This is a genomic window from Reticulibacter mediterranei (genome assembly GCF_016587455.1).
On sequence record NZ_BNJK01000001.1, the window covers coordinates 3,686,990 to 3,802,332 of the forward strand.

The window sequence follows — 115,343 nt, forward strand, 5'->3', positions numbered from 1 at the left end:
CCGGGGCCACATCATTGCGTTCGTACTATGTTGGAGGCCCGTTGCACACAACAGGATAATACCGCACTCATCTATTGTGATTTTACGGCGGATGCCTTTCTCACGGGGATGGTTCGTAGAATGGTTGGCACGTTGCTGCTGGTTGGGCAACAACGCTTGAGTGTCGCAGAGTTTGCCAACATTGTGCAACGTGCGGAGAAAACGCACCCCGGTTCAGCGGCCCCCTCGCATGGGCTGTGTCTGGTACGGGTTGACTATCCTGAAAAATTTGCGCTTCCTTCCAGCCAGATGAGTGCAGACTAGTTCACACGCTTCTGGCTGGATGAAATAGGAGTTACTGGAAATGATGAAGACATACAGTGCAAAGGCCGCTGATCTGCAACCCAAATGGTATGTCATCGATGCCGAGGGGCAGGTACTGGGTCGCCTGGCATCGCAGATCGCACAGATCTTGCGCGGCAAGCATAAACCAACCTTCACGCCACATCTCCCCTGTGGAGATTTCGTGATCGTCATCAATGCGGATAAGATTGCGGTAACAGGCAATCGCCTGGATCAGAAAGTCTACTATCGCCACTCTCAATATCCTGGTGGCTTGAAGAAGACGACGCTCCGTCAGACGCTCGGAGGCAAGTTCCCGGAGCGCGCTCTGAAGCATGCGGTTCGTGGTATGGTCATGCACAACCGCCTGGGTGCCGATTTGATGGGCCACCTGAAGATTTATGCTGGCCCCAATCATCCTCATGAGGCCCAGAAACCTGTCGTCTGGACGGGTCCAGAGGCGTTGTTGAAGCAGCCCGACGAGGCGAAGTAATGTCTCTTATTCCGATCTGCAACGATGCTCCGCATCTACGCTTCGCGTCAGCAGATCGGAGAGGAGTAAAAAAGAGGAGAATCTACTTTGGCCGATACGATCAAAGGTGAGTACTACTACGGCATGGGGCGGCGCAAAACGGCTGTGGCTCGTGTACGCCTCTTCCCCAATGGAGATGGCAGCATTACGGTGAATGGCAAACCAGCTCAGAACTATTTTGGGCTGCGCGACACTCACCTGGCAACAATCGCAGCTCCTCTCCGCGCTCTCGATCTGAATAACACCTATACGATGACCGTTCGCGTGGTCGGTGGTGGCACCACCGGTCAGGCTGGCGCGATCCGCCATGCCCTCGCTCGCGCCCTGGTCCGCCAGAATGCCGAGTTCAAAGCCGCTCTGCGTAAAGCTGGCTACCTGACCCGCGACCCGCGCATGAAAGAACGTAAGAAACCAGGTTTGAAACGCGCCCGCAAGGCTCCACAGTACACGAAACGTTAATTACAAAACGTTCAGTCAATACTGCTGGCTCTTTCTTAGTGCGTCTCTTCAGAAAAGAGAAAACGCCTCGCCGAGTAATTCGGCGAGGCGTTTTCTCTTTTCTGAAGAGACGCAATTTCCAGGCGTCAATACAGCAGCTTTATTGGTATGAAGCCAGTATCTTGCGCAACTCCTGGCGTGCTCGATAGACACGCACCTTGAGTGCGGATTCTTCAATACCAAGTGACTCCGCAGCAGCTCTGGTGCTCAATCCTTCTATATGGCGCAAGACAAACGCATCACGGAGCGTGGCCGGCAATAGAACCAGCGCTCTATTGATGGTCGCACGCAATTCCGTCTGAAGCACATAATTATCCGGCGTGCTATCCTCATCAATCAGGTCTATTGCCCTACTTACTTGCTCCTCATCCACTTCCTCTACGAGCGGTAACGTGGTTAGCGCTTTGCGGCGACGCTGCATCAGTGTGGCATTCGAGACAATTCGATAGAGCCAGGTACTCAGAGCACTTTTCCCTTCAAAACGTGAGATATGACCGCATGCCTGAATAAAGCTCTCCTGCACTATCTCATCTGCCTCATCGTCATTGCCGACCATCCGACGAGCGAGCAGAAAGAAACGTCGTGCGAAGCGTTTTAACAGACATGTACAAGCCCATTGCTCGTTACGGCGTAAACCTGTCAGTAATTCCTCTTCGTTTTTGTAGACTTCAAAATCTATGTCCCAGGGCATTTCCATCGTGCAACCAACCTTATCCTTCGCATATATTCTCTTTCTATATCTGATAACAAATGCCAGCTCTGTTTCCTTCCATGCCACCATATCGTCACATAACTATGAATTAAAGCCCCTCTCACAAACAATTCATAGCTTCATGGCAAGAAAACCCCAACAACCGGGCACGAGCAATCAATGAGAAATATGTCTGCTCTGCGATGTAACCAATTCATGACCCGCCGCATCAAAGTAAGTAAAGCAATATACAGTCCATCATCGAGATATCGATCTCATGAAAAACACCATGCAAGCAATAGAAAGGTTTATTAAAAAGTTATGACGTTGAATGGTCATTCACTCGGTCGTTTCGTTGATAGTCAAGAAATGGAGGCGCTCTTACAGCAAAAAAACGCAATCAAAATCCTCGATGTACGCACTCCTGCTGAATATGAGACGGTGCATATTCCTGGAAGCTATAATATTCCATTAGATCAACTTCCCAAACATCGTACCGAATTAGGCAATAAACTACAAACGCCCATTATTCTCGTCTGCCGAAGCGGAGCACGAGCAGAACAAGCTGCCAGGCAGTTTGAAGAGACGAACCTCACACAATTTCATATACTGCGAGGTGGCATCAACGCCTGGGAACAGGCAGGCAAGCCAGTCAAGCGAGGGAAACTACGTTGGAGTATGGAACGCCAGGTACGCGGAGCGGCTGGTATCCTTGTATTGCTAGGAACAGTGGGGGGTCTCTTTGTCTGGAAGCCACTTTCGTATCTCGCCACTGGTATTGGCGCTGGCCTGACCTATTCCGCTCTGACAGACACATGCGGCATGGCTCTACTGCTCAGTAAACTACCCTACAATCGTACAGCGCAATGTGATGTCCGTGATGTCGTAAGGCAATTTACAGCCTTAGAGACTGGCACCGATTAATAGAAAAAGGGAAGGAAATACTGATGATTCTACGCACGCTCTATGATGAATCGCTCGCTCAGGCAAGCTATCTTATTGGGTGTTCGGCCACAGGTGAGGCGTTAGTGATCGATCCAAATCGCCACATCGATCAATATATACAACTTGCGCAGAGTAAAGATTTGCGCATCACTGCCGTAACGGAGACCCACATTCATGCCGATTTTGTCTCTGGTGCCCGTGAGTTGGCCCAGAACACAGGCGCGCAATTATACCTTTCAGATATGGGTCCAGTAGAGTGGAAGTACACCTATGCAGAAGAAGCCGGGGCTATTCTGCTACACGACGGAGATATCTTCAAGGTTGGCAATATCCTGCTTCAGGCTCTTCATACACCTGGACACACGCCTGAACATGTCTCATTCTTGCTGACTGATACTGCTACTGCTGATGAGCCAATGGGCCTTTTCACTGGCGACTTTCTCTTTGTTGGCGATGTTGGCCGTCCTGATCTGCTCGAGAGGGCTGCCGGTCTTACCGGTACTATGGAAGTTGGGGCACGGATGCTCTTCCATTCACTACAAAAAATCCGCCATCTCCCAGACTATCTCCAGATCTGGCCGGGTCATGGGGCAGGAAGTGCCTGCGGGCGTACACTTGGCGCGGTTTCACAGTCTACATTAGGCTATGAACGGCGATGGAACTGGGCCTTCTCCATCAAAAATGAGGACGAGTTCGTCAAAGAAGTGCTGGCAGGACAGCCAGAACCACCCTTCTACTTTGCTGAGATGAAACGCATCAACAAAGTTGGTCCAGCACTCATTGGCACGTTGACACTGCCTCTCCAGGAAACGTTGGATCAAGTGAAGGTGCGTCTTATGGAAGGCGTTCGTATTGTAGATACGCGTCATGCAGACGAGTACGCAGTTGGGCATATTCCCGGCACAATCAACATTCCACTGAATGGTTCATTTATTACCTGGGCCGGGTGGCTTCTTCCTTATGACCGTCCCTTCTTGTTGATCGCTGATGCAGCCGAGGTCGCTCAAGCTCAACGCTCGCTCAGTTTGATCGGATTGGAACACATTGCGGGATACCTGCCTATTGATGCCATCAACAAATGGGAAGCAAGCGGTAACAGCCTTGAGCGCATTCAAACAATGGATGTTGCTACATTGCGCCAGCGTCTCCAGCAAGAGCATATCCAACTGCTCGATGTACGCGGAGCAAGCGAATATGCGGCCGGACACATTGAGGGGTCCAAAAATATTCCCCTGGGCTACCTGGAACGCCACTTGCAGGAAATCCTCACAGATCGGACCATTGCGGTCCATTGTCAGGCAGGCACTCGTTCGGCCATCGCGGTTAGTATTCTGGCGGCTCATGGTTTTAAGCAGAGTATTGATATCCTGAAAGGTTTCGCCGCCTGGCAAAAAGCCGGCAATCCTGTGGAAAAGAACACTCTATAACATCAGCATATTAGTAGCTCAGTAATACGATAGGACAGGCGGCAGAGCAGATGAGAAAATGAATTTCTTTAAGGTGCCGTCTCGTCCCAAGCATTCTCAGGGGAAGAATATAAAATGGACCTACAATCATTGCTGATTATTCTGGTACTTGGGGCACTTATCGGTCTGGCTCTTGGGGCATTAGGAGGTGGCGGCTCAATTCTCACCGTTCCCATCCTGGTCTATCTTCTCCATCTGGAGACACATGTCGCTGTCACTGCCTCATTAGTGATTGTCGGGATCAACGCCCTGGTAGGAATCTTGCTCCATTACCGAGCCGGACATGTGAACCTCAAAGCGTCGCTCCTTTTTGGGATCTATGGGATTCTTGCATCCTACGGTGGGGCGCGTATCTCTTCGCTGATACCCAGTGCCATCTTGCTTGTACTCTTCGGACTCTTGATGCTCGTTATCGCACTAATGATGATACGTTCCAAAGCACAAGCCCGGTTCGCATATCGGTCCTGGTGGATGACAGTGCTTGGCGGTCTTGGTGTCGGCCTGCTGACGGGCTTCCTCGGCGTCGGCGGTGGTTTTCTAATTGTCCCAGCCCTGGTGCTGTTTCTAGGTATGAGTATGCCAGATGCCGTTGGTTCGTCTCTTGTGGTGATCGCTCTCAACAGCGTTGCAGGCGTTTTGGGGCACCTCAATAGTGGAGCGCTACCCTGGACATTGATGGGCCTATTTGCACTGGCCGGTCTCATTGGCCTGCTAATTGGCACGCGCTTCACAAACCTGCTGCCCCCAGAGAGGCTCCGTCAGATCTTTGCAAGTTTTGTCCTCATGCTAGGAATCGTTGTCCTCACGCTCAACATACCAGAGGTATTCCACTATCTGAAATTGATGTATTGATCTGAGAAGCTGTATGTGCCTTGTTGACGCTCAGAGAGAACAGCCAGGACGCGGCTTGTCCTGGCATTGTTTCTCATTTCGACGGGCTTCAAGCGCCAATAAAAAGCTATACCAGCGTGTGTAGCCAGCTTGCGAGAGCTGCACCAATCTCAGCGGGAGAGTCCTCCTGAAGAAAGTGGAGTCCTCGCACGGTAATCTCGCTTTGGGCAGGCCAGGTATGACAGAAGGCGCGTTCGCTCGCGGGCATCGAGCCAGGTTCGCCCTGAATGTAGAGCTTGGGAACGAGGCTGTGGGAAAGCCACTCTCCATAGGCAGTGATGGTCTCCACCAGATCGGCAGGCTCGCCATCAAGTGGTATCTGGCGCGGCCATGATAGCATAGGACGACGCGCTTCTCCCGCCTCGACAAAGGGGCGGCGATACCGAGCCATCTCCTCCTCGCTCAAACGGCGCATCATGCCACCGGGCAGAATACGCTCGATAAAGATGTTCTGTTCCAGCACCATCTGCTCCCCCGCAGGAGATCGCACCGCCTGAAGGAAATCGCTGAAGGGAGAAGGAATCTCCCTCCAGGAACGAGGTTTGGTGATCGCTTCCATATAGGCGATACCACGCACCGCGTCCTGGTGACGATATGCCCAATCAAAGCCCAGAGCCGATCCCCAATCATGCACAACCAGGGTAACACGCTCCCTGGCGCCAAGCTGCTCCAGAAGCGCATCCAGGTAGCGGCTATGCTCAACAAAGGTGTAGGAGCCAGGGCTGCTATCCGGCAGTTTCTCCGAATCGCCCATGCCAATCAAATCGGGTGCGATACAGCGTCCAGCGCCCTCGACATAAGAAAGAATGTTACGCCAGAGGTACGAAGACGTGGGATTGCCATGCAGAAAGACCACAGGATCGCCGCTTCCTACCTCTACATAGGCCATCTCTCGTCCCAGCACCCGCTGACGCTTTTTTTGATAAGGAAAGTCTGCATTTACCATATTAATTCTCTCTATTACTCATTATGTCACTGTCTCAAGAAGGGCGATGCGCTGACGGCAACGAAGCGCCCTCTACGCTGGCGTTTTGCTCTAACTGTTGCTCATAGCGATTTTTCCCGAACCACATAAACATTCCTGGAAAGCGCTGCTGCGACATCGTAGCCGTAATCACAAAGCGTACAAAAGCCTCACGAACGAATGCCCCTGCCCTGCCAGCAAAGTAGGGCGATACAGGTTTATCCTCAGCGGAAAGCGGCAGGAATAGCGCGCTGCCTCGCCCCAGAGCAACAGCCTGAGCCTGATATGCGAAGCTGAGCGGTTTAGGCGTCGCACCTTTGAGCACATCGCTCAAACTATCAGCACAGTGCGCAGCCATGATTGAGGCAGTATATGCGCTCATACGTACGTGTGGTACACCAGGATTCCTGATGGGCATAGCCGCATCGCCAATCGCATAGATCTGGGGATGAGAGACGGAGCGCAGAAAGGGATCGACGAGAATCTGGCCACGCTCATTGACCGCTAGCCCCGATTCTCGTGCCAGGGGCGGAGCCACAAAGCCTGTCGTCCAGATGCACAATGAGCATGGAAGTTCGCGCCCCCGGTCAAGGACCACACTTTGTGGGCGCACCTCCATCACCTCGCTCTGATCGACGATCTCGACGCCCAGCTTCACCAGTCTCTGCCGGAAAATGTTGGCAACAGGCTCCTCCCACGCGTGCGCGAACGCTCCCCGAGTGACCAGGCTCACTTTGATCTCAGGATAGATGCTCGCCACCTGCGCCGCCGTCTCAATGCCGGTAGCTCCCGCGCCGCAGACGACTACTCGACCGCCATTTGACCCCAGATCGGGAAGCTTTTCGCGCAACGCTGAAGCCGATAACGGTCCCCTTGCTTCTAGGCTATAGGCATATTGCGCCACTCCTGGCACGTTCTGGCGCTCCGGCGTGCTTCCTAACGCATAGACCAGGCAGTCGTACGACAATTCCTGTTGCTGCTGCTGCTGATCCCGAACTGTGACACGGCGCTGATCGGAATCAATAGCGGTCACGCGTCCCTGAAGAAACTGAACCGGTGCTTTCCGCAAAATCTGAGGCAGCATGCGATCAAAGGCGCGCTGATGAGTGGCATATTCATGGAGCCAGGGACGAATAGTAAAAATGTCCGACTCGTTGACCAGCGTGATCTGGACAGATTCGTGTGCTACTTTACCAGACAATCGCAGTGTGAAGAGCAAGCCTGCAATTCCACCGCCAAGAACAAGTATACGTGTGGACGGCTGTGTCATAACCGCCCTCCTTTCTATGACCATTAGCTATTTTCTTTTCAACTCAAACATTGGATGTCCAACCACCGCGCTCTCAAACTCCTCAAGGGAAGAGTCGGTCGTGACGCCAAACTGGTGAGCGAAGGGATAACCCCGCCTGACTTCTTCTCGCAAAACGAGCGCCGCCTCCTGTGGAGGCAGTTCTCTTGCCGTCACCGCTTCAGAGAAACGTTCTCGTGTCAGCACGGCCTCTCCCGCAGCACGCAGATTGAGTACCCAATCGCCAGCTCCAGCACAGGCCACATAGCGCTTCCCATTGCGCCCAAGCAACGCAAGCGGAACTGAGCGCGGTTGCCCACTTTTGCGCCCCCGTACCGTGAGCAGGTAGATCTCATAGTTCTTGAAACCTACAACCTTGATGCCCACACGTAACAGGGTCGTCATCATCACATTCGCTAACCGCACATACAGAGGAGCATGATATGTCTTTGCCATAGCTTCCTTCTCATTCTTTGAAAAGTGGCCTATCTTGATGATCATCATTCGTAAATAAAGAGGGTTGAGCGATCCAATTTGGGACAATCTTCCTCCCATACCATCACCAGAGTATTTTATAGTTCCATAAAAATTGCGTCCTATCTCTTATTGGCAAAGCTATTGGAGAAAGCAGAAGATAAGTTCTATCAATAAATCAGGAGGATACTGTGGCATCTACGCTATCTCGTGAACAACTGGCACTGCGCAAGCTCTGGTGGATTGGACCTGTCACAATCGTTCTCGCCGCCATTATCAATCTTGTTATACGTGGCATCGCCGTTGCATTTCTGGGCGTTCCTGAAACGTTCTCGTACTTCCAGCCTGCCTCTATCATCGGCAGCACCATTATCTTCTTGCTGCTGGCCCTGCTCACCTTTGTGATCGTCATCAGAACGGCTCGCAATCCTATTCGCTTCTATCGCATTCTGGCACTCATTTGCCTGCTCATCTCATTGCTGACACCCATCCTGGCGCTGACCGGCCTCATGCCCACTCCCGGCATGAACCTGTCCATTTTCTGGACTATGATTGCCATGCATATCGTTTCCGCCGCCATCACGATTGGCCTGTTTACAACGCTGGTGCGAGCGTAATGATAAACAGAGAACACATCCTGCTCAAGATCGCATGGGTCTTGCTTGCAATCACCGGAATCGCCATCCTCGCCTTCGGACTGATCACAACTGTATGGCCCGCTTCGAGTGAATGAATTTCAACAACTCACGACAGAACTCCGATTGTTGTTTGACGCAATGGGAAAGGACTTGCCCAAGCCTGTGACGCGATCCAGGTTAGCGAAAATCATTAAATCATGGAGCAAGGGTGCGAAAATCGCCGATCAAGATCTGAGAGAAGAATAGCCATCTCATCACGGAACAAAAAGCCATGTTATAGAGATATGGATGCCGACGGATCAATGCAGGTGCGAACATAACGCAAAAAATTCACGTAGCGACAAACCCTTGCGGTTGTCGCGGGTATTGACCATTTTGTTGGCATTGCCCACGACAACCGCAAGGGTTTGTCGCTACGTGAGGATATTACAAATTACGGTAGCGTCAGCAGCTCAGGCGCGCCATCAGTAATGGCAAGCGTGTGCTCAAACTGGGCCGAGCGTGAGCCATCGGCGGTGCTGATCGTCCAGAGATCGGGAAGCAAGCGCGTCTCTGCGCTGCCCACGTTGATCATTGGCTCGATGGTAAAGACCATACCGGGGCGAATCCTCAGACCAGTGTTAGGCTTGCCATAGTGCAATACCTGCGGATCTTCATGCAATGAATGCCCAACGCCATGTCCGACCAGCTCACGCACGACCGAGAAACCGTTCGATTCGGCATAGTTCTGAATGACAGCACCGATATCACCGAGCCGACGATTGGGGCGAGCCTCCTCGATACCCAGCTCCATACAGCGCTTTGTCACATCCATCAACCGCTGTGTCTCCTCGTCCAGTTTGCCAACTGCGAAGGTCACGCATGAATCGCCGACCCAACCCTTATATAGTACGCCAATATCAATGCCCACAATATCCCCTTCGCGCAAAACCCGTTTCTTGTTGGGGATGCCATGACAGATCACCTCATTAACGGAGATACATGTGCTGGCAGGAAATGGCGGGATTGCCGGGCGACCGTTTCGGGCCGGACGAGCCCCATATCCCTTGTAAACGGGCGTCGCTCCCTTACTGAGAATATAATCCTCCGCAATTTTATCAAGCTCGGCGGTCGATACATTGGGCACAACGTAGGGACGTAGCACCTCATATGTCTCCGCCACAATCCTCCCGGCTTCACGCAAGCGGCCTATCTCCTGCCGCGATTTCAATATTACTGCCATATATAGCTCTTTCCTCTCCCTCGTAATTACACCTATCAGCGTGGCAATCTTGCTCACCCCACAAACACAGGCTGCTTGCCGTCGTCCGCCTGTTCCCAGACAAGCAGATCATTCGTGGAGACAGTAATATAAGCGCTGAAGTAAGTAAGGAGATGGTCAATGGTGGCGTAATCGATCCGTTGGCTTCGCCCAGTATTCAGCGCCGTCAACACGCTGAGAGAGACGCCGCTCTCCTTCGCCAGATTGCGCAGGCTCAAAGGCGACTTCCCCTGCTTCGCCCGCTCAACATTGACTCTGGCGAGCAACAACCGTAACTTACACGAGATCGTCACAGCCTTACCTCATTCTTTGCAAAAACTTCTCTGATGATGTCACGATGAACACTTATCCCTTATTGTAGCAGTGGTGTAATGGGATGTCAATACATTGTCGCGGCTTAAACCAACGAGGGGTTGCTATAGCTTGCGGCCATACATCGAAACATAGTGCCAGACGGCGCAAAAGTCGTCGGCGTGCAGTTCGATCAGCATCTGTTGATATTGTTCTGCCGCCTCTTCTGCCGTAGCAATTCCGGCCTTAACAAAAAGGGGTTGGGCCGTAGTGAAGATAACTTCGAGGTCGCGATACAGCGCCTTCCACGCATCGGTATCGCCCGAAAAGTCCAGACAATGGCCTGTCTGTTGTATGTTCTGGCATCCCACCTCGCGCAACAGGCGCGGCAGCTTATGTGTCAAACCAACTGAGGTGGCGTCGGCAGAGAAACAATAGCCGTTCTGCTTGAGCAGACGAAAAAACCAGGAACTAAGACGCTCCAGAGCCGGGCTGCTGCTCAATCCCAGATCAATTGGCTCTGTCAGGCGCAAGATGCCTCCTGGCCGCAAAATACGCATACATTCTTTGAGAAACGTTGTCCACTCCTCCCCGCGCAGCACGGCGAAGAGATACCGCGCATTGACCATATCAAATGTTTCATCAGGAAAGTCCAGCGGCTCCCTGATATCCATCACTTCAAACGAAGCGTTTACAAGCTGCTGCGTCCGCGCTCGTGCATTGGCGTAATCTACCATAATTCTACTGATATCAACGCCAGCCACCTCGACAGTTGGATACTCAAAGGCAACATCAAGCACCCAATCGCCTGGTCCACAGCCGAGATCAATCACCTGTCGCCATTGCTCAACATCGGCCTCATCTATCCCTGCAAACACACCACCCATAGTCCTCGTCAGGAGTTGTCCCTGGTGCATCAAACGCGCCATTTCGCCAGCGCTTTCCGAATCAAAAATATAGGAAGCTTCAGATGCAGGTTGCTGCTGATTATTTGAATCGTAAGACATCATGCCCTCTTTTCTGCCCATACTCGTCCATAAATTGGAGTCCTCTCACACTTATCGCCATTATAATCTCATTCTGTATCATTTGTCACCATCCAACTTGTACAGAACGAAAAACAACTCTAAACGGAGCACGAGTGAAAAGAAGGCTTGACAGACTCAAGATCTTTCATTCAGGCTTGTTGTTGTTAGCATGAAGTTGTTATGACAGGCTTTTCACCAGGAAGACAGGGTGATTTGAGGCCTCACGCTCAAATTCGGCAAGCGAGGAGTCTGGTGTGACATCGAAGTAAGCCAGCACAAAAGATCGCGCTCCGATCAGGCTTCTTTTGAGGATGGGAGCTGCTTCCTGAGCAGTCACCTCGCATGCAGAGATGCGTTCGGTATGCCGACCACGTGTCAGGGTGGCCTCGCCAGCCACACGCAGATTGCGCACCCAGTTCACAGCGCCGTAGGGTGCGGTCAACCAGCGCTGACCATTGTATTCAACCAGTGCTACAGGGATGGTATGAGGCTGTCCGCTTTTGCGCCCTCGTACCGTGAGCAAGGTCATATTGCCCTTCTCTACCCCGGCCCGCAGCAGCAATGTGTTGATGATATGCCCTACACGGAAGAAAAGTGTGGGGCGAAATGATTTTGCCATGAGACACAGCTTTCTTTCTTATTGGATGCTCACGCCTTTCTCACCTCTATGCAGGGAGTTTTTGAGCAGACATGAGAGGTCTTCCAGTGTTGTTTTTGAGCATGATCTCCTCTTAGATCAGCGGGGGAGCTTGGTTCGCTTGACCAGACTTCAGATCACGCTCCCGCAAGAGGAACCCGTGCTGACACAGATTCTGACCAGACAATCACCACACCCAAAAGTATCCAGAAAAAACCCCAGAGATCGACGAGTGGAGCGAAAATCAGATGCCCCTTGCTCAGAAAGAAAGGAATCTGGATAAAGGCCAGTTGGACGATGAAGTACAAACCGACCAGCAGAGGCGTCCATGCCTGCCAACCAGACAATTTCTTTCTCAACAACGCCGCACTTCCCAGGACAACCATACCCAGAGCGATCAGAATGCCCCCTGATGGCGTCAATATCTGTCCTGCACTAGAATTGGGGAAAACCAGATAGCTGATCATCCCGCTCGCCTGACTGAGCATGCCAGCTATGGAAACGCCTGCACCTGCTATTGTCAGCCAGCCAGGAGAGACAAACCGATAGGCGATGATGCCTATCGGTCCGCCAATAAGCGCGAAATTAGCGATAGCCCAGATCAAGCGAGCAGCTGCGTGGACCGGACTTGTGGGAGCTGACCACCACAGGTCGAGGGGCGTATCAGATAACTGAAGGATTCCTCCGAGCAGACAGAGCAGCCCAAGCAGGCGAAGACGCGGTGAAACAGACATGAGATGATCCTTTCTCTTTACTCATCTGTTGTGTTGATCCAGCTAGGAATGCGAGGGCCGCACCTTCTCAATGCTTCCCGTGTTCATGCCAGCGTCTCTCTCATCCAGCACAATTTCATACACTGCTGTTTTCTCGCCAGGATATTTGCGATCAAAGACGATTCCGAAGAAACGACCGACGATGCCCACACGCAACAGCGCTCGTGCGCGCTTTGCCTCCTCAGCGTACAGGCGACGCGCGATGCCTTCAATCGTCGGGCCGAGCGCCTCTCCTTTGCGGTTGCCGGGCGCGAGGGTGACGCGCGGATTGTGGGCAAGGCGTTTGGCTTTCCAGGTATCCGCAGGCGTCATAAAGTAGAGTTTGCCTTGCGAAGCAACCGTACCTACCGGAGTGCCGACACCTACGCCGTTGCGACGAAAACTGGTTAGCAGGGTCATATGCCCTTTTCCAGGAGTAGTCAGGTATTCTCGCGTAGTCTGAGTTGTTTTTTCGCTCATGATCTGTCTCTCTTTCTTATGATTGTCTGCCTGGAGTGCTCTGCTCGTTTCCAGAGCACTCCGAACAGGTGCCTATGCCAGGGTTTGCAGCCAGGTCGCAATCGCGATGCCGATTTCATCGGGCGAATCTTCTTGCAGGTAATGACTCCCTTTGACAGTCACTTCTGCCTGTGCCCGGAACGAGCGCAAGAACTCCCTTGCCGCCCGCGTCGCTGTTCCTGGATCATTGTTGATGTATAACTTCGGAACGTCGCTCTGAGCCAGCCACTGCCCATATGCCATGACCAGTTCGCTCATGTCCGCCCGCTCATCATCAATGGGTGCCTGACGGGGCCAGCTCAACATAGGACGACGCCCCTCGCCCACTTCAGCAAACGGACGGCGATATTCAGCCCATTCTTCCTCACTCAGCTCACGTAACACGACGCGTGGAAGTAGCCGTTCGATAAATACATTATCTTCGAGCACCAGACGCTCGCCCGCGTTGGAACGCAAGGCTTTCCAGAGGTCACGGGTGAATTCTGGCCAGGTCGCCCAACTGTACGGTCTGGCAATCGGTTCCATATACACCAGACCCTTGACGGCCTGACGATGGCGATTGGCCCAGTCAAAGCCGAGGGCCGATCCCCAATCATGCAGAACAAATGTCACACGTTCGCGCACCTCAAGTGCCTCAAGTAGTCTATCCAGGTAGCTGCGGTGCTCGAAGAACCCGTAGGAACCAGGGCCGCTGTTGTGCAGTTTGTCCGAATCGCCCATGCCGATCAGATCGGGGGCAAGGCAGCGTCCCAGTCCTTGCAGATGTGGAATGATATTGCGCCAGACATAGGAAGAGGCGGGATTGCCATGCAGAAAGACAATGGGATCACCCTCTCCAGCTTCGATATAGGCCATCTGGTATCCCAGCACTGTTTGATAGTGCTTTTCATACGGAAAGGCGGCACTGATCACCATGTGTTGTCCTTTCCAGGAGCGTATGCTCCGTCCAAATCAAGCAGAGAGGATAGTTCACTATCACTTTCCCCGGGCAAAAATGTTTCTGCAAAGATCAACATCAATATATCTCCCTGTTTCTATGCTCTTGGCAAATACACATTGTCGTCCACCCGTGCGGTCGACATGTCAAAGTGTTTACCTGCATATTGTAGAAAATCTTGTGCCTTTCAATTCCCAGTCAGGAAGGCTGAAGACCAGCAAGTAGTCCCTGAACGACCTCCTCAGCAAACTGCTGCTCCGTTTGCTGGAGCGGATCAAAGCCCATGAATTGGCGGTTGAAGGCTCGCTGAAAACATGGACCCAGCAACAACGTCGCCATAGTCAAAGCCGAAAGATGCTCACCAAGGCGTCTGAGATGCTGCTCCTCCTCAAGATAGGCAGCAAGGCGTTCAAAGACGTTCTGTGGCCCCATCCCTAGCGGCTGGGTGGTGGCACGAAATTGGTTCAGCAGTTCCTTGTCTGCCAGGAAGGAGACGCCCATCGGGATCAATTGCTCATAATAATGAACCACCGCCTGCACAAGCGCGACCAGATTCTCGCTGACCGTTGCAGTGCCGGCCTGATGCGTCTGAAACGCCTCGTGGAAGGCTGGCTGATGCTCGGTCATCAAGGCAAAGAAGATGTCCTCTTTATGGTCGAAATGCCGGTAGAGCGCGCTTTCGGAGAGACCGACCTCGCGGGCTATCTCTTTGGTCGTCATATGTGCCGAACCTTTCAAGAGCAGCAGTTTTTCAGCCGCTTCCAGAATTTTGTGTCGTGTTGTTCCCATGCGCTTCTTCTCCCTATGTGTGTGAATGTTCACTAACATAGTGTAGTCAGAAGTGAAGAACTTGTCAAGAGGTATCAGGAATCCCCCAGGGCTTTCCAATTCTCCCATCTAGCGGGAGTGCAGAGGGCGGCAGCCCTTTGCCGGGGTGCGGGGTGTCCCCGCAAAAAACTTTTTTCTTCTCTTTTGCGCGCCGCCTGCGGCGGCGCGCGAAGGAGGGAAGGAAACTGGGGACGCCCCAGGCCCCGGCAGGGAGACCCCTGCACCCCTTTGAGCGGAGAACTGGAAAGCCCTGAGGAATCCCCGGTCGTAGTCGAGCGATTTATCGCGGGGTGGCTTGTCCATCGATTCCCACCGCGATAAATCGCTCGACTACGACCGGGGATTACCGGGTTTGACATGCCGATCTCACGCGGGAACATGACCTTCCCTGTTGTCGCTCAGTTGCCAGTACTCTATGTCGTTTTGATTACAGTACCATTCTCCCCATGCATGAACCTGATGGATGATTGGTTCTAAGCTTCGCCCCCACTCAGTGAGTGAATATTCCACCTTTGGGGGCACTTGAGCATAGACCTGCCGATGAATGATTCCGGCCTGCTCTAACTCCCGCAATTGCAAAGTGAGCATTTGTTGGGTCGCCCCTGGAATCAGCCGCCGTAATTGACCAAAACGTTTGGTTCCGTTGAGCAAACAATAGACAATCTGCAATTTCCATTTCCCCCCAACGATTGAAAGGGTCACTTCGACCGGACACATTACCGCTTTCTGCTGCTGTTTCATGATTTGCACCTTTTCATAGTATGATTTTCTAGACTATCTCAAATTACTTTGCGTACTTGTTTCTTTCATCTTTATCTTGTATTTTCAGTGTATCAGGTGGTGGGAAGCACGGCAAGCGAAGATCACTTTTGCTTATCTTGTGCAAGAAGATCACGCTCCCCCTCATGCTGATCTCTATCAAAGGCGAGCTATCATCAGCTCGTCTTGTCATCTAGTTAAGTTTTATAGATGATCCTGGGATATCAGGAATCGTCTGGTCATGGGTGTCTGCTCCCAGGCGTCCGAAAGTCACATTTCAGGTAAAGATGGAGAGACCAATGGCCTCTTCTCACAAAAAGGATGAGTATGAAAAACACACTATCAGCAAGCGTTACGCACATGGCTCGTGTCTTAGCGGGAGTGAGCATCCTCCCCGCGCTGTTTCTTCCCTTCTATGAAGCCTTTCTTCATGGGGGACGACGCGCAGTGGAGATCAACCCGCGTGCTGCTGCTTATATGACAGCTCATATGATTGGAGCCTACTGTACCATTCTGGCCGGGTTTGGGCTGATTGCAATCTACCTGCACTACCATGAGCGCATCGGTAGGATCGCGCCACTGAGCCTGATTCTGGCTCTTCTTGGACAACTTTCGTATGCAGGACTCCTCTTTATTGATGGGTTCTTCAATCCTCTGTTTGCCCATTTTGATCCCGCGTTGCAAACCCAGTTTCATTCCCCTGACTTCTTTCAAGCCGTAACCCAGAGTACATTGCTCCAGAGCTTCGGGATCGCGCTCTACACCCCCTTCCTGATGTCTCTCCTCTGTATCGTTGGCTATGTGCTCCTGGGGGCCATTATCCTGCTGAAACGCTTCTTACCCTGGCCTATTGGAGTGCTGTTTCTTGCCGGTGGCATTATTCTGGGCATCGACTTGATGGTGCCAATGTGGGTCGAGATCACTGGGTATGCAGCTGAAGGGGTGGCGGTTGCCTGGAGCGCCTTGCTGATTTTGCGAAGCAAGACACCCACAACTTTCATTCGGTCTGCTGCATAAAGGAGAACATACAGTTATGCATCATTCTACCGCCGCCTCCCACTCTACCAACCAGGCTTCTTCAGGAGTGAAGCCACAGAGAAAGCATATCCCTGGACCGCTCTGGCCTACCGCCGCCCGGAATACCATCAGATTTGCGCATCAGGCACTGAGCTTCGTGCAGGAACTGCGCGAGCGCTACGGAGATCTGGTGACGCTGCCAACAATGCTCGGCCCCTGGACCCTGGTCTTTCATCCTGATGGCGTGCGCCATGTCGTTCAGGAGAATCACAAAAACTATCGCAAGGGGGGCATTTCAAATCATGTGCTTCGCCTGACGCTGGGCAATGGCCTGCTGACCAACAACGGAGATTCCTGGCTCCAACAGCGTCGCCTGATCCAACCCATCTTCCATCGCAAGCAGATCGCTGCCTTCGGCCAACTGATGACCGAAAGCACACTGGCCTGGATAGAGGAAGGGAATCTCGACACGAGCCAGCCTCTCGATCTGTTTCAACAAATGAGTGGCCTGACCTTGAGCATTGTCTGCAAAGCGCTCTTTGGCGCGGACATGGTCGGGTACAAAAAGCGCGTGTTTGTCGCATCGAGTATGATCAATTACCTGGAGGCGCAAGCCTTTTATGTGCCAGGGCTGCTCTCGCTGCCAACCCCTCAGCGCCACCGCTTGTACAAGGCTCGCAATACCCTCTATACCGTCGTTGACGAGTTGATCGCTGAGCGCCGGAAAAGTGCTGCGCAGAGCGAGAACGATCTGCTGACCATGCTCCTACAAGCGCGGGATGAAGAGACGGGTCTTGGCATGAGTGACCAGCAGGTGCGTGACGAGGTTCTAACGCTCATGGTGGCTGGTCATGAGACCACTGCCAATGCACTCTGCTGGACCCTGATGCTTCTAGCGCAGCACCCGGACATCGAAGCCAGGCTCCGAGAAGAGTACATCAGCGTGCTGAGTGGGCGCGCACCGCAGATGGAAGATTTGCCTCAACTCAAGCTCACACGCATAGTGCTTGAGGAATCCATGCGTCTCTATCCACCAGCATGGGCATTTGCTCGCCAGGCTATCGATGAGGATGAGATTGGCGGTTATCGCATTGCTAAAGGAGCATATATTCTGATGTTTCCTGTTGCTACTCATCGGCATCCTGACTTCTGGGAGCAACCTGATGTCTTCGATCCTGAGCGTTTCTCCCCCGAGCGCGCAGCCGGACGTCATCGCTTTGCCTACTTCCCCTTTGGAGGAGGCCCACGCGTATGTATCGGCAATCAGTTTGCCCTCACCGAAGCGCAGCTCGTCCTGGCGACGATCCTGTCCCGGTATCAACTGCGCCTCCTGCCCGGGGCTAATATAGTCCCGGAGCCGCTGATCACCCTGCGTCCGCGAGGTGGCCTGTTAATGACTGTGCATCCGTATAAAGAGCTATAAGTGCGCATCTTTGAAGAAAAAGGGGCAACTTGTCGCATCTTGAGAAAGAACAAGGTGCTTGTGATAGACACAAAACGCCTGGCAACGCTTTGTTTGATTATTCTTGCCGAAAAGAAAGAGTGTTTATATGAAATGGATACGCCTCATCTCGTTGGTTGCGCGAGTGGCCTTGATGGTCTCTCTCGTCTTCGGCTTCGCCTTCTGGATTGCTCAACTGTTGAGATGGATCGGCCTGCTGGCTTTCCTGGCCTGGATCGGTTTTCCTGGCACTCACGAAGCACTGGGAACGCTCGGCACCCTCGGCCTGCTCATCCTCGGGGGCGCGGCTGTTTCCACAAAAGGAAGCAAACGGTTGGGGGCAGGTAGCATCCTATACGCGCTGGTTGTGCCTGCCTTTGGACTGACCCAAACGCTGATCCTGGGAGGTTCCTTGCACTGGCTGATCCAGGCTGCTCACTTCCTCCTGGGGATAGGAGCCATGCTACTGGTCCGCAGGATCGAGCAACGCTACCAGCAGCTCAAGCGAACAGAGCAGGCTGAGACTCGTGCTCGGACCCTGGGCAAGCCATATCCGCCCAACATCGCCAAATTCGCTCGTCTGGCCGTCGCTGCTCATGTCGCTCTCTATCGCTTGAGTGGTGGTATCATTGCGGGACGAGCGCAGCACATGCCCATCCTGCTGCTAACCACCCTCGGACGCAAGAGTGGAAAGCTGCATACTACCGCTCTGGTATACATGCCCGATGGGGACAATTTTGTCGTCGTTGCTTCCAATGGAGGCCAGGCCAGGCTTCCCAACTGGTGGTTAAATATGCGAAAGAACAAACAGGCCAGTATAGAAGTAGGGAGAAAACGATTGAAAGTGAGTATCCAGGAGGCTACTCTTGAGGAACGACAACGGCTCTGGCCGCGCGTAATTGCCTACCACGCGGGGCATGAAGCCTATCAGGAGCGGACACCCTATCCGCTTCCTCTGGTCATCTTACATCCAGAGGGTGCGTTGTGAGAGGCAGCACAAAAAATCCGGGCAAGCACAGATGGCTTGCCCGGATATATTCTCTGCTCTTTAATCGAGCGAGGCGGCGTTTACCGAACTATGCACGGGAGTACACCACTGATCGCGGTACTCGGGCCGCTTACCGCGCACAACGTCGAAGTAGAGATCCTGGAGCTTCTGCCCCACCGGTCCCGTCTTGCCATCGCCAATCAGACGATGATCGACCTCGATTACCGGCGCGATCTGCGCGCCCGTGCCGCAGAGGAAAATCTCATCGGCCACGTATAATTCAGTGCGGTCAATCTGGCGCTCGCGCGTAATCATGCCAAACTCGCGCTGTGCCAGTTGGATCACGGTATCGCGGGTAATGCCCAGCAGAATATTTTCGCTGGGAGCAGGTGTGATCAATTCGCCATTGACGACCAGGAAGATATTTTCCGCGCTCCCCTCGGAGACATGGCCCTCATTGGTGAGCATAATGGCCTCGTCAAAGCCGTTTTGCATCGCCTCACTTTTGGCAAAGGCTGAGTTGACATAGGCACCACAGATTTTCGCACGGGCAGGAATGGCGTTGTCATCGATACGCCGCCAGGAGGAAACGCCACAGCGCAGGCCGCCAATCTCCACATAATTACCCATTGGCTCTGCCGTCAGCAAGAACGCGTCGCTCACCTCATGCAACCGTACACCGATAATTTGCGCATCTTTATATGCGACCGGACGCAGATAGACATCTTCTTTCTGCCCATTGCGCCTGACCAGCTCAGTGCTGATCTCTACCAGTTGATCGGCGGTGTAGGGGATCGAGATTTGCAGCGTTTTGCAGGAGCGCAACAGCCGCTCATAGTGTTCGCGTGCGCGGAAGAGATAGACCTGCTGATCCTCCTCGTTCCAGTAGCCGCGAATGCCTTCAAAGCAGCCGGTGCCATAAGCAAAGGCGTGGGTCCGCACGGAGATAACGCCCTGATCGGCGGGGATGAATTCCCCGTTCATAAAAAGTTCTTTTACTTGCATATTTGCTTGTGACGATAAGTTGCTCCCTTGCTCCTTATCATTCCCTCCTTTTCTAGCTCGTGGTATAGAAAATGACAACAGAAAAAACGCTCAAAATATAGGGATGGACAGCTTTGTCGGGGTCACAAAATCTTTTTGCCAAGCGCGGAAAGAATCAATTCGACGGCGAGTCGTGCCGTTGCATTCTCCTGATCGAGAATGGAATTGACTTCAACCACATCCATCGAAACCAGACGTTGAGAGTCGGCAAGCATCTCCATCGCCAGATGAGCCTCACGATAACTCAACCCGCCACGCACCGGAGTTCCCACGCCCGGTGCCTCGCGTGGGTCCATCGAGTCCATATCCATGCTGAGGTGAATGCCCTGCCCCTGCCGTCCCGCCAGTTCTATCGCCTGCCGCAGCACCTCAGGCATTCCATACTGATCGATGCTCGACATGGTGAAGACGTGGACGTGATGTGCACGGAGCAACGCCTGCTCTCCCGGATCAAGATCGCGAGCGCCAATGACAACAATATTATCGGGATTTAGTTTGGGCGTCCAACCCCCAACATGCGTCAGGCGCTCGTTCCCTAGTCCGGCCAGGGCAGCGAGAATCATCCCGTGAATATTGCCCGATGGCGTTGTCTCCTCCGTGTTAAAATCAGCATGCGCATCAATCCAGATAACACCAAGAGGCCGATGCACGCTGGCAACCCCGCTAATCGAGCCGAGCGCAATGCTATGATCCCCTCCCAGAATGAGCGGGAACTCGTTGGAGCGCAACGCATCAGCTACCTGCTGAGCCAGATCTTCAGCTACCTGCACAATAGGATCGAGGTATTTTAAGTGAGGATTCCCTATAGGTTGGCTTTCAGGCTGGGGAACAACGATATTGCCAATATCATGTACTGAGTGTCCAAGCCGACGCAACTGATCGCTCAAACCCGCATAGCGGATAGCACTTGCCCCGAAATCGACGCCCCGCCGATCCGCCCCCAGGTCCATAGGTACACCAATGATACGAATATTCATTACGAGACCTCTTGCTCGCCGTTGAACAAAGTTGTTATATATCTTCCATTATAGCCTCTGCTCCTCAGGTTTGTCTACACGAAAAGCACATAGTTCCAAAAAGTATAGCGATCACTAGCGTTTTCTAGTACGAGCTAGGATTTCCCTTTTTGGGTTCGTGAGGAGACAACGACGAACCTCACGGGATGGACTACCAGGGATGCGAGCACCCCCTTACCATCCTCTACCGCCCTTGCCTCCGAGAAGGCGTCAGGGGCTACTTTGCGTATCATGTTGCCAGCACCATTAATGTCGGCATTGATCAAACGTCCATCAGATGCGCGGTACAGTCCACGCTTGATGCGCTTCCCGGAAAAGTGGTGCTTTTCATTAGGCTTGCTTGGATCATGCACTGGCAACGGGTCCAGGTCCAAGAGTGACGCCTTTGACGTGTAGGACTCTTCAGTGAGCTTGACAGCAATACCAACTAGTTCCGCTTTGTAGGTCAGCATAGCGATGAAACGAGCATGCGGGATTTGCACGAAATGTTGATTGGTACGCTTGCCCATAGTGCTGTTTTGCTTCCACCCATCATTTTTCCCGATGCCCAACACGCCGATGCCCTCTTTCACTAATAAATCAACAATTCGGCGACTCACCGTGTGCATATACTGATCTATGCGCCTGTTTCGTTTGTTCGTCAGGCGTTCCATCCGCCTAGTTGTGCCTTTCCGTCGAAGCTGGCCCTGTAGCTCTGCCTTCCGCTTGTTATAGAATTGGTTGACACTTTTGGCTGGACGCCCGTTAACGACTACCGACTGAAAGCCGGGTTTGTTTGAGGTTAGCGCCACCAGGTTATTCATCCCAATATCTATGCCAGCGTAGTAAGTAGGGGTCACTTCCGCTTGCTGCTCTTCTTCTGTGTACAGTAGGGTAGGCACCCCGGCGAGGTACTGTATCAGCCCTTTTCCGTGTGCCCCCCTCCGAACCGTGCTGACAATTTTCACTGTACACGGCTCTCCAGTAGTTCTTTCCAAGATGTGCCTCGTTCCGTCAGTCGTTGATCGATTGTTCCCTGATGGATCGCGAGATGACAGGTCCGGCAGGCCACAATGGTTTTTCTCCGGCGTGCTATCATGTAGCGTTTCCAGTTCTCCATTGTTTTTCGCCCTCTCTGGTTCAGATCTGCTAGTTTGTGGACATGGTGGACTTCAACCTTCTCCCGGCTCCCGCAAAGTTCACAGGTGTCTGCTAGTAGCCGTTCGAGTAGTTCGGTCCTCTGGTTCCAGGTTTTAGGCGGCTGGTCATTAAGAATTGCCAGGGGTTTTCGTATCAGTGACAGACCCCCAAAGCGCGCAATAAGTGGAGGTTTTCCATTGCGGGCGACCTTGACTTCCAAACATCTGAGAGTTTTCCCCTCTGGTGTGGTTGTTTTGGTAACATATCGCTGGTGGATTTTCTTGCTGCTGATTTTGTGCTTGTTCGCAAGCGTTCTCAGCAACGATCCCCACATCACCCACTGGAGCCGATACAAGGTCGAGACATTGTATGCCAGTTGATAATATTGCACGATGCCCCGATATTCCGCTTGGTAAAGGGCTACAATCGTGTAATCACTTTGAACGAGATGTTCTCGGCGGTCTACGATTTTTCCTTTGCGCATGTATCGGGCGATCTTCTTCTTGAGAACGTCTGTTGGTACTCGTAAACCAATGCGTCCGTTAATTCGGCGGCGTCCAGCGGTATGCTGGTTGTTTTCTTGTTGGTTTACGATGTCGTAGCCGAGAAATCGCGCAGTCCCGCTTACCGCATGCGTGATGAGCGTCTTTTCTTCGGAGAGGGTTAGTTTGAGGTGTTCATGTAACCATGCTCCGATGGCTTGCTTGATTTGTTCTGCTTCGGCTTTTGTACCTGCAAATCCTAGTAAGAAGTCATCTGCGTACCTCACATATCGGAGTCGTCTGTAATTTGGATCATTCGGATCTTTCGCCGGGATTTGGTTTCGTTGCTGCTTGAGCCGCTTCACTTCCTCTCGGTTCTCTTCCTTTTTCATACGCCCGATTTGCTTGGTCAGCTTTTTCCATTGGAGGTGTTCCTTGCGGGTTTTCCCCCGTGTGCATGCCGGAATGAGTGTTTGGACAATATATTGGTCCAGTTCGTTCAGGTAGATATTCGATAAGAGCGGGCTGACCACCCCTCCTTGTGGTGAACCGCTCAATGTAGGATGGTACGTCCATTCTTCTAAATATCCTGCCTGTAGAAGCCCCTGGATCAGCCACAAGAACCGCTCATCTTTGATGGTTTTGCCTAGTATGTCGATTAGAATACCATGATCTATGGTGTCGAAATACTGTGCGATATCCCCTTCGATGAACCACCGTGTTCCCGTCCATTGATGTTGTATCGTTTGGAGTGCGCTATGACATCCTCGTTCGGGCCGAAAGCCGTGGGAACAGTCGGAAAACTGTACATCGTAATACGCTTCGAGAATGCTGCGTATGACCTCCTGTAAGAGTTTATCCGACCAGGATGGAATGCCGAGCGGGCGCATTTTCCCATTCTTTTTGGGTATTTGTACCCGGCGTACAGGAGTCCATCGAAAGGTTTTCGCCTGGAGTGAGACGATGAGTTGTTCGATTTTCTTCTGTGACATCTCATCCACAGTTTCATCGGTGCTTCCTTTGGTCATTGCGCCATTATTGGCGTAAAGGCGTGCATAGGCACGCAGGTAGAGATCCTTGTTGTACAAGAGTCTATATACTCGTTCCAGTGGCAACCCTTGTTTTCCGCGTTCTTGGATGATTGTTAGGATCGTTTCGGCAGTACGCATCTCGCGTTTCCTCTTTCCTTTCAATCTGAACTACCTAACCCCTTCACCCTGTCATCGGTTTTCCCGATGTCCGTGGCGGAGCGTGACTTCCGCGATTACTATGGGGTTTCCGTGACCTTGGGGGTCGCCCCCTTTAGGCCATCCCGCGTTCCGTTGGATAAAGACGTTTCGAGTCGTCCGTAGGTCGTCCGTTTGTCCTTCAAGTACCCCGTTGGTAGCTCCATCACCGTTAGGGATTACCCCGGCAAGTCGTCAACCCGATGGTAAACGGTGAAACTGGTTTCAGGCATTTTTCCAGCAACGTCGTTCTGCGTATGGACAGGACTAGACTTTAAGCAGTTTAGCTTTAACCTTAGACAACGGCTTTTGCGGCCCTTCGATACGCAATGCCTTTGTATCTTATCCGCTTTCACATCATGCTGCTTTCCGCCATTGGTTTCCCTCTGACGTTAGATGCGGAAGCCAACAACGTTTCCCTAGTTGTTGCCCTCTGCGAGGGCGATCTTTATCCGCGTGACGCGGCGCACCGACTTCCACGACGTAAAAGCCCTTGCGGGGGACAAGACGCACCTGATCGACATGCTTTTGTTTTGTCTCCACCACGATGGGTACACCAGAGGGCTGAATACGTCCTCGTATCCCTTTCTTGCTCTGCCCTCCCTTGAGCGCCTGAAGGGTATAGACGAGCAAGTTGCGGCCTTCCGTTTTGTGCTTATACTCCGGGAGCCTAGGACGCCCAGTGAACTTGGAAGGATCTTCACGGTAAGCATCACGGGCTTTGAAGAAGCTGTCCCAATCGTGAGCCAATTGCATAAGTACCTGTTGACTCACCTTCGCCGGAAGCGCCTTATATGCCTCATGTAACTTCATGAGCTTGTGTGTGGCATTGTAGGTAAGGTACTTCCCCTCGAAGATATAGGATTGGCGAATGAGATAGAGAGCAGCGTTATACAAGTTTTTCGACGTGAAGGCCGCCTCGTCGATCACTGCAAAGCGCGGGTCGGCTCGATCAATGATGTGCTGTTCTGTCAACTGCATCGTGCTGCTCTCTTTCTTACATTGATGGGTCTATTTACATAATACTGATGCCTGCAATTTCTGCATGGCGAGGACGTATCTGGTACTAGTAGTACTTCTGCCACGAGTCCGAACAGCTTCCGAATCTCCTGAAAAGAGAGAGCTTGCCCGTCGAACCCAAGATGGAGACAGATAACGGTACGCAACTTAGGAGAAAGGGTGTCAAGCAGCGCGCTTCTAGCTGGATGTGGCGCTCGGCATCCTCTTGTGGAGGAGGAAGTACGACTTTCAAACACTAGTTTCTAATACTCAAATCCCGAAAAGTGTTGTATATAGTGTTAGAGAAAAACAATGTGTTACCCGCCCTGATTGTAATGGAGTTGAACAGTAACGACGACATCATGAGAGAGGCATGGTTCACAACCATAGATGTTTATTTTCGAGAAAGCGAGGCTTTGCATGCGACCTTATTCGCCCCTTAAAGCTGCATGGCGTCTTCCCCCTTTTGTCTTATTTCTTAGCATAACATTCTTGCTGGCGGCATGCGGCGGAGGAAACGCCAACACCGCGCCTACACCCTCCGGCACGCCGGCACCAGCGGCAAGCCAGATTTTAAAGCTCCCCAACGTGGGCACATCCGATCTGCGCACATTAGATCCCGCGCAGGGACCGGACGCAAACTCGGCGGTGGCTGTGAGCATGATCTATAGCGGGCTGGTGCGTACCGACAAGAACCTGAACATCGTTCCCGATCAAGCTACCTGGCAAATATCGCCTGATGGCAAAACCTACACCTTCAAGCTCAAGCCTGGCCTGACCTTCTCCGATGACACGCCCGTTACAGCTCAGACCTACGTTTATACCTGGACAAGAGCTTTGCTGCCAGCGGTTGGATCGCCGGTTGCCTCCTTCTTTGCCGCCCCTATTGTCGGCTCAGACGAGGTAGCCAGCGGCAAAAGCAAGACGCTGGCAGGCGTCAAGGCGCTCGACGACCAGACGTTACAGGTGAAGTTGAAGCAGCAAACGCCCTACTTTCTGGCGGCCCTGACCACCTCAGTTTTTTATCCCCTTAATCAGAAAGTGATCGAACAGTTTGGACAGGCCAACTGGACACAGCATGTGGCTGATGCAGGCGTTGGCACCGGCCCGTTTATGGTGAAGGAGTGGCAACATGACGTTCGCATGGTCTTCGTGCCTAACCCTCACTACTACGGCGGCAAGGCGCGTCTGAGCGAAGTCGATATGTATTTTGTCAACGATCCCTCCACGTCGTTCAAGGCCTACCGTGCGGGACAGTATGATTTTATCTGGAACATCACTCCAGCCGATCAACAAATGGCGAAGGGGCAACCGGGCTTCTCGCGCACGGCGCTCTTGCAAACGGACCTGCTTTTCTTCGATAACACAAAGCCACCGTTCGATAACGTTGCGGTACGTCAGGCGTTCGCATATGCCACCGATAAAAATGCGCTGGCAAGCTCCGTCTTGAAAGACGCGGTGACGCCAGCGCAAACCATCATTCCTCCCGGCATGCCCGGTTATCAGCAAGACTATCCCGGCCTGAGCTACGATAGCAACAAGGCGAAATCACTGCTGCAATCGGTCTATCCTGACGTAACCAAAGTGCCATCAATCACCTTCTCGTATCCCAGTTCTCAGGTCAGTTCCGCAGAGGCATCGGCCCTCCAGGGCATGTGGCAGACCGTGCTGGGTGTCCAGGTCAAACTGCGGGCGGTGGAGTTAAACGCCTACAACGACGAGACCGCTAAACATCTTGTGCAGTTCGGCTTTACGCAGTGGAGCGCGGACTTCCCCGATCCCTACGACTGGCTGACGCTTAACCTGCTCTCGACGGCCGACAACAACAACGGCCAGTGGCACAATGCCGGGTTCGATCAAACGGTACAGCAGGCCGAAAAGACGATGGGCGAGGATCGCATCACGCTCTACAACAAAGCCGAGCAGATCGCCATTTCGGACGTTGGCTGGCTCCCCCTGGATCATCAGTCGATGGCCGCAATCATCCCTTCAAAAGTGCATGGCGTGACCGTCAATGGCAATGGTCTCTTTTTCGGCGATTGGTCAGATGTCTACTTATTGCAACGTTAACTCTTTTGGTCGTAGTACTCTGTCAAACTTCAATCACACATTGGAAAGACAACCGGATATGGTAGGGGCGACGGCTTGTCCTCGCCCAATGTGGCCCCTCATCGCGCCTATGGAGGCGGGCGAGGACAAGCCGTCGCCCCTACCATATCCGGTCCCAACCCACAGGATGTTCTGGATGCACCAACGAATGAAGATTGACAGAGTAGTAGTGGAGCGGTTTATCGCGGGGGGAGCTTGTGGAGTGTTCCCGCGATAAATCGCTCCACTACGAAATCATCAAACTCATAAGTACCCGAAAAGGTTATTCCAGGCAACATTGTCTTGAAAGCTGCTCAAAAGAAGTGATATACTGAAGCAAGAGCAACAATTTCATAAAGCCCGTCCCATGTTCTCACAACTTGGGCGGGTTTTCGCATTGCAGGGCTATTTGTTACTCAGGTTCTAATAGTAAGCTCTGCTTGCGTTTTACTCATATACTGAATGGCTGTTGTGCTGGATAGTTGGGAGAAGCGACGACGCTTCACATGCAAAGTAGCATAATGGTCTAAGATAGGCCACTATCAAGGAGGTTTCTTTTTTATGGCTATTGATATCATGAATCCTTATGAAATGGCAGTTGCGCAGTTTGAGGACGCCGGGCGGCGTCTTGGTCTCTCTCAAGCGATGCGCGCAATACTGAGCAAACCTAAACGAGAATTAACGGTCAATTTTCCTGTACGCATGGATAATGGGGATGTACGTATGTTTACGGGGTACAGGGTACAGCATAATATCAATCGTGGTCCGGCAAAAGGTGGTATTCGGTATAGTCCCCAGGTCTCTCTCGACGAAGTTCGCGCGCTGGCAATGTGGATGACGTGGAAATGTGCAGTAGTTGGCATTCCCTTTGGTGGGGCCAAAGGTGGTGTCATTTGCGATCCCCATCAAATGTCCCATGCAGAACTGGAGCGCCTCACCCGCCGCTATGCCACCGAGATCTCTATCCTGATTGGACCCGATAGCGATATCCCAGCGCCCGATATGAACACCAATCCCCAGGTAATGGCCTGGATCATGGATACCTACTCCATGCACAAAGGGTATTCGGTGCCAGCTGCCATCACTGGTAAGCCACTGGCGATCGGTGGCAGCGAGGGACGCCTGGAGGCCACTGCTCGCGGCGTGCAATTTGTGACGCGAGAAGCTATGCGGGATCGCGGCATGAAGCCGGAGGAGACAACCGTTGTCATTCAAGGCTTTGGCAACGTTGGCAGCATCACCGCGCGCCTGATCAGTGAGATGGGCTGCAAAGTGGTGGGTGTCAGCGATATCTCAGGCGGCGTTTACAATCCTGCGGGCCTGGATGTCTATAAGACGTTACGCTATTCACGCGAACATGGCGGTCTGAAAGGTCTGCCGGGGGCTGAGGCGGTGACAAATCAAGAGCTGCTCGAATTGCCCTGCACCGTGCTTATCCCGGCGGCACTGGAAAACCAGTTGACGAGAAGTAACGCTCCCCGCATTCAGGCGCGCATGATTATCGAGGCGGCCAATGGTCCCACGACGCCCGAGGCCGACATGATCCTGAATGAGCGCGGCATCCCGGTGATCCCCGATATCCTGGCGAACGCCGGCGGTGTCACGGTCAGCTACTTCGAGTGGGTACAGGATCTTCAACGCTTCTTCTGGGCTGAGAACGAGATCAACAACCGCCTCGAATCGATCATGACCCGCGCCTATCGCGCCATGTGTGATAAAGCAGAGGAGCAACAGGTCAATCTCCGCCTGGGTGCGTATCTGCTTGCCGTGGCACGTGTGGCCGAAGCGACTGAGATTCGCGGCGTCTACCCCTAAGAATCAGTCATTTGCAGACATGGGCGCTCTTTCTGGCAGGAAGAGCGCCTCTACCCCCTTTCATTACGAACCATTTTGCTCAGTTTTGGCTATAAAAACCCATCATGGGTGTAGATTTACCAATTCCACAGTGAAAAGCCGGGCCAATAGTCACAATTTGTTGTCACCCTCCGTTCTCTATGCTAGGATGCATATCACACAGCCAGTTTTTCTACACAGTCAGTTGATCTCTCATTGTTGAATATTCTTTTAAGCGAGATGGCGCAATGAAACGTCCCCATTTGCTACGAGAAATTGTTGAAATCGTCGCTATAACCGTTCTGTTCTTTTTCCTCATCCGTCTGCTGACCCAGAGCTATCATGTAAACGATGCTAGCATGCAGCCGGGATTGAGTGCCGATAGCTATGTGATGATTAACAAACAGGCCTATCTTTTCCGTCCCCCCCAGCGCGGCGACGTGATTGTCTTTCACCTTCCCACCAATACCAACATCGATTATATTCGCCGCATCATCGGTCTGCCCGGCGATACCGTGCAAATCGATGGTACACAGATCAAGGTCAACAATACAGTGTTGCGGGAACCCTATGTCAGTGCGAGCGCCACGCCTATCGTCAATACCTGGAAAGTTCCTCCCGATCAATATTTTGTGCTCGGAGATAATCGCCCCTCTAGCGAGGATTCGCGCTACTGGGGACCAATTCCGAAAACGTATATTGTGGGTAAAGCGATCTTTGTCTACTGGCCTACCGACAAATTAAAGATCATAGATACGCCAAACCTCGCTCCTTGATGTGGAGAGAGATTGTCAGGGTCCGGCCCTTGTCACCTCGACTGTTCTCCTTGTACACTATCTTCTGTACACACATGAGAACGTCGTTTGCTTTAGTTAGAGAAGGTACATATGCCAACCCTGACCAACCTTCTGCTCTTTGCACTGGCGGCATTGGGTCTGCTGCTTATCCCTGGCCCCTCCGTTGTTTATATTGTAACCTGTAGTGCCGCTCAGGGGAAACGAGCTGGCTTTGCCTCTGTCCTGGGTATCGAGATGGCTGGATTACTCCACGCTGCTGCTGCGGCGCTGGGACTCTCCGCGCTGCTGCTGGCTTCCGCCCTCGCCTTCAACGTGGTGAAATATCTCGGTGCAGCCTATCTGATCTATCTGGGTATCCGCACACTGGTTACACGTGAGAAACAGTCACAGATCGTCGCAACGCCATCTAAAAGCTTTACACAGATCTTTTTGCAAGGTTTCCTGGTAGATCTGCTCAATCCCAAAACAGCCCTCTTCTTTTACGCTTTCCTGCCCCAATTTGTCGATCCCAGCAGGGGTTCGCCGGTCGCGCAAATGCTTATACTTGGCGTGCTGTTCGAGCTGGTCGGCGTCTGTACTGATAGCCTCTATTCGCTACTTGGTTCGGCAGCCGGTCGCTGGCTCACTCAGAACAGTTATATCCAGCGCTGGCAACGCTATATTACTGGCAGCATCTACATCCTGCTTGGCGTCACGACCGCTGTGACCGGCTCCGAGAAGCGCTAGTGTTCAAGCTCAACGTTTCACGTGACACATCGCATGAATTCTCTCGGCCCCCTCAATCGTGAAAGAGAGAGAAAGGGAGGAAGAAAGGACAACAGTATGCAAATACATCTTATTCTGGTTCCTTACGATCTTGGCCGCGAAAACTACGGCATGGGCAAGGCTCCCCTGCTCTATCGACAGGCTGGCGCGGAACAACTGCTCGCCGATAATGGACATACGGTATTGGTGAAGCGTCTGCACGTGGAAGAATTGCCAGCGGAACAGCTACACGCCTCCGTTGCCATCAACAAACTGGTCGCACATGCGGTTGAAGAGACCCTGGCTGCCAATGCCTTCCCGCTGATCCTGGGTGGCTCGTGCGATCTGAGCCTGGGCATCCTGGGAGGTTTCGATCATGCAAAGACTGGCATTATCTGGCTCGACGCCCACGCCGACTTCAACACGCCCGAAACGACCGTGAGCGGCTACTTTGGCGGTATGCCTCTCGCTATCGCAACTGGACGCTGTTATCAAGATTTGTGGTCGCAGATCGGGAATAGCGCTCCAGTGACAGATTCACATGTGGTGATGGTCGGAGTGCGCGACGTGGACGAACAGGAACAGATACAGCTCACAGAGTCGGCCATCACGGTCCTGCCAGTTGAGACCTTGCAACAGGAGCAGCCACAGTCACGACTACAAGAACTGGCTACCGATGTACGCGACATCTATCTGCACTTCGATCTGGACGTACACGATGGGCAAAACATGCCCGGCTTCGACTTTCCCGTCCCGGGCGGTCCCACACCACAAGAGGTGGAGCAAGCCATCCATACCATCGCGCATTATCTGCCCATCAAAGCAGCCGCACTGACCGCCTACAATCCTGATCGTGATCCCGAGCAAAAAACGCTCCAGACGGCCCTGAACATGATCGCCACCATCGCAGAAGCGGCACAAACGCGATAAACGAATTATACCGTCGTAGTCGAGCGATTGATCGCGGGGCGCGCTTGTCGTTCGTTTTCCCCGCGATCAATCGCTCGACTACGACATCCTGGTTAAAGCTCACGCGTCGCGAATGGCCTCTTCTACATGTTTCAGGCCGTGATAGCGCAACAGCCAGGCACCATAGTGCATGCCGCCACCAGCCGCAGGGAGAGCCATCCATTCTCCCTCGTGCAGATTGCCCTTGCGCAACGATTCAACCAGCGCCATACCGATGCTCGCATTGGAGAGGTTGCCATAATAGCGGAAATGATCGGCTATTTTTGTGCTGGTGGACTCGGGCCATTGATATTCGGAGATCAAGACCTCGCCCACGCGCTGTAAAATACGCGAATTGGCCTGGTGCGCAATGATATGGGTGAGATCGTCCGGGTCAAGCTGAGCATGCCTGCACAGCACATCGACGCACTCCGCCATCGCTCGTGGCGCTTCACGATAGACCCGCTTCCCGTTCATGCTCATGTAGCCTACCATGTATTGCGCAAGCAGGCGATTGACCTCTTCCATCTTTCCCTTCTGATACATATGCAATATCTCATGATCGATGGCCGCCATCGCTGCTGCCTCGGTGCGCAGAGGAGTTTGATAGCACAAAATAGCAGCGTGCCGCGCATCGTATCCGTTGATGATGTAGGTCTCATCCTCTTCGCTATCGCTACGCTCCAACAAAAACGCGGAGGCTCCCTCACCAAACAAGGAACTGGTTTTCCAATCCAGAAGATGGGTAGCATTGGCAAGCAGAGATTCAGCAGCGATGATCAGCACCAGACGAGCGGTACTTGCCGCCAGCACTTCGGCAGCCATCTGAAAGATCTCAGTATCGCAGGCACAGGCGCCCTTGAGCGTCGAGGCGCGCACGGGCCTGCATCCCAGCCGAAGCTGTACCAATCCTGCTATCGTCGGGAATGCTTCGTTATCAGAGGAGGAGGCGGCAAGGATCGTGTCGATCTCCGAGGCATCGCGCCCTGCACTTGCCAGGGCGCGTTGCGCGGCAATCACCGCCATATCGACAAGCGATTCTTCAGCAGGTGCCTCGGGATCATCAATCAGGCCCGGAGCATCAGCGCCCGCAATCTGGCGGCAGAGATTGAGCGTGCTGGCTCGTACCCGTCGTGTCTCCAGGCCGGTTGCTCGCTCAAGGTCTTTGGCAGAACGCGAGCTGCCGAGGCTGGTGGAGATAGCGGCAAAAAAATCGTTGGTGATCAGTCCTCGCGGAGCGTACATCCCCAGCCCTACCAGGCGCATTTTTGCCTTTGTATAGATGTCCGGGACGATATACGTGTATTGTGGCCAGAGACCGGTTGTGGTGAGAGCCATACGTTATGTACTATCCTACCCATCTTTCATTTTCAATGCAATACGATATCTGGTCTCAGTATAATGGAAAGTATTTATCCGCGCAATATTGATGTGACTCTCTAAAAAGAGTCTATGGCAAAGTCGGCCAAATCGGACTATGATAAGAAGGGAGAAAACACCTGCTACGAATGGTGGAGACGAAAAATGTAGTAGTGGAACACACTTCGTTCGTTCTATCATTGAAATCCATAAATATCCTATTTTTAAGGAGTTGTTACCCATATGCAAACTATCACTAATAGCACAAGCAAAAAATGGTCTGATTTACGTGGACTGGTGGTCTATGTTCCTAAACAGGGAAAGTCATTAGGTACTGTCGAAGATTTCTTTTTCAAAGAAGGAACCAACTCTGTTGGTTCGCTGCTGGTGCGCACTCGCGTTCACGGTAGTTATTCCCTGCCCGTACGAGCACTGAAAACCCTCGGCGGGGGCCGCGTGACCATCGCTAACGAAAATATGCTGATCAAAGCCCTACCCCCTCTGCCCACCAGCAAAGACTTGATCGGGCGCAACGTCATCGGAGAGAACGGAGACAAGGTGGGAACAATTGGCGAGATCTGGCTGAACATTGAGCCACTCACCGCAATGAGGATCGCGGGCCTTGAGCTGGCTGGATCAGATGGACGTTCACAACGCCACGCCAAACTCTTCACCGCCGATTCCATTGCAACATACGATGACGATACCATGATCATCCACGATCAGATCGCCCGAAGATTGCGCTAACACAAAGATTATCCGTTCCCACGTAGCGACAATCCCTTGCGGTTGTCGCTACGTTTACATTTCTCCGCGCAAGCGGGCAACCTGCGTTTCAGCCTCGCGAGCCTCTTTACGGCGACGCAACTTCTTGAGCGCTTCGGCCTTGCGCTGCCAGTTATCGGGATCTTTCGGAGACAGATTGATCGCCGCTTCCGCCGCCTTCAGCGACTCCTCAAAACGGCCCAGTTGTTTGAGAACCAGCGCCTTATTGTGCAGCGCAGAGACCATCCTGGGGTTGATCTGTAGCGCACGTTCATAGGCTTCTAAAGAGCGCTCATACTGTCCAAGCTGGTAGAAGGCGTTACCCTTGCCATTCCAGGAAAGATGAGCGTTCGGATTGATCCGCAGCGCGCGATCATAGGCATCCAGCGCCCAGTCGTAGCGCTCCATATGGCAGAGAACGCTGGCCTTGCCGTTCCAGGCAGAAGCATAACGCGCATCGATTCGCAGCGCCTGCTCATAGGATTCAAGCGCCTCGCTATAACGCCCCAGATCGCCAAGCACATTGCCGCGACGATCCCAGGCCTTCACAAAATTACGGTCGATTTTGAGCGCACGATCATAGACATCCAGAGCGCTACGGAGCTTGCGCTGAGCATAGAAGACGTTGCCCAGGCCAAAGAGCGCGGGAGCATAGTTTGGATTGCGTTTGAGCGCCTCCTGATACGCCTGATATGCATCGTTGAGGCGACCCATCTCATATAAGACCAGCCCCTTACCATTCCAATACACAGCAGAGTTAGGATCGAGGCTCAAGGCCTGCTCAAAAGCCCGTAACGCTTCGGGATTGCGCTTCAGCTGGCGCAACACCAATCCCTTATTGCTCCATGCCTGGGCCATCTGCGAATCGAAATGGAGCGCGAATTTAAAAGCTTCCAGCGCCTGCTCCGGCTGACCAAGCGCACTTAATACTGCACCTTTCCCGCTCCATGCAACGGCGTTGGTTGAGTCAAGCTTAATCGCTTGCTCAAAAACGTCCAGCGCCTCTTTATTGCGATGCATCATATTGAGCGCGGCCCCTTTTCCGTTCAAAGAGGTCACAAGCGACGAATCAAGTTGTAAAGCACGCTCGAAAGACGAAAAGGCCGCGCTATGCTGTCCATTGAGCGCCTGCGTCAGTCCACGTCCCTGCCACGCCTCTGCATTTAAACTGTCGGTCTGGATCACCTGATCGTAGACGGTCAGCGCCTCTCTGACGCGCCGCTGCGTATACAATTGATAAGCATCCTGTAGCAGACGACGAGAGCCGGAAGTGAGGGGAGCCGCTGGCGTCGTGGCGTACGATGAGGTGGTCGCATATGAAGATGGCGTGCGGACCGGATTGAGAGGCAGCGTGCCGCTGATGCGCTGCTCATCGACGCGGCGCAATACCGTTAGCACCTCCTGCGCGCTGGCGGGGCGCTTCTCCGCGTCCATATTCAACATCTTTTGCAGCAGATCGTTCAACTCGATAGGAACCGAGGAATTGATCTCAACGGCTGGTCGGAAGAAAAATGGTTGTTCGCTGGGATCAACACTGGTCAAGAGGCAGTGGAGCAGTGCGCCAAGGCTGTAAATATCGGAGCGCGGCGTACTCTGTGCCTTTCCGTACTGCTCAGGGGCAGCGAAGCCTGGAGAGCCAAGCGCAACCGTATCGTGCGACTGGCCCGGCTTAAAGACACGGGCAATACCAAAATCAATCAGGAAAACATGCTTGCCGCTACTAATCATGACATTCGATGGTTTGAGGTCACGAAAAATGATCGGCGGCTGCTGATTGTGCAGATAGTCCAGCACATCACAAAGCTGCTGTGCCCAGGACAGAACATATTCGAGAGAGACGGAGCTGCCATTCTCCTTCTCCAGATACTCCTCTAACGTCTGCCCTTCGATAAAGTCCATGACCAGATAGGAGCGCTCATTACCGGTGAAATGGTCATAAATACGAGGCAGATTGGGATGTGTCAACTTTGAAAGCAAGCTTGATTCGCGCTCAAAGGCGTCTTCTGCCTCCTGTGCATGAGTAGAAGATAGCCCGGCGCGGCTCATCTCTTTAATTGCGATAGGGCGATTATCAAAACGAGTATCGACTGCTTTATAGACTGCCCCCATTCCGCCCTGGCCGATACGAGCAATCAGTTCATAGCGACCGTTCAATAACGTCTGTTCAGGCAAAGAGCCTGTGGTATGACGGAATGGGAGCGGCGCGGCACAATACTGGCAGAAGCGAGCCGTCAATACATTCGCTGCCCCACAGTTCTCACAGAACTGCTCCTGCGTTGCCATAAATTCTATTTACCCGCTCTTTTGAATATTCTCAACGTATATATCTATTAAACGTGATACAACAACCAGGGTTGCGGATCACTGAAAATTTCCCACGAAATATCATTACCCCATATTATGATAGCACAAAATGAGTACGCTCTTAGCGGCTGGTCTGCTTTGTCTGCTCTATCACCCGCCACAAATGCAGCCATTCGTCAACGCTCAACGTCTCGGCGCGCCGGCTGGCATCGATATTGGCAAGCTTCAACCATTCCCGCACAATCTCATTCTTCTGGTGCAGTCCGTGCGTCAAAGAGTTATGCAACTGCTTCCGTCGCTCGCTGAAACCAGCCTGCACAACGCGAAAGAACTGGTCGCGTTCGGCATGAGAAAGAGGAGCCTGGGGATCAACTTCCACCCGCAGAATAGCCGAATCGACTTTAGGCGCGGGATAAAAAGAGCGAGCCGGAACCCGTGCAATCAAGCTGGGACGCCCGTAAAACTGCACACTTACCGCCAGCAGGCTTAAATCGCCCGGCTCGGCGATGATGCGCTGCGCCACCTCCAGCTGAACCATGACCACCAGCAGGCGTGGCGGATTCTCGCTTTCCAGATAATGGCGAAACGTTGGCGCGGTAATATAATAGGGCAGGTTCGCCACCAGCTTATAGGGTTCATGCCCGAAGAGTTCGACGGGATCAACGAAGCGCAGGTCACGCTCAAGCACCTCAATATTCGTAAAAGCGCGCGTCGTCTTTGCCAGCAGCGTCAGCATATCCCGCTCCAGCTCGACCGCCACAACGCGCCGTGCATGCCGGGCCAGCTCTCGTGTCAACACACCGGTTCCCGCGCCTGCCTCTAAAATCGCATCATCAGGCGCGATCTCTGCCGCCGCCACGATCTGTTCCAGAGCTGCACGATCAATCAGAAAATTTTGCCCAAAGGATTTATTCGGACGCGTACCATGTGCCAGCAACACAGATCGCAGCACATGCACATCGGTAAGATCAATATCTTTTTCTATGTCTCTAGTATAGTCTGACAATCTCTCTTCTCTTATCCGTCGTAATTGTTTTTACTCTAACAGAGCCAGTTAGCGCTGTCAATGCAAAACACAGCATCTAATCAAAGCGGCGGGCATGAAAGCGATTCCAGCGGATAGGAATACCTAACATCCTCAAAACAATCAGCGCTAGAATAGCCAGAGCTGCCAGTATACCACCAATGATAAAAATGGGCAGGAGGAGAGCCACCGCCAGCACGCCCAGTATCACCAGCAACATAGAGACCAGGAAGGGTAGGATATGCAGCACCACAAGAATACCTAGAATGATGGCCGACCAGCGTATCAAGGGATTCTGCCAGGGCGATGAATACGCCGTTCGCTGATGCAGGCGTGATCGCTGCTGATACCAGGGGCCGTAGCGCTGTTCAGGAGGAGGACCAGCTGCGAAGCGTTCATGTGAGCGAGCCTGTGATGATGAGCGGCGGTCATCCTGTGCGCGATAAGCATACTGCGGCGCAGCATCCTCAACAACGTCATCAAACGTTGATGGGTGCTCTTCTTTCGGCACCTCGCCGCTCTTGCGAGAATACGCCTCTCTCCCTCGCTGCTGTCTACTACGTCTTTCCGGTTCTTGATAAAATTCTTGCTGATTCATGCTGCATTCCTTCGACTCTGTGGAACCCCTCTACTTACCATTCATCTTCTCCCAACGTTTCGTAGTCGAGCGATGTATCGCGGGGGAGATCGCACGACCAGCTTCCCCGCGATACATCGCTTTACGAAAGGGGGATTACTGATAACTCTCTACTAATATAGTACGAATGCATTAGAGGATAGTTGCACCGTCCATCGGTCATATTTGCGAAACAAAGTTGGGCACTAAATCGTTATAATGATGTGTTGTATCTTATACCCACCGTAGCCGGTCAAGCTTCTTGCGAAGTGTTGGCTTTCTATCGGTGTATCTTTCGAATTGAACCATTACAAAATTTATTGTTATGATCGAAAAATTATTTGAAGGGACGCTAAGGATAGTGCAAGCACGTCAAGGCCACGAGGAAGGTTAGTATGTCTATAGAAGATAAAAAGAATAATGAAAGCCTTGAAGAAGATACTGCTAAACATCAAGCCGTTTCCGGCGGCGCTCGTAAGGATAAAAAGCAAAGGCAGCCCTCATCATCCAACAACAATGAGCGTACCCCTGAGCCAAAGACAAACGAAACGTCTCGTGAGCAGCACCCACCAGAACAAACAAACAAGCCTTCTGTAACCACTCCAGAGGCATCAAAAGAAACGCCTGCCACACCAGATGAGGCTCCAGTGCGCAAAAATATTGAAAAGGCCGATCAGCCAGAGGTTTTCACTGAAACAAAATCTGCTGATGCTAAAACGCCAGAGGCTAAAGCCCCACCAATACCTCAACCATCCGTGCCAAAGACTCCTCCGCCTGCCATCCCTAAGCGGCCACAGGCGAAAAAGAACCAGGGAGCTGCCATTGTTCCCCGGCGACCACAGGCGAGAAAGGCAGCTACGCCTCCAATAACTCCTCCCCCGCCACAACAGGAGGAACAACCCGCGTTTCTTCCTGCCGACAAAAAGGCAGAGCAACCAGATGAGGCAAAAAAACATGTTGCCGACATGCCCACCACAGCTATTCCCGCCAGCAAACAGGGAGAGCACCAGAGCAAAGCAGAAAGCGCTCAGCCTGATCTTGCTCAAAAGGAGCCGGAGGAAAAAAAAGATGGGCCAGTTCCGTCTAAACAGAAAACACAGGCAAAAGACATCACAGAGCAGCCGACTACTGCTATGTTTGAGCAAAAGGCAATAGAAGAGCCAGCCGCGCCCGTTAAACAGGAAAAGCATATCGCCGATATGTCTACCGCCGCTATCTCTAAGAAAGAGGTGCAGGAACAGCTCGCAGCGGCGAAGGCAAAGAAAGAACTGGAGGCCAAAGCCGGACGCGTCACACCCAAACCTGCGGCCACGAAAAAGGATATCGCGGAACAATCGACGGTAGCGATGCCTGAACAAAAGGTGGGAAAGCAGAACGACACAAAACCGCCTGCGACGCCTCCGGTTGAACCGGCGAAGCAAAATGGCGAAAAGCTGTCCGAGCCAGCCAAGCCAGAAAAACACGTTGCCGACATGTCCACCGCCGCTATCTCTAAGAAAGAGGTACAGGAACAGCTCGCAGCGGCACGAGCACAGAAGGAAGCTGCCAAGCTACCACCTCCTGAACCGGAGTCCACGAATGGCACGCACAAAAAAGCGGTAGCCGTTCTTACTCGACCTCCAGCCCCACCAGCAGGCGTCGCGGTAACTACAACACGACCTGATGCTATTAGCCAGCATCGCATGCGCGTTAATCGTATGTTGATACGCAAAAAGCGACACGAGCGCACAAAGGATGTAGCTCCGCGCCTCGTCACGGTTGCAGCGGTGATCCTGATCGTCTTCACCACCCTGTTTTCGGCAAGTGCCGGTGCCGCCTATGGCTACTATCAAGCCCAGCTCCCGCTGCTCGACGGTATCGCAGGACATTCGCTCTTTCAAACCACTCATATCTATGACCGCAACGGTAAACTGATTTATGAGCTATACGATCAACAATTGGATCGTGGTCGGCGTACCTATGTAAACTACAAAGACATTTCGCCGCTGCTTGTCGATGCCACGGTAGCAATCGAGGACCGCACCTTCTGGACGAACGATGGCGTTGATCCAGTTGGCATCGCGCGCGCATCATTTGCCATCGCCCAGAGCGGCGATGTGCAGGGCGGCGGCAGTACCGTCACGCAGCAGTTGATCAAAAAGCAACTCTTCGACAATCAGCCGCGCACATTCCAGTTGAAAATGGAAGAGGCACTGCTTGCAGCCGGACTTACCCAGCAATATCCTAAATGGAAAATCATGGAGATGTACTTGAACACCGTCTACTACGGTAACATCAACTATGGTGCTGAGGCGGCTGCTCAGGACTACTTCGGTCTGATGCCCAAATGCGATAAAAACCGCTGTGTACCAGCTGTAGCCCAGCTTGATCTCGCTCAGGCTGCAATGTTGGCTGGTCTGCCACAAAGCCCGACCTACTACGCTCCAACCACCAACAAACCGGTTGCACTGGTACGTCAGAAGGCCGTTCTGCAAGCAATGGTCGATACGGGCAAGATCACCCAGGCACAGGCCAACAAAGCAGCCGACGAAATGGCAAAGTACAAGTTCATCTCACATTTTGCGGAGCGGCGGGCCAGCAGACAGGCACCGCATTTCGTCAACTACGTCATCGACCAATTAACCAACCTGTTAGGAGCGCAAACGCTGGTTTCCGGCGGCTTTAACGTCTACACAACGCTGGATCTGGATTTGGAAAAAAAGGTCGAGCAGATTGTTTACAGTAAGCTCTATCAGCAGCAGAACGATAACTACCTCGGCTTTTATGGCATCTTGAGCCGCGATAAAAACGTGAACAACGGAGCTGTGATGGTGATGAATCCGGCAACTGGCGAAATTCTGGCGATGGATGGTAGCGCCAACTACAACGCCAATAATCCCAAGATGAATGGACAGGTTAATGCAGCTCTTTCCGTGCGCCAGCCTGGATCATCGATGAAACCCATCGTCTACGCCACCGCGTTTGAGATGGGCTGGTCGCCTGGTATGATCATTCCCGACCATCAAACGACCTATCCCTATCCCGATCCGGCACCGCCAAAATACTATACGCCGCACAACTACGATAACAAGTTTCATACTGACTATCCCATGACGGCTCGTACAGCGATCTCGAACTCGTTTAATATTCCAGCACTCGATACGGCGATGTTTACGGGCATCCCCAACATCTTAAACATGGCGGGCCGCCTTGGAGTGCCAGAAATCGGCAATCTGCCACCGAATCAGGTCGGCGTATCGATAGCTCTTGGTGCGAAAGAGGCTTCGTTGCTGCATATGACCAACGCCTACAGCACCTTCGCTAATCAGGGCATGCGCGTGTCGCCAACCTCTATTCTGGAAATTACCGATAACCAGGGTCGCCCACTCTACAAATATGACACGAGCCATCCAAAGGGGACACAGGCTATTGGCTCAGATGTCGCCTTCATGGTTAGCAGCATGCTCTCCGACAAAGCCGCTCGCTATCACGAATTTGGCCCGGGCAATCCGCTTGAGCTTGATCGTCCTGCCGCCGCCAAAACCGGGACGACCGATAACTTCGCTGATAACTGGACGATTGGTTACACGCCTCATCTGGCGGTGGGCGTCTGGGTCGGCAACAGCAACAACGAGCAAATGTATGATGTCACTGGTATTACTGGTGCTGGTCCCATCTGGCATGATGTGATGGATTACGCCAACCAGCGCTACAAGCTTCCGCCGGACGATTTCGTCAAACCGAAAAACGTACATGCCGGAACGGTCTCAGCAACAACCGGGCTGGTGCCACGACCGGGCGAAACAACCGTCACCGACTGGTACATCGACGGCACGCTGCCAACTATTCAGGGAAGCAATTACTCCATACCCGTGAGCTGCAAAGGCAAGAAGTGCAATAACAAGAATAACGATAACGGAGGGAATAACAATAACAACGACAACAATAACTAAATAGGGGAGGCGGACTCTTCCGCTCCATGACAATAAATAGTTGTTTGCTTTCTTTATCACCCCACGCGTACAATGAGTATGCGTGGGGTGATTTGGCAAAGAATGAACAGGGAGGAGATTATGGCATCAGAACAGAACAACAATAGCGAAGCCCCTGAAACCAGCTTTCGCCCGTTGACGCGGACGGAACGACGCAACCTCTGGCTGCAAACCTACGGCAAGCAAGACATGGCGCTACAACTCTGGGTCAGGTTGGCGGAACAACAAAATCAAGAGTTTGAAGTGATGTTTCAAATGCACGGCCTGCTGGTCTTTGGTCAGTTGGTCAGCACGCAGACATACGCACAGTTTCACATCGATATTTACGAAAACATGTATCGGCAAGAGGCACCTGAAACGGCAGATTTTTTGCGCGAGTACTATAGCGCCCTGGTGCCCCCACCCGAACAGCCGGAGATCGGCCCCGAAGGGCTACCCATCCTCTATCAATATGTCCATTTGCGCGATACCACGATTCTCAACGCAGGCCATCGCACGAAGCTCCCCTACTGGCGCGGCAAGATCAGCGAGATCGACGCCTTTGTACTGGGAGCAACTCCCGGAGAATAAGCGTTCGACGCGCTCATTGGCGCGTCGAACGATCCTTCCTGCTACGTGATCCATAGGTGTTGACCAGTTGCAGCACCCAGGCGTAGACCTGCAATGTTATTTGCCGACTCCAGACATAGACCTGTAATGCTCGCTGCCGGCTCCACTGATACATTCGCTGTAAGTAGGGCTGGATTTGCTGTATCCACGCTTGTAGTCGCCTCTCCCAGCGCTGTAGTCCCGTTTGTTGCAACTGCGTGCCGGGCAGCGGTGTCCGCACAGAAGCCAGCATAGGAGCTTGTCTGGCGGGAGACGCGATCCGTGGCTCTGTTTCCATCACCTTTTTCACAACCGCCTCAAACTTGGCGCTATTGTCTCGCGCAACAAGCGGCTCGTGTAGCGGTGCATAAGGAGAGATATGCTGTTGGGCGGCGATTGCCCCCTTCACCACACCGGAAAATGACTCGCCTTTCCTGACGCCGCCAAAATTGGGCAGCTCCGGCTCAGAGGCTATTGTTGGCGTCACACTTGGCATTTCCCCAGTTACCTGCTTCTCTATGACGTTGCGAACAATGGAATCGAAAGAGAGCGGCTTTTGTAGCACATTGTTTGCGCTTTGACCAGTCTCCTGATACACAGGCGAATCGGGCTGTAGTATGGGTGGGACCGGCGAGACCGGCTGCTCAGTTGGCTGATCGGTTTGTGCGCTCTGGAACGCCTGTGGCAACCAGGAGGGAAGCTCCGGGAATCCTGCAACTGGTTCACTAACTGATGCGGCCTGGACCGATTGCGCAGATTGGACTGGCTGCGCAATGGTCGCTTTGTTGAAGGGCTGTGGTATCCAGGTCGGCATTTCTGGAAAGCTCATCTGATGATCGCTGCCAATAGATGCCGGGGCTGCCTGTGCCGTTTGAGCCGGTTTCGAAAGGGTCGATTGTCGGAAAGGTTCGGGCAACCAGGAAGGGAACTCTGGAAACTCGCCTGGCTCATCGTCGGGCATGACAGGCGCTGGCGGCTGTGGAAACGGCGTTAAATTATCTTTGTGCCGCGTCTGAGTGGTTGTATGCGCAAGCAATGACTGCTGGGCAAACCCGGCTGGCGGTTGCGGAAACGGCGTCAGATTATCCTTACGCCCGGCACGCGCTACCGGCTGCTGTGCCTCGCTCTGAAGCGGGGATAAGTCGATCTGCGGCTGAACATTTTGAGCCGGCAATGGTCCGCTCTCCGCGCCTTCATCGGCCTCTTCCTCCTCCGTCCAGCGCTTACTCCAGGGGGCAAGCCAGGTGATATCCGGGCCTTCATCGCTTTTGCCACTCGCTTTCCAGCCAAACTCCAGGGCGTCGAGAAATTCTGCGCAGGTGGCGGGGCGACTTTCTGGTCGTTTTGCCAGACCACGCATCAGTACCTGTACAACCTCTAGCGGAATGTAGGTATTGAACTGGCGCGGCTCTGGCGGCTGCTCTTTGACCTGACGAGCAAGCGTCTCATATGAAGTTTTGCCCTGGAAGGGGAAGCGTCCCGTGAACATTTGATAGGCAATGACAGCCAGGCTGTAGCGATCGCTGGCGGCCTCTTCCGCTCCCTCGATCAATTCTGGAGCCATATATTCTGGGGTTCTGTACTCAGGACGAGCACTCCCGAGATGGCTGGCAACGCTGATCATTTTCACAGCGCCAAAATCAGAGAGTTGCAGCCAGCCCTTGCGCAAGAACATGTTTTCGGGCCGCACATCGCGATGCAACACGTGTTTGTGATGGGCGTAATCCAGGGCACGCGCAGCCTGCCTGAGATAGCGTAAGCTTTCGTAGACGGGAAGCATCCCTTTCAGCGTTTGCATCCGTTCGGCAAGAGTTCCACCTGGAACGTAGGGCGTCACCAGATAGGGCATCACCTCTCCGTTATCGGTCTCCTGCTCGCCAAAGTCCTGAATAGCAAGAATGTGTGGATGCTCCAGAGCAGCAACGGCACGGGCCTGTGCAGCAACATCGTTCAGATAAGCCCGATTGCTTGCCGGAACAGTAGGCAGCATTTTAATAGCAACCTTCTGCTGATTTTGTTCATCAATCGCCTGGCAGACAACACAACCATTGCTCTGCCCAAGCAACTGTGTTACCTGATAGCGCCCGATTTTCTTACCTTGCCAATTGCCCATAGTGCTCTCCATGAAATATATCGTTCCTCCATACAGCTATCTGCTATTCTGCGTTAGACATGCTTTTTATACAAGTTTTATGAATTTATGGTGATGATCTCCCCTGTTTCATAGTCGCGCAGGTGCGGAATTGCGCGATAAATCGCGCGGCTACGATAGGAAGAAGATTAGCGCATTATCTTTTTTTCAGATCATATGAATACAGTATTCCAGGGGTATAGACAAGCATACGGTGAACGGGGTCTGGCTATGCCAGATCCCCGTATCCATTATAGCTTGCAGTGTGTCAAAAGAGAACGTTTTATGGATTAATCTGTACCAATGTACCAATCGAAGCCCAACTATAGAGCCATGCTGCGGCTTTAAGCGGGATTGTCACGCAGCCATGAGTACCTGTGAGCCAACCACTCGCGGGATCGTAATGATTGACGTTTGTGCCAGGACCATAGACGCTACGCCACCAGGAGTCATGGATAAAGAAGCCACCAGTCCTCCATTCGAGCGCATAATTGATATGAGTGGGCGGATAATAGTAAGGAGATCCCTGCGGCCAGGGAGACGTGAAGGTGGTCGGACTAAGCTTAGCAAAGACAGAATACGTGCCGGTGGGAGTACTCAGGTCGGGTTGTCCGGTAGTAGCTGGCGTATTATAGACGAGCGAGCCATTATTGTACGCATACAACCATTGTTTAGAAATGCTGACCACAATTGTTTTGCCACTAGCAAGCGAGGCTGCATGTGAAGGGAGAGCAGTTTGCGGGCTAAGCAGCAAGAACAGAGCCATCAGCAAAGAGAGGGAGGCGATGAATAGCAGTTTGCGAATGGAAGAGCACATGGATACTCCTTTCTAGTAGCGACAATCCCTTGCGGTTGTCGCGGGGAATGACCACCTCAATTCTGAGTATACATGCAAGATATTTGCAAACACAAGTGTTGCACGCATAAAAAAAGAGATACACCATTATGAGAGACAATGGTGCATCCCTTCTATATATTAGAAAAGAGATAACTGTTGCGGTGGCTCCTCACGGGACTTGGGAGGCCGGGGCAATTTGCGCGGAGATTCGCTGGCTATACGTTCGGCTTCCGCAATGATGATCGGGATCTTTTTGAAGTCATCGCGGATCACGTTTTTGAGATCGGGTTTATGCAAACCAGCAGCGGGATGATACATCGCAATGCAAATATATCCATCTTTCTTGCGGGCGCGGCCATGAATCGCGCTGATCTTCTCGTTGCCAAAGAACTTTGTCATCGAATAGCGACCAAGCGTCACAATAACATGTGGTTGGATTGCGGCAATCTGACGATTGAGATATTCATCGCAGGCAACAATCTCTTCAGGGAGGGGATCACGATTATTCGGGGGACGACATTTTACAACGTTCGTAATAAACACATCGGAGCGTTTCAGATTAATGCTGTCCAGCAGTTCATCAAGAAATTGTCCGGCAGGCCCAACGAATGGGCGACCCTGTCGATCTTCTTGCTGACCCGGTCCTTCTCCAATAAAAAGCACCTTCGCCTGGGGATTGCCTTCGCCTGGAACAGCTCTCGTACGACCTTTACAGAGATTACATTTTGAACAGGTAGAAACCTCAATGGCTACCTCTTTCAGCATCTCCTCCGACGACATACAACATTTCCCCTTTTCCTAGAAAATAAATGGGCATCAGCAATCAGGGTGCGATTGGACGGCAACACTGGCGTCCAATCGCGAACAACAAGCAATATTTGCACCATGCAAGAAAAGGTTGATTACCAGCGACGCTCGGGTGGACGACCGTAGTTGTCACGGCGAGGACCACTGGGGCCACGTCCCGTGTTACCGGAACCGCCGCCCATTGGTCGGCGCTGCCCGAAGCCACCACCGCTGCTGCGATCACCATAGCGGTCGCGGTTATCGCGCTCATTATAGCCGCCGCGCTCACGGTTGCCGCCATAGCCACCACGATCATTATAGCCACCAGGACCACGACCACCACCAACGGAACCCTCGCGCTCGCGTCCCATGCCATAGCCGCCACCAGAGCGTCCACCGGGACCGCCACGACGCGCGGGGCCGCGCTCTTCAGGCTCAATCGTTGGCATCTCGCCGCTCAAAGCTGCGCGACGGGAAAGATTGATACGTCCCTGACCATCGACCTCGATCACCATCACGGTAATCTCATCACCGACAGAGACGACATCTTCGGGGCGATTGACCTGGTAATCGGCCAGTTGAGAGGTGCGTACCAGACCCTCTTTGCCCGGCAGGATCTCGACAAACGCGCCGAAATCAACGAGGCGGCGAACTGTGCCGGTATAGATGCGGCCAACTTCGACCTCTTCGGTCAGAGCGCGTACGGCATCCAACGCCTGCTGCATCGCCTCGCTAGAAGTTGCGGAGACATTGACGGAGCCATCGTCCTCAATATCGATCTTCGCGCCGCTCTCCTCCTGAATCTTGCGGATCATTTTGCCGCCCGGCCCGATAACTGCACCGATCTTATCAGGATTGATCTTGATGGTCTGGATACGTGGCGCATACTCAGACAGCTCCTCGCGTGGAGCATCGATTGCGTCAAGCATCTTCTCCATGATAAACATGCGGCCTTCACGCGCCTGCTCCAGCGCCTTCGACATGATATCGTAGGTAATGCCCTTGACCTTGATATCCATCTGAAGGGCGGTGACGCCATCAGCGGTACCGGCGACCTTAAAGTCCATATCGCCGAGCGCATCCTCGATCCCTTGAATATCGCTGAGAACCGCCCATTTGCCAGCGCGCTCGCCTTCGCCAGTGATCAGGCCCATCGCAACGCCCGCGACAGGGGCATGAATGGGAACACCGGCATCCATCAGCGAGAGGGTGGTGCCACAGACCGAACCCATCGAGGTTGAACCATTCGATGAGAGCACATCGGAGACGGCACGAATGGTGTAGGGGAACTCCTCATGCGAGGGGATGACCGCTGCAACGGCACGCTCAGCCAGAGCGCCGTGTCCGATCTCGCGACGACCAGGACCACGCAAAGGCTTGCTTTCGCCTGTTGAGAAGGGTGGGAAATTATAGTGGTGCATGAAGCGCTTGCTCTCACTGGCACCAAGTCCATCAAGGATCTGCTCTTCGCCCGGTGAACCAAGCGTCACCACGCTCAAAACCTGCGTCTGTCCGCGTGTGAAGAGGGCGGAACCATGTGTGCGTGGCAGGAGGCCAACCTCGCAGGTGATGGGGCGAATGGTTTTGAGGTCGCGACCATCGGGGCGGGTAGCAGTATCCAGAATCGTGTTACGAACGTACGCTTTTAGCTCTTTCTCGTAGAAGTTAATGATATCTTTCAAACGATCGGGATACAGGGTGCCCAGTTCTGTCACCAGCTCGTCCTGCACCTGGCTGAGCGCCTGAGAGCGAGCGGTTTTATCGGGGTTATTGACAGCCTGCTCGAAGCGAGGACGCACAAACTCGGCCACGCGCCCGTGCAATTCTTCATCAACCGGAGCGGGGTTGAAAGGACGCTTGGGCTTGCCAGACACCTGCATCAACTTTTCTTGCATCTTAATGATATCTTGCAGCGCCTCGTGGCCAAAGCGTACAGCCTCCAGCATCAGATCTTCGGGCAGCTCTTTGGCTCCGGCCTCCACCATCATCACCGCATCGGCTGTTCCAGCAATTGCCAGATCGAGTTTGCTGCGGGACATCTGCGACTCCAGGGGATTGATCACCAGCTGATCATCGATATAGCCGACGCGTACGGCTCCAACAGGGCCAGCGAAGGGAATATCAGAGAGGCTTAGAGCGGCAGAAGCGCCGACAATACCCATGATATCAGAATCATTTTCCTGGTCTACAGAAAGCACAGTAATGACGATCTGCACATCATTGCGATATCCTTTGGGGAAGAGAGGGCGAAGAGGGCGATCAGCGAGACGGCAGGCGAGAATGGCGTGTTCAGTAGCGCGACCTTCGCGTTTGATAAAACCACCGGGGATTTTACCGGCAGCATACATACGTTCTTCAACATCAACAGTTAATGGAAAAAAATCAATACCTTCACGAGGCTCATCGCTGCCAACCGCAGTGGCCAGGATAACGGTATCTCCGTAGCGCACCAGCACAGCGCCGCTACTCTGCTCTGCCACACGACCGGTCTCGATACTCATGACGCGGCCCCCAATGACAGCTTCTTGACGGTGAATCATATTTCCTCCGACTTATTGGCACCCTATACCTAACATAGCTTCAACATGCATTTCACTTAGAGTCTTTCACATCCCAACGCTTACAATAAACTGGGTGCAATTACTCTTTTGTATGTACGATCCTGTTGTTGTGATCGCGCCTGTAGTCATCTTTCGTCTCTTCTTGCTCGCGCGCGAATCGCATACAAATCTATCTGTCCTGTGTGTGTGTGGATTTCCCCTCTGCCTCTTGACTTCACTCGTACTGATAGCTCTAGCTCGCTTCTTTCACGACAATGCTTTCTGGTCTTCTGTGGTGGAGAAAATGGAGCAGCGGTCGGGCGTTCCATATGGTAGCGCCATGACACAACACCGACCGCATCCACAACAAATCCGTGCCTAGTGGCGCAGGCCCAGCCTGGTTATTAGCGCCCGGTAGCGCTCTGGACTTTTCTTGCTGATATATGCCAGCAAACGTCGGCGTTGCCCAACCAACATCATCAGGCCGCGACGTGAATGGAGGTCATGCTTATGGATTTTCAGATGCTCGGTAAGCTGATTAATACGACGCGTCAGGATCGAGACCTGCACTTCGGGCGAACCGGTATCAGTTTCATGGACACGGGAATCAGCAATAACCTCTGCCTTTTCTTGAACAGTCAATGCCACGCTTCTCACTCACCTCCTAGTGATACAATTCATGTCTTCATCGGGAGCGCAGGCCTTGTCCCCGCCCACGATTGATAATAATAGGTGGAAAAATGACGACTCTACGTTCGCATTATAGCATGGATAACGTAGGGGTGCAATGAAAAGCGCCCCTACGTTAGAAGATTGTAATGGAAAATAGAGTGTCGTAGGGGCGCTGTTTAGAGGCAGCAGCCCCCTTAACACGAATAGCAGCAAAACTACTTAACGGTGACTTTCGCGCCAACCTCGGCCAGTTTCGCAGCGATTTTCTCGGCCTCGTCTTTAGAGACTGCCTCTTTAACAGCTTTAGGAGCCTCGTCAACGACAGCTTTGGCCTCTTTCAGACCCAGGCCGGTCAGTTCGCGCACAACTTTAATGACGTTGATCTTGTTGGGGCCAACCTCGGTGAGGACGGCATCGAACTCGGTCTGCTCTTCGATAGGTGCGGCAGCAGCCTGCTCAGCAGGTGCAGCTGCGGCAGCAGCGCCAGCAACGGCGACAGGTGCGGCGCTCACGCCCCACTCTTCCTGCAATTTCTTGCTCAGTTCGACGAGTTCCAGGACATTCAACTTGCCAATTTCTTCAATAATGCTTGCTACGGACATGATATATTCCTCCTGATTATTTTATTCGCTAACGGGTCCACCGTTGAGTTGCTCTGCATGAGCCTGCAATACATAACAAAGATCGCGCAATGGGGCGGTTAACAAACTGTACATTGTGCTGAGCGGCCCCTGAATGGTGCCTACAACCTGCGCTTTGGTCTGATTCTTGCCACCAGAAATTTTTGCAACACCCTCAACCTGCTCAGGGTTGAGTGCGCGGCCACCAAGAATAGCGGATTTGAGAACGGCTACCCTGGAACCCTGCACATAATCGTTGACGGCTTTTGCCGCAGCTACTTCATCATCATAGCCAAATGCAACTGTGGTCTGGCCGTTGAAGATGCTTTTATCCAACTCTGTCATGTTGTTTCGCTCACTGGCGATACGTAACAGAGTGTTTTTCGTAACCTGAAGCTCCAGCTTCGCGGCACGCATCTTGGCGCGCAGATCGTTCATGTCTTTCACAGACATACCCTGCGTCTGCACCAGTACTACGATAGATGCGCGGCTCAACTTCTCCGTTAATACATCAATCTTCTCTGCCTTTTCCTTTGTTGGCATCGATTGCTCCCTCCTTTCTGATGCGGGATCTAGCTAGATAGGGAAAAAACGCGAAAAAACGCCTTCGGTAATATGTACCGAAGGCGAGAGATACTCATTTTCTGCTCTACAACGACGCACGTACTATTACTGCACGCAGCATCAGTTGTCTGCTTTATTGAAATTCCCTCGGCAAGCCGCCGATTGCTCGACGTTTATGTGCCATGATAGGCATACTTGCTGTCTTCGGTTGATTGATTATTTTGTTGTATGGTCTCTATTCACCCGCGACAACCACAAGGGATTGTCGCTACATGGTCATACAATTACAGCGAGCAGGTGGATTAAACCTGTGGCTTGAGGGCCAGCGCAGACGCGACCTCAAGGCGTACGCTTGGAGACATGGTGGATGTCAACACCACGCTCTTCACATAGGTTCCTTTTGCGCCGGATGGACGTGCGCGCACCACCGAATCAACGACGGATGCGACGTTGGAAAGGATTGCCTCTTCGCTGAACGAGAGCTTACCCGCAGGGATATGCAACAGCGAGGTGCGATCAACTTTGAACTCTACACGACCAGCTTTGACTTCACGAATGGTTCTGGCGAGATCAAAGGTAATTGTACCAGCTTTCGGGCTGGGCATCAAGCCACGAGGACCGAGTTTGCGACCAAGACGACCGACTTTACCCATGACATCGGGAGTTGCGATGGCGACATCAAAACCGAGCCAATCGCCCTCGATCTGTTTGATCAGATCGTCCAGGCCAACAAAGTCTGCGCCAGCCGCCTCCGCCTCGGCGACCTTCTCGCCCTGTGCAAAGACCAGCACCTTGACCTCTTTACCAGTGCCAGCGGGCAGCATAGCCACGCCGCGCACCATTTGATCCGCATGTCGGGGATCAACACCGAGCTTCATATGAACTTCGACAGTGGAGTCGAACTTCACGTAATTCATTTTCTTGAGGAGTGAAATGGCCTCCTGGGGCTGATAGAGCTTCTCGGCATCGACGAGTTTAGCCGCCTCCAGGTATTTCTTACCGTGTTGTGTCATCTTCTTTTATGCCCTCCTTGAGGCAAAAACCGCAGTGACTCTCGGGCCATGCTTGCTTAACGAATCTAGCTAATGGTAATACCCATGCTGCGGGCGGCACCTTCAACCGTGCGCTCTGCGGCCTCAATACTGTTCACATTGAGGTCTTTCATCTTCAATTCTGCAATCTCGCGCAGTTTCTCACGGGAGATCTCGCCAACCTTTGTTTTATTAGGAGCCGCTGACCCCTTCTCAACGCCGGCCGCTGTCTTGAGCAGATACGACACTGGCGGAGTGCGCGTCACAAAGGTAAAAGAACGATCCTCATAAATGGTAATATCAACAGGAATGATCTGGCCTGCCTGTTCCGCAGTACGCGCATTGTATTCCTTACAGAACATCATAATATTGACGCCGTGAGGACCAAGCGCGGTACCAACAGGGGGAGCAGGGTTGGCCTTCCCAGCCGGGATCTGTAGACGGACTACAGCTTTAATACGCTTTGCCATGACAACTTAAACTCCTCAAGAACCAAATGGTATTCTTAGATTTTCTCAACCTGGAGGAAATCCAGGACAACAGGGGTTTCACGACCGAAAAACGATACCAATACAGTAACTTTATTGCGATCCATATTAATATCGCTTACCGTACCAATGAAATCGGCGAACGGGCCATCAATCACACGTACACTCTGGCCTTTAGAGAAACTAATCTTGGCCTTTGGCTTTTCAGTTTCCTTCGTAACCTGCTTCAGGATGGACTTAATCTCGTGTTCCTGGAGAGGAACAGGTTTTGTCCCCGAGCCAACGAAACTTGTAACACCAGGCGTGTTACGTACGACATACCAGGCTTCATCACTCATAACCATCTCGACTAATACATAGCCAGGGAAGGTTTTACGCTGTACAGTACGTCGCTGACCCTGTTTAATCTCCACCTCTTCTTCCATCGGGACAATGACCCGAAAGATTTTATTGCGCATATTCATTGACGAAATGCGAGCTTCGAGGTGGCTCTTTACTTTGTTCTCATACCCGGAATATGTATGAATCGCGAACCATGCACGCTCTTCTTCTTGCTTTGCTCCGCTATCACTGGTATGTTCAGTAACCACAGCGTTTCCCTTCATGCTTTCCAGATGACGAAGCTACTTGCCGCCGCCAATAATAAGAAGGAAGAGATGATACAATCCAAAGTCGGCAGCTGCCAGGAGCGCTCCTACCAGAACAGAGATGACGATGACCGCAATGGTCATGTTCCTGGCTTGCTCGAAGGTGGGCCATGTCACCTTATGACGGAGTTCATAATATGCTTCCAGGAAAAAGCGACCAATGCGATTGCTGCGAATACGAGCAACAATAGGGGAGCCTTTTTCGCGGCGCGGGGCCGCTTTGCTCTCTGTCTTCTGCTCTTTCCGCACTTCGCGTGTCGCTACTCTGGCGCTTTTTGCTGGCTGCTCCTTTTCCTTGCCGCGTGTTTTGAGTTCAGCCGTTTGACTCCGACCTGTGCTTTTCTTCTTTTCGGCCATTTTGTTTGCCACGTTCAACCTTTCTCGATCAGTAGCGACCGTTATACTAGCACCATCAGTACTCTGCTGTCAGCCATTGTCAGCGTACTATTGGCCTACTATTGTACCATCCTACTATCTACTTGGTTTCACGGTGGGACGCATGTACCCGGCAAGTGGTACAGAATTTGCGCAGTTCGAGACGCTCAGGGTTGTTTTTCTTATTCTTCGAGGTGGTATAATTGCGGCTTTTGCAGGTCGTGCAAGCCAGCGTCACCACAATGCGATTTTCTTTGCCTTTAGCCATAATTTTCTCCGTTCAGGCTTGGCTTGCCAGTGTATTAAGATAGACGTCGATCGTATCTCAGGATAAGCAGTGGTGGGCGGGCGTATATATAATATATGCGCGCCCGCCCACGCTTCTGTGCTATCTGAGTTATTCAATGATACCGGTGCAGTTGCCAGCGCCAACGGTGCGACCACCTTCACGGATGGCGAAGCGCACGCCCGCTTCCATGGCCACCGGCTGGATCAGCTCAACCGTCATCTCGATGTTATCGCCCGGCATCACCATCTCCACCCCCTCTGGCAACTGGATCGCTCCAGTCACGTCGGTCGTGCGGACATAGAACTGAGGACGATAGCCGTTGAAGAAGGGGGTATGGCGACCACCCTCCTCTTTGGAGAGGACATAGACCTGGGCCTTAAACTTCTTGTGCGGCTTGATGGAACCGGGTTTGGCTAGCACCTGTCCGCGCTCGATGTCGGCACGCTCCACGCCTCGGAGCAAACAGCCCACGTTGTCGCCTGCGATGCCGGAGTCCAGCGTTTTCTGGAACATCTCGACGCCGGTGACCACGACGGTGCGGGTCTCCTCTTTCATGCCCACGATCTCGATGTTCTCCCCCACCTTCACCTGTCCGCGCTCGATACGCCCGGTCGCTACGGTGCCACGTCCTTTAATGCCGAAGACATCTTCCACCGGCATCAGGAAGGGCAGATCCACCGCGCGCTCGGGGGTAGGAATGTAGCTGTCCACCTGATCCATCAGCTCCCAGATGCATTTGGCATCAGGATCATTGCGCGAGAGATCGCCTTTGCTTTCCAGGGCTTTGAGGGCCGAGCCACGCACGACGGGCACATCATCGCCGGGGAAGTCGTTCTTGGAGAGCAGTTCACGCACTTCCAGTTCGACCAGTTCCAGCAACTCCTCGTCGTCCATCATGTCGGCTTTGTTGAGGAAGACCACGATGGCTGGCACGTTGACCTGGTGGGCCAGCAGCACGTGTTCGCGGGTCTGAGGCATCGGGCCATCAGGAGCGCTCACCACCAGGATCGCACCATCCATCTGGGCGGCTCCGGTGATCATGTTTTTGATGTAGTCGGCGTGACCGGGGCAGTCCACGTGGGCGTAGTGGCGTTTCTCCGTCTCGTACTCCAGGTGAGCGATCGCGATCGTGATCCCGCGCTCGCGCTCTTCGGGAGCTTTGTCGATCTGGTCAAAGGCCGTATATTTGGCAAGCTGAGCAGCGGCCAGCACTTTGGTGATGGCGGCTGTCAGGGTCGTCTTACCATGGTCAATGTGTCCAATGGTTCCCACGTTCACATGCGGCTTTGTTCGCTCGAACTTTTTCTTAGCCATTTTGTATTGTGGCTCCTTTTGCAATCCTACTTGCGATCAGATAGCAATGGGTATAGACATGCAGCAGCCGTCCCCTGATAACCTGATCGTTAAAAAGATAACTTCCCAACTCAAATCCAGCTCAAATCTATAATCTGACCGATTCATTTTGCTGATCTATATCTGAGTCAGAAGGAAGCGACGATCAACCAGAAGACGGCGGCAAAACTTATAAACCTACGCGGAATTTCGTGAAGATGGAACCGGAGCGAGAAGAATAATCCAGCCCAGACATCCTTCAGAAACCACGAAGCCCGTGATGGGAATCGAACCCATGACCCCAGTCTTACCAAGACTGTGCGCTACCGCTGCGCCACACGGGCAAATCACTTTGGAGGAATTTGGTGGGCAGTGGAGGATTCGAACCTCCGAAGCTTGCGCAACTGATTTACAGTCAGTCCCATTTGGCCACTTTGGTAACTGCCCTTAATTTAACCTTGTGCATTGAGTTTGTTGTGCGTCCGCCAGTTCGTTCTGACTGATCGACGGGCATATTATAGCCGACGCTTTGTTTGCTGTCAAGTACTTTGTTGGGCCATTTTATAAAGAAGCTAAAGAGGGACAAATCCATAAAAATTGGTCGATTTCTCTTCTTCTTTATGTGGCCTATGATAGGGGTAGCAGAGAATATAGTTGCGGTTTCTGGCACAGTTGTGCTCACACGCAGTGACAATCATGGGGTATACTGATGCTGGTACACACTCTGTGTATCTCCTCTACCTGTTCTCTCCCCTAGATTTTGGAGGTATATCATGGCAATTGCGAAACAGCCCTTTGGTCGCAGCGGACATATGAGTACACGCACGTTATTTGGTGCCGCCGCGCTTGGTTCCGTCACGCAGGCGGAGGCCGATCAAACCCTGGAGGTGTTGCTCCAATATGGTGTGAACCATATCGATGTGGCCGCAAGTTATGGTGATGCCGAGCTGCGTATTGCTCCCTGGCTGGCTCGCTATCGCTCTCAATTCTATCTGGCAACGAAGACCGGAGCGCGTAAGGCTCAGGAGGCGAAGGAAGAGTTGCATCGATCGCTTGATCGCATGAAAACCGACTATATCGATCTCTGGCAGCTCCACAACCTTGCTGATCCTATCGAGTGGGATATTGCGCTCAGTCCCGGTGGCGTGCTGGAAACGGCTATCGAGGCCAAAGCGCAGGGATTAATCAAAGCAATTGGAGTTACTGGGCATGGCACGCAGATTGCCGCCACGCATCGTCGCAGCCTCCAGCGCTACGACTTCGACTCGGTGCTGCTGCCTTATAACTACGTAACGATGCAAAACCCATATTATGCCGAGAACTTCAATGCGCTGGTCGAGACGGCACAGCAGCGCAACGTGGCGGTGCAAACCATCAAATCCATCGCCTATCGCCATTGGATGGGGCGTGAGCATACCCATTCCGTCTGGTATCAGCCCTTGCAGGAACAGCACGATATCGATCTGGCCGTCCACTGGGCGTTGAGCCGACCCGGTATCTTCCTCAACACGGTGGGAGATATTCATCTGCTGCCAAAAGTACTGGATGCCGCCAGCCGCTTCCAGCCAGAGCAGGCACCAACCGACGAGCAAATGAAAGAAATGGTAGCGCGCTTGCAAATGGAACCGCTGTTTGTATAAATGCTACTAACGAGAAAGAGGTCTCTAGCAATGCACTTTGAGACCTCTTTCTTTACTATTAGAAATCAAATCTAGGCATCAATCTTACGATCCAATTCCAAAAGATCACTCAAAAAACGATATAAGAGTACAACATCTTTCTGATATATCGTCTTTTCGCTTATCCAATCGTCCTGCGCAATGCTCGATGTGTTTGCAGCACCGGGTTGAAGAATGCTAGTAATGCATGCTACTAGTGCCTTATCTTTTTTAGTAAAAATTAGATCTTTGGTGTGAATTTCATCCAGATCATTAATAAACTGCAAAGCTCCCTTTTTATGATCAAGGTAGACAATTGAGGCGCACTCGTTCAGCATAGAGTCTAAAGAGCCTTGCCTTTTGTTATCAGGCAACACATAAATACCAGTTCTGGGAGGTCCATTTGTGATACTTCCTGGCATTTCTGAAAGAGAGGGAAAGATGGTTCGTAACTCCTTAGCTTTCTTTTTAGCTACCGCATCTGGTTGCCTATTATCAGCATCGACAATCAATCCGAATGAGTAAATCTCACGAGCATAACGCATATGATTCGTTGTAATTGCAATGAGGTTTTTAATCAGTTCGCTACCTTCACCCCAATAGACAGCTATAGAATGCGTTGCTGAAGTAAGAATAGACGGCATATCTAGTCGAACATATAACTTTCCCTTTTTAGGATATGTAGGAACAAATCCTCCCCAAAAAGGATCTAAATTAGCTCCATTCCCATCAAACTTTGTTAAACCAGACAATTGAAGCAATTTAGCAATTGCCGCTTGATCGTGTGGACCTTCGGTTGCCAGGAGACAATACTTCAGGCTCACTATCTTATCTCCATTCCCAACTCTTCACGCAATCGCACAACCGTCTCTTTATCAAACCTCACAACATTCGTTCGCTCTTCATCCTGTTGCAAACGGTAGGCTACAAAATCAGTCTGATCTCGTGCCGCATCAAGAATCGCATCCACGGCTTCAAGGCTATGCGTTGTTGCAAATAACTGGACGTTGTTGCTAACACAGACGTTGACAAGCCAGCTAAAAGTTTTCTCGAGTGCAGTTGTGTGGATCGCTGTCTCTAATTCGTCAATCAACAACAAACCATTTTTTACTCTTGGAATAGATGTCGCCAGAGTGAAAACGCGCCGTAACCCATCGCCAAACGTAGACAATGGAGCGCGGCCCAATTTTTTGTGCTTTATCGATAGTATTTGACTACGCTCTGAAGGCAGAATAATATCAACATCCTCAATAGCTGGATCAAAGAAACGTAAGAGGTTAATTGTCTCTTGCTTTAAATCTGCTTCCACCACCTCACTCCATAACTGCGATGTTAATCCACCCGTGCGGTGCGAAAATGGAGTTACTATCTGGCTAGGAACAGGAGGCACACGATTTTTTTGTCGATTAGGCGGAAAAGGGCTACGATCAGAAAATGTTATCTCCTCTTGAAATGAGGCATCCTGTCCTTCAAACATGGCTAGTTGTATAAATTTCGTAAAGGCTAAAACATTAATTTTAATGCTATCAACCTCTATTTCTCTTTCATCTACTACATTCTCATCCAATTTCACACCACTTCTTGATACACCTACTATTTCGGAGAATTTTTCATAAGAGGCAGAAACTTTTTCAATGGGCGAATCGCCTGAAGCAGAAAGCAAAATTCGATTCTTTTCTGTTGGTAAATCAATACTATCACCAATAGTTGAGGGAAAAAGCCAGAGTAACCGATCAACTCTTGAAGAACCTACTAATGGGGGTAACTCTCGTTGTGAACTAATATTATACCATTTACGCCAATTGAGTGGATCGCAAAAAAGCGAAAGAGCTTCTAAGACGCTGGTTTTACCAGAGTTATTGTTGCCAACCAGGAGGTTCACCTGACCGGGCTTCTCAAGTTTCAGGTCTCGCAGACCACGAAACCTCTGTATAAAGAATTCATCGAGATGTGCCATATTCTGCCCTTTGCTCCTCTTTATTCAAATGAGAGGGGCTTGACCAACGAACCCCTGATAAGCCTGTTCTACTAGCATTATTATACCTTTTACATCTACAAGCAACCATAAGCAAGTTCTATAAGATAAATTACCCTCGCTGATAGAGCATTTGTCAGCAATAGCGAAAAAGAGACTTTTGATTTCACAAAATGCGATGCAATCCTCCTAACCTTGACAAATACTTTACTTATGTGGTATAAATGATAGAGAGCCACAGGTGGTTCTTTCTTCGCTGGATTATCAATAGTGATAGTTATCCTCTGGTTTTGCGTTGTAGCGAGACGCATATAATACTGGGACGCTCCTCAAAGTAACGATACATATCCATAAAGATACACACCGACCCTGATTTTTTGCTTGCATTGCAGCAAGAATGACATTAGTTAGCTTCCCCGCGTTTTGAAGCGATAACTACATATCATGGTACGCTTTTTCATGTCAGGCATCACCCTCATAATACACGGTTTTTCTTTGTGCGAAAAAGCATATATAGCTGCAAGAAAAGAGAGAATTTATGCAACAGACGAAACGAATCGCCATCATTGCGCATAATAACAAAAAAAATGATGTCCTGGAATGGGCGAAATTCAACAGATTTTTCCTGGCTCAGCATGAGCTGTATGCCACTGGAACAACAGGCAAGTTACTAGAACAGGAGATTGGCATCCCGGTTCACAAGCTACAAAGCGGACCGCTTGGTGGTGATCAGCAAATAGGTGCCAAGATATCGATGCAAGAGATCGATATCCTGATCTTCTTCTGGGATCCTCTTGAGCCACAACCCCATGACCCAGACGTGAAAGCTCTTTTACGAATTGCCGTTGTGTGGAATATCCCGATTGCATGTAATCGAGCCTCGGCGGACTTTCTGATTACGTCGCCGCTAATGAGAGTCGAGTATCAGCCCTACCTGCCTGATTATCAGGAATACCTGAATCACAATTATGACCAGCAGACAACAAAAGTAAGGCAGGAACAACCTGTCTCGCTGGATACTGCATGATACGTCTTCGAGCGCCAGGGAACACAAGTTTCCTGGCGTATCATTCACCGCATAAAAAAAACATCTCAAGCGGCTGCGCGTGCGGCTTGAGATGTCGTCGTAAAAATACGGGGTGCCAGGGAACGGAGAACCTATGATCCTGACGGCTTAGAGAGAAAACCAACAAGACCTGCGACAGCGGCAAAAATGAGAAGGACGAATGAGATGTTTTTTCCGTCGCTGAGAGTACTGTTGAGACCAATGCCAATAAGGGCTAAGAGTATTGCGAAAAGAAGTAATTGTGTACTTTTAGTCTGCATATATCTCCTTCTTCATAGCTGTGGTAGGGGAATGTGTCCGGATGCATAGAACGATTTTGTATGTATTGTACCAAATTATATGGACAAAAAAACATCTCAAGCGGCTGCGCGTGCGGCTTGAGATGTCGTCGTAAAAATACGGGGTGCCAAGGGACGGAATCGAACCGACGACACCAGCATTTTCAGTGCTGTGCTCTACCAACTGAGCTACCTTGGCGTGGCACTACTATAACATTTCCCTCCCACGTCGTCAAGACCTTTTTTGGCCCGTCTCGAAATCCGTCAATCAAACTCCTCTCAAACAGCTTGCATTGAGCCTCCCCACCTCCTTGTGATAGGATGGCAGAGAAAACATTGACCCGTTTTGTACTCTCTGGAAGAAAGGGCTTCTTCATGACACATTCTAATCCTGCCACACAGCGGCCGCGCCTCTCAGTCTCTACCTGGAGCCTGCATCGTACGCTGGGCGATCCTCAGATCTATGGTCCTGAAAGCGGACAGCAGATCCCGGTCGATACACACGGCAGAGGAGCTATCTCGCTGCTGGATTTGCCTGCTCGCCTTGCTCAATTCGGCATCACCACCCTGGAAATCTGCCACTTCCATCTACCCAACCTAGACAGTGGATATTTAACAGAACTGCGCGCTGCCCTCGCCGACGCGAACGTTGAACTGTTCTCGTTGCTGATCGATAGTGGCGATATCACCAATCCTCAGCATGGCGAACGCGATCTGGCCTGGATTAGCTCGTGGCTTGATATCGCTTCCAAACTGGGTGCCCAACGAGCGCGCGTCATCGCTGGCAAGGCCGATCCAACGGCGGATGCGCTCGCAACCAGCATTCAACGTATGCAATATTTAGCGGAGCAGGCAGAAGCGAAAGGGCTGCGACTGATGACAGAGAACTGGTTTGGCCTGCTCTCTCGTCCACGCACAATTCATGCACTCTTCGATCAGCTTGACGGAAAAATTGGCCTCTGCTTCGACTTCGGCAACTGGCGCGGCCCCAACAAATATGTCGATCTACAAGATATCGCTCCCTACGCCGAGTCCTGCCACACCAAAGCGCATTTTGATCCTCCCTATCAGATCGATAAAGAGGATTACACACGCTGCCTCGATATCACAAAGGCCGCAAACTTTGCCGGACCCTACACCCTGATCTACGATGGACCCGGCGACGATGAATGGGCCGGTTTAGCTCTGGAGCGTGAGATCGTCCAACCCTACCTGTAGTTCATCATTCGGCAAACGGCTGGCGAAGAATCGTGCGCAAGCGTTCGGGAGCTGTACGAAACGGATCATTCAAGTAGATCTCGTGGTGCCTCCCGTTCGCTCGCCAGCCGCGCTGCTCAAGAAAGGCGTGCAGGCGCTCAATTGTTGGTCGCTCCTCGCTATAAGGGCCGGCGTGCAGAATTTGCGCTGCCCGGCCCTCAGTGAACGCCTCGAAGCGCATACTGGCCAGATCGAGTCGCTTCTTGCTCCCAACATCGCTTCTGGCTTGCTCAAACATTGCCTCTGTGATCTCCTCTGGCTGCATGATCATCGCCGTCCAGAGCCAGTTGGCGCGATCCGTGTCGTACCAGAGCGTTCCCTCTCTTGTCCGCCATAGCCCCTCTAGAGGCATCACCGTATAATCGAGCGCTGCATCTCGTTTCTTGAGCATAAACTTTAATGCATAGGCAACGGCATAGAGCGCTCCAACGGCATCAGCATAGACCGTACCGTTCGGATCACCTGAACCATCGAGCATCAAGAAGTTCATCGTTGGTACTTCTACCACTGCAATCTCACCAGCAGAGGGTTGATAGAGGTGCTTGAGCTGTTTCTTCAAATCAATTGTTGCCATTTTCTCTCCAATTCCTCAATATATTCTTTATTGTCACTTATAACAAACCACATATATTGATTTGTTTTCTACAGCAAGTATAGAAGATAAATCTTGACATCCAGTGTCAAGATTTCGCTGCTTCTGGAGGCTTTTCAGCCCAGTTTAAACCTTGAGCATTATTCCCCAACATTTGCTAATATCACCCTGACTATCACCCCTGCGGGTGATAGTGACATTGCAATACGTTCGTAAATATCTCATAAAAGTTGATACAGATCACTCTGTTCATGCTTCTTCTCAACAAAAACTAGAAGGATATTCTTCATGGCAAAAAAGCTTACAATTACGCAGAGACGCTGGTTGATTTCTGCCCATATTCTTTTTAGCATTATCTGGATTGGCACCTCGCTTTGTCTTCTCATTCTCGCACTCACGGCACTAGGCACAAGTGATCCCAGCATGCTTCATATCATTTATCTCCTGGCTGAAGTGTTGGATAAGACACTGATCTGGGGATCGTCTATTGGCGCGCTGGCGACGGGCTTCCTGCTATCGATCCTGACTCATTGGGGTTTGCTCAGGTTCTACTGGATTATTGTCAAGGAGGTGCTCAGCATCTTCTCTTTTGCCCTCGGATATGCGGGATTGCATACGTGGTTAACACATCTTGGCACAATGACCGCTGTACAAAGCAGTGATACAATCCAGGCGGCCTATCCTCTCACTCTACACATATATATTGCAGGTTGCACTCTGGAGCTTGCAGCTCTCGTCATCATGGTGATCATATCTGTGTTCAGACCCTGGGGCCAGTTCAAGTCGCCAAAGAAACCCATGAGGATGGCGATTCCTGTTTCGTAGAGGTGCGCGGCTTGCGAGGGCTGCAAACGCCGCACAAAATAGAGCTTGATGAGAAAGAGAATACGAATATCGCGCGGTTTCTCCACTGGTAAGGTGAGCCAGTGGAGAAAGACGCTCTCCCCCTCTGGTTTGAGATGAAAGATCTTGCGTGGTGATCTCGTTCCCTGCGGCTCCAGTAAGGACAGAGTAGCAAATCATACCCTGGCTCCCCTCCTTCTCATCATGCCAGGCAGCAAAATACTCCCTGACATCTATACGAGCCGCTTTCTACTTTTACCTGTACCATGCAACTTTCCGAATTACAATCATCAAGCAGTTTCCCTCAGCTTCTCAAGCCATTTTATATGGCCTCACTTCTTTCAGTGAGCGACGGCGCACCACCACCGTTTGTGCGACGCGATCCCCCAGGCGTTGTCGTGCTGGTGAGGTCCAAATCAGGATAGCGCCCAGGAGATAAGGGATACCATAGGGGATATGATCAATAATGCGTAACAGATTGCGAGTGATGGATTGTCCCCAACTCATAGGCGAACCATCTAGCCTGACCACACGAACGCCAAGCAGCATTTTCCCAATAGTCGCCCCTAACGCCGCCTCCATAATAACAAAGTAAACAAAAGGAATAATTGTACCGATAGCTATTTGGAGGACAGCATATGTATCTAGATGCCTCAACCAGTATGCCAACATATGGGCAGCATCGCCTTCGGTCGTTGTTATATTTCCAGTTGAATGCAAGCCCATGATACTCATCCCGCGAAAGAGCACGTTCTGGAAGATCACGAGAATGATCCCATCGATGATGAGTGCGACGAAACGCCTGCCAACACCCACATATTCTAGAATGGGTGCGGCTGCTTGAGAATAATAGCTGTATTGTGGCTGCATAAGCGCATCTTTCCTTCTTTTCTATCTGTTTCTTGATATTTCTTAAAGAAAGGTATGATATGATATACGCCAAGTAGTTACAAAGAATAAGTTACTGATACACTCATTCATAACAATAAACCGAAGGAAACAAAAACGCTTCTGTGAAATTACCTGGTTTCATAGGAAAACGCCCAGAAGTTGTGCAAGGATTTTGCGAGGGCGAAAAGCGGCGGCGGGGATGGTGATAGAGAGCGTGGGCTAGATCTCTATCCGCTTGCCCTGCAATTCATATAACCAGGAGAGCAAGGCTTGCGTCTGATAGATGCGGCTGCGCAACACAACATGATCGAAGAAAGTATCATCCTCTGAAGTGCCGGTTTCCGCTGCTTGCATCGCTTCTAGATGGTGCAGAAAGCGCTGGCAGGCGTTGATCTGTTGTTCGATGAGGTGCGCGGCTTGCGAGGGCTGCAAACGCCGCACAAAATAGAGCTTGATGAGAAAGAGGATACGAATATCGCGCGGCTTCTCCACTGGTAAGGTGAGCCAGTGGAGAAAAACACTCTCCCCCTCTGGTTTGAGATGAAAGATCTTGCGTGGTGGTCTCGTTCCCTGCGGCTCCAGTTCGGCCTCAATATAGCCCAAACGCTCCAACTTTTTCAGGAACGCGTACATCTGACTCATTTCCAGGTGAACGATCTGTCCCAGCGTCCCATGCTCAAATTGTTGAAACATCTCATAACCGTGCATGGGACGCTCTTTCAACAATCCCAACATAGCATATTCGGCTGGTTCGCTAATCTGCATGCATGTACCTCGCGGTAGGGTAATCAAAGTATTGCCATTATAATGTACCAGCGATTACAGGGCAAGTTCTTACCAATTTTCAAAAAAGTCGCCCAGGTTCTTGACCTTGAGTACTTCATGTATTGCATAATGCATCTATCCAGAAGAAGATAGGGATAGGAAAAGCAACATGAACAAAGAACGCTCTCAACAGGCCAATGATCTGCCATATCACAAGATCACCGGCCTGCGCTATGCCGATACGCTACCGGGCAACGCTGGTCGGGTCACACTCTATCTGCCGAAGTGCGGCACCGGGCCGTTCCCCGTCCTCTGGACGACGCAGGGGTGTGCCTGGTTATCTGACGCCGGACATGATACCATTCAACTCGGCTCTATAGCAATCAACGATGCGGAAGGATACGCAAAAGCTCTTGCGCCAGCCGGGTTCGCGGTGATGGCGGTCTCCGTGCGTTCCAGCGCACAGGCGATCTATCCCGCTCAACTGCATGACTCTAAGGCTTCGGTACGCTGGTTACGCGCTCACGCTCAGGAATATCAGCTCGATACATCGCGCATCGTCTCCATCGGTGGCTCTTCTGGTGGACACGCAGCTGTCATGCTTGGCCTGACCAACGAACGCCCCGATCTGGAAGGGACGATCGGTGTGACAGGATATTCCAGCCGGATCAATGTGATCGTCGCCTTCTTCCCTGTAACCTCGCTACTCGAAATGGACCCGTATAATTATCCAGGCGGGTTTGAGCTGATCAACAGCCTCGGTGGGGGCACACTCGGCCATAGCGATCCCTTATCGCCAGAATCTCGTCTGATCGGCGGCCCCATCACAGAGGTTCCAGACAAGGCAAAGACGGCGAGTCCCATCTATTACGTCGATCATCACGCTCCACCGCTGCTGCTTGTACATGGCACCGCCGATTTGAATGTTCCCTGGCAACAGAGCCAGTTGCTCTTTCAGAAATATGTGGAGAACAAGCGGCCAGCCACCTTCTACCTCATGACCAATCAGCCACACAGCACTCCCTATCTGGATGAGACGGAGAACTTCACCAGCAGAATTGTGCAGGAAAGCACCGAATCAGGGATCAGATATCCCGCGCCCCACCCACCCATGATCTGGGAGATGCTCGCTGGATGGCTCCAGCAAGTTCTTCAAAAATGATTCAGGGGCGAACCGCAGTGCCATCAGGGGTTCGTGCCAGCGTCCAGGTTGGCGGCCCCTCTGAGCAGGGATACTTCGCCGCCAGCTTCTCATCGATATCAATACCCAGGCCCGGCTTGTCATTTGGATACATATATCCATCACGCACTTCAGGACAGCCTGGAAAGATCTCCTGCAACTTTTCGCTAAAGCCGCTCCATTCCTGAATGCCAAAATTCGGGCTATTCACATCGAGGTGCAGGTTGGCGGCATGTCCCACAGGCGACGTATCGCCCGGTCCATGCCATGCGGTACGCACACCAAAGGTTTCGCAGAGCGTTGCCAACTTCTTCGCCGACGTGATGCCTCCGATCTGGCTAATATGGACGCGGATAAAGTCGATCAGACGATTCGTGATCAGTGGCACCCACTCCTGGGGATTGTTGAATAGCTCACCCATCGCAATTGGCGTCGCGCACTGCTGGCGCAACATTGTAAACCAGCCATTCTGCTCTGGCGGCAGGGGATCTTCCAGAAAGAAGAGGCGATACGGCTCAAGCTGCTTCGCCAGACGTATCGCCTCTATAGGAACCAGGCGCTCATGGATATCATGCAGCAATTCAATCTCATAGCCCACCTGCGAGCGAATATGCTCAAACAGGCGCGGGATGCTGCGTGCATAGGCGTCGGGATCGAAATAGACACCGGGCTGAGCGTTCTCCGGCAACGAGCGCGGGGCAGCACTCGCGCCATATTTGCCGCCATATCCGCCCATCTGACAACGAATATAATGATAGCCCTCTTCCATATAGCGCTGTACGCTCTCCAACACCTGCTCTTCTCCCTGTCCATCAGCGTGTCGATAGACCGCAGCAGCCTCGCGACATTTTCCTCCCAGCAGATCGTAAACGGGCATCTCTGCTTGCTTGCCCTTGATATCCCACAGCGCCATATCCACCCCTGAAATAGCATTATTGAGGACCGGGCCGTTCCGCCAGTATGAATTGACCATCATGGTCTGCCAGAGATCCTCAATGCGAGCAACATCCTTGCCAATCAGAAACGGCTTGAGATAATCCTCGACCGCCGACCGCACGGCGAGGGGACGCTGCGTGAAGGTTGCACATCCCAACCCGTACAGACCCGCCTCCGAGGTCTCCACCTTGACCACCACCAGCCGATCATTGCCCGGCATCGTCAAGATGGTACGTACGTTTCTAACCGTGATTGGAGCCATGCCCCTGTTCTCCTTATCCTTCAACAAGACAATGATTACAACATCCTACCAGTGTACACCACAATTCCCCCTGTTGAGTAGCTTCATTGGCAACCGAATGCGCCCGTCTTTTTAGACCAAAAGGACAGATCATTGCACCTCTCACTATGCTATACTTAGTATAGTGAGACGAATTTGAGGTTTTTTCCATGACATTTCCACATATCATACTCCTCTTTGTTGCTGCGATACTTGGCGGTACGCTGAACGCGGTCGCAGGAGGAGGCAGCTTTTTTGCATTTCCGGCGTTGCTCTTTACGGGCGTGCCTCCCGTTCAGGCCAACGCAACTAATACGGTTGCCCTGTGGCCCGGATCGGTTGCCAGCATGGGAGCCTATCGCCGCGAACTGGCAGCACAGAAGCCCGGCTTTCTCATTCTGCTCATTGGCACCAGTTTGATCGGGAGCATCCTGGGCGCTCAATTGTTGCTTGGCACGTCGCAGGCTACGTTTGTGCAGTTGCTTCCCTATCTCATGTTGATGGCCACGTTGCTCTTCACGTTCAGCCCATATATTACGCAAAAACTACGGGCCATGCGCGCCAGCAAAAAAGCAGCCGTTGAAGAAGCAGTCGCAGCCGAGGGAGAAGAGATCACCGAAAAAGCGGTCAGCGAAAAAACAGCGCCAGGCCGAACCCAATGGATCGGGATGGCCATAGCACAGTTGATCATCTCAATCTATGGTGGCTATTTTGGTGGTGGCATTGGTATCCTGATGCTGGCCACGCTTGCGATGATGGGAATGGAAAATATTCACGAGATGAACGGCGTCAAAACGCTGCTCACCGCTTTCATCAATGGTGCCGCAATGATTACGTTTATCATACGTGGGGCTGTGTTCTGGCCCGAAGCAATTCTAATGGTCATCGGCGCTATCATCGGCGGCTATGGCGGTGCCTATTATGCTCGCAAGATCGAGCAGAAATGGATACGCCTCTTCGTCATGTTTGTTGGCTTTGCGCTCACGATTTATTTCTTCGTAAAGCCTTTTCTCTCATAAATCGCCCGAACACAAACGAGCAACTGACTCAATGTCATACAATGACCCTTCTCAAGCGTGAACTCGAAAGTATCGCTAAGTGATCATCCGACGCGTCCAGCGTTTCTTAAAGAAAGCGGGAGTGCATGGAAAGGCAACAGACTAGAACCGAAACCCAGGACACGGAGCAGCAAGCCACCACTGCCACCAGTCAACCCATAAACGAAGAGAGTGTCAGCAAATGGGCAGTACTGGCCATCGTCGCAGTTGGCGTCTTTATGGCCACGCTGGACTCTTCAATTGTCAATATCAGCCTGCCCACCATTGCTCGCTATTTTAACGTTCCGCTCAATGGCGCAATCGAATGGGTGATCATCGCCTATCTAGTGGCTACCGCCGCCATTCTCTTAACTGCTGGACGGTTGGCAGACATGATCGGGCGTAAGGCCGTCTGGCTGGCTGGCCTCTTGCTATTTACCAGCGGATCAGCCCTGTGTGGCGCGGCCCCTTCGCTCGGCTTCTTAATCGCCGCACGCGCCTTTCAAGGTCTTGGAGGCGCGCTGTTGATGGCCGTAAGCCCCGCTCTGCTGATCAATGCCTTTCCACCACAAGAACGCGGTCGCGCGCTGGGACTCAACGCTGTAACGGTCGCGCTGGGCGTCAGCGTTGGCCCTACGCTGGGCGGTCTGATTACGGCCTCTCTCTCATGGCGCTGGATCTTCTATGTCAATGTCCCCATCGGCATTATCGGCATTATCGCCACCCTGCGCGTTCTCAAGGAGCGCTCTCGCCGCAATCCTGGTCGCTTTGATCCATTCGGCGCGCTGTTGCTGGCGGTCGGTCTGGCAGCATTGACGGCAGGACTTTCCTTTGGCCAGGAGATTGGCTGGAGTTCCCCACTGCTCATCGGCCTCCTAGCGCTTGGCGTCGTCGCCCTGGCCTTGCTGCCGATTGTCGAGAAGCGCGTCTCCAATCCCATCATCGACTTCGCCATGTTCCGTAATCGCGTCTTCTTCTCCGCCAATATCAGCTTGATCCTTAGCTTCCTGGCAATGTTCGCCGTTAGCTTTATGCTACCCTTCTATCTGGAAGAATTGCGCGGCTTCTCTACTGAAACCGCTGGTCTTCTGCTCACGCCATTTCCCATCGTACTCGCCGTGATTGCGCCGATCAGCGGATCGCTCGCGGATCGCTTCGGCTCGCGCTGGCTGGCGGCTGGTGGGCTGGCAATTGCCTGTCTCGGCCTGTTCTTTATCAGCCAGCTCAACGAACATAGTTCGATCTTCGATATCGTCTGGCGACTGGTCTTTACCGGCGCAGGGCAGGCCATCTTCCAATCGCCCAACAATAGCGCCCTGCTAGGAGCAGCTCCAAAATCGCAACAGGGGAGCGCCTCTGGCTTTCTGGCTACCGGGCGCACGATGGGGCAGAGCTTGAGTGTGGCACTGGCGGGAGCAATCTTTGCCGGTCTGGGTGGTGCGAGCGCGGGCCTGACGCTGGCAGCAAATCGCACTCATCTCGATCCGGCTCAACTTGCCACGCTACAACATACCTTCACCAACAGCTTCCAAATGACCTTTATCGTCTGCACCTGTATTGCCGTCATTGGCGTTTTCACCTCGCTCGTGCGCGGCAAAGAGGAGAAAGTAGCGGTCCGCCGAGCATAGTTGCAGAGGTTTTTCTCCCGGACGTTGGCTGGTGCATCAGCGAAATCGGAGGGGGGACCGAAGATGGCAGGGGCGATGGCTGGTCCTCGCCCCTGCCATCTTCGGAGAGGAGCGCAATTCTCAGCGCCCCGTCTCGCTTCCTCCCATCACAACGCATGTATCTGCATTTCTCCCTCCTACGTTACAAGACTAAAGCGGTCTTTTCAAGAATGGCACAGCACGATATAATACAGTCACTTATCTCTATCACTTTTTCTAGACAAACATACAGGCTGGTGGCAGGAGTAACATTTTATGGCGAAACGGCAGCATTTTTTAGTGCGCTTTTGGGGTGTGCGGGGTAGTTATCCTACACCTGGCCCGCAAACACTTCGTTATGGTGGCAATACCTCTTGCGTAGAAGTACAGGCAGGCTCCCACACTTTGATCTTTGACGCCGGGAGCGGCATCATTCGCCTGGGACAGGAACTGATGCAGCGTGCCGATGGAAAAGATCTCCATCTCACGTTATTCATCACACATGGACACGGCGATCACCTCATCGGCTTCCCCTTCTTTGCTCCCCTCTTCTCTCCTCACACCCATCTGCACGTGGTTGGTCCGCAACTGGCGGATCATGATGTCGAACAACTTTTAGCATCGGTTATGTCACCACCGTATTTCCCGGTAGACCTACGTCAATTGCCATCGCAGCGTACATATCATACAATCACTGATGAGCAGAGTGTGAAGTGGCGCACAGATACAAGCGAGCCAACTATTGGAAAGTCTACGAAAAGCAAAGAGTCGCCGGAACTCTGCGTGGAGGCCAAGTTTATGCAGAGCCATCCACTCAACGGCGCGATCTGCTATCGCATCGAGTTTGCCGGACGCCGTATCGTCTATGCAACCGACGTAGAATGGCGCAACGGCTGTGATGCTGATTTTCTCCACTTTGTGGAGGGAGCCGATCTGCTAATCCATGATGCCCAGTATACGGTGCATGATTATCAAAAGGAAAAGCAGGGATTTGGACACAGCACCATCGAGATGGCGGTGGAGGCGGCGCGGATCGCTCATGTTCGTCAACTGATCATGTTTCATCACGAGCCAACCTATGACGATACAAAGTTGGACCAGATGGAAGCAAAGGCCCGGACCCTCTTCCCATCTACGCGCTCCGCACGTGAAGGTATGGAAATTGATCTTTTCGACGAGGTAGATAATACCTGACGTTCTGAAAAGATTATAAATAGTGATCGTTTCAACAAGGTAGATACTACCTGGCTAAGAGAGAGAACTATGGAACCGAGAATAAAAGTCATAAATGTTGTTCTGGCATTAATGATTATCGCCTCATTCCTGGTCGCAGCTGTCATTCGCGAGTGTGGTCATGCATTGGTCGCCTACTGGCTGGGAGATCGTACTCCGTTGGAAGAGGGGCGACTGACACTGCGTCTCCGTCCTCACCTGGATTCCGTTGGCACGCTGCTCTGCGTGATTCTGGCCTTTCAGCCGATCTATGCGTTTCCGGTCGGACTGGGCTGGGGAAAGCCGGTCAAACCTGATCCCTGGAAATTGCGCGTCGGAGCAGATCGCGGCGTGTTTCTGGTGGCACTGGGCGGCCTCATCACCAATCTCATCCTCGGATTGCTGGTGGCTCTGCTCGCAAGCCTGGCGGCTCCTTTCCTGCTCCGTGTAGCTGCCAGTCCTGTCTCCCCCTACGTCCTGCAACTCCTGGTGGTGTTTGCCAGCGTCAATGTTTGCATGGCGATCTTTAATCTGCTTCCCATCTACCCGCTCGATGGCTACCAGATGCTCTATAGCGCTCTGCCAAGCAAACAGGCCGTCCAGTTCGCGAAGTCGGCCCCCTATGGCGCGTTCATCATCCTGGTCCTTTTCTTCTTTCTACCGTTCCTGGCAACCCTCACTGGCCTGGGGAGTATTCCGATCCTCGGTCTGCTATTCCGTTTGCCCCAGCTGATCTGGCTGCTTTCTATGCTGATCATTTCTCCCATCAGTGGGGCAGAAGTAGCCAACTACTATTTACAATTGTGAAACTATAACCTATGAAGATACAACAAGCTTTAGACACGACCCTCTATCGCCTGCGACAAACGAAGCAGCAGCTTGGCTTTGTCGCGCCATTGACCGTCAAAGAGTATCAGGAGGTGGCACGCTGGTTGCCATCCTCCGCCTTTGCGCTTTTTCATACGATGACCCTCGCTGATCAGCGCCACAGCCTGCGCGTCTGTCAGCGACTACAGGAGCGGGGCTGCACCGAACAGGATATGCTGGCGGCTGCACTGCTCCACGATGTAGGTAAGGCGCAGGGACGCGTTCCCTTCTGGACTCGCCCGGCCATCGTGATTGGTAAGCGTTGCGCACCCGATCTTCTCCGTAGCCTCGCGCTCCCGCCAGATCGTTGCAAAAAAGAACGGCTTCCGCAGTGGCGGCTCTCGCTCAGTTACGCATGGTGGCATGCTGATGTCGGGGCAGATCTTGCCGAGCAAGCGGGCCTCTCACAACGAGCCGTATTGTATATCCGTACCCATCATCAGCCGAATGGTCCGGCCGCAGAGTTACATGCAGTCGATGATGAATCGTAAGCCATGCTAGAACAAGCGCCAGCCGGAGATGCTCCGGCAGAATCAGCTCATCAGCAAACGCGCTATGTGGTCCATCTGCCCATCTTCGAGGGGCCACTCGACCTGCTGCTGCATCTGATCGAGAAGCGGCAAATGGAGATCACCACCATCTCGCTTGTCGCCGTCACCGATCAATATCTGGCTTATCTGCAACAGTGGCAGACGGAGACCTTGCCACTGGCAAACATGGCGGCATTCGTCGCTATCGCCGCTCGCCTGCTTTATATCAAATCGCAAAGCCTGTTACCGCAGAACACAAAAGAGGAGGCGAGCAGCGGGATGGAGAGCGCCGTCACAATGGCCGAGGATCTGCAACGGCACCTGATTGAATATAAGCAAGCCAAAGAGGTGGCCCAGCAACTCCGCCAGCGAGCGGAGGCAGGATTGCAAACGCATGGTCGCTCCGGCCTGCTCGCTGGCATCGAGGCACAACTGGCCTGGACCCCGCCCATACTTACCGGACTGGAAGCGAGTTCGCTGGCCCGCGCCTTCCAACGCCTGCTTGAACTACAAACACGCGATGAAGCTCGTGGCACCAATTTGATGCCCGTCGCACGAGTACGGGTCAGCGAACGCATCAGCGAAATCCTCAGCCATCTTCAGGAGAAGCCAATCGTCCTACTCAACGACGTATTGGCAAACGAGCATTCGCGCCTGGTGATTATCGTTACCTTTCTTGCCGTGCTTGAACTATGGAAATGGCAACGCATCGATGTTCGCCAGGAAGAATTGCTCGGCCCCATCATCCTCGAACGCGGCGAGCGCTGGCACGAAGAACTTCAGGAAGAGATAGAAGATTAAGCCAGCGCCCTTACTCCGGCCCGCAGAGCCAGAAACTCCTGAGCCGAGATACTGCCATACCTTTTATCCGATACAACACCAATCCCAACCAGCGTCACGCCTGGTTGAAGAATATTTGCACGATGCCCACAATGCTCTGACACATCGTTATACATGTACTCGTAGATTGGGCCTACGCCCCCTACCGGATTACCCGCCAGATTCTCCTCCGCGAGAGAATAATGTCCAGCAATAGCACGATTCATATTGAGGCGCTGGGCAAGCGTGCCGCTGGTCGGACTTGTATGTGAGAAGAAGTGTTGCCGCGATAACTGCCTGCTATAGCTCCGCGCCATCGTCATCAACGCTGAACTCGTTGTTAATGGGCGCAACCCCCTATCTGTGCGTTCCAGGTTGACCAGCACAAATTGCTGCTGAGCAGCCTTCAATCGATAGAAATCACGCGGCAGGCGCAAAGGACGAAGATGCTCAAAGCGGCGTGCATGATTGATAGCGGCAATGGCATCTTTTGCCCGCCGTGATTTCAGATAGTTTGGAGTCGCGGGTATATTGGCGCACCAACCACCCTGAACCGCGTGTGCGACTCTTTGAGACATGGTAGACGAAACGGTGAGGCTGGCAACGGACAATAAGCACGCAGCCAGAAAGCAAAGTAGAGCACGTCTTATAATATGTTCGGCAATATGATTTTTCATAATACCTCCCTTCAAAAGTTATTTACTTTACTTATCGGCAGCAATCGGATTCCTTACATACCACCGAAGCCACACCATCTAGAGCAGTAGCGACAATCCCTTGCGGTTGTCGTGGCTCGCCCTGTGAAGATTTTCATATGTGACGGTTCTTGCCGAAGGTGCGATAGATAAAGTGGGAACCCCGGAAACCGGCCAATCCTTTGCAAAGGACCAGATATGCAATACGTGAAGCGGCAGTTAACGCCTGACGCCAGCCAGATCGACGAATTGTATCGCAACCATGCCCATACGATTCTGCGCTATGTCAGGAAACAGGTCGGCTCATTAGAGGATGCCGAAGATATTGTGCTAGAGGTATTTACGGCGGCGCTGGAAAGCCAGATGCTAGCAGGACTGAAGGAGCAGGAGCAACTGGCATGGCTCCATCGCGTGGCATCAAATAAATGCATCGATCACCATCGTCGAACAACGCGCAAACCAGCCGTTTCGCTAGAGCCTCTGATCGAGAATATCTATGACGAAGACGAGCGCGCACCGGACAAAATAGCGGTGCGGCAAGAAGAATACATATTACTTCATAAACATCTGGCAGTATTAACAGAACAGCAAAAGGAAGTTCTGCGGCTCAAATTTGGCCATAATCTTCGTTCGCCGGAAATTGCGCGGCGCTTAAACAAAAGTGAGAGCGCGGTACGCATGATGCTGGCGCGCACACTCAATGCCTTGCGCGATATCTATACCAGAAATGGAGAGAGGAGGGAGCACTAATGCAGAACGATTCACGCAATGATCGGTTTACCCCCGAAGCAATAGATGAGCAGATAGCGCAATTGAAGCAGGGAAGCCAGTCTGACGCTGCCGATGCTCGCCTCGTGAAAGATCTGGAACAAACGTATCGCGAGGAACAGGAAGAAGAGCAGGCCATCGAGCGGATTCGTGCGAGCCTCATGGCAAAGATGCAACCGTCCGACGAGCAAAAAGTGCGCCAACCGAGCGGCGAACTTCCACGACGCAAAAGGATAGATCGCATGTATACATATGAAAAGCGGCAGGGCAAACAGCAATGGATGCAAAAATGGAGCATCCTGGCGGCAGCAGTGGTTATGGCAATAGTTGTGGGCAGCCTGATTACCGTTTTACAATTGACACATAGAAGCTCGTCGGGAGGAGCAATATCGATGGGAACAAGTGAGCAGCAGACGCCAGCAACGAAAAAAGCGCCCCCAACAGATCCAGGCATCTATCTGGGACTGTTCAACCAGCTTGTGAAGGTTGATAAGCAGACGCACAAAGTGCTATGGCGTTTCGTGGTCAGGAGCGATCCGAAGGACGGACCAATGTTCCAGGACCCACAGGTACATGATGCGCCACTTGTTGCAAATGGCATGGTGTACTTCACCGCCTGGACTGGTAGAATGTACGCCGTCGATGCCCAGACCGGCCTGCTTCGCTGGGAGCGTAACTTCCAGGCGGATTTGGGGCCTCTAAAAATGGCTAATGACATTCTCTATATAAGCGCTGGATTACACGTTCCCGGCAGTCTAAGTGACTCCATTTATGCACTTGATCCTGCCGATGGCACGACAAAGATAACCTATAAGATGAAGGGCCAGATCATGGGCATCTTTGATGGGATCATGTATGTGAACGGCGGTGCCACATTAATCGCCGTGAAAGTGAGCGATGGTAGCCAGATATGGGCGACAGCCATCGATGCCAAAGGGCAACAGCGATTTAACACCAACATCTACCTCAAAAATGGCAAACTGTACGCCTCCTCAATGGGGCCACGCGATAGCTATGTGTATGTGATCGACCCTCAAAACGGCAAGATCGTTTGGCTGTCGCTCATGACGAATAGCATCGTCGGAGATATGGTGGTAGACGAGAATGGCAGAATCTACTGCGGCACACAGGACCACCCTTATGTCTACGCCTTTGATCCAAAATTGAAATCGCAGAAAGAGCTATGGAAATATCACACCACCATCGGTGAATTCTTCCCTGCACCCATTCTACAAAATGGCATCGTCTACATCGGTCAATCATCGATGAACGCGCTGAACGAAGATGATCACCTCATCGCCCTCGACACCGCTACCGGTCGGCAGAAGTGGGCAATCCCACTCAAAGGATATACTGAAAGCGGCAAAAACGAACCGCTGGTACTCCATAACGGCGTGATCTATCTCGGCACAGCAGGTGGTCTGCAAGGCTTCGCCGCCGACAGTAGAAAACAGGTGTTGATGATCCCTAATGATCTCCTGGTGAGCAAAAAAGATATTGGCGACAACGGCAGCTTCATGGGGATCGCGATTACAATTGTAGATTAACACCGTTTACAAGCTTTTCTTCTTTGTTGTAGTTGCGCGATAAATTGCGCCTGGTTCATCACCTCAAAAGTGATACCAGGCGCGATTATGGAATTTAACAAATAAATCCAGTGATGTCTGTTGTAGTCGAGCGATTGATCGCGGGGGCATCTTGTTGCTTGCTTCTTCCCCCCGCGATCAATCGCTCGACTACAACCAAACCTTCTATACCTTTAAAATGTTATTATTGTGGCATCTCTTGCGCAGCTTTATGTGGTAACGCCAGCCAGAGGCAGAGCATGCAGCCGGTCAGCACGATGGCAAAGGGGAGCAGAGTCCAGAGGCCCAGATGTTCGGCAAGATTGCCAGCCAGCCAGGGACAGAGCGAGCCTCCAACCGCGCTCATGCTGGCAAGAAAGCCAATGGCGCTGGGCACGAGGCGCGACGGGACCAGCCCGGGCATCAGTGCGATCACGCTTGGAAAGATCGGGCCGAGACAGAATCCGACCAGCAATAAGCCTGCCGCCGATATGGGTTGGAACGGTACAAACCAGACCAGTGCCAGACCCAGCGCAACTCCACCCAGGCACAGCTCGATCAGGCGACGATTGCCGATCCGCTCACCGGCATGTGCCAGCACTACCCGTCCCAGCGTCAGGCCGAACCAGTAGCCACTGACAATCCCGCCTGATAGCAGCAGATCTCCGTGTCGCTCTTCCGTAAGAAAGCTAAAGCTCCAGTTCCCCAGGCTGACCTCTGCACCCACATAAAACAACAAGAACAGCGCCGCCAGCCAGACCACACGCAGCCGCAGCGCCATCCACAGAACGTTGCCGGTCGCTTGCTCCTCTCCCTCTTCACTCCCTTGTCGCTCATTTAGATTGCGGAAGAGCCACCCGAAGCCGATGAGCGCCAACAGGCCGAGTGACCACCAGGTAATATAGACGCCATTCCAGCCCAGACGCTGCGATAGGAGCGCCGAAGCCAGCAGAGGACCGAGCCAGGCACCGACTCCATAAAATGCATGCAAATAGTTCAATAAAGCGGTGCTACGTGGCAGGCTGGTTATATAAGCGTTTAGTCCTGGATCAAGCAGTGAGATGCCCACGCCCAGGATAAGATATCCCACCAACAAAAAGGGAAATGGTGGCATAAAGCTAATGGTGCCTGTGCCAATCAGCAGTGCCAGCGTGCCAAGCATCAAAAAGCGATGCCGCCCCAGCTTTTCCAGCAGAGGACCGTTATTGAACGAGCCGAACAGATAGCCCACCGTACTGGCCAGAAAGAGCAGCCCGATGGTGGCTTTATCGGCGTGATAGTGGTCCTGAATGCTCGGTAGCACCACGCCAAACGCGCCATCGTTAGCTCCCACGATAATAAACGCAAAGAAAGCGAGGGCGATTTGCGCACGGGGCAGTGGCATAGAAACAGTTTTTTCCTGTTTTTCTGCTGGTTTCTGCATAGACATCCTTTTTCTAGCAAGCTGCAAACCTTCAGACTAAGACGAAATGCGGCGATTCCAGAGAGGAGAAAACGTTGACAATTTCCTGTGATGCCTGATACCCTACACATACGACAACGATTGTTTATCCTCGCAAAGGAGACACGTATGAGCCTGCCTCTTCATGGCATACGTATCCTCGATCTCTCGCGTCTGCTTCCTGGAGCCTACGCCTCACAAATGCTGGCCGATTTTGGTGCAGATGTCATCAAAGTCGAGGAGCCGGGCAGCGGCGATTATGCCCGCGCAATGCCTCCACATGGACCTGGAGGCATGAGTCTATACTTCCTGGCGACCAACCGCAATAAACGCAGTGTAACACTGAATCTTAAAGTTCCGCAAGGGCGAGAAATCTTCCTGCGTATGGTGCGGCAGGCCGACGTGGTGCTGGAAAGCTTCCGGCCCGGCGTCATGCAACGGCTCGAACTCGATTACGAGCATCTCAAAGAGATCAATCCCTCGCTGGTCTACTGCGCCATCTCTGGCTACGGGCAGGATGGACCGTATCAGCAGCGAGCTGGACATGACCTCAACTACGCCGGTTATGCCGGCCTGCTCCATTACAATCGCGGGCAACATGGCGAACCAGCCATGCCAGCAACACAACTGGGCGATCTGGCTGGTGGCAGCTTTATGGCTGTGATCGGCATTCTCACCGCTCTGGTGGGACGAGCACAGGCCGGCGAAGGGCGCATGATCGATGCCGCCATGACCGAGGGAGTTCTCTCGCTCTTACCTCTTCTCTCCACCTTTTATCTCAATACTGGCAAGGCTCCCCAGCCCGGACGCTCATCGCTCGACGGTGGACTCCCCTGCTACAATATCTATGAAACACAGGATGGCAAGCATGTCACATTGGCCGCGCTGGAGCCGAAGTTCTGGCATACCTTCTGCACCCGCATCGGCCATCTCGAATTGCTGCCATTCCATACGCCTGTCGGACCTGGCGAACGAGAACAGGCCATCGATCTCCTGCGCACTATCTTTAAGACAAAGACGCGCGACGAATGGCTGGCTGAGCTTGCCGAGATCGATGCCTGCGTCGGCCCCGTCTATAGCATGGATGAGGCTCTGAACGATCCACACGCTCAGACGCGCGGCGTGACAATTACCGCTCCCATCGCCGACGAGACTTTTCGCACGCTGCCCAGCTTTCCGCGCATCTCCGGCGTCGAGACAGAACAGCGATATGCTCCTCCTACATTGGGCGAACAGAGCGACGAGATCTTACGAGCTGTGGGCTATACTGATACAGAGATTGAGCAGTTCAAAAAAGAAGGATTTGTGTAATATGCAGCACGCCATTGTCCAGCGAACTGAACAGATCATGCAACAATACTTTGAGGATCTCAGAACTATCGTCAACGTCGATTCGGGCACATATACCAAGCCCGGAGTAGACAGGGTGAGTGCGTATCTGCGTGATCGCTTTCAGGATTTCGGCTTCTCCACCTATTTCGATAAACAGCAAGAATTCGGCGATCATCTGGTTGCTACCCATATGGGAACAAATCCGCGAGGTGGGCGCGTCCTGCTGGTCGGCCATATGGATACTGTCTTCCCCGATGGCGAGGTCGAGCGCCGCCCCTTCTCCTTTGCCGAACGCGACGGTATGCGTATCGCCAAAGGGCCGGGCGTACTGGATATGAAATCCGGTCTTCTGATCGGCATGTATGGAGTGCGCCTGCTGATGGACGCAGGATTGGCAGATTATCAGCAAGTCACCTGTATTTTTAACAGCGATGAAGAGATCGGCTCGCCTGCTAGCAAATCCCTGATTCAAGAACTGGCTCGCCAGGCGGATGCCGTGATCGTGCTGGAACCGGGACGCGCCATCGGAACCGTCGTCTCCTCGCGCAAAAGCTCCGGGCTGTACCGCATCGAAGTGCGCGGCGTGTCGGCCCATGCCGGTGTCGAGCCAGAGAAGGGGCGCAACGCCATTCACGAACTCTCGTATCAGGTGCAGGCGATGCAGGCGCTCCATAACACCATTCCCGGTGCCTCCGTATGCGTGAGCGTCATTCATGGTGGCGATCGCTCCAATGTCGTACCCGATTATGCCTATTGCGAGATGGATGTACGCGCAACCGATATGGCAGGTATCGCGGCAATCGAAGAGGAGATGCAGCGCGTGGTCTCGCATACCACCATCGCTGGCACACAGGCGAGCGTGAGCGGCGACATGCGCAGCCTGCCCTTTGAACGTTCTGAACGCAATGCTCCGCTGGTTCAGATGGTCAAAGAAGCTGGCGCGGAACTGAGATTGGAGATCGAGGATGTGGGCAGCGGCGGTGCATCCGATGCCAACAACACCTCTCCGCTAGGCGTTCCCACAATCGATGGCCTCGGTGCTGGTGGCGGCCTCGCGCACAATCCAGATGAATATGTCGAACTCGATTATCTACCCACGCGCATAGCTCTGCTTTCAGGGCTGGTGCAGCGCATTGGCAAACACTATCAACATGAATAAGGGCATAATTGGTGCATCCGGCACATTAGACGGGGGGCCTCATGGATGCACCAATTATCGCGAGGCAACGATAGCCTGGAAGCATTATCGGATTATTGAGATCTATCCATTATGAATATCGGAAAACAACACATCTACAACCTGCCAGAGAACGATATTACCTGGCTGGGCGACTACGCTCGCCAACTGGAACAGGAGGCCAGGGCGCTTGGGACGCCGCTTCCTCCGGCTGTCCGGCTGCAAATTGGCGAACCAAGCTTTCGCACACCGGAGCATATCCGGCTTGCTGCTGTCCAATCTATCGAGCAAGAGCCTCTCACTTATGCGCCCCCTGCTGGTTGGCCCTGGCTGCGTGAGTTGCTGGCAGAAAAGATCAGGCGCGTTAATGGCTACGCGGTCCAGTTGAAAAACGTTACTGTCACGCTGGGCGGTACAGGCGCGTTGCAAACCTCACTGCTGGCAACGGTGGGCGCAGGTGATGAGGTGCTGATTCCCGATCCTGGCTGGCCGCTCTACACGATCCAGCTTGCCGCCTGTGGTGCGATCCCTGTGCGCTATCCACTCGATCCCAACAACGAATGGTTGCCAGATATCGCCAGCATGGAACGGCTGGTAACGCCGCGCACTCGATTGCTACTGATCAATACGCCCGGCAACCCGACTGGAGCCGTCTTCCCTCCCGCCGTGATCGCCGATCTGCTCAATTTCGCACGTCGCCATCATCTCTATCTGCTTTCGGACGAGAGCTACGATCAGATCGTCTTCGAGGGGCAGCATATCAGTCCGGCCACGTTGCTCTCGTCTGCCGAATTAGAGGAGGGCCATTTCATCGGCGTATATACCTTCTCCAAAACCTACTCGATGACCGGCTGGCGTATCGGCTACGTTGTGGCGGGATCGCAGCTCAGCAAAACAATTGGGGATGTCGTCAATGGCAGTTATACCAACATCGCCACGCCGATCCAGCGGGCCGCCGTTGCAGCGCTGACCGGTCCCCAGGAGCGCGTAGGAGAGATGCGCGATGCCTATCATCGGAGGCGCGATATCGCCGTTCGCCTGCTGCAAGAATATGGCCGCTACATCTACACGCCGCACGGTGCTTTTTATGCCCTGATCGATGTGCGCGGCAAACATGGCGAGTCGCGTCGTGGTCGTCAGTTCGCGCTGGATCTGTTGCGAGAGCGCAATGTGGCCGTTGCGCCCGGGAGCGGCTTCGGCAGCGTCTCAGCGGAGTATATTCGCATCTCGCTGGCCGCCTCTGAGAACGAGATCGAGCGCGGAGTGCGTGAAATATGCCAGTTTGCTGATAGAGAAGTTATGAAGAAGAGGGATTAAAGGAGTGGAGAAGGTAACAGGTAAGACGGTGGAGGGCGAATCCTGCATCACCTGTGTCTTCTCCTACTCTTATCTTCCTGCTACTATATTATTACTATCTCACAAACGATGTCAAATGATTTTTCTCTTTATATTTTCGTGTCATTTATATGCCACGACGCCAAACGCTTCCGGCTTGCGCACCACGCGTTTAAAACCTGCCTCCTGCAACCGTTTGAGCGCCCCCCGTACCACCGTGCCGCTCGATTTGCTGTCCAGATTGCCGATATAGTGGAACAGTCGCCCTCTCCGCTTGAGGATGCGGTACAACTCGCGATAGAAGACGCCGGAATAGAGTTCTCCAGCCAGGCTAAAGACAGGGGGATCGTGAATAATGCGGTCGAAGCTCTCGTCGCCAAACGTCGGAACAACCTCGTAAGCGTCGCCCATAAGTTGCTGAATCTTCGGATTCTCAAATAAGCCACGCGACCAGGGATTGAGCCGCGCCATCTTTTGCGCTCCCGGATCGAGTTCGATCGTCACCACCTGCTCAGCCGTTTTTGCCGCCGCAATCGCCGTATAGCCCAGCCCGGTTGCCGTATCCAGCACACGCCCCACAACAGGCGTAATCGCGGCAATTTTAGCCCGCGTATCTTGCATGGGATCAATATCAACGATGCGATGCATGGTAAAGCCTGCAATCAGCATGGTCGGAGTTTGCTTCGTCGGCATCAAGCTGCACATACGACTGGTCTGTTCAGAGAAAACCTGGATGGACCGTATCTCGTTGCCCTCGACTAGAAAGCAGTTCACATTGGCCTTGCGAATCTGTTCTACCTGCTGCCAGTTCACCAGTTCGCCTCTCGGGAATGCCACCCCATGATCTGACAGCGCAACTGTCACGGTTGAAATATTAAGATCGGGCGAAACCTCAACGGACGTTTTCCCCTGTCGGTAAGCAGTTAGCAAGATTTCTGCCTGAATATATGAAAGCACGACGGGATAAGAGGGCATACGCGCTGGTCAAACACTTTCTTTTCAAGATGAGGGCACTGTAGCATAGTTGTTGAGGGCAGTCAATCCATTTACGCTTCTACGAGTGTCCGTCATGTTTTGTAGAGGGGTCAGTGGGCGACAGCAAGAGTCGCGCCCTACCATACGCGAGAGTGGACCGCATGACCCGTCTATGGTAGGGCGCGACTCTTGCTGTCGCCCGTGGTATCCTATTGCGCTTCTGCGCTTTTGCTAATAAAAAGGCGAAACTGGGGATTATAGCTCCTGTCGCAGCTACTACAGGAGACGGCTTGCGAGTATTTGCGGGTGCGCGGATAAGACTTGCCGCAATGGGGACATTCATAAATATAACGGATGGGGCGACGCGAGCGGCGTATGCGTTCACGACGTTCGCTCTCCTGGAGGAGCAACACGCGTAGCTCCTCCATGCTATATCCCGTTACCGCTGCTTCGTCAACGGCGATGGCATCATATCCATGATGGCGATGACGACGAGGCGTGCCATTAACGCGATCTGCCATGTGGATCAGTTCGTGAGCAATCGTCACTTCCAGCGATATCGGCTGCATATCTGGCTCAATAAAGATCAAGTGACGATGCGAGGATTGCTCGTGTTGCGAACGACTCTTACGTGCAGGCAAATAACAATAGCAGCCAAGCGCCATTATGTTGAGCCGCTTGCCCGTCCAGCGCGCAAACTCCTGGCGATCCTGCGTCATAGCCAGCAAGCGCAGTTCATGTTCAGAAAGTTGTAATTTCTGTGCATAATAAATCAGCCAGCGCTCAATCACGGTTTGATCTCCATGAATAATCGTCGTATTTTGCAATTGAGGAGGCACGGGAATGGAGCGTCTGGTCGTCATCAAAACATCTTTCTGCATAGCAATCACGATGAGTTGTGGTATCAGTATAACAAGCCACAAGCGAATAGTAAATAGTACAGATGCAAGCCCGCGTGAAATAGTAGGAGCGGATAAGATAAAATATATATGAGGTCAATACGAAAAATGATCGGCTGAGTTGCTTGACACCGATCTATAACAAGCGTAAGATGGATGTTAAGTAATTACACAACCTCCCGTATCCGTTAGGAGCCGTTTGTATGTCATCTCAAATCTGTATTAAAACAGACAAGTCGTTGCAGCAGCTCACCACGGAGATACGCGAAATCTTCTCGCTTCCTCCTTTTATGGAAGATTCTTTCGCAGGTGCGCCCTATTACCAGTTTGATATGCTAGGAATGCAAGTGCTTGTTCATTGGGTGGAGGAGGAAGATCGTGCGCCAGAAGTTATGGACCACGCCTACAGCCTGGATATGCAAATGTCTTTCACCGAGCATGAGCTGGACACAGATACAATGGAATACCTTCTTCAACCCTATTATGCTCAACTTCTGACATTTCATCTAGGAGTTGAGACTGCCTGGTGTGAGAAACAAAAGGTGGGAAGTCACTGGCAGGTGAGGTATTGTTACTATTGTAAAAATCCCAAATGGAATAAAGATATTTTGTATGGGGAAGCAGGCTGGGAGCCTGCGGTCAAAGCAAAAACCCCCAGCTCGTGGCGTTTAATGCGCCATATTCTCTAGCATACTGGTATGATCGCGAAGGCTGGCCCGCCTGAAGCCTTCAGCAACGGGCCGGATTGCCTTATGCTGTCTTGCGTTCCTCCTCAGTGTATCCTGTTCCCCTGGCAGTCTCCGCAACCAGATAACGTGCAACCTCGATCAGCGATCCCGTGTGTTGATAGATTGCGCGCTGCCTGACGGCTCCGGTTCCGCGACACAACATGGCGTAGACCAGCGTCGAGATCTCCTCCCAATCTCCATGCATTTCCAACGATGGTCGCACAAAGCGCAGAAGTTTTTCGATCAGATGGCTTGCTGGCACGGTTGACATGGTATAAAGATCAATCAATTCCCCGTTCAACCCATAACGTGCCGCACGCCAGTGAGCGAGTTGCAGCAACTCCTGATGCACTGGAGGAGCCTCCTTTTTATGCAACACCAGCATCACACAGGCATGGATCAGTCCCCGCACCAGCCCGGCAATCATGATCGTGTCTTCAATCGTCGTACAAACATCCATGATGCGAATCTCAATCGTCGGATAGCGCTCCGAGAGGCGTATATCCCAATAAAGGCGCGTGAGGTCTTCGATGCCCCCAGCCTTGAGCAACGCTCCGATGAGCGCTTCATATTCGGTCAGCGAGGAGAAATGCAGTGGTGGACCAGCCAGCGGCCAGCGTGCCCACTGCTCGGTACGAAAGCTGGCATAGCCTGTATCCATACCATACCAGAAGGGCGAGTTCGCGGTCAGGGCCAGCAGCGGCGCGAGCCAGAGACGCGCATGGTTCATAACATGTAGCGCCGTCTCGCGATCGCCCAGGCCAACATGCACATGACAACCGAAAATGGCCTGTTCGCGGGCCAGGTGTTGATACTCTTGCTCTAACTCCAGATAGCGCTCCTTTGGCGTGAATAGCTGTTTGTTCGCATGTGAGAATGGATGCGTGCCAGCGGCAACCACGACCTTCTGGCGACGTGCGGCCGCTGCAATCACTTCGCGGCGCAAACGCTGTAGCTCGTGGCGCAGTTGCTCTAGCGTGTAACAGACCTTCGTGGCAACCTCTATCTGAGAGAGATGGATTTCAGCTTGCACGCTATTGCCCAGATGCAACCTCGCTTCCTGAATGATCGACTCTGCATCGGGTGCCAACTCATGTGTTACAGGATCGATGATCTGATACTCTTCTTCGACGCCAAAGGAAAGTGCTTTGGAGTAAACAGACATACATGCCTCCTTGATGGCTTTGACGGCTCTGATAGCTCTATAAATCGGGTTGTGACGCGTGAAAGAGATCGGCTTCTGGAGAACAGTGCTACAAAGGATGGCGCGTTGTCAATTCATCCTGTTATTTCAGCTTATTACCATATTATTCTATCTCTACCACCAATTCACTTCATTGACTTTGAAGAGTAAGTCTTCCTATTGTATTTGTACATCCTCTTCTATGTATTTTGCAAGAAGCATTCGGTGTAGAAAATAGTTATGAAGCTCGGCCACTGGTCAAAATATCTATGTCAATATATATAAAGACCCTGTCTATGGTCTTGCCTGTTTGTTCCTGCGCATGATACATTGTTAAGGTTAAAACCTTCATTGCATGCTGCTCAATAGCGGACAGGCCAGCACTGTACATTGTTGTACATTGTCTCAAATTGTCCTATTGTTCCCTCGCTGACGGCAGTGCAACGATAGGTGACGATGCGAAACGCAAGAAAAAATGGACAATGTGTACGTACCATTTTCACCTGTTACAGGTGAAATTTTGCGCGGCGAAAGGAGCCAATGATGTCTGAGCCGAAGCCGATGACGATCAAGGATGTACGCGTTTTATACGATCTTGCAATCTACAACTGCGTGTTCTTTGGCCCCTATACCCAGGTTGTCTACGAGAATGTAGCGCTGGGAGAGACGCGCATCTGCACAAACATCGAACTGGCACAGGAGGCAACGCAGCTGGCGGGAGGTTTGCGCACGCTCGGCATCGAGAAGGGCGACCGCGTTCTCGTGATGCTGCCAAACCGCCCCGAAGTGTTGATAGCGTATCAGGCCATTGCACGCGCTGGCGCAGTGATTATTCCCGTCCTGCCGCTGCTCAAGCCGCCGGAAGTCTATTACATCGCCGCCAATTCGGGCGCAAAGGCCATCGTTACCAGCACACCCTTTTTGCCAACGCTCCGTAACGCCCTGGCCGATCTCTCCACCATGCGCCACATGATTGTCACCGACACCGACGAAGAACTGGCAGGTTCGCCGCACGTGATCCCCTACAAAACAGTCGTGACACAAGGTGAGGAATACGCCGACCACTCTCTATCCGACCTGGACGAGCATGCACCCACCGCAGATGATATGGCGGCCATTCTCTATACGTCCGGGACGACAGGCCAGGCAAAGGGCGTGGTACTGACACACAGCAGTCTGATTGCCAACGCGCTCAATGGTTGGCACGGAGCGTCTCCCGATGGCGATCCCCGCGAAAATTTCGGCGAGACACATCTGGCAATCTTACCCCTGGCCCACGCTTACGGCATCCTCATGCTGGATATAGCCTATCTGTCGGGCGTCAAGATCGTGATGCATCCCCGCTTTGATGTGCATGCTGTTCTTTCAGCTATCGAACGACATCGCATCACGTTTTTCGCGGGAGTGCCAGCCATGTTTGTTGCCCTGCTCTACACGCCCGACGCCGATAGCTATGACACCAGCAGCCTGCGCAATTGTGGCAGCGGCTCGGCCCCTTTGCCGATGGAGGTGTTGAAGGGATTTGAGCAGAAGTTTCACTGCGAACTCGGCGAGGGCTACGGTCTCTCCGAAGCCAGCGCCATGCTCACCTCGCATCGTACAGGCATGCCGCGCAAACCCGGTTCGGTTGGGACATCTATTCCCGGCGTCGAACTGCGCATTGTGGACGAGAACGATCATGAGGTGCCTACTGGCGAGGTCGGCGAGATTATCGCACGCGGCCCCAACGTCATGCAGGGCTATTACAACATGGCAGAAGCAACCACCGAAACCTTGCGCAACGGCTGGCTGCATACCGGCGATATGGGCAGGCTCGACGAAGACGGCTATCTCTACATCGTCGAGCGCAAGAAAGACCTGATCATTCGCGGCGGCTTCAACATCTATCCGCGCGACGTTGAGGAGGTGCTGGCATCTCATCCCGCAGTGATCGAGGCAGCGGTTGTTGGCGTGCCATCGCAGCGTATGGGCGAAGAGGTGAAAGCCTTTGTTGTTGTTTCCAGCCCGATAGATGTTGAGGCGCTAATAACCTATTGTCGCGAACGCCTGGCAAACTATAAAACCCCCAGTCAGATTGAAATTGTAGATGCGTTACCACGAAATACGATCGGCAAAATCGATAAAAAAGAATTGAGGAAACGTCATGTCTCTTGAGATCTCACCCGAAACCGCCTCGTTAAACCAACTGCAACAGACACCGGTTGATCGCGTGCTAAATATCATCGATGAAGGGCTGGTCCACCTGCCAACGTACCGCGAACTCTATTATCGCTGGGAGCGGCAACAGTGGAGTGCGCAGGAGATTGATTTTAGCACCGACCGCGCTCAGTGGGATGCTATGTCGGCTGAAGAGCGCGAAACGCGTATCTATGGTCTCTCAGCCTTCTTTAAGGGGGAAGAGTGCGTCACAAACACGCTGGCCCCCTACGTCACAGCGATGCCCGACGACGAAAAGCGCATCTTTTTGACAACGCAACTGGTCGATGAGGCGCGGCACACAGTCTTCTTTGCTCGCTTTTTCAATGAGGCGCTGGGGATGGACGAGGGACGACTGGAAAACACGCTGGACGTGGTTGAAAAAAATCTCAACGATGAATTGCGCTATATTCTGATCGAATCGCTGGCGGAAGTTGGAGAGCGCATTCGCCAGGAGCCGGGCAACATGGCCCATCTGGTTGAGGGCGTGACGCTCTATCATGTTGTGGTCGAAGGTATGATGGCACTCGCCGGACAGCGCAATATTCTGGAAGTGTATCGCGAACAGAACATCTTTCCAGCGTTTCGTGGCGGTTTTACAGCGGTTGCCCGCGACGAATCGCGCCACGTCATCTTCGGAGTAAAGTTCTTGCGCGAGATGATTCAAAGCGACCGGACCAATGCTGATGTGATATACGGCGCGCTCAACAAATACGCGCCAACGGCGCTTGAAGCCATCACGCCAGCCCAGCAGGGGATTGAGAACATGCTGGCACGAGGAGAAGATCCCTGGGTGTCGCCGCGCTACGCCGTTGAGTCGCTCCAAAAGAAGCTCAAAGTGATCGGCCTGAGCCTGCCCCTCCCTACGGTGCCACCGCCACCATTCTAGCTTAGTTCCAGGTATCATCCGCCAGCGGGAGGACACACCAGAACATCGCCCCCTCCCCTGGACGGCTCTCAACGCCCACCTGCCCGCCGTGCTGCTGAATAATAGCTCTCGTGATATACAGCCCCAACCCCGCCCCACTGCCAGAGCGGATTGATCGCCCCGTCCCTTGTCGAAAACTCTCCCATATCATATCCTGCTGCATCGGCAGAATTCCCGGTCCCCGGTCCTGCACCGCAATCCGGGCCTCCGTACTACTCACCGTCAGACAAACCTTGATGGGCTGGTCGGCAGGAGAAAATCTGAGCGCGTTGGCCAGATAGTTTAAAAGCACCTGCTGAATACGTTCTGGATCAGCAATCACAGCCACAATTTCATCGTCTGGCAATTCTAGTTCGATGGTCCTCTGCGCCGCCAGTTCGCGCTGCTGAATCACGGTTTCGCGCACGATTTCGACCAGATTGCACCAGACAGGAGAGACCTCAAATATATTCGCCTCAATCCGTGAAGCATCCAACAAATTAGCCACCAGCCGCACTTCGCTGCTCACCTGGCGCTCGGCTCGCATCAACAGGTGCTGAAGTTTTGTTAGCAGATCAGTTGTATTGTCCGGTAAGGGTGACTCTCGTATGCGCTCAAGCAGACGACGCGCCTGATGCAGCGCCCCTCGCGTGGTGGTCAGTGGCATACGCAATTCCTGGCCCACCGTATTCATAAACTCTCCAAAAACCGCGCTCGATACTGTCTCCTCTTCATCGGAATCAAGCTCCTGAGCATGCCTCCTCCGCTCAAGAAATGCCTGAAAATCTGCATCCTCGATCCGGTAGCCCGCACGACCAAAGGGAGTACCTTTCAGCTCACCACTACGCAGCCAGCGACGAACTGTATCAAGACTAACGCCGAGACGTGCAGCCACATCAGATGTTGTGAGATAGGATGGCATACGCGGTTCACCCTTTCACCGTAACATGTTATCATAAGACATGATAAGAGGTTATAAGATATAGGCAGGGAAACACATTGGCTTTCCTCTGCCTGAAATTTCTCCCAAACCCTGAGAAGGGAGCATAAATTAAGAATGCCTCAAAAAAAGATCGTGGCGGCGAGATTGCTTCAGCCTCAATCTCTCTTGCAATCCAATGTGCAGTTCAACTTTCCGCGCCGATCACCAGAGCTGGATACCTTTGTGGACGAATTTCTGTCCACCGTTTGCAACCCAAGCCGCCGCTGTATCCTGGAACTGCTGGCGAAGAGCAGTGCAAACGATCCGTCTACATCTCATGAACTACGTTCAGGGGATATCGCGAAGCTGCTTGGATTGAGCAGCGCCACCATTTCAGAACATCTCCATCGGCTCGCGGACCTCCATCTGGTGACGACTCGCAAACAAGGAACAGCTGTCTATTACCGCCTGTCAAACCATATGCTGGTCCAGGCTTTTCTCGATTTTCTCCATATACTGGATCAACACTACCGGGAACAGGAGTGCTGAACCATTTCAGCAGTACGATTGCGAGGTAGCGAACTCGCACATTTTCTTGCTCTACACGATTATCAACCTCAGCATTTTCGTTCACGAACGAAATACGTTATAATTATCTATCATACGACACAAAGACCATCCCATTCCTGCTTTTCACTCTATCCCCCGATCAACGAGCAACACATTTCTCTTTCGGTTAGCGCCGAAATACGATCTATAAGGAGAAACGAACGGCGGCCGTTCGATCGCCAGTGAGAGGAAAAAAGGCCTAGCGAAACGATAAAAGCAGAACAATGCTGCTTCCATTTCAGCGGCAAATAAAGGCTTGCTTCTGTGATAATAATATGTTATGAAAGGATTCGGAAGGAAAAAAAACTGTTGGTGAGATAAATTGGGATGTACGAAATATCCACAGTTTGACACTATTGGCTCGGCTGTACTACAATAGAAAATGAGGAAGTGTACTTTTGACACTAGCCATGTGTGTGCATTACGCGCATACATGGAAGATACACACATAGAGAGAGATGAAGGTTCCCATTCATGGGTACAACGGACACATCCCCCATTTTTATTTTAGTTGGGCTAGCTATTCTCTTCGGCATTCTGGTAATGGTTGTTACCGCATTTCTCGGCCCAAGAAAGCCGTCGCCGGAGAAGTTGGCCCCTTACGAGTGCGGTATTCAAGAGATTGAAGCGCCGAAACGTCGCTTCCCGGTTAAGTATTTGTTGACTGGCATGCTGTTTATCGCATTCGATATCGAAATTGTTTCATTTTATCCTCTCGCCGTCATGCTTCGCCAACTCCAACTGTTCGGACTGATCGAGTTGCTGGTCTTCCTGGTGATATTGATGGTGGGTTATGTTTACGTTTGGCGGAAGGGAGCTTTTTCATGGGAGTAAAAAACCCCTGGGAGCCAGTGCAGACGTACTCGAACACGCAGACGCCACGCCTGAAGCATGGAGAACTTCCCATGCATCAGAAGGATGGTGGCTTTGGCGTCCTGACCACACAGGTTGACAAGATCCTCGGTTGGAGCCGCAGTTCGTCGCTCTGGCCCGCGCTCTTTGGTCTGGCCTGCTGCGCCATCGAGATGATGTCTACCAGCGGCTCTCGCTGGGATCTTTCGCGTTTTGGTGCTGAGGTGTATCGCGCCTCGCCACGCCAGGCAGACTTGATGATAGTCGCGGGTCGCTGCTCGGTGAAGATGGCCCCGGTTCTGCGCCAGATTTACGATCAGATGCCCGAACCAAAGTGGGTCATTTCGATGGGAGCGTGTGCCTCCTGCGGTGGTGTATTTAATAACTATGCTATCGTGCAAGGGGTGGATAAGATTATCCCGGTTGATGTTTATATCCCCGGCTGCCCTCCCACACCTGATATGTTGCTGTTTGGCTTCAACGAACTTCAGCGCAAGATCCGTGAAGGCATCCCCAATCCACCCGATCCGCTCAAAGCCAGTGGCCTCAAACTGGTGGGTCCAGTGGGCGAGGAACTGTAAACCGCTTGCTATTCCGGCTGCCTCTTGTCATGCATTGACAGCCGCCTTATCAGCGGGCGATCTGCAAGAAATTCAATACAACGGTGCGCGACGAGGCGTGCCTGCGGGAACCAGCTTCGACCATTCAGGGGAACCTTTGAGGGGCCCCATTTTGTTGAGACAGAAAGAGTGCAAAGGCGCATATCTACACAGGCCCGTCACATGGCGCGTGTCATGATCGTCGGGTCATCTTGCTATAAGAGACAAAGGGGCAACCTGAAACCCTTATAGATCATCACATAAGGGTTGGCCCTTGAACTTATTAAGCTTGAATTTATTATGTAATCGCGCGATATAGAGAAAACGTACACATGTATTTTTTGTTCGGTTTACAACGAAGAATATAGCCACTCTGAAATCGCGCCGTAGGAATGATTGTATGGTCATAACAGCAGCTTCGACAGTGGATATGGTGCGGGGGAAGTTCTCGCAAGCTGTCATTGAAACGGTCGATTATCGCGACGAGCAAACGATAGTTCTCCAGCCTGAGCAACTGGTGGAAGTGTGCAATTATCTCAAAAAACAACTGCACTACGAGATGCTGGAGACGATCACGGCAGTTGACTGGCTTGAACGAGTCCCACGCTATGATGTCGTCTATCAACTATTGTCCCTGGAAAATAAATGTTATGTGCGTCTGAAAGTTCGTGTAGGTCAGCGCCGCGAAGAGCATCCAGAGGTTCCCAGCGTCACAAGCGTCTGGGCTGGGGCCAACTGGTATGAGCGCGAGGTCTACGATCTCTTCGGCATCGTCTTTACGAACCATCCAAACCTGGAACGCATCCTGATGCCTGCCGATTGGACAACGCACCCCTTGCGCAAAGACTATCCCATCTCCGGCTTTGAATTGCCCGAACCGCATTGGGGTGGTCAGGTTCCCTATGATGTTGATCCCGGTGTGGGTAAGCTCTACCAACAAAGCCTGCGCTCACCTGAAGGACGCGAACTCAACGAGAGCCGTCGTCTGGTCAATCCCAATCAGGAGCCAGGTACGCCTAAGACGAGCGAGGAATCAGAATGAAGCAACCAGAGATTATGCAAGCCCCACAGGGGCGCACCTATGATATCGAAGAGGGCCAACTGCTCGACGATGGACACCGCGATGATACGATGACTATCAACATGGGGCCACAGCACCCCAGCACGCACGGTGTCCTGCGCCTGATCCTGACCATCGAGGGCGAAACGGTTGTCAAAGCGATACCGGATATCGGCTTCCTGCATACCGGCATCGAGAAGACCGCCGAGGCCAAGTCGTACCACCAGGCGTTGGTGCTAACCGACCGCATGGATTATCTCGCTCCCCTCAACAACAATCTGGGCTATTCGCTGGCCGTCGAGAAGTTGCTGGGCATCGAGGACGAAATTAACGACAAGATCAAGTTCGCGCGTGTCATCCTGGCCGAGCTACAACGCATTGCCAGCCACCTTGTCTGGTTGGGAACGTCGGCGCTGGACCTGGGCGCACAAAGTATGTTCCTGTACTGCTTCCGAGAGCGCGAGATGATCCTCGACATCTTCGAGCTATGCTCCGGCGTGCGCATGATGACCAGCTACATCTGTCCCGGCGGTCTCCAGGCCGAACTACCAGCAGGCTTCGAGAAGAAGATCCGCGAGTTCACCAGCATCTTCCCCTCACGCCTGCGCGAGTATCACGACCTGCTCACCAATAACCAGTTGTTCCTCGAACGCACTCGCAACGTCTGTCTGCTGAGTAAAGAGGATGCGCTGGCCTATGGTACGACGGGAGCCGTGTTGCGCGGCAGTGGCGTGGCCTGGGATATTCGCAAGGTCTTCCCCTACTCCGGCTACGAAAAGTTTGATTTCGATATTCCCGTTGGCAGCGTGGGCGATGTCTATGATCGCTACATGGTACGCATGCTTGAGATGGAACAGAGCTTGAGAATCGTCAATCAGGCGCTCGAAGGACTACCCACTGGTCCCTATCGCGTGGAGAACAAGAAAGTGGCACCGCCTCCCAAGTGGCAGATCACCGGCAGTATGGAGGCGCTTATCCACCACTTCAAACTGTTCACCGAGGGATACCGTCCACCCAGAGGCGACGTGTTCGTGCGTACGGAGTCACCGAAGGGAGAACTGGGCTTCTATCTGGTCAGCGATGGTTCCGCGAAACCATATCGTATGCATGTGCGCGGCGCGTCGTTCGCAAACTTGCAGGCGCTTCCTAAGATGGTTGAGGGCAGCTTCCTCTCCGATGTGATCGCAGCAATTGGCAGCATTGATATTGTGCTGGGCGAGGTAGACCGCTAGTTGTTTGCATTTGTATAAATCCAATAAAATTTGTAGAGGCGCGGTTGAGAGACCCGCCTGTGACAAGAGGTTGATAGATTCAATGATTTCAGAACATGCAAAGCAGCGTATGCGTGAATTAACACAGCGCTACCCGGCTGCGCGTTCAGCGGTACTACCCGCGCTTTACATCGCGCAAGAGGAAGAGGGATATATCACGTCGGAGGGCTTACAGGCGGTCTCTGAGGCTATCGGCATCACGGTGGATGATGTGGAGAGCGTCGCAACCTTCTATACGATGTATTTTCACCAGCCGCCGGGCAAAAAGGTGATCAAGGTCTGCAACAGCATCTCCTGCTACCTGCGCAACTGCGATGCCGTACTCGAACATCTTGAGCAGCGGCTCGGCATTAAGCGCGGTGAGACCACACCCGATGGCAACTATACCTTGCAGGCCGTCGAGTGTCTCGCCTCCTGTGGAACCGCACCGGTGTTGCAGGTGAATGGTGAATTCGTCGAGAACCTCACGATAGAGTCAACCGACGCGTTAGTAGATCAACTGGATGCAGAACTGAAGGCGAAGAAGAGCGAGGCCCGGTTATAACATGCCAACCGGTCTTTGCCTGGTATAAGGAATAAAGACATATGCCGGAATTAGTTGTCACAAAAGATATCAATGTGCCAGGGATAGACTCGCTGGATGTCTATCGTCAACACGGCGGCTATGAGGCGCTGGCAAAGGCTCTGCGCGAGCATCAGCCCGACGACATCGTGGAGATCGTCAAACAATCGGGCCTGCGCGGTCGCGGAGGAGCCGGTTTCCCCGCTGGCATGAAGTGGAGCTTCCTGGCGAAGAACGATAAACCTCGCTACCTCTGCTGCAATAGCGACGAGAGCGAGCCAGGCACCTTTAAAGATCGCATGCTGATGGAGAAGATCCCCCACCGTCTGGTTGAGGGAGTGCTGATCACCAGCTACGCCTGCCGCGTGAAGACCGCATTTATCTATATTCGCGGTGAACTGGCGCTGGCGGCCCAACAGGTCGAGAAGGCGGTCAAAGAAGCGTATGACGCCGGACTGATCGGGCAGAACATCCTGGGTAGCGATTTTAGCTGCGACGTGATCGTGCATCGAGGAGCGGGCGCGTACATCTGCGGCGAAGAGAGCGCGCTGATGGAGTCGCTGGAGGGGCGCCGGGGCTATCCACGCCTCAAACCACCGTTCCCTGCTGTGATCGGTCTGTACGGTGGCCCGACCGTCATTAACAACTGCGAGACACTGGTCACGGTTCCCGCCATCGTCCTCAACGGTGGCGAGTGGTATGCATCATATGGAACCGAGAAGAGTAAAGGCACCCGCATCTATGGCCTGAGCGGCCACGTTAAGAAGCCCGGCAACTACGAACTGCCGCTGGGCATCCCTCTGCGGGAACTGATCTATGACGAAAAGTATGGCGGCGGCGTGCTAGGCGACAGGCAGGTCAAAGCGGTCATTCCGGGCGGATCTTCCACGTTCTTGCTCAGCGCCGATCAGCTTGACACACCGATGGATTATGAGTCTGTGGCGGCAGCTGGTTCGATGCTTGGCTCCGGTGGCGTGATCGTAATGCACGATGATACCTGTATTGTCGGAGCCGTGTTGCGCGCCAATGAGTTCTACCGCGACGAATCCTGCGGGAAGTGTACACCCTGCCGCGAAGGAACCTACTGGCTGGTCGAGATTCTGGAGCGTCTGGAGCATGGTCACGGCAAACAGAAAGATATCGACCTGCTGCTGGATGTCTGCGATAATATCAGCGGCAAATCGTTCTGCCCATTGGGTGATGCCGCCACCAGCCTGATTAAGAGCAGCATTCGACTCTTCCGCGACGAGTACGAATATCACGTCACACATGGACACTGCCAGGTTGGTCCAGGCGCAAAAGTCCATGCAGGGGCACATTAATCATCGTGAACCGATTCCCTTTGTAAAGGCGATGTAAGATCGTCTAGCAGGTAGAAATAAAATGCCAGAAGAGAAAAAAGACGAACTAGTACATCTCACCATTGATGGCGTACCCGTCGCGGTCCCACCTGGAACGCTGGTGTGGAAGGCGGCGCAAGAGGCCGGGATAGAGATCCCTATTTATTGTTATCATCCCAAGATGCCGCCACTGGGCGCGTGCCGCATGTGCTTTGTCGAGATCGAGAAGATGCCCAAGCCGCCCCAGACCGCCTGCACCACGCCGGTTAGCGAGGGCATGGTTGTGAGTACTAAATCGGAGAAAGTGCTCAAGGCCCGGCGCGGCACCCTGGAGTTCCTGCTGATCAACCACCCGCTGGATTGCCCGATCTGCGATAAAGCTGGAGAGTGCGACCTGCAAGACTTCACGCTGCGTCACGGTCCCGGCGGCACCCGCTTCGACCAGTCCAAGCGCCACTATCGCAAGCCCATTCCGGTTAGCCAGGATGTGATGCTTGACCGCGAGCGCTGCATTCTCTGTCAGCGCTGCACGCGCTTCAGCTCTGAGATTTCGATGGACAACGGCCTGGTGATGATCCAGCGCGGCTTCCGCATGGAGGTTGGCACGGCTCCCGATCACGCCTTCGATTCCGTCTTCTCCGGCAACACTACCGAGATCTGCCCGGTTGGTGCATTGACCGCCAGCAGCTATCGCTTCAAGGCGCGTCCCTGGGAGTTGAAACGCGTTCCCAGCGTGTGCAACAACTGTAGCGTTGGCTGTAATGCCCGCGTCGATGTGCGCGTTGACCGAGTTACGCGTCTGATGTCGCGCAACAACGATGAGGTCGATGATGGCTGGCTGTGTAATCGTGGCCGCTGGGACTTCGGCTTCGTCAACAATCCCAACCGCTTGCGCACACCCCTGATCCGTCGCAATGGCACCCTGGCTCCCGCAACCTGGGACGAGGCGCTGTCATATGTGGCAACGAAGCTCAAAGATATCGCAGGCACGCATGGCGCTCAGGCGGTGGCAGGTATCGGCTCAACCCGTACCACCAACGAAGAGACCTATCTCTTCCAGAAGCTGCTGCGTCAGGCGCTCAAAACCAACAACATTGATCACCATCATGGCCGCTTCAATGGTCCCCGCGATTCGCTGACCGGGAAAGCCTGGATGATGACCAGCAGCATCGCGGAACTGGAGAAAGCGAGCCATATCGTGCTGGTGGCCTCCGATCCCTACAAGCGCCAGCCGGTTCTGAACCTGCGTCTCAAAAAAGCCATGCGTGGCGGCACGAAGATCACCATCATCAACTCGGCGACAACCGAGATGGACCGCTTCGAGGCCAGCGATGTTTATTCTGTCCGCAAGATCAACATTCCTGAGAACGGCGCTGGTGCGGCTGCAAAGCTGTTGCTCCGCTACGCATTGAATCACGATGGCGTAGGAGCAGGCTCGAAGGTCGAGGTGCCAGCAGCGAAAGAGATCGAGACCGCCGAACAGTCCTTCGGCAGCGAGGTCACAGAGCAGTTGCAGCAGGTAGCCGCCGAACTGGTCAGCGCAGGCAGCGCAGCAAAAGGCGCGGTTATTCTGTACGACGAACTGGCAACCCTTGATTCTGGTGCTGAGAAGCTGGCGACAGATTTGCAGGCATTGGCGGTCGTGACCAACAACATTGATCGCGTCGGTGCGGGTGTTGGGCCACTCTTCGGAGATGCCAATTCGCTTGGTGCTCGCGATATGGGTCTGCTGCCCGATACGCTGCCCGGCTATGTGGCGACCTCTGAGAAGGGGCTGGCTTATGACGAGATCCTGAGCAATCCCCAGGTGAAGGCGCTGTTTGTGATGGGTGCCAATCCCGCACGTCATCGGGCAAGCGGAGAATTGCCGAAAACGTTGGAGTTCCTGGTGGTGCAGGATATTGCTCTGACCGAGACGGCGCAACAGGCCGACGTTGTGCTGCCTGCCGTGACTTTCGCGGAAAAAGATGGCACCATGACCAACGTTGACCACCACGTCCAGATCGTTCGTCGTGCGCTGCGTCCGTTGCCCGGTGCGAAGGCCGACTGGGAGATCTTGATCGCCCTCGCCAATCGCTTAGGCCAGAACTGGACTTACGCCAGCCCACGCGATATCTTCGCTGAGATCGCCGCCAACAATCCTTTCTACGCTGGTCTCACCTATGAGGATCTTGGCTTGCAGGGAGCGCGCACGCAAGAGCAGGAGGTGGCTCGTGCTTGAGTTTCTCAATATACCTATCGTCGCCTATATTATTAAAAGTGCGATTGTCATTTTCATTCTGCTGACCGTCTTTGCCTATCTGACGCTGATCGAGCGCGTCGTGCTGGCAAGGATACAGGGCCGCCTCGGTCCCAATCGCGCCGGTCCATTTGGTATCTTCCAGCCGGTCGCCGATGGTTTGAAGATGGCCTTTAAAGAGCAAATCGTGCCATCGCAGGCGCACAAGCTCATTTACCTGATCTCGCCGATCATCTCAGTCATTGTGGCGCTCTCCGCATTTGCCGTGATCCCGATTGGTAGCGGTTGGGGCAGCAAGCCGGGCATCTGGGACCCCGTGATTGGCGATATCAACGTTGGCCTGCTCTGGATTCTTGCTATCTCCTCGCTGGCAGTCTACGGAATCGTGCTGGGCGGCTGGTCTTCCGGCAACCGCTATTCTCTGTTGGGTGCGTTGCGCAGCGCCGCTCAGATGGTGTCATATGAAACCAGCCTGGGCCTCGCGCTCGGTGGCGTGTTGATGTTCACCAGTTCGTTGAGCATGGTCGATATTATCCATCAGCAGCTTAACATGGGCATCTGGTTTTTGTTCGCGCAACCGCTCGGCTTCGTGATCTACATCATCGCCGGCATCGCCGAAACGAACCGCGCCCCATTCGATCTGCCAGAAGCCGAGCAGGAGTTGACGGCTGGATATCTGACCGAATTCAGCGGTCTGCGCTGGAGCCTCTATCAGATGTCCGAATACATCAACATGATTACAGTGAGTTCGGTCGCCACTACGCTGTTCTTTGGCGGCTGGAGCCTGTTTGGTCTGGAAAACCTGTTCCCTGGCTTCTCGATCATCATCTATGTGGTCAAAGTTGCAATTTTCCTGTTCTTCTTCATGTGGCTACGTGCTACGCTGCCACGTATTCGCTACGACCGCTTGATGCGCCTGGGCTGGCAGATCTTGCTGCCGCTCGCAGCCCTCAACGCGGTGCTCACTGGCGTTGTGGTGGCGTTTAACTGGCCCTGGTATGTGAGCAGCGTGGCTGGACTGGCTGTTATCATTATCGCGCTCATCCTCATCCGCCGTCAGAGCTTCGTCGAAGGCACACGCTTCGAGGAGAAGGGCGGTAAGGGCATTGATGTGATGCCTGCGACGGTGAAACTGGTCAAGTTTGAGCCGGTTGCGCCCGCCTCTGAAGAGGTCGCGACAGAGGAAGCTGCACCAGAACAGAAAGCGGTACAGGTGTAGCAGTGACAGGCGTAGGTGACTCTGGTAAGATGGTGAGTAGTTCATATTCAATAGAATTGTAAGTCATGCAAAACCAGGAGAAAGTGTATGTCCACCTACGCCTGGCATATTAAAGAGGAATAATCGTCGGGTCATAGAGGGGCAGTGGGAACTCCACGTAGCGACAAGGGGTGGCTGGGGATGCGGGGGCCTTGCGCTTGTCGCGGGTTGCCACATAACAAGGATCGTGGAGTTCCGGGGTAGGAAAGCGCGACAAGCGCAAGGCCCCCGCATCCCCAGCCACCCCTCCCCTTGTCGCTACGGGTGGTGGAACATTCCATACAACGCTAATATCAGGTCCGTACAAAAATGCAAACGAGGTTGATCTACAGGGAGGAATAACTGGAGAGGATTTGATTCGCTATATAGTCCGAGAACAGGTCTTATACAGCTAAGGAGTTCACTTACATGTCTTTAGATATACTCAAAGGTCTGGCTACCACTCTCAAAAATATTGGGCGGAAGCCTACCACCATCTCTTACCCGGAGGAGGAGCGTGAGCTACCGGCTCGCTTCCGAGGCCGTCACGTGCTGCATCGCTACGATAACGAACTGGAGCGCTGCGTAGGCTGCTACCTCTGCGCGGGTGCTTGTCCGGCTGATGCCATCTACATTGAGGCCGACGAGAACACCGACGAGAATCGCGTCTCGCCCGGCGAGCGCTATGCGAAGGTCTTCGATGTCAACATGTTGCGCTGTATCTTCTGCGGCTACTGCCAGGCAGCATGTCCAACGGGCGCTATCACGTTGGAGAATGACTATAAGCTTGCTTCCTTCTATCCCGAAAACATGGTCTACCACAAAGAGCAGTTGCTCGAACCCAAAGGACAGGCCACGCGCGGTTCCGCCGAAGTCTGGGCCGATCCCGCACCCACTGAGGCTGAGCAGCCAGTACCGACAAACAGTGGCATCTTCGACGGCTCACAGGCCAGTGCTGCCGCCGTTGGTCTCGGCACAATGGAGACGCAGCGCTCTGTACTGATAGAGAATGAGGAGCAGGACGAGGATCGCAGAACATTATAAAGGGCGCGGATTCCTGACATCTCGCCGCAATCATTGATTGTACGTGAGAACGATGGATTTGTCTTGATCCTCGCCCGGAGGATTTTGCTATGACATTTGAGCAGATATCATTTATCGTGCTGGCAGTTGCCAGCATTGCTTCTGCCATAGGGGTTATCTCCTTTAAGAACGCCGTGCATAGCGCCCTGAGCCTGATTCTGACCTTGCTATTTCTGGCGCTATTCTATCTGCAACTCAACGCCATGTTTATCGCAGTGGTGCAGATCTTAATCTACGCGGGCGCAATTATGGTGCTTTTCCTCTTTGTAGTGACGATGCTGGCCCCCGACACGACGGTAGAGGGCAATGATCGTATCCCCTGGCAGAAGGCCGTTGGCATCGCGCTGGGCTTGATCCTGGCCGGCGCTCTGAGCTTCCTGATCTTCTCCGGCCAATCGCTGGCGCAACCGGTAACGGGTGCTGGTGGGCTGGCACAGCAGGTGGCGAAGATCGGCGACGTACAGGCGTTTGGTAATGCGCTCTTCCACGGCTTCCTGTTCCCTTTCGAGGTGACTAGCTTATTGATCGTTATCGCCATCCTGGGGGCGCTTGTCTTTGGGAGAAGGGCCTGAGTTGTTGGAGGGTTTTGTTTTATGACGCCAATAGCAAATCTGGCTCCATCGTGGGCCTATTTAACGCTAAGCGCCATCCTGTTTACTATCGGCGCTGTTGGAGTGCTGATTCGGCGCAATCCACTGATTATATTCATGTCTATTGAGTTGATGCTCAACGCCGTCAATCTATCGTTTGTGGCCTTTTCTAAGTTTCTCAATTCAGCGGATGGACAGACGTTTGTTTTCCTTATCCTCACGGTGGCTGCTGCCGAGGTGGTGGTTGGACTGGCACTTATCGTCGCTATCTTCCGCACGCGCCGCAATATCGATGTTGACGACATGAACATACTGAGAGGCTAGATGTATGGCTAATCTAAGTTTATGGGTGCTGCTGCCACCTCTGCTCGGCTTCATCATATTGGGGCTACTGGGCAGGCTGATGGGGCGCTCAGGGATTTTGACGGTGGCCTGGGGAGCGTGCGGCCTCTCCTTTCTTGTCGCCATCTTCAATTTCATCAGCATCATCAGCACGCCCGTCTCCGGTCGCTCGAACGACCTGACCGTATACGAATGGGTCACATCCGGGATCGGCAATGGAGCGTTTCATCTGAACTTTGGGCTGCTCTACGATCCACTAACCGCAACGATGTTGCTGGTGGTAACGGGTGTGGGCCTGCTGATCCACATCTATTCCGCTGGCTATATGGAAGATGATCCTGGTTTCTGGCGCTTCTTCGCCTACCTGAACTTCTTTATTTTCTCGATGGTCCTGCTGGTCACAGCCGACAATTTCCTCTTCCTGCTCGTTGGTTGGGGTCTGGTCGGTCTGGCCTCGTTCCTGTTGATCGGGTTCTGGTATCAGCGCCGCGCTCCCGTCGCGGCTGCACGAAAAGCGTTTGTGATCAATATCATCGGCGACTTCGGCCTGATGCTGGCGATCTTCTTGCTGTTCATCAACTATGGCTCGCTGAACTATCATGATGTCTTCGGCAGCATCAACAAAGTGCAGTTGGGCAGTGCAACAGCTATCGCTATCGCGCTGCTGATTTTCGTGGCCTGCGCCGCTAAATCCGCGCAGTTGCCGCTCTATATGTGGTTGCCGGACGCGATGGAAGGCCCGACACCCGTTAGTGCCCTGATCCATGCCGCAACGATGGTTACCGCTGGCGTCTATCTGGTTGCTCGCGCAAATCCACTATTCGAGAATGCTCCCGTCGCGCTCAACGTTGTGGCTGGCATCGGTGGTGCCACAGCTCTCTATGCCGCGATCATCGCTCTGACCCAGCTTGATATCAAGCGCGTGCTGGCCTATTCGACGATCAGTCAGCTTGGCTATATGTTCATGGGCGAGGGCGTTCATAACTACACCTCCGGCATCTTCCATCTGGTTACGCATGCCTTCTTCAAAGCGCTGCTCTTCCTGGGCGCTGGCGCGATCATTCACGCGCTGGCTGGCGAGCAAGATATGCGCAATATGGGTGGCCTGCGACAGCGTTTGCCGATCACGTTCTGGACCTTCCTGGCGGCGGTGCTGGCAATCAGCGGCATCCCTCCCTTCGCGGGCTTCTGGAGTAAAGACGAAATTCTCGGTTCCGCGCTCAATGCAGCGATCACTTCCGGCGATCCCTGGTCCTGGGTGCTCTGGGCTGTTGGTCTGCTGACCGCCGTTCTCACCGCGTTCTATATGTTCCGTCTCTTCTTCGGCATCTTCTTTGGCACCTATCGTGGCGAACGCGTCCACGTTCCTGCCACCGAGCATGAGCAGGATGAGGAAGAGGCAGAAGACGCCGGACATGGGCATGGACATGCCGGCCCGGTGCGCTACTACAATATTCACGAAGTTCCGGCCGTGATGTATGTGCCGCTGGTGATTCTGGGCATACTTTCAGTGGTTGGTGGCGTGATCAACCTTCCTGGCTTGACGACGCTGGCAAACTTCCTTGATCCGATCTTCCATAACGTTCCTGCCCACGAGATTCCCTCGACAATTGAATGGATCTCGATTGGCCTGGGCGTGCTGGCTGCGCTGGTTGGCCTTGCTCTGGCATGGAGCCGCTATCGCAAGGGCTTCGAGTACAAAGAGAGCAGCAACCCGCTCTATCAGTTCGTCTTCCACAAGTATTATGTGGATGAGGCGCTGGATGTGGTGCTGATCCGTCCGATCCTCGCGCTTGGTCGCGGCCTGACCTTCGGACTGGAAAACTTTACGCTTGATGGTCTCAGCCGGGGCATTGGCCTGGTGCTGCGTGCGTGCAGTTCTGGTCTGCGCCGCCTGCAAACGGGCTATATGCGCAACTATGCGCTGGCAATTATGGTCGGCGTTGTTTTGATCGTCGTGTATTATGCGGTGAGGGGGTAGAGGTTCATGTCTATTCTACTGTCCGTGCTTATCTTCCTCCCCATCGTTGGAGGAATCGTCACGCTCTGCCTGCCGCGAGATCGTCATAGCCTGATCCGCTGGGTAGCGCTGGCGTTCTCCGGGGTCAACCTGATCCTGGCCCTGGCCCTGCTGCTGCTCTTCTCGCAAACAGCGGGCAGCGCGTTGAGCACATCGATTTTTCAAGAAAACATTCCCTGGATTCCCAGCGTTGGCATCAACTACAGCCTGGATGTGGACGGCATCAGTTCGCTGCTCGTGGCGCTGACCGCCCTGCTAACGACGATCTGTATGGCGGCCTCGTTCCGCATTGAGCAGAAGGTCAAGAGCTATATGGCCTTTATGCTGCTCTTTGAAAGCGGCATGCTAGGCGTGTTCATGTCCACCAATCTCTTCCTGTTCTATGTGTTCTGGGAAGTGATGCTGATCCCTGCCTACTTCCTGGTCGGAAGCTGGGGTGGTGAGCGCCGCATCTACGCTGTATTCAAGTTCGTGCTGTACACGGCGCTTGGTAGCTTCCTGATGCTGATCGGCATCATCGCGCTGGGCTACTTCCATCAGGTCGCCGCTGGTGCCAATTGCAGCTACACGCTCGATCTGGCAACCCTGCTCAACGGTCGCGTCGATCCCACAACGGGTGCGCGTATCTGTCAGGCGAACCTGAGCGGCGATGTGCAGACCTGGCTGCTGCTGGCGTTTGCGGCGGCCTTCGTGGTGAAAATTCCCTTCGTCCCGTTCCATAGCTGGCTGCCCGACACCTATAGCGAGGCTCCGGCTCCCGTGACGGCGCTGCTGGCAGGCGCGATGTCCAAAACCGGCGCGTATGGCTTCCTGCGCCTCTGCATCCCGCTGTTCCCGCAGGCCATTCAGAACCTCGCGCCTCTCTTCAATATCCTGGCGGTGATCGGCATCATCTACTGCGCCCTGCAAGCGCTGGTTCAGACCGATATCAAGCGCTTGCTCGGGTATTCCAGTATCAGTCACCTCGGCGTGGTGATGCTGGGCATGCTGGCCTTCAATGCTCAGGGCGTCGAGGGTTCGGTGCTGCAAATGGTCAATCACGGTATCACAACCGGCGCACTCTTCCTCATCGCTGGCTTCCTCGAAGCCCGGACCGGCACACGCAAGCTGTCCGACTTTGGCGGATTGGCAGTAAAGGTTCCAGTGCTGGCAACCGTGATGTTTATTGTGGTGCTCTCATCGCTCGGCCTGCCCGGTCTCAACAGCTTCACGGGCGAGTTCCTGTCGCTGCTCGGGGCTTTCCAGAGCAACGTGGTCTATGGCACGCTCGGCACGATTGTTGTCGTTCCGGCTGCGTGGTATCTGATCCGCTTCTTCCAGGGCATTATGACGGGACCACAACAGCGAACCGGGACGGTTGGTGTGATGTTGCGCAAGGGAACCCTGGGCGATATACGCCTGTCCGAATTCCTGATTGTTCTCCCATTACTGGCGTTGATCTTCTACATTGGCTTGCAGCCAGCGCCATTGACGTTCTTGCTGCACCAATCGGTGATCGATACGATACACACACTTGGCACTGTGTTGGTAAAATAAACCGTAGGGGTATCTGCACGGCGCAGATACCCTCTCTACGAGGTATTTTCGATGACTTATACATTTATGACTTCCCTCGATGACTGGGGGAGAATCGCGCCAGTGCTGGTCCTGGTGGGTATGACGCTCATCGTCATGCTGGTCGATCTGATCTTGCCTCACGAGGGCGAGCGGTCGAAACATAGCGGCCCACAGAACTTCGCCGTGTTGCCGATCCTGGCACTTCTCGGCGTCCTCGGCTCCCTGGCTGCGACGATTACGCTCTTCTTTCTGGGCGACCAGCAAAGAGCGTTTAACGAAATGATCGGCTCTGATGGGGCTTCGCTCTATGCCTATCTGATTATCCTGACGGCCAGCGGCCTGGGTATTCTGCTCTCGCCCGCCTACCTGCGCCGCCTGGATCTGGTTCATCAGGGCGAATATTATGCGTTGCTGCTGCTGGCGACAACCGGCATGATGCTGCTGGCCGCATCCACCAGCTTTATGATGGTCTTTCTGGGGATTGAGATGCTTTCTCTGGCGCTCTACATCCTCTGTAGCTTTGTCGGACGACGCAAGATGTCGCAAGAGTCGGGCATGAAATACTTCCTGCTCAGCTCGTTTGCTTCGGCCTTCTTGCTGTATGGTATTGCTCTAACCTATGGCGCGACCGGCCACACCTCGTTCGCAGGCGTTGCTCAGGCGATTGCGAAAAGCAACGGGCATGCGCCGACGCTACTGCTCATCGCGATGGGACTGATGGCGGTTGGCCTGGCCTTCAAGGTCTCAGCTATCCCGTTCCAGGCGTGGACACCCGATGTCTATCAGGGCGCTCCGGCTCCTATCACGGCCTTTATGTCGGTTGGCACGAAGGCGGCAGCGCTGATCGCGTTTGTGCGCGTCTTCGGCTTCGTCCTCTGGCCGGTCCATCTGGACTGGCAACCGGTGATCTGGGTGATTACGGTCCTGACTATCGTTGGGGGCAACCTGATGGCGCTGGTGCAGCGCAATGCGAAACGCATGCTGGCCTATTCCAGTATCGCGCACGCCGGCTACCTGCTGATCGGCGTGATCGTGGGTCAGACTCTTGGTGCCTCTGCCATCCTCTTCTACCTGCTGTGCTATGCCTTCCTGAACACCGGAGCCTTTGGCGTCATCTCTGTATTGGAGAGGCTGGACAACTCCGGCAGCGATGCGGAGGGTCTGCGCGGCCTGTGGTACCGTCGCCCTGTCCTGGCTGGTCTGCTGGCCTTCTTCCTGCTGGGGTTGGCCGGGTTCCCGCCGATGGCTGGATTTGCCGCGAAGTACTACCTGTTCTACGCAGCTGCCACCAGCGGACACATCGAGCTGCTGATCATCGGCGTGCTTGCCAGCGTTCTTGGTATGTACTACTACCTGCGCACGATCACAACAATGTTTATGGAGCGTGAACCGGCGGCAGAGGTGGTCGTCAATGCCGTTCCCGCGACACCGGCACGCAGCGCAAGGCGGAGCAGTTCGCGCGGCGGCACCGCTGTTGCAGAGCGGCCAGTAGCTACGAAGGTAGCGAAACCCGTTGAGGAGCCTGCGGTCGTTGCGGAAAATAAAGCTGGCAAGCTGGCTGTGTTTTCTGGCATCGCGCTCGTCATCTCAGCGTTGGGCACGCTGGCAATGGGTACGGCCCTCCCCTTCTGGCTGGTTACTCTTGCGCAACAGGCTGCGACTATGATGTTCCGATAAACATAGCAACAAACAAGGATAAAGAGAGAGCGGTTCGCGGGTTGAAAACCGGTGAACCGCTCTCTCTTTGTAAATGGCGCATCCAGGGTGGAGGGAACGTCATCGTATATGGTAGGGGCGACGGCTTGTCCTCGCCCTTGTGGACATGATCCCGCCTGTGGAGCCGGGCGAGGACAAGCCGTCGCCCCTACCATATACGATCAGGCATCGGAAGATTTCGTGGATGCACCAATAAAGCAAGAGCTTGCAAGCCAGCAAGCTGTAATGATACGGTGTACAAAGGTTGATAAGGCTGGATTACAGGGGGCATAGCTGCTTGATAAGGAAAACTGGCAGCTTCTATCATTTCGTTCGCTAACAGCCATCATAAAGGAAGGAAAAAGATCATGACCGAACGCATCGGTTTTATCGGGCTTGGGAGCATGGGGTTCCCGATTGCACGCAACCTGCTCAAAGCTGGCTACGAACTGCATGTCTATAATCGCGATCCCAGAAAAGCGGAGACGTTGGTTGCCGATGGCGTCCGGCAAGGACTGCATCCCGCCGAAGTGACAGAAGCGGGCGGTATCGTCATGACGATGGTAAGTGATGACACCGCGCTGGAACAGGTCACGCTGGGACCGGATGGCCTGCTGGAGCATCTAGGACCGGGCGGCGTTCACATTTCGATGAGCACCGTCTCGCCCGCTCTGGCCCGCCATCTGGCCGATCTGCACGCGGAAAAAGATTGCAGTTATGTCGCCGCTCCCGTCTTCGGACGCCCGGAAGCTGCCGAAGCGCAAAAGCTGTGGATCTGCGTGTCCGGTGCTGGTGCCGCAAAAGAGCGCGCCCAACCCTTGCTCCAGGCCATTGGTCAGGGTATCTATGACTTTGGCGAAGATCCAGGCAACGCCAATATCGTGAAGCTCTGCGGCAATTTTATGATCGCCTCAGCAATGGAGGCGATGGCCGAAGCTCTCACCCTGGCCGAAAAGAATGGCATTGATCGCTGTTCCATGATGTCCATGTTTGGCCAGACCTCTTTTTCCTGTCCCATCTATCAAAATTACGGCAAGATGATCGCTGAGAGGCGCTTTACTCCCGGCTTCCAGATGCGCCTGGGACTCAAAGATCTCAACCTTGTCCTTGATGCAGCCGAAGATGCGAAGATGCCTATGCCCTTTGCCAGCCTCGTTCATGATCGACTGCTGAGTGGTATCGCTAAGGGCAAAGGCACAGCCGACTGGCCTGCCTTTACGCTCCTGGTCTCTGAGGATGCTGGACTCTAAACGGTTATGGGGAGCGAGCAGGGCTTCCAGTATCACATAATTTACGTTATAATAACTTTTATAGCGCAAATCATAGAGGGCGATGTGGCCTTTGTTCCCCCCTGAAATATCCCGCGATTCTCAGGCATCCTCACTGGCGGGTGAAAGGACCGATGATGGCGAAGATTGAACAGTTTGTCGTTGAAGGCTTGGGACACCAATCCTATTTGATAACGGACGAAGCGAGCGGGAGCGCGGCTGTGGTCGATCCACGTCGCGATGTCGATGTGTATCTACAAGCGGCCAATCGTGCGGATGTGCATATCACGCATGTCCTGGAAACCCATATTCATAACGACTATATCACCGGTTCCCACGAACTGGCGGCACGGACGGGCGCGACTATTGTTGCCAGTGGACTCGATCTCCTGCACTATCCATTCTCTCCTGTCCGCGAAGGCGATCAATTCTCTCTTGGAGAACTTACTTTTCAAGCGATTGCAACACCCGGACATACTCCCGCGCATACCAGTTATTTGCTTTTTACACGGGCTGCTGAGCAACCCGAAGCGCTCTTCAGCGGTGGAAGTCTGCTCGTTGGCGGGGCCGGACGCACTGATCTACTTGGCGAGGAGCAGATCATCACGCTCACACGTCAGCAATATCAGTCATTACAGCGCTTGCTTACAACGTTGCCGGAACAGGTTACTGTCTATCCCACACACGGAGCAGGCTCGTTTTGCCTCTCAAAGAGCGATAACAACACCGCTCGTATCACAACCATCGGTCAGGAGCGCTTGAAAAATCCTGTTGTGCGGGCCAAAAGCGAGGACGATTTTATTGCGCAACAGATTGCTGGCTACACCGCCTATCCATCCTATTATCAATACATGGCTCCCATCAATCGTGCGGGACCACGTATTATGGGCGACATTCCAACGCCTCTTACGCTAAGCCCCTACGAAGTCTACGAGCGAATGCGCCAGGGCATCTATCTGATCGATGGCCGCTCAAGCGAGGCATTTGCCCACGATAATATTCCGGGTTCCCTCAATTTTGCGGTAGGAGATTCCTTTGCCACGTATATTGGCTGGTTACTACCCTTCAATACACCGTTGATGCTGCTAATCGAAGATGAAGCGGGACGACACGAGGCAGTAGTGCAGCTTGTTCGTATCGGCTATGAGCGGATCGAGGGCTATCTGGACGGAGGCATCGCACAGTGGAAAGCTGCCGCGTTGCCCACCAGCGAGATCGATACCATTGATATCGAGACGCTCTACAAGCGCCTGCTTCGTAATGAGCCATTCCTGGTGCTTGATGTGCGCCGCGACGACGAGTGGAGCCAGGGCCATATTCCAGGTTCGACCCATATTCATATTGCCGAACTGCTGCTGCACATGGACGAATTGCCAACGGACCAGCCAATAATGACGATCTGTCACACTGGCTATCGTGCCAGCATCGCCGCCAGTATGGTTGCAGCGACCGGACGTTCTGCGGTTGCGGTGCGTGGAGGCATGGGCGACTGGCTTAAAAGCGGCTTCCCCTTCGCCTCTTCCGACAGTGATACCAGAAGGAAAACTGCTCCGCTCATGAACCATATGAATCACCATCCATAATAATGGCAAGTCGTAGTCGAGCGATTTATCGCGGGGGAACCGCACAACGAGTTTCCCCCGCGATAAATCGCTCGACGTAGAAAAGGAAAAAGACCATGAGCATTGTTCCATTAACCCTTTCCCTCTTGCCTGAAACTCTGGCTATCTGCCGCTTTGAGCCTGGAACGCCCTTGCCGCAGTGGGTATCAACCGACACATTCTTCTCTATTACAGGCACAACTGATGAGCTTTCGGTCGTCTGCTCTATGGAAGCTGTACCCGATAATGTAAAGGTCGATGGCGATTGGCGCGGCTTCAAGCTACACGGTCCCTTCCCCTTCTCGCTGGTGGGCATCCTTAATTCTGTCACAATTCCGCTCGCTCAGGCCAATATCGGCATCTTTGCCATCTCAACCTATGACACAGATTACGTCCTGATCAAAGAGAGTAACCTGTCACTGGCAATAATGACTTTGAGAGAAGCTGGCCATACGGTTCATACAACGTCGTAGATTTATAAAAGAGGTAGCTACGGGGCAGCCTTCGTTTCGGGGGCAGGTTCAGGGACGGTCACACCCAGCCACTTTGCTACAAATGGCGCAGTCCAGCCTTGCAGCAGGACAGAGATAAAGACTACAAAGAAGACGAGATTGAAGAGGTCATAGGCATTTGGCACGTTTGCTAGCAGCGGGAAGGTCGCCAGCACAATCGGCGTCGCGCCTCGCAACCCGACCCAACCGATGAAGAGCTTCTCTTGCAAAGACATCTTCACGGGTGACAGGGCGAGCAGCACACTCACGGGACGGGCGAGAAAAACAACAACCGCCGTAATCATTAGCCCAGCACCCATCACAGGCAGCAGATGCGAAGGGAAGACCAGCAAGCCCAGGATCAAGAACATCGCGATCTGCATCAACCAGGCCAGGCTATCGTGAAAGTGCGATAGCCTATCCACCCGTTGCACTCTGTGGCTGCTCAGAAACAATCCCACCAGATAGACGGCGAGAAAACCGCTACCACCCAGTAAAGCTGTGAGGCCGAAGGTCAACAGCACGAGCGCAATCGTAAAGACACGATACAGCCCTTCCACATCAAGATCGATACGATTGAGGAGCCAGCCAGCTACACGCGCGATCAGCAGCCCCATGACGGTGCCTATCCCCATCTGTTGCACAAACAGCACAAGCACATCCCATAGCGTCGTGTGGGGATTAGTTATGAAGTGAATCAAACCGATAGTGAGAAAGATAGCCGTTGGATCGTTTGTGCCAGATTCGAGTTCGAGCAACGGCAAAAGACTGCCTTTGAGTTGAATATTTCTTGCTGCCAGGACGCTAAAGACGGCAGCGGCATCCGTTGCAGAGATAATCGTGCCCAGCAACAATCCATCGTAAAACGAGGCATGCAACACCAAAAGAGCAAAGACCTCTACTATCAAGGCCGTAAAAAGCACTCCAATGGTCGAGAGAGCAATCCCTGCACCAAAGACCGGGCGGATATCCGACCACTCCGTCTGCAATCCACCAGCAAATAGGATAAAGACCAGAGCCAGCACACCCACCGATTGCGCAATCTCAACATTATCGAAATAGATCCTACCCGGACCCTCCGAACCGGCCAGCATCCCGATTCCCAGAAAGAGCAGTAACCCTGGAATCCCTAACCGGCTCGATATCTTCCACGCTAGAATACTCAGCAGCAACAATAAAGAGGTCACAAACACCCATTCATCAAAATGCATGTTGTTGCCCTCCTTCAGTCGTTAGTACCTTGAGTATTATTATCGCTCCAGTATCTCCCTCACTATTACTCACGTTGGGGCAACGCCATTGGCGTACAGTCTCTCAGAAGCAACTGGTCAAGCCTGCATGTGAAACCGATCAAACAGGAACGCCAGTACATCGCTCTCTTCCTCAATGATCTTCGCTGTCGGCTTGCCCAGACCATGACCCGCCTTCATCTCCAACCGCAACAAGATGGGATTGTTGCCACCATTCGCTGGCTGTAAGGTAGCTGTGAACTTCTTGGCATGGGCGGGAACCACGCGATCATCCGTGTCGGCGGTCATAATTAGTGTCGGCGGGTAGACCGTGCCAGGTTTGATGTTATGCAGCGGCGAATAGGCATAGAGAAAGCGGAAATGCTCCTCGCTCTGCTCGGCGTTGCCATATTCAGGTATCCAGTAGCGCCCAACCGTAAACCTGTGATAGCGCAACATATCGATCACAGGCACCCGACAGACCACCGCGCCGTAAAGTTCGGGCCGTTGCAGCATACAGGCCGCCACCAGCAAACCACCGTTGCTCCCTCCCGTAATTGCCAGCCTGGACGAACTGGTGTACTTGTTGGCAATCAACCACTCGGCGGCGGCGATAAAATCATCGAAAACGTTCTGCTTCTTCTCCAACATCCCGGCCTGATGCCACTCCTCGCCATATTCGTTCCCACCGCGCAGATTCGCCACTGCATAGACGCCGCCATGTTCCACCCACAGATTGATATTCGTCGAATATGATGGCGTCAAACTGACGTTAAAGCCGCCATAGCCATAGAGCAGCACGGGATTATTTCCATCCAGCGCCAGATCTTTTTTATGGATGAGGAACATCGGAACACGCGTGCCATCCTTTGACGAATAAAAGACCTGCTGCGTGGTATAGTTGCTCGGATCAAACTTGACCTCTGTTCCGTAGAGCAGCAACAGCGTTTGATCGGTGAAATCGTAGCGGTAGACGCTCGGCGGATAGAGAAACGAGGTGAAGCTAAAGAATAGCTCAGTATCCGTTTGCTTGCCTGAGATGCCTGCAATCGAGCCAAGCGTGGGCAGCGCGATATCGCGCACAAAACCGCCATCGGTCCCGTAGATATGCAGCACGTGATGAGCATGATGCATGAAGGCGATCACAAACTGCGAGCTGACCATGAGGGCGAAGGCGATCACATCCTCTTGCTCCGGCACCAGTTCGCGCCAGTTCGCCCGCTCTGGCTGGCGAATGTCGATGGCGATGATGCGGCCACGCGGAGCCTCCAGATCGGTCTGGAAATAGAAGAGCGGGCCGTCGTTGCCGATAAAGTTATAGCTGGCATCCGCTTCATCAAGTAGCCGCACAAAGGGAGCATCGCTGGCAGCTTCGCGATAATAGACGCGGTTTTTCGGATCGGTGCCATACCAGACATGCAACAATAGATACTGCTCGTCATCGGTAATGAAGGGATCGAAGGCCAGCTCTTTTTGATCGGGGCACTCATAGATCAGCACATCTTCTTCCTGAGTTGTACCAACTTTGTGCCAGTAGACCTTATTGAAATTGGTCTGATCTTCCGGCGGCACCGTTCCGGGCTGAGGGAAGCGCGAATAATAGAAACTATAGCCTGTATCATCGTGCCGCCACGCGATGCCGGTAAATTTGCACCAGCGGATCACATCCTCATAATCGGTGCCGCTATCGACATCGCGAATACGCAGTTCTTGCCAATCGCTGCCGCTGCTGGATGCACCATAGGCCAGCAAGCGTCCATCCCGACTGAACACCTGGTTGGTCAGTGCCACCGTACCATCGCTGCTGAGCGTGTTGGGATCGAGAACCAGTTTGCTTTCCGCGCCGAGTGGTTGCTGCATATAGAGGACGGCCTGATTTTGCAGCCCGCTATTTTTTGAGAAAAAATAGCGATCTCCCTTTTTCCTGGGAACACCATATTTGGGATAGTTCATCAGTTCAGTGTAACGAGCCTGGATGCGCTCCCGCGCGGGCAAGGCATCCAGATAGGCCCGCGCCAGCGCGTTCTGTGCTTCGGACCAGGTATGCGTCTCTTCGGAGGCTGCGTCTTCGAGCCAGCGGTAAGGATCAACCACAATGGTATCGTGATAGTTATCTTGCGTCTCATCACGTCGTGCAGGTGGAATATTCATGAGGTGTCTCCTTCGTTCAAAGCATAAAAAGATAAGGCTCTCTAGAGTTATAACGAAGCAACAGGCTGAAAAACTGAGGAGCGCGGATAATAAAGCCCCGGCAGGGCGCGACTCTGGGTAGTAATATATTCACATACCCTACACGGTTTCCGGCAGTTGTTTGAAGGTATCGAGCGACCGTACGAAGTCGGCGATAATGGCCTGGACCTCTTCGAGACGGCCTTGAAAAAAGTGGTCCGCGCCCTGTACGGCGATCATACGCTTGGGAGCTGGCACCAGATCGAACCATTGCTGAGCCTGATCGTATGGAGCAACCTCATCTGCCGTCCCGTGAATAAACAACTTGGGTTTGTGGCTATCCTGTAATGGATTGTCGTCAAACATGCGCGCAGGCACCCCCAGGCCGATCATCGCCTGCACCCGATCATCACTGGCGGCAACGTTCAGCCCAACATACGCGCCAAAAGAGAAGCCAGCAATGATGGCAGGCACCCCTGGATAGCGGCGACTGAGAAACTCCAATGCATAACGCGCATCGTCCATTTCTCCCCGCCCCTCATCGTACGTTCCCGTGCTATGTCCCACGCCCCGAAAATTGAAGCGCAGCGCGGGTATATTGAGCGCCTGCAAGATCTGGGCGGCTTTAAACACCACTTTATTATGCATCGTTCCTCCATAAAGCGGGTGTGGATGGCACACAAGCGCGGTATAATGCGCCAGAGTATGCTCATCCTCCGGCTTCAAAATCCCCTCCAGATGGCCCTGTGGCGTTGGAATGTTTACATGCAATACCTGATTACTATTCATCTTCTTCCTGATCTCCTACTACTCTACATCTCTCTTGCTTGCGTCTCTCTTGCTGGTATCTCATTTGCAGTTTCTCTCTTGTGGTATTTATTTGAATGTACATCCTGGAGCCACTGGCTCTTTCTACCAATTGAGAAAATACTACCACAGGTTTTGCCCGAGTGAAAGGTGGAGAATCACCCATCAACCACAAACGAGATGTTCTTAGAAGGTGAAAGAATCTTGCATAGTGCAGGCGCTGGTCACACCATTTCAGAACTTTGATGACACCCTGGACCTGAGTGGTACGCCGATGAGCTTTACGGACTATTTACGCTGGTGCATCCAATGGGGAGGATCGCCCGGCCCCGAAACGCTGTGGCAGGCTCCCCTTTGCCCACTAACACAAGATGAGCTTGATTTCTTAACTCGTGATCTTCTTCCTTTTTAGCGGAAAGAGATCAAAAGAATCCACTCGCTTGAGAAGTGCTGGAAATTGCTGTCAGCAGGGCTTTCCAGTTCTCCGCTCAAAGGGGTGCAGGGTCTCCCTGCCGGGGTCTGGGGGTCCCCAGTTTCCTTCCCTCCTTCGCGCGCCGCCTGCGACGGCGCGCAAAAGAGAAGAAAAAAGGTTTTTGCGGGGACACCCCGCACCCCGGCAGAGGGCTGCCGCCCTCTGCACTCCCGCTAGATGGGAGAATTGGAAAGCCCTGTTGCTGTCAGGCGCATATCTTGCCAAGCTTATCCTTTATAGGGTATGATATACGTTAATATTCTTCTCGCTATCGGTCACTATACTGATAGTGTTTCAGTGTAGCCTGAGAACTATTCCTATCGGATGTGAGCAATCTGACGCAGGTTGCTACTTCTCCATTTTTCATAGACAAAGCCGATTATTATACCAGGAGCAATTTAACCATTTTGTAGATCGTGCAATCAAGTGGAAGGATCTCCTATGGAGACATATGGACAACACCACTATCCGGGCAGACTTTTTATCGTTGAGGGCGTAGATGGATCGGGAAAAAGCACACAGATCGCCTTGCTGCGTCAATGGCTGATTAGCGAGGGCTACACTGTGTTTTTTAGCGAGTGGAACTCATCGCCACTGGTCAAGAAAACGACCAGCAAAGGGAAGAAAAAACAACTTCTCACCCCAACGACCTTCAGCCTCATTCATGCCACCGACTTTGCTGACCGCACCGAACACGACATCATCCCTCCCCTCAAGGCCGGCGCTATCGTCCTTGCAGATCGGTATATCTACACTGCTTTTGCTCGCGATGCCGCGCGTGGCGTGGACCGCCGCTGGGTCCGCGAACTCTACCAGTTTGCCGTCAAGCCAACGATGGCCTTCTATTTCCGCGTCCCTCTGGAAATCTCACTCAGCCGCATTCTCACAGGACGTACCGAACTCAAGTATTACGAGGCCGGGATGGATCTTGGCATCCATAGCGATCCCCGCGAGAGCTTCAAGCTTTTTCAACAGCGCATCGTTAACGAATATGAGTCGATGATTGATGAATTTGGCCTCACCGTAATGGACGCGACCCTTCCTATACCAGAGCAACAACGTCGTATGCGTAAACTGGTGCGCCCATACCTCAAAGGAGTCAGACGCTTGCGCTCACCAGAGCAGAAGCGCACATGGGTAGACCTGACACGCGAGACGCTCCCTGTTGAAATGGCAAGGAAGGGAGCAATGGAGCAATGAAAACAATAGCAGAGCAGAAGGGTCGTAGACCGCTGAGGCGGAGCAATGGTCACAAAACTCATATATCGCAAGAGAGCAGTATGACGAAACTCAAATTTTATGGTATCGATGCAATAGGATTACGAGCACGCGAGGAAGTGCTACCGGGCCGCCTGATCGTCATGGAGGGAACCGATGGCGTGGGACGCAGCACACAGGTTCAGTTCTTGCGTCCCTGGCTGGAAAGCGTTGGTTATGCCGTCATCGATACAGAGATGACGCGCTCAGAACTGGCCGGCCCTGGACTCAAACAGGCCAAAGAAGGGCATACCCTCGGCCCCATCACGCTCAATCTCTTCTATGCAACGGACTTTGTGGACCGCTTCGAGCGCGAGATCTTACCAGCCCTGCGCGCTGGCTTTATCGTCCTCACCGACCGCTATATTTACTCGCTGATCGCCCGCTCGCTGGTACGTGGTGCCGATCCCCACTGGTTACGCTCGATCTATGGTCTGGCTCTGAAGCCCGATATCATCTTCTACCTTAAAATCGACCTGGAAGACCTGATCCCACGCGTCCTGCAAAGCGGTGGCTTCGACTATTGGGAGTCCGGCATGGATATGCGCCTGGGTTCCGATCTTTATGAGAGCTTTGTCGAATATCAGACGCGCATGCTCGCCGTCTTCGATGAGATGGTCGATGAATATAATTTTC

General features: G+C 53.0%; 110 protein-coding genes, 3 tRNA genes, 1 pseudogene and 1 other annotated feature (2 of these 115 running past the window's edge). Of the genes and pseudogenes, 59 read left to right on the plus strand and 55 right to left on the minus strand.

All coding sequences use genetic code 11. From position 1 onward, the window contains the following. The 3 genes from truA to rpsI form a co-directional block, all read left to right on the plus strand. Positions 1-303, plus strand: the end of a protein-coding gene (gene truA, locus K3T83_RS15795) for a tRNA pseudouridine(38-40) synthase TruA (RefSeq protein WP_220203927.1). 504 nt of this gene lie to the left of the window's left edge; only the last 303 of its 807 coding nucleotides appear in the window; its start codon lies off the left edge, out of view; the stop codon is at positions 301-303. A gap of 43 nt (positions 304-346) precedes the next feature. Further along, positions 347-814, plus strand: coding sequence for a 50S ribosomal protein L13 (rplM, locus tag K3T83_RS15800; protein ID WP_373324599.1), 468 nt, complete (start codon positions 347-349; stop codon positions 812-814). A 123-nt stretch (positions 815-937) separates the two neighbouring features. Beyond that, positions 938-1,312, plus strand: a complete 375-nt coding sequence (rpsI, locus tag K3T83_RS15805; RefSeq protein ID WP_220208237.1) for a 30S ribosomal protein S9 — start codon at positions 938-940, stop codon at positions 1,310-1,312. A 139-nt stretch (positions 1,313-1,451) separates the two neighbouring features. Here rpsI and K3T83_RS15810 read toward each other — a convergent pair whose 3' ends face one another. Next, positions 1,452-2,048 (minus strand): RNA polymerase sigma factor, encoded by a 597-nt coding sequence (locus K3T83_RS15810; RefSeq protein ID WP_220203929.1) that lies wholly within the window; start codon positions 2,046-2,048, stop codon positions 1,452-1,454. A gap of 315 nt (positions 2,049-2,363) precedes the next feature. Here K3T83_RS15810 and K3T83_RS15815 point away from each other — a divergent pair, with 315 nt between their 5' ends. The 3 genes from K3T83_RS15815 (at position 2,364) to K3T83_RS15825 (ending at position 5,305) form a co-directional block, all read left to right on the plus strand. Next, positions 2,364-2,966: a rhodanese-like domain-containing protein gene (locus K3T83_RS15815; protein ID WP_220203930.1), complete on the plus strand. Its 603-nt coding sequence runs from the start codon at positions 2,364-2,366 to the stop codon at positions 2,964-2,966. Between the two features lie 23 nt (positions 2,967-2,989). Further along, positions 2,990-4,414 (plus strand): MBL fold metallo-hydrolase, encoded by a 1,425-nt coding sequence (locus tag K3T83_RS15820; RefSeq protein WP_220203931.1) that lies wholly within the window; start codon positions 2,990-2,992, stop codon positions 4,412-4,414. A gap of 114 nt (positions 4,415-4,528) precedes the next feature. Further along, complete coding sequence (locus tag K3T83_RS15825; protein ID WP_220203932.1) at positions 4,529-5,305, plus strand: sulfite exporter TauE/SafE family protein; 777 nt, start codon at positions 4,529-4,531, stop codon at positions 5,303-5,305. Positions 5,306-5,411: 106 nt separating this feature from the next. Here the strand turns inward: K3T83_RS15825 and K3T83_RS15830 are convergent, their stop codons facing one another. The 3 genes from K3T83_RS15830 to K3T83_RS15840 are packed head-to-tail and all read right to left on the minus strand — an operon-like array spanning position 5,412 to position 8,052. Next, the gene (locus K3T83_RS15830; RefSeq protein ID WP_220203933.1) at positions 5,412-6,290 is read right to left on the minus strand and encodes a haloalkane dehalogenase; all 879 of its coding nucleotides are present in this window, start codon (positions 6,288-6,290) and stop codon (positions 5,412-5,414) included. Positions 6,291-6,324: 34 nt separating this feature from the next. Continuing rightward, entirely contained in the window at positions 6,325-7,578 is a 1,254-nt protein-coding gene (locus tag K3T83_RS15835) for an NAD(P)/FAD-dependent oxidoreductase (protein ID WP_220203934.1), read from the minus strand. 27 nt (positions 7,579-7,605) lie between these two features. Next, positions 7,606-8,052, minus strand: coding sequence for a nitroreductase family deazaflavin-dependent oxidoreductase (locus tag K3T83_RS15840; RefSeq protein WP_220203935.1), 447 nt, complete (start codon positions 8,050-8,052; stop codon positions 7,606-7,608). Positions 8,053-8,261: 209 nt separating this feature from the next. Between K3T83_RS15840 and K3T83_RS15845 the strand changes: the two genes are divergently transcribed. Then, on the plus strand, positions 8,262-8,687 hold the full coding sequence (locus tag K3T83_RS15845) for a DUF6069 family protein (protein ID WP_220203936.1): 426 nt from the start codon (positions 8,262-8,264) through the stop codon (positions 8,685-8,687). Between the two features lie 454 nt (positions 8,688-9,141). Here the strand turns inward: K3T83_RS15845 and map are convergent, their stop codons facing one another. The 10 genes from map to K3T83_RS15895 form a co-directional block, all read right to left on the minus strand. Continuing rightward, entirely contained in the window at positions 9,142-9,930 is a 789-nt protein-coding gene (gene map / locus K3T83_RS15850) for a type I methionyl aminopeptidase (RefSeq protein ID WP_220203937.1), read from the minus strand. Positions 9,931-9,983: 53 nt separating this feature from the next. Then, positions 9,984-10,262: a helix-turn-helix domain-containing protein gene (locus tag K3T83_RS15855; protein WP_220203938.1), complete on the minus strand. Its 279-nt coding sequence runs from the start codon at positions 10,260-10,262 to the stop codon at positions 9,984-9,986. A gap of 123 nt (positions 10,263-10,385) precedes the next feature. After that, the gene (locus tag K3T83_RS15860) at positions 10,386-11,270 is read right to left on the minus strand and encodes a class I SAM-dependent methyltransferase (protein ID WP_220203939.1); all 885 of its coding nucleotides are present in this window, start codon (positions 11,268-11,270) and stop codon (positions 10,386-10,388) included. 196 nt (positions 11,271-11,466) lie between these two features. Beyond that, a complete protein-coding gene (locus K3T83_RS15865) occupies positions 11,467-11,907 on the minus strand; it encodes a nitroreductase family deazaflavin-dependent oxidoreductase (RefSeq protein WP_220203940.1) in 441 nt (146 codons plus the stop codon). 155 nt (positions 11,908-12,062) lie between these two features. Then, the gene (locus K3T83_RS15870) at positions 12,063-12,659 is read right to left on the minus strand and encodes a hypothetical protein (RefSeq protein ID WP_220203941.1); all 597 of its coding nucleotides are present in this window, start codon (positions 12,657-12,659) and stop codon (positions 12,063-12,065) included. A 42-nt stretch (positions 12,660-12,701) separates the two neighbouring features. Further along, complete coding sequence (locus tag K3T83_RS15875; protein ID WP_220203942.1) at positions 12,702-13,157, minus strand: PPOX class F420-dependent oxidoreductase; 456 nt, start codon at positions 13,155-13,157, stop codon at positions 12,702-12,704. Between the two features lie 72 nt (positions 13,158-13,229). Next, entirely contained in the window at positions 13,230-14,108 is an 879-nt protein-coding gene (locus K3T83_RS15880; protein ID WP_220208238.1) for a haloalkane dehalogenase, read from the minus strand. A gap of 223 nt (positions 14,109-14,331) precedes the next feature. Further along, positions 14,332-14,922 (minus strand): TetR/AcrR family transcriptional regulator, encoded by a 591-nt coding sequence (locus K3T83_RS15885; RefSeq protein ID WP_220203943.1) that lies wholly within the window; start codon positions 14,920-14,922, stop codon positions 14,332-14,334. A 74-nt stretch (positions 14,923-14,996) separates the two neighbouring features. Next, positions 14,997-15,341 (minus strand): hypothetical protein, encoded by a 345-nt coding sequence (locus tag K3T83_RS15890; protein ID WP_220208377.1) that lies wholly within the window; start codon positions 15,339-15,341, stop codon positions 14,997-14,999. Then, on the minus strand, positions 15,328-15,702 hold the full coding sequence (locus tag K3T83_RS15895; protein ID WP_220203944.1) for a winged helix-turn-helix transcriptional regulator: 375 nt from the start codon (positions 15,700-15,702) through the stop codon (positions 15,328-15,330). Before K3T83_RS15895 ends, K3T83_RS15890 begins: the two co-directional genes overlap by 14 nt. 345 nt (positions 15,703-16,047) lie before the next feature. Between K3T83_RS15895 and K3T83_RS15900 the strand changes: the two genes are divergently transcribed. From K3T83_RS15900 to K3T83_RS15910, 3 genes are all read left to right on the plus strand, one after another. Then, positions 16,048-16,737, plus strand: a complete 690-nt coding sequence (locus K3T83_RS15900; RefSeq protein WP_220203945.1) for a hypothetical protein — start codon at positions 16,048-16,050, stop codon at positions 16,735-16,737. A gap of 16 nt (positions 16,738-16,753) precedes the next feature. Next, complete coding sequence (locus K3T83_RS15905) at positions 16,754-18,160, plus strand: cytochrome P450 (protein ID WP_220203946.1); 1,407 nt, start codon at positions 16,754-16,756, stop codon at positions 18,158-18,160. A gap of 127 nt (positions 18,161-18,287) precedes the next feature. After that, the gene (locus tag K3T83_RS15910) at positions 18,288-19,166 is read left to right on the plus strand and encodes a nitroreductase family deazaflavin-dependent oxidoreductase (RefSeq protein WP_220203947.1); all 879 of its coding nucleotides are present in this window, start codon (positions 18,288-18,290) and stop codon (positions 19,164-19,166) included. A gap of 60 nt (positions 19,167-19,226) precedes the next feature. On the opposite strand, the gene K3T83_RS15915 is transcribed toward K3T83_RS15910, so the two are convergent. The 5 genes from K3T83_RS15915 to K3T83_RS15935 form a co-directional block, all read right to left on the minus strand. Beyond that, on the minus strand, positions 19,227-20,171 hold the full coding sequence (locus K3T83_RS15915) for a branched-chain amino acid transaminase (protein WP_220203948.1): 945 nt from the start codon (positions 20,169-20,171) through the stop codon (positions 19,227-19,229). Positions 20,172-20,293: 122 nt separating this feature from the next. Continuing rightward, positions 20,294-21,187, minus strand: a complete 894-nt coding sequence (rocF, locus tag K3T83_RS15920) for an arginase (protein ID WP_220203949.1) — start codon at positions 21,185-21,187, stop codon at positions 20,294-20,296. Between the two features lie 134 nt (positions 21,188-21,321). Further along, positions 21,322-22,173, minus strand: a complete 852-nt coding sequence (locus tag K3T83_RS15925) for an RNA-guided endonuclease InsQ/TnpB family protein (protein WP_220203950.1) — start codon at positions 22,171-22,173, stop codon at positions 21,322-21,324. Continuing rightward, the gene (locus K3T83_RS15930) at positions 22,170-23,996 is read right to left on the minus strand and encodes a reverse transcriptase domain-containing protein (protein WP_220203951.1); all 1,827 of its coding nucleotides are present in this window, start codon (positions 23,994-23,996) and stop codon (positions 22,170-22,172) included. The genes K3T83_RS15925 and K3T83_RS15930 overlap by 4 nt, the downstream gene beginning before the upstream one ends. Positions 23,997-24,410: 414 nt before the next feature. Beyond that, positions 24,411-25,034 (minus strand): hypothetical protein, encoded by a 624-nt coding sequence (locus K3T83_RS15935; RefSeq protein WP_220203952.1) that lies wholly within the window; start codon positions 25,032-25,034, stop codon positions 24,411-24,413. Positions 25,035-25,472: 438 nt separating this feature from the next. Here K3T83_RS15935 and K3T83_RS15940 point away from each other — a divergent pair, with 438 nt between their 5' ends. The 5 genes from K3T83_RS15940 to K3T83_RS15960 all read left to right on the plus strand — a co-directional run bounded on the left by K3T83_RS15940 (position 25,473) and on the right by K3T83_RS15960 (position 31,444). Then, positions 25,473-27,122, plus strand: a complete 1,650-nt coding sequence (locus K3T83_RS15940; RefSeq protein ID WP_236064909.1) for a peptide ABC transporter substrate-binding protein — start codon at positions 25,473-25,475, stop codon at positions 27,120-27,122. A 579-nt stretch (positions 27,123-27,701) separates the two neighbouring features. After that, positions 27,702-28,955: a Glu/Leu/Phe/Val family dehydrogenase gene (locus K3T83_RS15945; protein WP_220203954.1), complete on the plus strand. Its 1,254-nt coding sequence runs from the start codon at positions 27,702-27,704 to the stop codon at positions 28,953-28,955. 266 nt (positions 28,956-29,221) lie between these two features. Continuing rightward, a complete protein-coding gene (gene lepB / locus K3T83_RS15950) occupies positions 29,222-29,749 on the plus strand; it encodes a signal peptidase I (protein WP_220203955.1) in 528 nt (175 codons plus the stop codon). 111 nt (positions 29,750-29,860) lie between these two features. Further along, entirely contained in the window at positions 29,861-30,496 is a 636-nt protein-coding gene (locus K3T83_RS15955) for a LysE family translocator (protein ID WP_220203956.1), read from the plus strand. A 96-nt stretch (positions 30,497-30,592) separates the two neighbouring features. Beyond that, positions 30,593-31,444: an arginase family protein gene (locus K3T83_RS15960; protein ID WP_220203957.1), complete on the plus strand. Its 852-nt coding sequence runs from the start codon at positions 30,593-30,595 to the stop codon at positions 31,442-31,444. 99 nt (positions 31,445-31,543) lie between these two features. Here K3T83_RS15960 and K3T83_RS15965 read toward each other — a convergent pair whose 3' ends face one another. Beyond that, entirely contained in the window at positions 31,544-32,800 is a 1,257-nt protein-coding gene (locus tag K3T83_RS15965) for a 3-oxoacyl-ACP synthase III family protein (RefSeq protein WP_220203958.1), read from the minus strand. A 264-nt stretch (positions 32,801-33,064) separates the two neighbouring features. Between K3T83_RS15965 and K3T83_RS15970 the strand changes: the two genes are divergently transcribed. Next, positions 33,065-33,568 carry a PRC-barrel domain-containing protein gene (locus K3T83_RS15970; RefSeq protein WP_236064910.1) on the plus strand — a complete coding sequence of 168 codons (504 nt, stop codon included), beginning with the start codon at positions 33,065-33,067 and terminating at the stop codon, positions 33,566-33,568. 54 nt (positions 33,569-33,622) lie between these two features. Here the strand turns inward: K3T83_RS15970 and K3T83_RS15975 are convergent, their stop codons facing one another. The 3 genes from K3T83_RS15975 to K3T83_RS15985 all read right to left on the minus strand — a co-directional run bounded on the left by K3T83_RS15975 (position 33,623) and on the right by K3T83_RS15985 (position 37,512). After that, positions 33,623-35,869: a serine/threonine-protein kinase gene (locus tag K3T83_RS15975; RefSeq protein ID WP_220203959.1), complete on the minus strand. Its 2,247-nt coding sequence runs from the start codon at positions 35,867-35,869 to the stop codon at positions 33,623-33,625. A 142-nt stretch (positions 35,870-36,011) separates the two neighbouring features. Beyond that, the gene (gene rsmA, locus K3T83_RS15980) at positions 36,012-36,896 is read right to left on the minus strand and encodes a 16S rRNA (adenine(1518)-N(6)/adenine(1519)-N(6))-dimethyltransferase RsmA (RefSeq protein ID WP_220203960.1); all 885 of its coding nucleotides are present in this window, start codon (positions 36,894-36,896) and stop codon (positions 36,012-36,014) included. A gap of 76 nt (positions 36,897-36,972) precedes the next feature. Beyond that, positions 36,973-37,512: a hypothetical protein gene (locus tag K3T83_RS15985; protein WP_220203961.1), complete on the minus strand. Its 540-nt coding sequence runs from the start codon at positions 37,510-37,512 to the stop codon at positions 36,973-36,975. A 413-nt stretch (positions 37,513-37,925) separates the two neighbouring features. Between K3T83_RS15985 and K3T83_RS15990 the strand changes: the two genes are divergently transcribed. Both K3T83_RS15990 and K3T83_RS15995 read left to right on the plus strand, forming a co-directional pair. Beyond that, positions 37,926-41,462 (plus strand): transglycosylase domain-containing protein, encoded by a 3,537-nt coding sequence (locus K3T83_RS15990; protein WP_220203962.1) that lies wholly within the window; start codon positions 37,926-37,928, stop codon positions 41,460-41,462. Positions 41,463-41,582: 120 nt separating this feature from the next. Beyond that, complete coding sequence (locus tag K3T83_RS15995; protein ID WP_220203963.1) at positions 41,583-42,071, plus strand: GvpU-like protein; 489 nt, start codon at positions 41,583-41,585, stop codon at positions 42,069-42,071. Between the two features lie 13 nt (positions 42,072-42,084). On the opposite strand, the gene K3T83_RS16000 is transcribed toward K3T83_RS15995, so the two are convergent. From K3T83_RS16000 to K3T83_RS16070, 15 genes are all read right to left on the minus strand, one after another. Further along, entirely contained in the window at positions 42,085-44,202 is a 2,118-nt protein-coding gene (locus K3T83_RS16000) for a serine/threonine protein kinase (protein ID WP_220203964.1), read from the minus strand. 301 nt (positions 44,203-44,503) lie between these two features. Next, positions 44,504-45,037, minus strand: coding sequence for a L,D-transpeptidase (locus K3T83_RS16005; protein ID WP_220203965.1), 534 nt, complete (start codon positions 45,035-45,037; stop codon positions 44,504-44,506). Between the two features lie 159 nt (positions 45,038-45,196). Beyond that, a complete protein-coding gene (locus K3T83_RS16010; RefSeq protein WP_220203966.1) occupies positions 45,197-45,838 on the minus strand; it encodes a uracil-DNA glycosylase in 642 nt (213 codons plus the stop codon). A gap of 122 nt (positions 45,839-45,960) precedes the next feature. Beyond that, positions 45,961-48,384: a polyribonucleotide nucleotidyltransferase gene (locus K3T83_RS16015; protein ID WP_220203967.1), complete on the minus strand. Its 2,424-nt coding sequence runs from the start codon at positions 48,382-48,384 to the stop codon at positions 45,961-45,963. Between the two features lie 378 nt (positions 48,385-48,762). Then, entirely contained in the window at positions 48,763-49,032 is a 270-nt protein-coding gene (rpsO, locus tag K3T83_RS16020; RefSeq protein WP_220203968.1) for a 30S ribosomal protein S15, read from the minus strand. A 239-nt stretch (positions 49,033-49,271) separates the two neighbouring features. Then, complete coding sequence (gene rplL, locus K3T83_RS16025) at positions 49,272-49,658, minus strand: 50S ribosomal protein L7/L12 (RefSeq protein WP_220203969.1); 387 nt, start codon at positions 49,656-49,658, stop codon at positions 49,272-49,274. 21 nt (positions 49,659-49,679) lie between these two features. Beyond that, on the minus strand, positions 49,680-50,219 hold the full coding sequence (gene rplJ / locus K3T83_RS16030; RefSeq protein WP_220203970.1) for a 50S ribosomal protein L10: 540 nt from the start codon (positions 50,217-50,219) through the stop codon (positions 49,680-49,682). A gap of 44 nt (positions 50,220-50,263) precedes the next feature. Then, positions 50,264-50,466, minus strand: a sequence feature (ribosomal protein L10 leader region). 76 nt (positions 50,467-50,542) lie between these two features. After that, positions 50,543-51,253 carry a 50S ribosomal protein L1 gene (gene rplA, locus K3T83_RS16035; RefSeq protein WP_220203971.1) on the minus strand — a complete coding sequence of 237 codons (711 nt, stop codon included), beginning with the start codon at positions 51,251-51,253 and terminating at the stop codon, positions 50,543-50,545. 65 nt (positions 51,254-51,318) lie between these two features. After that, complete coding sequence (gene rplK, locus K3T83_RS16040; RefSeq protein WP_220203972.1) at positions 51,319-51,741, minus strand: 50S ribosomal protein L11; 423 nt, start codon at positions 51,739-51,741, stop codon at positions 51,319-51,321. A 35-nt stretch (positions 51,742-51,776) separates the two neighbouring features. Next, positions 51,777-52,349 (minus strand): transcription termination/antitermination protein NusG, encoded by a 573-nt coding sequence (nusG, locus tag K3T83_RS16045; RefSeq protein ID WP_236064911.1) that lies wholly within the window; start codon positions 52,347-52,349, stop codon positions 51,777-51,779. A 33-nt stretch (positions 52,350-52,382) separates the two neighbouring features. Next, positions 52,383-52,775, minus strand: a complete 393-nt coding sequence (gene secE / locus K3T83_RS16050) for a preprotein translocase subunit SecE (protein WP_220203974.1) — start codon at positions 52,773-52,775, stop codon at positions 52,383-52,385. A gap of 106 nt (positions 52,776-52,881) precedes the next feature. Further along, positions 52,882-53,049, minus strand: coding sequence for a 50S ribosomal protein L33 (rpmG, locus tag K3T83_RS16055; RefSeq protein WP_220203975.1), 168 nt, complete (start codon positions 53,047-53,049; stop codon positions 52,882-52,884). Positions 53,050-53,178: 129 nt separating this feature from the next. After that, positions 53,179-54,384 (minus strand): elongation factor Tu, encoded by a 1,206-nt coding sequence (gene tuf, locus K3T83_RS16060; RefSeq protein ID WP_220203899.1) that lies wholly within the window; start codon positions 54,382-54,384, stop codon positions 53,179-53,181. A gap of 290 nt (positions 54,385-54,674) precedes the next feature. Beyond that, a tRNA-Thr gene (locus tag K3T83_RS16065) sits at positions 54,675-54,746 on the minus strand. 19 nt (positions 54,747-54,765) lie between these two features. Beyond that, positions 54,766-54,849: transfer RNA gene (locus K3T83_RS16070), tRNA-Tyr, on the minus strand. A 326-nt stretch (positions 54,850-55,175) separates the two neighbouring features. On the opposite strand from K3T83_RS16070, the gene K3T83_RS16075 reads away from it, so the two are divergent. After that, positions 55,176-56,042 (plus strand): aldo/keto reductase, encoded by an 867-nt coding sequence (locus tag K3T83_RS16075; RefSeq protein ID WP_220203976.1) that lies wholly within the window; start codon positions 55,176-55,178, stop codon positions 56,040-56,042. Positions 56,043-56,113: 71 nt separating this feature from the next. On the opposite strand, the gene K3T83_RS16080 is transcribed toward K3T83_RS16075, so the two are convergent. Continuing rightward, positions 56,114-56,884, minus strand: coding sequence for a DUF3226 domain-containing protein (locus tag K3T83_RS16080; RefSeq protein ID WP_220203977.1), 771 nt, complete (start codon positions 56,882-56,884; stop codon positions 56,114-56,116). Next, positions 56,884-58,017 (minus strand): AAA family ATPase, encoded by a 1,134-nt coding sequence (locus K3T83_RS16085; RefSeq protein WP_220203978.1) that lies wholly within the window; start codon positions 58,015-58,017, stop codon positions 56,884-56,886. Before K3T83_RS16085 ends, K3T83_RS16080 begins: the two co-directional genes overlap by 1 nt. A 556-nt stretch (positions 58,018-58,573) precedes the next feature. Between K3T83_RS16085 and K3T83_RS16090 the strand changes: the two genes are divergently transcribed. Further along, the gene (locus K3T83_RS16090) at positions 58,574-59,062 is read left to right on the plus strand and encodes a methylglyoxal synthase (protein WP_220203979.1); all 489 of its coding nucleotides are present in this window, start codon (positions 58,574-58,576) and stop codon (positions 59,060-59,062) included. A gap of 443 nt (positions 59,063-59,505) precedes the next feature. On the opposite strand, the gene K3T83_RS16095 is transcribed toward K3T83_RS16090, so the two are convergent. Further along, a tRNA-Phe gene (locus K3T83_RS16095) sits at positions 59,506-59,578 on the minus strand. Positions 59,579-59,754: 176 nt separating this feature from the next. Here K3T83_RS16095 and K3T83_RS16100 point away from each other — a divergent pair. Continuing rightward, positions 59,755-60,597: a sugar phosphate isomerase/epimerase family protein gene (locus K3T83_RS16100; RefSeq protein WP_220203980.1), complete on the plus strand. Its 843-nt coding sequence runs from the start codon at positions 59,755-59,757 to the stop codon at positions 60,595-60,597. Between the two features lie 4 nt (positions 60,598-60,601). Here K3T83_RS16100 and K3T83_RS16105 read toward each other — a convergent pair whose 3' ends face one another. Next, positions 60,602-61,210: a GyrI-like domain-containing protein gene (locus K3T83_RS16105; RefSeq protein WP_220203981.1), complete on the minus strand. Its 609-nt coding sequence runs from the start codon at positions 61,208-61,210 to the stop codon at positions 60,602-60,604. Between the two features lie 306 nt (positions 61,211-61,516). Here K3T83_RS16105 and K3T83_RS16110 point away from each other — a divergent pair, with 306 nt between their 5' ends. Further along, on the plus strand, positions 61,517-62,053 hold the full coding sequence (locus K3T83_RS16110; RefSeq protein WP_220203982.1) for a hypothetical protein: 537 nt from the start codon (positions 61,517-61,519) through the stop codon (positions 62,051-62,053). A gap of 330 nt (positions 62,054-62,383) precedes the next feature. Here the strand turns inward: K3T83_RS16110 and K3T83_RS16115 are convergent, their stop codons facing one another. Together K3T83_RS16115 and K3T83_RS16120 are read right to left on the minus strand one after the other, a co-directional pair. Then, positions 62,384-62,941, minus strand: coding sequence for an RDD family protein (locus tag K3T83_RS16115; RefSeq protein ID WP_220203983.1), 558 nt, complete (start codon positions 62,939-62,941; stop codon positions 62,384-62,386). Positions 62,942-63,181: 240 nt separating this feature from the next. Continuing rightward, positions 63,182-63,727 carry a PadR family transcriptional regulator gene (locus tag K3T83_RS16120; protein ID WP_220203984.1) on the minus strand — a complete coding sequence of 182 codons (546 nt, stop codon included), beginning with the start codon at positions 63,725-63,727 and terminating at the stop codon, positions 63,182-63,184. 169 nt (positions 63,728-63,896) lie between these two features. Here K3T83_RS16120 and K3T83_RS16125 point away from each other — a divergent pair, with 169 nt between their 5' ends. Beyond that, entirely contained in the window at positions 63,897-64,889 is a 993-nt protein-coding gene (locus tag K3T83_RS16125) for an alpha/beta hydrolase (RefSeq protein ID WP_220203985.1), read from the plus strand. A gap of 1 nt (position 64,890) precedes the next feature. Here the strand turns inward: K3T83_RS16125 and K3T83_RS16130 are convergent, their stop codons facing one another. Continuing rightward, positions 64,891-66,105 carry an enolase C-terminal domain-like protein gene (locus tag K3T83_RS16130; RefSeq protein ID WP_220203986.1) on the minus strand — a complete coding sequence of 405 codons (1,215 nt, stop codon included), beginning with the start codon at positions 66,103-66,105 and terminating at the stop codon, positions 64,891-64,893. Positions 66,106-66,293: 188 nt separating this feature from the next. Between K3T83_RS16130 and K3T83_RS16135 the strand changes: the two genes are divergently transcribed. The 6 genes from K3T83_RS16135 to K3T83_RS16160 all read left to right on the plus strand — a co-directional run bounded on the left by K3T83_RS16135 (position 66,294) and on the right by K3T83_RS16160 (position 72,216). Further along, the gene (locus tag K3T83_RS16135; protein ID WP_220203987.1) at positions 66,294-67,142 is read left to right on the plus strand and encodes a sulfite exporter TauE/SafE family protein; all 849 of its coding nucleotides are present in this window, start codon (positions 66,294-66,296) and stop codon (positions 67,140-67,142) included. 125 nt (positions 67,143-67,267) lie between these two features. Next, a complete protein-coding gene (locus tag K3T83_RS16140; RefSeq protein WP_220203988.1) occupies positions 67,268-68,788 on the plus strand; it encodes an MFS transporter in 1,521 nt (506 codons plus the stop codon). A gap of 294 nt (positions 68,789-69,082) precedes the next feature. Then, complete coding sequence (locus K3T83_RS16145; protein ID WP_220203989.1) at positions 69,083-70,000, plus strand: MBL fold metallo-hydrolase; 918 nt, start codon at positions 69,083-69,085, stop codon at positions 69,998-70,000. 69 nt (positions 70,001-70,069) lie between these two features. Continuing rightward, positions 70,070-70,825: a site-2 protease family protein gene (locus K3T83_RS16150; protein WP_220203990.1), complete on the plus strand. Its 756-nt coding sequence runs from the start codon at positions 70,070-70,072 to the stop codon at positions 70,823-70,825. 11 nt (positions 70,826-70,836) lie between these two features. Then, positions 70,837-71,376, plus strand: coding sequence for an HD-GYP domain-containing protein (locus tag K3T83_RS16155; RefSeq protein WP_220203991.1), 540 nt, complete (start codon positions 70,837-70,839; stop codon positions 71,374-71,376). 3 nt (positions 71,377-71,379) lie between these two features. Next, complete coding sequence (locus K3T83_RS16160; protein ID WP_220203992.1) at positions 71,380-72,216, plus strand: segregation and condensation protein A; 837 nt, start codon at positions 71,380-71,382, stop codon at positions 72,214-72,216. On the opposite strand, the gene K3T83_RS16165 is transcribed toward K3T83_RS16160, so the two are convergent. Further along, the gene (locus K3T83_RS16165; protein WP_220203993.1) at positions 72,213-72,911 is read right to left on the minus strand and encodes a CAP domain-containing protein; all 699 of its coding nucleotides are present in this window, start codon (positions 72,909-72,911) and stop codon (positions 72,213-72,215) included. The two genes, K3T83_RS16160 and K3T83_RS16165, sit on opposite strands and share 4 nt — an antisense overlap. Positions 72,912-73,127: 216 nt before the next feature. On the opposite strand from K3T83_RS16165, the gene K3T83_RS16170 reads away from it, so the two are divergent. Both K3T83_RS16170 and K3T83_RS16175 read left to right on the plus strand, forming a co-directional pair. Beyond that, on the plus strand, positions 73,128-73,679 hold the full coding sequence (locus K3T83_RS16170) for an RNA polymerase sigma factor (RefSeq protein WP_220203994.1): 552 nt from the start codon (positions 73,128-73,130) through the stop codon (positions 73,677-73,679). Then, positions 73,679-75,244, plus strand: a complete 1,566-nt coding sequence (locus K3T83_RS16175; protein WP_220203995.1) for an outer membrane protein assembly factor BamB — start codon at positions 73,679-73,681, stop codon at positions 75,242-75,244. Before K3T83_RS16170 ends, K3T83_RS16175 begins: the two co-directional genes overlap by 1 nt. Before the next feature lie 223 nt (positions 75,245-75,467). Here K3T83_RS16175 and K3T83_RS16180 read toward each other — a convergent pair whose 3' ends face one another. After that, the gene (locus K3T83_RS16180; RefSeq protein WP_220203996.1) at positions 75,468-76,685 is read right to left on the minus strand and encodes an MFS transporter; all 1,218 of its coding nucleotides are present in this window, start codon (positions 76,683-76,685) and stop codon (positions 75,468-75,470) included. A 147-nt stretch (positions 76,686-76,832) separates the two neighbouring features. Here K3T83_RS16180 and K3T83_RS16185 point away from each other — a divergent pair, with 147 nt between their 5' ends. The 3 genes from K3T83_RS16185 (at position 76,833) to K3T83_RS16195 (ending at position 80,529) form a co-directional block, all read left to right on the plus strand. Then, entirely contained in the window at positions 76,833-78,014 is a 1,182-nt protein-coding gene (locus tag K3T83_RS16185; RefSeq protein WP_220203997.1) for a CaiB/BaiF CoA transferase family protein, read from the plus strand. A gap of 1 nt (position 78,015) precedes the next feature. Continuing rightward, complete coding sequence (locus tag K3T83_RS16190) at positions 78,016-79,194, plus strand: M20 family metallopeptidase (RefSeq protein WP_220203998.1); 1,179 nt, start codon at positions 78,016-78,018, stop codon at positions 79,192-79,194. Between the two features lie 111 nt (positions 79,195-79,305). Further along, on the plus strand, positions 79,306-80,529 hold the full coding sequence (locus K3T83_RS16195) for a pyridoxal phosphate-dependent aminotransferase (protein ID WP_220203999.1): 1,224 nt from the start codon (positions 79,306-79,308) through the stop codon (positions 80,527-80,529). 141 nt (positions 80,530-80,670) lie between these two features. On the opposite strand, the gene K3T83_RS16200 is transcribed toward K3T83_RS16195, so the two are convergent. Both K3T83_RS16200 and K3T83_RS16205 read right to left on the minus strand, forming a co-directional pair. Further along, positions 80,671-81,522, minus strand: coding sequence for a class I SAM-dependent methyltransferase (locus K3T83_RS16200; protein ID WP_220204000.1), 852 nt, complete (start codon positions 81,520-81,522; stop codon positions 80,671-80,673). Positions 81,523-81,731: 209 nt separating this feature from the next. Then, positions 81,732-82,385, minus strand: coding sequence for a hypothetical protein (locus K3T83_RS16205; RefSeq protein ID WP_220204001.1), 654 nt, complete (start codon positions 82,383-82,385; stop codon positions 81,732-81,734). A 239-nt stretch (positions 82,386-82,624) separates the two neighbouring features. Between K3T83_RS16205 and K3T83_RS16210 the strand changes: the two genes are divergently transcribed. Then, positions 82,625-83,110 (plus strand): hypothetical protein, encoded by a 486-nt coding sequence (locus K3T83_RS16210; RefSeq protein WP_220204002.1) that lies wholly within the window; start codon positions 82,625-82,627, stop codon positions 83,108-83,110. A 61-nt stretch (positions 83,111-83,171) separates the two neighbouring features. Here K3T83_RS16210 and K3T83_RS16215 read toward each other — a convergent pair whose 3' ends face one another. Continuing rightward, positions 83,172-84,314 carry a carboxylate-amine ligase gene (locus tag K3T83_RS16215; protein WP_220204003.1) on the minus strand — a complete coding sequence of 381 codons (1,143 nt, stop codon included), beginning with the start codon at positions 84,312-84,314 and terminating at the stop codon, positions 83,172-83,174. Positions 84,315-84,872: 558 nt separating this feature from the next. Here K3T83_RS16215 and K3T83_RS16220 point away from each other — a divergent pair. Together K3T83_RS16220 and K3T83_RS16225 are read left to right on the plus strand one after the other, a co-directional pair. After that, complete coding sequence (locus K3T83_RS16220) at positions 84,873-86,486, plus strand: long-chain-fatty-acid--CoA ligase (RefSeq protein WP_220204004.1); 1,614 nt, start codon at positions 84,873-84,875, stop codon at positions 86,484-86,486. Next, positions 86,476-87,417, plus strand: coding sequence for a ribonucleotide-diphosphate reductase subunit beta (locus K3T83_RS16225; RefSeq protein ID WP_220204005.1), 942 nt, complete (start codon positions 86,476-86,478; stop codon positions 87,415-87,417). Before K3T83_RS16220 ends, K3T83_RS16225 begins: the two co-directional genes overlap by 11 nt. Position 87,418: 1 nt before the next feature. On the opposite strand, the gene K3T83_RS16230 is transcribed toward K3T83_RS16225, so the two are convergent. Beyond that, positions 87,419-88,357, minus strand: a complete 939-nt coding sequence (locus K3T83_RS16230) for an ATP-binding protein (RefSeq protein ID WP_220204006.1) — start codon at positions 88,355-88,357, stop codon at positions 87,419-87,421. Between the two features lie 135 nt (positions 88,358-88,492). Between K3T83_RS16230 and K3T83_RS16235 the strand changes: the two genes are divergently transcribed. From K3T83_RS16235 to nuoH, 9 genes and pseudogenes are all read left to right on the plus strand, one after another. Continuing rightward, the gene (locus K3T83_RS16235) at positions 88,493-88,906 is read left to right on the plus strand and encodes an ArsR/SmtB family transcription factor (protein WP_220204007.1); all 414 of its coding nucleotides are present in this window, start codon (positions 88,493-88,495) and stop codon (positions 88,904-88,906) included. A gap of 534 nt (positions 88,907-89,440) precedes the next feature. After that, entirely contained in the window at positions 89,441-89,800 is a 360-nt protein-coding gene (locus K3T83_RS16240) for an NADH-quinone oxidoreductase subunit A (RefSeq protein WP_220204008.1), read from the plus strand. Positions 89,801-89,871: 71 nt separating this feature from the next. After that, positions 89,872-90,327: pseudogene (locus K3T83_RS16245) on the plus strand (NADH-quinone oxidoreductase subunit B); the annotation flags it as partial. Positions 90,328-90,817: 490 nt separating this feature from the next. Then, positions 90,818-91,459 (plus strand): NADH-quinone oxidoreductase subunit C, encoded by a 642-nt coding sequence (locus K3T83_RS16250; protein WP_220204010.1) that lies wholly within the window; start codon positions 90,818-90,820, stop codon positions 91,457-91,459. Between the two features lie 89 nt (positions 91,460-91,548). Beyond that, positions 91,549-92,709 (plus strand): NADH dehydrogenase (quinone) subunit D, encoded by a 1,161-nt coding sequence (gene nuoD, locus K3T83_RS16255; RefSeq protein ID WP_373324600.1) that lies wholly within the window; start codon positions 91,549-91,551, stop codon positions 92,707-92,709. 82 nt (positions 92,710-92,791) lie between these two features. Continuing rightward, complete coding sequence (gene nuoE, locus K3T83_RS16260; RefSeq protein WP_268963464.1) at positions 92,792-93,292, plus strand: NADH-quinone oxidoreductase subunit NuoE; 501 nt, start codon at positions 92,792-92,794, stop codon at positions 93,290-93,292. Positions 93,293-93,333: 41 nt separating this feature from the next. Continuing rightward, positions 93,334-94,632 carry an NADH-quinone oxidoreductase subunit NuoF gene (gene nuoF / locus K3T83_RS16265; RefSeq protein WP_220204012.1) on the plus strand — a complete coding sequence of 433 codons (1,299 nt, stop codon included), beginning with the start codon at positions 93,334-93,336 and terminating at the stop codon, positions 94,630-94,632. 61 nt (positions 94,633-94,693) lie between these two features. Further along, the gene (gene nuoG / locus K3T83_RS16270) at positions 94,694-96,871 is read left to right on the plus strand and encodes an NADH-quinone oxidoreductase subunit NuoG (protein ID WP_220204013.1); all 2,178 of its coding nucleotides are present in this window, start codon (positions 94,694-94,696) and stop codon (positions 96,869-96,871) included. Next, positions 96,864-98,108, plus strand: a complete 1,245-nt coding sequence (nuoH, locus tag K3T83_RS16275; RefSeq protein WP_220204014.1) for an NADH-quinone oxidoreductase subunit NuoH — start codon at positions 96,864-96,866, stop codon at positions 98,106-98,108. Before nuoG ends, nuoH begins: the two co-directional genes overlap by 8 nt. A 109-nt stretch (positions 98,109-98,217) precedes the next feature. On the opposite strand, the gene K3T83_RS16280 is transcribed toward nuoH, so the two are convergent. Beyond that, on the minus strand, positions 98,218-98,391 hold the full coding sequence (locus tag K3T83_RS16280; protein WP_220204015.1) for a hypothetical protein: 174 nt from the start codon (positions 98,389-98,391) through the stop codon (positions 98,218-98,220). A 164-nt stretch (positions 98,392-98,555) separates the two neighbouring features. Here K3T83_RS16280 and nuoI point away from each other — a divergent pair, with 164 nt between their 5' ends. From nuoI to K3T83_RS16330, 10 genes are all read left to right on the plus strand, one after another. Next, entirely contained in the window at positions 98,556-99,170 is a 615-nt protein-coding gene (gene nuoI, locus K3T83_RS16285; RefSeq protein WP_220204016.1) for an NADH-quinone oxidoreductase subunit NuoI, read from the plus strand. An 89-nt stretch (positions 99,171-99,259) separates the two neighbouring features. Next, entirely contained in the window at positions 99,260-99,781 is a 522-nt protein-coding gene (locus tag K3T83_RS16290; RefSeq protein WP_220204017.1) for an NADH-quinone oxidoreductase subunit J family protein, read from the plus strand. A 21-nt stretch (positions 99,782-99,802) separates the two neighbouring features. Next, positions 99,803-100,123, plus strand: a complete 321-nt coding sequence (nuoK, locus tag K3T83_RS16295; protein ID WP_220204018.1) for an NADH-quinone oxidoreductase subunit NuoK — start codon at positions 99,803-99,805, stop codon at positions 100,121-100,123. A gap of 4 nt (positions 100,124-100,127) precedes the next feature. Then, a complete protein-coding gene (gene nuoL / locus K3T83_RS16300; protein WP_220204019.1) occupies positions 100,128-102,122 on the plus strand; it encodes an NADH-quinone oxidoreductase subunit L in 1,995 nt (664 codons plus the stop codon). A gap of 6 nt (positions 102,123-102,128) precedes the next feature. Further along, positions 102,129-103,697 (plus strand): complex I subunit 4 family protein, encoded by a 1,569-nt coding sequence (locus K3T83_RS16305; RefSeq protein WP_220204020.1) that lies wholly within the window; start codon positions 102,129-102,131, stop codon positions 103,695-103,697. 51 nt (positions 103,698-103,748) lie between these two features. Further along, positions 103,749-105,395 (plus strand): NADH-quinone oxidoreductase subunit N, encoded by a 1,647-nt coding sequence (locus tag K3T83_RS16310; protein WP_220204021.1) that lies wholly within the window; start codon positions 103,749-103,751, stop codon positions 105,393-105,395. A 108-nt stretch (positions 105,396-105,503) separates the two neighbouring features. After that, complete coding sequence (locus tag K3T83_RS16315; protein WP_220204022.1) at positions 105,504-105,707, plus strand: hypothetical protein; 204 nt, start codon at positions 105,504-105,506, stop codon at positions 105,705-105,707. 74 nt (positions 105,708-105,781) lie between these two features. Further along, the gene (locus K3T83_RS16320; RefSeq protein WP_220204023.1) at positions 105,782-106,663 is read left to right on the plus strand and encodes an NAD(P)-dependent oxidoreductase; all 882 of its coding nucleotides are present in this window, start codon (positions 105,782-105,784) and stop codon (positions 106,661-106,663) included. Between the two features lie 152 nt (positions 106,664-106,815). Further along, on the plus strand, positions 106,816-108,264 hold the full coding sequence (locus K3T83_RS16325) for an MBL fold metallo-hydrolase (RefSeq protein ID WP_220204024.1): 1,449 nt from the start codon (positions 106,816-106,818) through the stop codon (positions 108,262-108,264). A gap of 95 nt (positions 108,265-108,359) precedes the next feature. Continuing rightward, a complete protein-coding gene (locus K3T83_RS16330; RefSeq protein WP_220204025.1) occupies positions 108,360-108,755 on the plus strand; it encodes an ACT domain-containing protein in 396 nt (131 codons plus the stop codon). Between the two features lie 17 nt (positions 108,756-108,772). Here the strand turns inward: K3T83_RS16330 and K3T83_RS16335 are convergent, their stop codons facing one another. From K3T83_RS16335 to K3T83_RS16345, 3 genes are all read right to left on the minus strand, one after another. Continuing rightward, a complete protein-coding gene (locus tag K3T83_RS16335; RefSeq protein WP_220204026.1) occupies positions 108,773-109,984 on the minus strand; it encodes a potassium/proton antiporter in 1,212 nt (403 codons plus the stop codon). A 117-nt stretch (positions 109,985-110,101) separates the two neighbouring features. Then, positions 110,102-112,153, minus strand: a complete 2,052-nt coding sequence (locus K3T83_RS16340; protein WP_220204027.1) for a prolyl oligopeptidase family serine peptidase — start codon at positions 112,151-112,153, stop codon at positions 110,102-110,104. Positions 112,154-112,291: 138 nt separating this feature from the next. Then, the gene (locus tag K3T83_RS16345) at positions 112,292-112,960 is read right to left on the minus strand and encodes an alpha/beta hydrolase (protein WP_220204028.1); all 669 of its coding nucleotides are present in this window, start codon (positions 112,958-112,960) and stop codon (positions 112,292-112,294) included. A gap of 211 nt (positions 112,961-113,171) precedes the next feature. Between K3T83_RS16345 and K3T83_RS16350 the strand changes: the two genes are divergently transcribed. The 3 genes from K3T83_RS16350 to K3T83_RS16360 form a co-directional block, all read left to right on the plus strand. Continuing rightward, a complete protein-coding gene (locus K3T83_RS16350) occupies positions 113,172-113,390 on the plus strand; it encodes a hypothetical protein (RefSeq protein WP_220204029.1) in 219 nt (72 codons plus the stop codon). Between the two features lie 501 nt (positions 113,391-113,891). After that, complete coding sequence (locus K3T83_RS16355) at positions 113,892-114,650, plus strand: dTMP kinase (protein ID WP_220204030.1); 759 nt, start codon at positions 113,892-113,894, stop codon at positions 114,648-114,650. 80 nt (positions 114,651-114,730) lie between these two features. Next, on the plus strand, positions 114,731-115,343 hold the 5' portion of the coding sequence (locus K3T83_RS16360) for a dTMP kinase (RefSeq protein ID WP_236064913.1). 83 nt of this gene lie beyond the right edge of the window; only the first 613 of its 696 coding nucleotides appear in the window; it begins with the start codon at positions 114,731-114,733; the stop codon falls past the right edge of the window.

What these genes read in the sequence shown, in the direction of transcription:
- rplM (WP_373324599.1), top strand. Translation starts at nt 347, where the DNA reads ATGAAGACATACAGTGCAAAGGCCGCTGATCTGCAACCCAAATGGTAT.
- rpsI (WP_220208237.1), top strand. Translation starts at nt 938, where the DNA reads ATGGGGCGGCGCAAAACGGCTGTGGCTCGTGTACGCCTCTTCCCCAAT.
- K3T83_RS15810 (WP_220203929.1), bottom strand. Translation starts at nt 2,048, where the DNA reads ATGGAAATGCCCTGGGACATAGATTTTGAAGTCTACAAAAACGAAGAG.
- K3T83_RS15815 (WP_220203930.1), top strand. Translation starts at nt 2,364, where the DNA reads ATGACGTTGAATGGTCATTCACTCGGTCGTTTCGTTGATAGTCAAGAA.
- K3T83_RS15820 (WP_220203931.1), top strand. Translation starts at nt 2,990, where the DNA reads ATGATTCTACGCACGCTCTATGATGAATCGCTCGCTCAGGCAAGCTAT.
- K3T83_RS15825 (WP_220203932.1), top strand. Translation starts at nt 4,529, where the DNA reads ATGGACCTACAATCATTGCTGATTATTCTGGTACTTGGGGCACTTATC.
- K3T83_RS15830 (WP_220203933.1), bottom strand. Translation starts at nt 6,290, where the DNA reads ATGGTAAATGCAGACTTTCCTTATCAAAAAAAGCGTCAGCGGGTGCTG.
- K3T83_RS15835 (WP_220203934.1), bottom strand. Translation starts at nt 7,578, where the DNA reads ATGACACAGCCGTCCACACGTATACTTGTTCTTGGCGGTGGAATTGCA.
- K3T83_RS15840 (WP_220203935.1), bottom strand. Translation starts at nt 8,052, where the DNA reads ATGGCAAAGACATATCATGCTCCTCTGTATGTGCGGTTAGCGAATGTG.
- map (WP_220203937.1), bottom strand. Translation starts at nt 9,930, where the DNA reads ATGGCAGTAATATTGAAATCGCGGCAGGAGATAGGCCGCTTGCGTGAA.
- K3T83_RS15860 (WP_220203939.1), bottom strand. Translation starts at nt 11,270, where the DNA reads ATGATGTCTTACGATTCAAATAATCAGCAGCAACCTGCATCTGAAGCT.
- K3T83_RS15865 (WP_220203940.1), bottom strand. Translation starts at nt 11,907, where the DNA reads ATGGCAAAATCATTTCGCCCCACACTTTTCTTCCGTGTAGGGCATATC.
- K3T83_RS15870 (WP_220203941.1), bottom strand. Translation starts at nt 12,659, where the DNA reads ATGTCTGTTTCACCGCGTCTTCGCCTGCTTGGGCTGCTCTGTCTGCTC.
- K3T83_RS15875 (WP_220203942.1), bottom strand. Translation starts at nt 13,157, where the DNA reads ATGAGCGAAAAAACAACTCAGACTACGCGAGAATACCTGACTACTCCT.
- K3T83_RS15885 (WP_220203943.1), bottom strand. Translation starts at nt 14,922, where the DNA reads ATGGGAACAACACGACACAAAATTCTGGAAGCGGCTGAAAAACTGCTG.
- K3T83_RS15890 (WP_220208377.1), bottom strand. Translation starts at nt 15,341, where the DNA reads ATGTTCCCGCGTGAGATCGGCATGTCAAACCCGGTAATCCCCGGTCGT.
- K3T83_RS15895 (WP_220203944.1), bottom strand. Translation starts at nt 15,702, where the DNA reads ATGAAACAGCAGCAGAAAGCGGTAATGTGTCCGGTCGAAGTGACCCTT.
- K3T83_RS15900 (WP_220203945.1), top strand. Translation starts at nt 16,048, where the DNA reads ATGAAAAACACACTATCAGCAAGCGTTACGCACATGGCTCGTGTCTTA.
- K3T83_RS15905 (WP_220203946.1), top strand. Translation starts at nt 16,754, where the DNA reads ATGCATCATTCTACCGCCGCCTCCCACTCTACCAACCAGGCTTCTTCA.
- K3T83_RS15910 (WP_220203947.1), top strand. Translation starts at nt 18,288, where the DNA reads ATGAAATGGATACGCCTCATCTCGTTGGTTGCGCGAGTGGCCTTGATG.
- K3T83_RS15915 (WP_220203948.1), bottom strand. Translation starts at nt 20,171, where the DNA reads ATGCAAGTAAAAGAACTTTTTATGAACGGGGAATTCATCCCCGCCGAT.
- rocF (WP_220203949.1), bottom strand. Translation starts at nt 21,187, where the DNA reads ATGAATATTCGTATCATTGGTGTACCTATGGACCTGGGGGCGGATCGG.
- K3T83_RS15930 (WP_220203951.1), bottom strand. Translation starts at nt 23,996, where the DNA reads ATGCGTACTGCCGAAACGATCCTAACAATCATCCAAGAACGCGGAAAA.
- K3T83_RS15935 (WP_220203952.1), bottom strand. Translation starts at nt 25,034, where the DNA reads ATGCAGTTGACAGAACAGCACATCATTGATCGAGCCGACCCGCGCTTT.
- K3T83_RS15940 (WP_236064909.1), top strand. Translation starts at nt 25,473, where the DNA reads ATGCGACCTTATTCGCCCCTTAAAGCTGCATGGCGTCTTCCCCCTTTT.
- K3T83_RS15945 (WP_220203954.1), top strand. Translation starts at nt 27,702, where the DNA reads ATGGCTATTGATATCATGAATCCTTATGAAATGGCAGTTGCGCAGTTT.
- lepB (WP_220203955.1), top strand. Translation starts at nt 29,222, where the DNA reads ATGAAACGTCCCCATTTGCTACGAGAAATTGTTGAAATCGTCGCTATA.
- K3T83_RS15955 (WP_220203956.1), top strand. Translation starts at nt 29,861, where the DNA reads ATGCCAACCCTGACCAACCTTCTGCTCTTTGCACTGGCGGCATTGGGT.
- K3T83_RS15960 (WP_220203957.1), top strand. Translation starts at nt 30,593, where the DNA reads ATGCAAATACATCTTATTCTGGTTCCTTACGATCTTGGCCGCGAAAAC.
- K3T83_RS15965 (WP_220203958.1), bottom strand. Translation starts at nt 32,800, where the DNA reads ATGGCTCTCACCACAACCGGTCTCTGGCCACAATACACGTATATCGTC.
- K3T83_RS15970 (WP_236064910.1), top strand. Translation starts at nt 33,065, where the DNA reads ATGCAAACTATCACTAATAGCACAAGCAAAAAATGGTCTGATTTACGT.
- K3T83_RS15975 (WP_220203959.1), bottom strand. Translation starts at nt 35,869, where the DNA reads ATGGCAACGCAGGAGCAGTTCTGTGAGAACTGTGGGGCAGCGAATGTA.
- K3T83_RS15985 (WP_220203961.1), bottom strand. Translation starts at nt 37,512, where the DNA reads ATGAATCAGCAAGAATTTTATCAAGAACCGGAAAGACGTAGTAGACAG.
- K3T83_RS15990 (WP_220203962.1), top strand. Translation starts at nt 37,926, where the DNA reads ATGTCTATAGAAGATAAAAAGAATAATGAAAGCCTTGAAGAAGATACT.
- K3T83_RS15995 (WP_220203963.1), top strand. Translation starts at nt 41,583, where the DNA reads ATGGCATCAGAACAGAACAACAATAGCGAAGCCCCTGAAACCAGCTTT.
- K3T83_RS16000 (WP_220203964.1), bottom strand. Translation starts at nt 44,202, where the DNA reads ATGGGCAATTGGCAAGGTAAGAAAATCGGGCGCTATCAGGTAACACAG.
- K3T83_RS16005 (WP_220203965.1), bottom strand. Translation starts at nt 45,037, where the DNA reads ATGTGCTCTTCCATTCGCAAACTGCTATTCATCGCCTCCCTCTCTTTG.
- K3T83_RS16010 (WP_220203966.1), bottom strand. Translation starts at nt 45,838, where the DNA reads ATGTCGTCGGAGGAGATGCTGAAAGAGGTAGCCATTGAGGTTTCTACC.
- K3T83_RS16015 (WP_220203967.1), bottom strand. Translation starts at nt 48,384, where the DNA reads ATGATTCACCGTCAAGAAGCTGTCATTGGGGGCCGCGTCATGAGTATC.
- rplL (WP_220203969.1), bottom strand. Translation starts at nt 49,658, where the DNA reads ATGTCCGTAGCAAGCATTATTGAAGAAATTGGCAAGTTGAATGTCCTG.
- rplJ (WP_220203970.1), bottom strand. Translation starts at nt 50,219, where the DNA reads ATGCCAACAAAGGAAAAGGCAGAGAAGATTGATGTATTAACGGAGAAG.
- rplA (WP_220203971.1), bottom strand. Translation starts at nt 51,253, where the DNA reads ATGACACAACACGGTAAGAAATACCTGGAGGCGGCTAAACTCGTCGAT.
- rplK (WP_220203972.1), bottom strand. Translation starts at nt 51,741, where the DNA reads ATGGCAAAGCGTATTAAAGCTGTAGTCCGTCTACAGATCCCGGCTGGG.
- rpmG (WP_220203975.1), bottom strand. Translation starts at nt 53,049, where the DNA reads ATGGCTAAAGGCAAAGAAAATCGCATTGTGGTGACGCTGGCTTGCACG.
- tuf (WP_220203899.1), bottom strand. Translation starts at nt 54,384, where the DNA reads ATGGCTAAGAAAAAGTTCGAGCGAACAAAGCCGCATGTGAACGTGGGA.
- K3T83_RS16075 (WP_220203976.1), top strand. Translation starts at nt 55,176, where the DNA reads ATGGCAATTGCGAAACAGCCCTTTGGTCGCAGCGGACATATGAGTACA.
- K3T83_RS16085 (WP_220203978.1), bottom strand. Translation starts at nt 58,017, where the DNA reads ATGGCACATCTCGATGAATTCTTTATACAGAGGTTTCGTGGTCTGCGA.
- K3T83_RS16090 (WP_220203979.1), top strand. Translation starts at nt 58,574, where the DNA reads ATGCAACAGACGAAACGAATCGCCATCATTGCGCATAATAACAAAAAA.
- K3T83_RS16100 (WP_220203980.1), top strand. Translation starts at nt 59,755, where the DNA reads ATGACACATTCTAATCCTGCCACACAGCGGCCGCGCCTCTCAGTCTCT.
- K3T83_RS16105 (WP_220203981.1), bottom strand. Translation starts at nt 61,210, where the DNA reads ATGGCAACAATTGATTTGAAGAAACAGCTCAAGCACCTCTATCAACCC.
- K3T83_RS16110 (WP_220203982.1), top strand. Translation starts at nt 61,517, where the DNA reads ATGGCAAAAAAGCTTACAATTACGCAGAGACGCTGGTTGATTTCTGCC.
- K3T83_RS16115 (WP_220203983.1), bottom strand. Translation starts at nt 62,941, where the DNA reads ATGCAGCCACAATACAGCTATTATTCTCAAGCAGCCGCACCCATTCTA.
- K3T83_RS16120 (WP_220203984.1), bottom strand. Translation starts at nt 63,727, where the DNA reads ATGCAGATTAGCGAACCAGCCGAATATGCTATGTTGGGATTGTTGAAA.
- K3T83_RS16125 (WP_220203985.1), top strand. Translation starts at nt 63,897, where the DNA reads ATGAACAAAGAACGCTCTCAACAGGCCAATGATCTGCCATATCACAAG.
- K3T83_RS16130 (WP_220203986.1), bottom strand. Translation starts at nt 66,105, where the DNA reads ATGGCTCCAATCACGGTTAGAAACGTACGTACCATCTTGACGATGCCG.
- K3T83_RS16135 (WP_220203987.1), top strand. Translation starts at nt 66,294, where the DNA reads ATGACATTTCCACATATCATACTCCTCTTTGTTGCTGCGATACTTGGC.
- K3T83_RS16140 (WP_220203988.1), top strand. Translation starts at nt 67,268, where the DNA reads ATGGAAAGGCAACAGACTAGAACCGAAACCCAGGACACGGAGCAGCAA.
- K3T83_RS16145 (WP_220203989.1), top strand. Translation starts at nt 69,083, where the DNA reads ATGGCGAAACGGCAGCATTTTTTAGTGCGCTTTTGGGGTGTGCGGGGT.
- K3T83_RS16150 (WP_220203990.1), top strand. Translation starts at nt 70,070, where the DNA reads ATGGAACCGAGAATAAAAGTCATAAATGTTGTTCTGGCATTAATGATT.
- K3T83_RS16155 (WP_220203991.1), top strand. Translation starts at nt 70,837, where the DNA reads ATGAAGATACAACAAGCTTTAGACACGACCCTCTATCGCCTGCGACAA.
- K3T83_RS16160 (WP_220203992.1), top strand. Translation starts at nt 71,380, where the DNA reads ATGCTAGAACAAGCGCCAGCCGGAGATGCTCCGGCAGAATCAGCTCAT.
- K3T83_RS16165 (WP_220203993.1), bottom strand. Translation starts at nt 72,911, where the DNA reads ATGAAAAATCATATTGCCGAACATATTATAAGACGTGCTCTACTTTGC.
- K3T83_RS16170 (WP_220203994.1), top strand. Translation starts at nt 73,128, where the DNA reads ATGCAATACGTGAAGCGGCAGTTAACGCCTGACGCCAGCCAGATCGAC.
- K3T83_RS16175 (WP_220203995.1), top strand. Translation starts at nt 73,679, where the DNA reads ATGCAGAACGATTCACGCAATGATCGGTTTACCCCCGAAGCAATAGAT.
- K3T83_RS16180 (WP_220203996.1), bottom strand. Translation starts at nt 76,685, where the DNA reads ATGCAGAAACCAGCAGAAAAACAGGAAAAAACTGTTTCTATGCCACTG.
- K3T83_RS16185 (WP_220203997.1), top strand. Translation starts at nt 76,833, where the DNA reads ATGAGCCTGCCTCTTCATGGCATACGTATCCTCGATCTCTCGCGTCTG.
- K3T83_RS16190 (WP_220203998.1), top strand. Translation starts at nt 78,016, where the DNA reads ATGCAGCACGCCATTGTCCAGCGAACTGAACAGATCATGCAACAATAC.
- K3T83_RS16195 (WP_220203999.1), top strand. Translation starts at nt 79,306, where the DNA reads ATGAATATCGGAAAACAACACATCTACAACCTGCCAGAGAACGATATT.
- K3T83_RS16200 (WP_220204000.1), bottom strand. Translation starts at nt 81,522, where the DNA reads ATGCCCTCTTATCCCGTCGTGCTTTCATATATTCAGGCAGAAATCTTG.
- K3T83_RS16205 (WP_220204001.1), bottom strand. Translation starts at nt 82,385, where the DNA reads ATGACGACCAGACGCTCCATTCCCGTGCCTCCTCAATTGCAAAATACG.
- K3T83_RS16210 (WP_220204002.1), top strand. Translation starts at nt 82,625, where the DNA reads ATGTCATCTCAAATCTGTATTAAAACAGACAAGTCGTTGCAGCAGCTC.
- K3T83_RS16215 (WP_220204003.1), bottom strand. Translation starts at nt 84,314, where the DNA reads ATGTCTGTTTACTCCAAAGCACTTTCCTTTGGCGTCGAAGAAGAGTAT.
- K3T83_RS16220 (WP_220204004.1), top strand. Translation starts at nt 84,873, where the DNA reads ATGATGTCTGAGCCGAAGCCGATGACGATCAAGGATGTACGCGTTTTA.
- K3T83_RS16225 (WP_220204005.1), top strand. Translation starts at nt 86,476, where the DNA reads ATGTCTCTTGAGATCTCACCCGAAACCGCCTCGTTAAACCAACTGCAA.
- K3T83_RS16230 (WP_220204006.1), bottom strand. Translation starts at nt 88,357, where the DNA reads ATGCCATCCTATCTCACAACATCTGATGTGGCTGCACGTCTCGGCGTT.
- K3T83_RS16235 (WP_220204007.1), top strand. Translation starts at nt 88,493, where the DNA reads ATGCCTCAAAAAAAGATCGTGGCGGCGAGATTGCTTCAGCCTCAATCT.
- K3T83_RS16240 (WP_220204008.1), top strand. Translation starts at nt 89,441, where the DNA reads ATGGGTACAACGGACACATCCCCCATTTTTATTTTAGTTGGGCTAGCT.
- K3T83_RS16250 (WP_220204010.1), top strand. Translation starts at nt 90,818, where the DNA reads ATGGTCATAACAGCAGCTTCGACAGTGGATATGGTGCGGGGGAAGTTC.
- nuoD (WP_373324600.1), top strand. Translation starts at nt 91,549, where the DNA reads ATGACTATCAACATGGGGCCACAGCACCCCAGCACGCACGGTGTCCTG.
- nuoE (WP_268963464.1), top strand. Translation starts at nt 92,792, where the DNA reads ATGATTTCAGAACATGCAAAGCAGCGTATGCGTGAATTAACACAGCGC.
- nuoF (WP_220204012.1), top strand. Translation starts at nt 93,334, where the DNA reads ATGCCGGAATTAGTTGTCACAAAAGATATCAATGTGCCAGGGATAGAC.
- nuoG (WP_220204013.1), top strand. Translation starts at nt 94,694, where the DNA reads ATGCCAGAAGAGAAAAAAGACGAACTAGTACATCTCACCATTGATGGC.
- nuoI (WP_220204016.1), top strand. Translation starts at nt 98,556, where the DNA reads ATGTCTTTAGATATACTCAAAGGTCTGGCTACCACTCTCAAAAATATT.
- K3T83_RS16290 (WP_220204017.1), top strand. Translation starts at nt 99,260, where the DNA reads ATGACATTTGAGCAGATATCATTTATCGTGCTGGCAGTTGCCAGCATT.
- nuoK (WP_220204018.1), top strand. Translation starts at nt 99,803, where the DNA reads ATGACGCCAATAGCAAATCTGGCTCCATCGTGGGCCTATTTAACGCTA.
- nuoL (WP_220204019.1), top strand. Translation starts at nt 100,128, where the DNA reads ATGGCTAATCTAAGTTTATGGGTGCTGCTGCCACCTCTGCTCGGCTTC.
- K3T83_RS16305 (WP_220204020.1), top strand. Translation starts at nt 102,129, where the DNA reads ATGTCTATTCTACTGTCCGTGCTTATCTTCCTCCCCATCGTTGGAGGA.
- K3T83_RS16310 (WP_220204021.1), top strand. Translation starts at nt 103,749, where the DNA reads ATGACTTATACATTTATGACTTCCCTCGATGACTGGGGGAGAATCGCG.
- K3T83_RS16315 (WP_220204022.1), top strand. Translation starts at nt 105,504, where the DNA reads ATGGTAGGGGCGACGGCTTGTCCTCGCCCTTGTGGACATGATCCCGCC.
- K3T83_RS16320 (WP_220204023.1), top strand. Translation starts at nt 105,782, where the DNA reads ATGACCGAACGCATCGGTTTTATCGGGCTTGGGAGCATGGGGTTCCCG.
- K3T83_RS16325 (WP_220204024.1), top strand. Translation starts at nt 106,816, where the DNA reads ATGATGGCGAAGATTGAACAGTTTGTCGTTGAAGGCTTGGGACACCAA.
- K3T83_RS16330 (WP_220204025.1), top strand. Translation starts at nt 108,360, where the DNA reads ATGAGCATTGTTCCATTAACCCTTTCCCTCTTGCCTGAAACTCTGGCT.
- K3T83_RS16335 (WP_220204026.1), bottom strand. Translation starts at nt 109,984, where the DNA reads ATGCATTTTGATGAATGGGTGTTTGTGACCTCTTTATTGTTGCTGCTG.
- K3T83_RS16340 (WP_220204027.1), bottom strand. Translation starts at nt 112,153, where the DNA reads ATGAATATTCCACCTGCACGACGTGATGAGACGCAAGATAACTATCAC.
- K3T83_RS16345 (WP_220204028.1), bottom strand. Translation starts at nt 112,960, where the DNA reads ATGAATAGTAATCAGGTATTGCATGTAAACATTCCAACGCCACAGGGC.
- K3T83_RS16355 (WP_220204030.1), top strand. Translation starts at nt 113,892, where the DNA reads ATGGAGACATATGGACAACACCACTATCCGGGCAGACTTTTTATCGTT.